Source organism: Kribbella sp. NPDC003557, from assembly GCF_040610805.1.
Lineage (GTDB): Bacteria > Actinomycetota > Actinomycetes > Propionibacteriales > Kribbellaceae > Kribbella.
In genome coordinates, this window is the sequence record NZ_JBEXMY010000002.1 from 775,822 (window position 1) to 884,032 (window position 108,211).

General features: G+C 69.5%; 124 protein-coding genes and 3 tRNA genes (2 of these 127 running past the window's edge). 75 read left to right on the forward strand and 52 right to left on the reverse strand.

Going from position 1 to position 108,211, the window contains the following annotated elements:
* The 4 genes from ABZW60_RS09585 to fgd form a co-directional block, all read right to left on the reverse strand.
* Positions 1-60, reverse strand: the 5' end (the start) of a protein-coding gene (locus ABZW60_RS09585; RefSeq protein WP_355475305.1) for a VOC family protein. The gene continues 321 nt to the left of window position 1, outside the view; the window shows 60 of its 381 coding nt (coding positions 1-60); its start codon is at positions 58-60; the stop codon falls past the left edge of the window.
* Between the two features lie 72 nt (positions 61-132).
* A complete protein-coding gene (locus ABZW60_RS09590; protein WP_355475306.1) occupies positions 133-714 on the reverse strand; it encodes a GNAT family N-acetyltransferase in 582 nt (193 codons plus the stop codon).
* Between the two features lie 740 nt (positions 715-1,454).
* Positions 1,455-2,030 carry a GNAT family protein gene (locus tag ABZW60_RS09595; RefSeq protein WP_355475307.1) on the reverse strand — a complete coding sequence of 192 codons (576 nt, stop codon included), beginning with the start codon at positions 2,028-2,030 and terminating at the stop codon, positions 1,455-1,457.
* A gap of 10 nt (positions 2,031-2,040) precedes the next feature.
* Positions 2,041-3,045: a glucose-6-phosphate dehydrogenase (coenzyme-F420) gene (fgd, locus tag ABZW60_RS09600; RefSeq protein ID WP_355475308.1), complete on the reverse strand. Its 1,005-nt coding sequence runs from the start codon at positions 3,043-3,045 to the stop codon at positions 2,041-2,043.
* A 92-nt stretch (positions 3,046-3,137) separates the two neighbouring features.
* On the opposite strand from fgd, the gene ABZW60_RS09605 reads away from it, so the two are divergent.
* The 3 genes from ABZW60_RS09605 to ABZW60_RS09615 all read left to right on the forward strand — a co-directional run bounded on the left by ABZW60_RS09605 (position 3,138) and on the right by ABZW60_RS09615 (position 5,196).
* Positions 3,138-3,461, forward strand: a complete 324-nt coding sequence (locus tag ABZW60_RS09605) for a hypothetical protein (protein ID WP_355475309.1) — start codon at positions 3,138-3,140, stop codon at positions 3,459-3,461.
* A 376-nt stretch (positions 3,462-3,837) separates the two neighbouring features.
* A complete protein-coding gene (locus ABZW60_RS09610) occupies positions 3,838-4,668 on the forward strand; it encodes a carbon-nitrogen hydrolase family protein (RefSeq protein ID WP_355475310.1) in 831 nt (276 codons plus the stop codon).
* A gap of 36 nt (positions 4,669-4,704) precedes the next feature.
* Entirely contained in the window at positions 4,705-5,196 is a 492-nt protein-coding gene (locus ABZW60_RS09615) for a methylated-DNA--[protein]-cysteine S-methyltransferase (protein ID WP_355475311.1), read from the forward strand.
* 107 nt (positions 5,197-5,303) lie between these two features.
* On the opposite strand, the gene ABZW60_RS09620 is transcribed toward ABZW60_RS09615, so the two are convergent.
* Positions 5,304-5,756 (reverse strand): hypothetical protein, encoded by a 453-nt coding sequence (locus tag ABZW60_RS09620; RefSeq protein WP_355475312.1) that lies wholly within the window; start codon positions 5,754-5,756, stop codon positions 5,304-5,306.
* A gap of 19 nt (positions 5,757-5,775) precedes the next feature.
* Positions 5,776-6,618: a DUF72 domain-containing protein gene (locus ABZW60_RS09625; protein WP_355475313.1), complete on the reverse strand. Its 843-nt coding sequence runs from the start codon at positions 6,616-6,618 to the stop codon at positions 5,776-5,778.
* Between the two features lie 20 nt (positions 6,619-6,638).
* Here ABZW60_RS09625 and ABZW60_RS09630 point away from each other — a divergent pair, with 20 nt between their 5' ends.
* Positions 6,639-7,583 (forward strand): phosphotransferase, encoded by a 945-nt coding sequence (locus ABZW60_RS09630; protein ID WP_355475314.1) that lies wholly within the window; start codon positions 6,639-6,641, stop codon positions 7,581-7,583.
* Positions 7,584-7,591: 8 nt separating this feature from the next.
* Here ABZW60_RS09630 and ABZW60_RS09635 read toward each other — a convergent pair whose 3' ends face one another.
* Together ABZW60_RS09635 and ABZW60_RS09640 are read right to left on the reverse strand one after the other, a co-directional pair.
* Positions 7,592-7,966 (reverse strand): hypothetical protein, encoded by a 375-nt coding sequence (locus ABZW60_RS09635; protein WP_355475315.1) that lies wholly within the window; start codon positions 7,964-7,966, stop codon positions 7,592-7,594.
* Between the two features lie 124 nt (positions 7,967-8,090).
* The gene (locus ABZW60_RS09640; RefSeq protein ID WP_355475316.1) at positions 8,091-8,504 is read right to left on the reverse strand and encodes a hypothetical protein; all 414 of its coding nucleotides are present in this window, start codon (positions 8,502-8,504) and stop codon (positions 8,091-8,093) included.
* Between the two features lie 112 nt (positions 8,505-8,616).
* Here ABZW60_RS09640 and ABZW60_RS09645 point away from each other — a divergent pair, with 112 nt between their 5' ends.
* Entirely contained in the window at positions 8,617-8,961 is a 345-nt protein-coding gene (locus ABZW60_RS09645; protein WP_355475317.1) for a ClpX C4-type zinc finger protein, read from the forward strand.
* 1 nt (position 8,962) lies between these two features.
* Here ABZW60_RS09645 and ABZW60_RS09650 read toward each other — a convergent pair whose 3' ends face one another.
* Positions 8,963-9,823: an alpha/beta hydrolase gene (locus ABZW60_RS09650; RefSeq protein WP_355475318.1), complete on the reverse strand. Its 861-nt coding sequence runs from the start codon at positions 9,821-9,823 to the stop codon at positions 8,963-8,965.
* A gap of 62 nt (positions 9,824-9,885) precedes the next feature.
* Between ABZW60_RS09650 and ABZW60_RS09655 the strand changes: the two genes are divergently transcribed.
* Positions 9,886-10,284, forward strand: coding sequence for a cytidine deaminase (locus ABZW60_RS09655; RefSeq protein ID WP_355475319.1), 399 nt, complete (start codon positions 9,886-9,888; stop codon positions 10,282-10,284).
* 32 nt (positions 10,285-10,316) lie between these two features.
* Here the strand turns inward: ABZW60_RS09655 and ABZW60_RS09660 are convergent, their stop codons facing one another.
* From ABZW60_RS09660 to ABZW60_RS09680, 5 genes are read right to left on the reverse strand one after another with little or no spacing between them, the layout of a single operon-like run.
* On the reverse strand, positions 10,317-10,481 hold the full coding sequence (locus ABZW60_RS09660) for a hypothetical protein (RefSeq protein WP_355475320.1): 165 nt from the start codon (positions 10,479-10,481) through the stop codon (positions 10,317-10,319).
* Positions 10,482-10,536: 55 nt separating this feature from the next.
* Positions 10,537-11,298, reverse strand: a complete 762-nt coding sequence (locus ABZW60_RS09665) for a phosphotransferase (RefSeq protein ID WP_355475321.1) — start codon at positions 11,296-11,298, stop codon at positions 10,537-10,539.
* A gap of 10 nt (positions 11,299-11,308) precedes the next feature.
* The gene (locus ABZW60_RS09670; RefSeq protein ID WP_355475322.1) at positions 11,309-11,743 is read right to left on the reverse strand and encodes a VOC family protein; all 435 of its coding nucleotides are present in this window, start codon (positions 11,741-11,743) and stop codon (positions 11,309-11,311) included.
* Between the two features lie 9 nt (positions 11,744-11,752).
* Positions 11,753-12,250 carry a hypothetical protein gene (locus ABZW60_RS09675; protein ID WP_355475323.1) on the reverse strand — a complete coding sequence of 166 codons (498 nt, stop codon included), beginning with the start codon at positions 12,248-12,250 and terminating at the stop codon, positions 11,753-11,755.
* A 5-nt stretch (positions 12,251-12,255) separates the two neighbouring features.
* On the reverse strand, positions 12,256-12,750 hold the full coding sequence (locus ABZW60_RS09680; protein ID WP_355475324.1) for a hypothetical protein: 495 nt from the start codon (positions 12,748-12,750) through the stop codon (positions 12,256-12,258).
* A gap of 32 nt (positions 12,751-12,782) precedes the next feature.
* On the opposite strand from ABZW60_RS09680, the gene ABZW60_RS09685 reads away from it, so the two are divergent.
* The 17 genes from ABZW60_RS09685 to ABZW60_RS09765 all read left to right on the forward strand — a co-directional run bounded on the left by ABZW60_RS09685 (position 12,783) and on the right by ABZW60_RS09765 (position 24,286).
* Positions 12,783-12,998, forward strand: coding sequence for a hypothetical protein (locus tag ABZW60_RS09685; protein ID WP_355475325.1), 216 nt, complete (start codon positions 12,783-12,785; stop codon positions 12,996-12,998).
* 43 nt (positions 12,999-13,041) lie between these two features.
* Complete coding sequence (locus ABZW60_RS09690) at positions 13,042-13,623, forward strand: helix-turn-helix transcriptional regulator (RefSeq protein WP_355475326.1); 582 nt, start codon at positions 13,042-13,044, stop codon at positions 13,621-13,623.
* 86 nt (positions 13,624-13,709) lie between these two features.
* Entirely contained in the window at positions 13,710-14,162 is a 453-nt protein-coding gene (locus ABZW60_RS09695; RefSeq protein ID WP_355475327.1) for a hypothetical protein, read from the forward strand.
* A gap of 142 nt (positions 14,163-14,304) precedes the next feature.
* Entirely contained in the window at positions 14,305-14,577 is a 273-nt protein-coding gene (locus ABZW60_RS09700) for a hypothetical protein (RefSeq protein WP_355475328.1), read from the forward strand.
* A gap of 40 nt (positions 14,578-14,617) precedes the next feature.
* The gene (locus tag ABZW60_RS09705; RefSeq protein ID WP_355475329.1) at positions 14,618-15,382 is read left to right on the forward strand and encodes a class I SAM-dependent methyltransferase; all 765 of its coding nucleotides are present in this window, start codon (positions 14,618-14,620) and stop codon (positions 15,380-15,382) included.
* Complete coding sequence (locus ABZW60_RS09710) at positions 15,383-16,444, forward strand: hypothetical protein (RefSeq protein ID WP_355475330.1); 1,062 nt, start codon at positions 15,383-15,385, stop codon at positions 16,442-16,444.
* A gap of 2 nt (positions 16,445-16,446) precedes the next feature.
* Positions 16,447-16,926: an SsrA-binding protein SmpB gene (smpB, locus tag ABZW60_RS09715; RefSeq protein ID WP_355475331.1), complete on the forward strand. Its 480-nt coding sequence runs from the start codon at positions 16,447-16,449 to the stop codon at positions 16,924-16,926.
* Positions 16,927-17,025: 99 nt separating this feature from the next.
* Positions 17,026-17,154 (forward strand): hypothetical protein, encoded by a 129-nt coding sequence (locus tag ABZW60_RS09720; RefSeq protein WP_355475332.1) that lies wholly within the window; start codon positions 17,026-17,028, stop codon positions 17,152-17,154.
* Between the two features lie 125 nt (positions 17,155-17,279).
* Positions 17,280-17,582: a hypothetical protein gene (locus ABZW60_RS09725; RefSeq protein WP_355475333.1), complete on the forward strand. Its 303-nt coding sequence runs from the start codon at positions 17,280-17,282 to the stop codon at positions 17,580-17,582.
* 47 nt (positions 17,583-17,629) lie between these two features.
* Positions 17,630-18,529 carry an aminoglycoside phosphotransferase family protein gene (locus ABZW60_RS09730; RefSeq protein ID WP_355475334.1) on the forward strand — a complete coding sequence of 300 codons (900 nt, stop codon included), beginning with the start codon at positions 17,630-17,632 and terminating at the stop codon, positions 18,527-18,529.
* Between the two features lie 23 nt (positions 18,530-18,552).
* Positions 18,553-19,197: a DinB family protein gene (locus ABZW60_RS09735; RefSeq protein ID WP_355475335.1), complete on the forward strand. Its 645-nt coding sequence runs from the start codon at positions 18,553-18,555 to the stop codon at positions 19,195-19,197.
* 32 nt (positions 19,198-19,229) lie between these two features.
* Positions 19,230-19,718: a hypothetical protein gene (locus ABZW60_RS09740; RefSeq protein WP_355475336.1), complete on the forward strand. Its 489-nt coding sequence runs from the start codon at positions 19,230-19,232 to the stop codon at positions 19,716-19,718.
* 211 nt (positions 19,719-19,929) lie between these two features.
* Positions 19,930-20,559, forward strand: coding sequence for a glyoxalase superfamily protein (locus tag ABZW60_RS09745; protein WP_355475337.1), 630 nt, complete (start codon positions 19,930-19,932; stop codon positions 20,557-20,559).
* A 521-nt stretch (positions 20,560-21,080) separates the two neighbouring features.
* Positions 21,081-22,133, forward strand: coding sequence for a hypothetical protein (locus ABZW60_RS09750; protein WP_355475338.1), 1,053 nt, complete (start codon positions 21,081-21,083; stop codon positions 22,131-22,133).
* 265 nt (positions 22,134-22,398) lie between these two features.
* The gene (locus ABZW60_RS09755) at positions 22,399-22,635 is read left to right on the forward strand and encodes a hypothetical protein (protein WP_355475339.1); all 237 of its coding nucleotides are present in this window, start codon (positions 22,399-22,401) and stop codon (positions 22,633-22,635) included.
* Between the two features lie 345 nt (positions 22,636-22,980).
* The gene (locus ABZW60_RS09760; protein ID WP_355475340.1) at positions 22,981-23,565 is read left to right on the forward strand and encodes a hypothetical protein; all 585 of its coding nucleotides are present in this window, start codon (positions 22,981-22,983) and stop codon (positions 23,563-23,565) included.
* A 442-nt stretch (positions 23,566-24,007) separates the two neighbouring features.
* A complete protein-coding gene (locus ABZW60_RS09765; RefSeq protein WP_355475341.1) occupies positions 24,008-24,286 on the forward strand; it encodes a hypothetical protein in 279 nt (92 codons plus the stop codon).
* 468 nt (positions 24,287-24,754) lie between these two features.
* Here the strand turns inward: ABZW60_RS09765 and ABZW60_RS09770 are convergent.
* A tRNA-Arg gene (locus ABZW60_RS09770) sits at positions 24,755-24,827 on the reverse strand.
* 149 nt (positions 24,828-24,976) lie between these two features.
* On the opposite strand from ABZW60_RS09770, the gene ABZW60_RS09775 reads away from it, so the two are divergent.
* From ABZW60_RS09775 to ABZW60_RS09790, 4 genes are all read left to right on the forward strand, one after another.
* Positions 24,977-25,531, forward strand: coding sequence for a hypothetical protein (locus ABZW60_RS09775; protein ID WP_355475342.1), 555 nt, complete (start codon positions 24,977-24,979; stop codon positions 25,529-25,531).
* Between the two features lie 97 nt (positions 25,532-25,628).
* Positions 25,629-26,219, forward strand: coding sequence for a hypothetical protein (locus tag ABZW60_RS09780; protein WP_355475343.1), 591 nt, complete (start codon positions 25,629-25,631; stop codon positions 26,217-26,219).
* Entirely contained in the window at positions 26,216-27,457 is a 1,242-nt protein-coding gene (locus tag ABZW60_RS09785) for a hypothetical protein (RefSeq protein ID WP_355475344.1), read from the forward strand. Before ABZW60_RS09780 ends, ABZW60_RS09785 begins: the two co-directional genes overlap by 4 nt.
* Before the next feature lie 323 nt (positions 27,458-27,780).
* Positions 27,781-29,658, forward strand: coding sequence for a phosphoenolpyruvate carboxykinase (GTP) (locus ABZW60_RS09790; protein ID WP_355475345.1), 1,878 nt, complete (start codon positions 27,781-27,783; stop codon positions 29,656-29,658).
* Positions 29,659-29,718: 60 nt separating this feature from the next.
* On the opposite strand, the gene ABZW60_RS09795 is transcribed toward ABZW60_RS09790, so the two are convergent.
* Positions 29,719-30,375, reverse strand: coding sequence for a phosphoribosyltransferase family protein (locus ABZW60_RS09795; RefSeq protein ID WP_355475346.1), 657 nt, complete (start codon positions 30,373-30,375; stop codon positions 29,719-29,721).
* Between the two features lie 29 nt (positions 30,376-30,404).
* Here ABZW60_RS09795 and ABZW60_RS09800 point away from each other — a divergent pair, with 29 nt between their 5' ends.
* The 9 genes from ABZW60_RS09800 to ABZW60_RS09840 all read left to right on the forward strand — a co-directional run bounded on the left by ABZW60_RS09800 (position 30,405) and on the right by ABZW60_RS09840 (position 37,115).
* Positions 30,405-31,304, forward strand: coding sequence for an LLM class flavin-dependent oxidoreductase (locus tag ABZW60_RS09800; protein ID WP_355475347.1), 900 nt, complete (start codon positions 30,405-30,407; stop codon positions 31,302-31,304).
* A gap of 74 nt (positions 31,305-31,378) precedes the next feature.
* Positions 31,379-31,468: transfer RNA gene (locus ABZW60_RS09805), tRNA-Ser, on the forward strand.
* A 302-nt stretch (positions 31,469-31,770) separates the two neighbouring features.
* Positions 31,771-33,354, forward strand: coding sequence for an LCP family protein (locus ABZW60_RS09810; RefSeq protein WP_355475348.1), 1,584 nt, complete (start codon positions 31,771-31,773; stop codon positions 33,352-33,354).
* A gap of 71 nt (positions 33,355-33,425) precedes the next feature.
* On the forward strand, positions 33,426-34,391 hold the full coding sequence (locus tag ABZW60_RS09815) for a hypothetical protein (RefSeq protein WP_355475349.1): 966 nt from the start codon (positions 33,426-33,428) through the stop codon (positions 34,389-34,391).
* 34 nt (positions 34,392-34,425) lie between these two features.
* On the forward strand, positions 34,426-34,884 hold the full coding sequence (locus tag ABZW60_RS09820) for a hypothetical protein (RefSeq protein ID WP_355475350.1): 459 nt from the start codon (positions 34,426-34,428) through the stop codon (positions 34,882-34,884).
* A gap of 4 nt (positions 34,885-34,888) precedes the next feature.
* The gene (locus ABZW60_RS09825) at positions 34,889-35,848 is read left to right on the forward strand and encodes an alpha/beta fold hydrolase (RefSeq protein ID WP_355475351.1); all 960 of its coding nucleotides are present in this window, start codon (positions 34,889-34,891) and stop codon (positions 35,846-35,848) included.
* Positions 35,849-35,891: 43 nt separating this feature from the next.
* On the forward strand, positions 35,892-36,209 hold the full coding sequence (locus ABZW60_RS09830; RefSeq protein ID WP_355475352.1) for a metalloregulator ArsR/SmtB family transcription factor: 318 nt from the start codon (positions 35,892-35,894) through the stop codon (positions 36,207-36,209).
* Positions 36,206-36,727 (forward strand): SRPBCC domain-containing protein, encoded by a 522-nt coding sequence (locus ABZW60_RS09835; protein ID WP_355475353.1) that lies wholly within the window; start codon positions 36,206-36,208, stop codon positions 36,725-36,727. The genes ABZW60_RS09830 and ABZW60_RS09835 overlap by 4 nt, the downstream gene beginning before the upstream one ends.
* Entirely contained in the window at positions 36,720-37,115 is a 396-nt protein-coding gene (locus tag ABZW60_RS09840) for a VOC family protein (RefSeq protein ID WP_355475354.1), read from the forward strand. Before ABZW60_RS09835 ends, ABZW60_RS09840 begins: the two co-directional genes overlap by 8 nt.
* On the opposite strand, the gene ABZW60_RS09845 is transcribed toward ABZW60_RS09840, so the two are convergent.
* The 3 genes from ABZW60_RS09845 to ABZW60_RS09855 form a co-directional block, all read right to left on the reverse strand.
* On the reverse strand, positions 37,095-37,676 hold the full coding sequence (locus ABZW60_RS09845) for a class I SAM-dependent methyltransferase (protein ID WP_355475355.1): 582 nt from the start codon (positions 37,674-37,676) through the stop codon (positions 37,095-37,097). The two genes, ABZW60_RS09840 and ABZW60_RS09845, sit on opposite strands and share 21 nt — an antisense overlap.
* A 5-nt stretch (positions 37,677-37,681) precedes the next feature.
* The gene (locus ABZW60_RS09850) at positions 37,682-37,912 is read right to left on the reverse strand and encodes a hypothetical protein (protein ID WP_355475356.1); all 231 of its coding nucleotides are present in this window, start codon (positions 37,910-37,912) and stop codon (positions 37,682-37,684) included.
* Positions 37,913-38,059: 147 nt separating this feature from the next.
* Complete coding sequence (locus ABZW60_RS09855) at positions 38,060-38,941, reverse strand: HIRAN domain-containing protein (RefSeq protein WP_355475357.1); 882 nt, start codon at positions 38,939-38,941, stop codon at positions 38,060-38,062.
* A gap of 231 nt (positions 38,942-39,172) precedes the next feature.
* Here ABZW60_RS09855 and ilvA point away from each other — a divergent pair, with 231 nt between their 5' ends.
* Positions 39,173-40,453, forward strand: a complete 1,281-nt coding sequence (ilvA, locus tag ABZW60_RS09860) for a threonine ammonia-lyase IlvA (protein WP_355475358.1) — start codon at positions 39,173-39,175, stop codon at positions 40,451-40,453.
* 3 nt (positions 40,454-40,456) lie between these two features.
* Here ilvA and ABZW60_RS09865 read toward each other — a convergent pair whose 3' ends face one another.
* From ABZW60_RS09865 to ABZW60_RS09895, 7 genes are all read right to left on the reverse strand, one after another.
* A complete protein-coding gene (locus tag ABZW60_RS09865; RefSeq protein WP_355475359.1) occupies positions 40,457-40,948 on the reverse strand; it encodes a hypothetical protein in 492 nt (163 codons plus the stop codon).
* 68 nt (positions 40,949-41,016) lie between these two features.
* A complete protein-coding gene (locus ABZW60_RS09870; RefSeq protein WP_355475360.1) occupies positions 41,017-41,259 on the reverse strand; it encodes a LuxR C-terminal-related transcriptional regulator in 243 nt (80 codons plus the stop codon).
* A 5-nt stretch (positions 41,260-41,264) separates the two neighbouring features.
* On the reverse strand, positions 41,265-42,689 hold the full coding sequence (locus tag ABZW60_RS09875; RefSeq protein ID WP_355475361.1) for a rhamnulokinase family protein: 1,425 nt from the start codon (positions 42,687-42,689) through the stop codon (positions 41,265-41,267).
* Positions 42,686-44,128 carry an L-fucose/L-arabinose isomerase family protein gene (locus ABZW60_RS09880; RefSeq protein ID WP_355475362.1) on the reverse strand — a complete coding sequence of 481 codons (1,443 nt, stop codon included), beginning with the start codon at positions 44,126-44,128 and terminating at the stop codon, positions 42,686-42,688. The genes ABZW60_RS09875 and ABZW60_RS09880 overlap by 4 nt, the downstream gene beginning before the upstream one ends.
* A gap of 10 nt (positions 44,129-44,138) precedes the next feature.
* Positions 44,139-46,178 carry a bifunctional aldolase/short-chain dehydrogenase gene (locus tag ABZW60_RS09885; protein WP_355475363.1) on the reverse strand — a complete coding sequence of 680 codons (2,040 nt, stop codon included), beginning with the start codon at positions 46,176-46,178 and terminating at the stop codon, positions 44,139-44,141.
* Positions 46,175-47,338 (reverse strand): L-rhamnose isomerase, encoded by a 1,164-nt coding sequence (gene rhaI / locus ABZW60_RS09890; protein WP_355475364.1) that lies wholly within the window; start codon positions 47,336-47,338, stop codon positions 46,175-46,177. Before rhaI ends, ABZW60_RS09885 begins: the two co-directional genes overlap by 4 nt.
* 3 nt (positions 47,339-47,341) lie before the next feature.
* Positions 47,342-47,683 carry an L-rhamnose mutarotase gene (locus ABZW60_RS09895; protein WP_355475365.1) on the reverse strand — a complete coding sequence of 114 codons (342 nt, stop codon included), beginning with the start codon at positions 47,681-47,683 and terminating at the stop codon, positions 47,342-47,344.
* A gap of 206 nt (positions 47,684-47,889) precedes the next feature.
* Here ABZW60_RS09895 and ABZW60_RS09900 point away from each other — a divergent pair, with 206 nt between their 5' ends.
* Positions 47,890-48,966 carry a LacI family DNA-binding transcriptional regulator gene (locus ABZW60_RS09900; RefSeq protein ID WP_355475366.1) on the forward strand — a complete coding sequence of 359 codons (1,077 nt, stop codon included), beginning with the start codon at positions 47,890-47,892 and terminating at the stop codon, positions 48,964-48,966.
* A 56-nt stretch (positions 48,967-49,022) separates the two neighbouring features.
* On the forward strand, positions 49,023-50,117 hold the full coding sequence (locus tag ABZW60_RS09905) for a lysylphosphatidylglycerol synthase transmembrane domain-containing protein (protein ID WP_355475367.1): 1,095 nt from the start codon (positions 49,023-49,025) through the stop codon (positions 50,115-50,117).
* Here the strand turns inward: ABZW60_RS09905 and ABZW60_RS09910 are convergent.
* The gene (locus ABZW60_RS09910) at positions 50,105-50,740 is read right to left on the reverse strand and encodes a TetR/AcrR family transcriptional regulator (protein ID WP_355475368.1); all 636 of its coding nucleotides are present in this window, start codon (positions 50,738-50,740) and stop codon (positions 50,105-50,107) included. The two genes, ABZW60_RS09905 and ABZW60_RS09910, sit on opposite strands and share 13 nt — an antisense overlap.
* Before the next feature lie 77 nt (positions 50,741-50,817).
* On the opposite strand from ABZW60_RS09910, the gene ABZW60_RS09915 reads away from it, so the two are divergent.
* From ABZW60_RS09915 to ABZW60_RS09925, 3 genes are read left to right on the forward strand one after another with little or no spacing between them, the layout of a single operon-like run.
* Positions 50,818-51,621, forward strand: coding sequence for an alpha/beta hydrolase (locus ABZW60_RS09915; protein ID WP_355475369.1), 804 nt, complete (start codon positions 50,818-50,820; stop codon positions 51,619-51,621).
* A gap of 29 nt (positions 51,622-51,650) precedes the next feature.
* On the forward strand, positions 51,651-52,595 hold the full coding sequence (locus ABZW60_RS09920) for an aldo/keto reductase (RefSeq protein ID WP_355475370.1): 945 nt from the start codon (positions 51,651-51,653) through the stop codon (positions 52,593-52,595).
* A 45-nt stretch (positions 52,596-52,640) separates the two neighbouring features.
* Positions 52,641-53,192, forward strand: a complete 552-nt coding sequence (locus ABZW60_RS09925) for a DUF4240 domain-containing protein (RefSeq protein WP_355475371.1) — start codon at positions 52,641-52,643, stop codon at positions 53,190-53,192.
* Here ABZW60_RS09925 and ABZW60_RS09930 read toward each other — a convergent pair.
* Genes ABZW60_RS09930 through ABZW60_RS09940 form a run of 3 tightly spaced genes read right to left on the reverse strand, consistent with a single transcriptional unit; the run spans position 53,189 to position 55,441 of the window.
* Complete coding sequence (locus tag ABZW60_RS09930; RefSeq protein ID WP_355475372.1) at positions 53,189-53,845, reverse strand: hypothetical protein; 657 nt, start codon at positions 53,843-53,845, stop codon at positions 53,189-53,191. The two genes, ABZW60_RS09925 and ABZW60_RS09930, sit on opposite strands and share 4 nt — an antisense overlap.
* Before the next feature lie 19 nt (positions 53,846-53,864).
* Positions 53,865-55,091, reverse strand: coding sequence for a DUF6596 domain-containing protein (locus ABZW60_RS09935; RefSeq protein ID WP_355475373.1), 1,227 nt, complete (start codon positions 55,089-55,091; stop codon positions 53,865-53,867).
* Entirely contained in the window at positions 55,088-55,441 is a 354-nt protein-coding gene (locus tag ABZW60_RS09940) for a YciI family protein (protein ID WP_355475867.1), read from the reverse strand. Before ABZW60_RS09940 ends, ABZW60_RS09935 begins: the two co-directional genes overlap by 4 nt.
* A gap of 181 nt (positions 55,442-55,622) precedes the next feature.
* On the opposite strand from ABZW60_RS09940, the gene ABZW60_RS09945 reads away from it, so the two are divergent.
* The 3 genes from ABZW60_RS09945 (at position 55,623) to ABZW60_RS09955 (ending at position 57,667) form a co-directional block, all read left to right on the forward strand.
* Positions 55,623-57,083 carry an MFS transporter gene (locus ABZW60_RS09945; protein ID WP_355475374.1) on the forward strand — a complete coding sequence of 487 codons (1,461 nt, stop codon included), beginning with the start codon at positions 55,623-55,625 and terminating at the stop codon, positions 57,081-57,083.
* Positions 57,065-57,220, forward strand: a complete 156-nt coding sequence (locus ABZW60_RS09950; RefSeq protein WP_355475375.1) for a DUF6131 family protein — start codon at positions 57,065-57,067, stop codon at positions 57,218-57,220. The genes ABZW60_RS09945 and ABZW60_RS09950 overlap by 19 nt, the downstream gene beginning before the upstream one ends.
* Positions 57,221-57,304: 84 nt before the next feature.
* Positions 57,305-57,667, forward strand: coding sequence for a YciI family protein (locus tag ABZW60_RS09955; RefSeq protein ID WP_355475376.1), 363 nt, complete (start codon positions 57,305-57,307; stop codon positions 57,665-57,667).
* Here the strand turns inward: ABZW60_RS09955 and ABZW60_RS09960 are convergent.
* Positions 57,638-58,405: an enoyl-CoA hydratase/isomerase family protein gene (locus ABZW60_RS09960; RefSeq protein WP_355475377.1), complete on the reverse strand. Its 768-nt coding sequence runs from the start codon at positions 58,403-58,405 to the stop codon at positions 57,638-57,640. The genes ABZW60_RS09955 and ABZW60_RS09960 overlap by 30 nt on opposite strands.
* 290 nt (positions 58,406-58,695) lie before the next feature.
* Here ABZW60_RS09960 and ABZW60_RS09965 point away from each other — a divergent pair, with 290 nt between their 5' ends.
* The gene (locus tag ABZW60_RS09965; protein ID WP_355475378.1) at positions 58,696-59,616 is read left to right on the forward strand and encodes an SH3 domain-containing protein; all 921 of its coding nucleotides are present in this window, start codon (positions 58,696-58,698) and stop codon (positions 59,614-59,616) included.
* 57 nt (positions 59,617-59,673) lie between these two features.
* Here the strand turns inward: ABZW60_RS09965 and ABZW60_RS09970 are convergent, their stop codons facing one another.
* Positions 59,674-60,900 (reverse strand): FAD-binding protein, encoded by a 1,227-nt coding sequence (locus ABZW60_RS09970; protein ID WP_355475379.1) that lies wholly within the window; start codon positions 60,898-60,900, stop codon positions 59,674-59,676.
* A gap of 126 nt (positions 60,901-61,026) precedes the next feature.
* Between ABZW60_RS09970 and ABZW60_RS09975 the strand changes: the two genes are divergently transcribed.
* Positions 61,027-61,776, forward strand: coding sequence for an aminoglycoside phosphotransferase family protein (locus ABZW60_RS09975; RefSeq protein ID WP_355475380.1), 750 nt, complete (start codon positions 61,027-61,029; stop codon positions 61,774-61,776).
* Here ABZW60_RS09975 and sigJ read toward each other — a convergent pair.
* The gene (gene sigJ, locus ABZW60_RS09980) at positions 61,757-62,635 is read right to left on the reverse strand and encodes an RNA polymerase sigma factor SigJ (protein WP_355475381.1); all 879 of its coding nucleotides are present in this window, start codon (positions 62,633-62,635) and stop codon (positions 61,757-61,759) included. The genes ABZW60_RS09975 and sigJ overlap by 20 nt on opposite strands.
* A gap of 75 nt (positions 62,636-62,710) precedes the next feature.
* Between sigJ and ABZW60_RS09985 the strand changes: the two genes are divergently transcribed.
* The 4 genes from ABZW60_RS09985 to ABZW60_RS10000 all read left to right on the forward strand — a co-directional run bounded on the left by ABZW60_RS09985 (position 62,711) and on the right by ABZW60_RS10000 (position 66,381).
* The gene (locus ABZW60_RS09985) at positions 62,711-63,466 is read left to right on the forward strand and encodes a glycoside hydrolase family 16 protein (protein ID WP_355475382.1); all 756 of its coding nucleotides are present in this window, start codon (positions 62,711-62,713) and stop codon (positions 63,464-63,466) included.
* A 145-nt stretch (positions 63,467-63,611) separates the two neighbouring features.
* A complete protein-coding gene (gene trpD / locus ABZW60_RS09990) occupies positions 63,612-64,652 on the forward strand; it encodes an anthranilate phosphoribosyltransferase (protein WP_355475383.1) in 1,041 nt (346 codons plus the stop codon).
* Positions 64,652-65,575 (forward strand): RNA polymerase subunit sigma-70, encoded by a 924-nt coding sequence (locus ABZW60_RS09995; RefSeq protein WP_355475384.1) that lies wholly within the window; start codon positions 64,652-64,654, stop codon positions 65,573-65,575. The genes trpD and ABZW60_RS09995 overlap by 1 nt, the downstream gene beginning before the upstream one ends.
* 56 nt (positions 65,576-65,631) lie before the next feature.
* A complete protein-coding gene (locus ABZW60_RS10000) occupies positions 65,632-66,381 on the forward strand; it encodes a nuclear transport factor 2 family protein (RefSeq protein WP_355475385.1) in 750 nt (249 codons plus the stop codon).
* Here the strand turns inward: ABZW60_RS10000 and ABZW60_RS10005 are convergent.
* Together ABZW60_RS10005 and ABZW60_RS10010 are read right to left on the reverse strand one after the other, a co-directional pair.
* Positions 66,378-67,139 (reverse strand): alpha/beta hydrolase, encoded by a 762-nt coding sequence (locus tag ABZW60_RS10005; protein ID WP_355475386.1) that lies wholly within the window; start codon positions 67,137-67,139, stop codon positions 66,378-66,380. The two genes, ABZW60_RS10000 and ABZW60_RS10005, sit on opposite strands and share 4 nt — an antisense overlap.
* Positions 67,130-68,128: an acyltransferase domain-containing protein gene (locus ABZW60_RS10010; protein WP_355475387.1), complete on the reverse strand. Its 999-nt coding sequence runs from the start codon at positions 68,126-68,128 to the stop codon at positions 67,130-67,132. The genes ABZW60_RS10005 and ABZW60_RS10010 overlap by 10 nt, the downstream gene beginning before the upstream one ends.
* A gap of 122 nt (positions 68,129-68,250) precedes the next feature.
* Here ABZW60_RS10010 and ABZW60_RS10015 point away from each other — a divergent pair, with 122 nt between their 5' ends.
* From ABZW60_RS10015 to ABZW60_RS10035, 5 genes are all read left to right on the forward strand, one after another.
* Complete coding sequence (locus tag ABZW60_RS10015) at positions 68,251-68,967, forward strand: DinB family protein (RefSeq protein ID WP_355475388.1); 717 nt, start codon at positions 68,251-68,253, stop codon at positions 68,965-68,967.
* 99 nt (positions 68,968-69,066) lie between these two features.
* On the forward strand, positions 69,067-69,735 hold the full coding sequence (locus tag ABZW60_RS10020; protein WP_355475389.1) for a Type 1 glutamine amidotransferase-like domain-containing protein: 669 nt from the start codon (positions 69,067-69,069) through the stop codon (positions 69,733-69,735).
* Positions 69,736-69,885: 150 nt separating this feature from the next.
* Positions 69,886-72,714: an AAA family ATPase gene (locus ABZW60_RS10025; protein WP_355475868.1), complete on the forward strand. Its 2,829-nt coding sequence runs from the start codon at positions 69,886-69,888 to the stop codon at positions 72,712-72,714.
* A gap of 98 nt (positions 72,715-72,812) precedes the next feature.
* A complete protein-coding gene (locus ABZW60_RS10030; protein ID WP_355475390.1) occupies positions 72,813-73,214 on the forward strand; it encodes an ester cyclase in 402 nt (133 codons plus the stop codon).
* A gap of 35 nt (positions 73,215-73,249) precedes the next feature.
* Positions 73,250-73,519 (forward strand): hypothetical protein, encoded by a 270-nt coding sequence (locus ABZW60_RS10035; RefSeq protein WP_355475391.1) that lies wholly within the window; start codon positions 73,250-73,252, stop codon positions 73,517-73,519.
* A gap of 99 nt (positions 73,520-73,618) precedes the next feature.
* Here the strand turns inward: ABZW60_RS10035 and ABZW60_RS10040 are convergent, their stop codons facing one another.
* Positions 73,619-74,182 (reverse strand): dihydrofolate reductase family protein, encoded by a 564-nt coding sequence (locus ABZW60_RS10040; RefSeq protein ID WP_355475392.1) that lies wholly within the window; start codon positions 74,180-74,182, stop codon positions 73,619-73,621.
* A 150-nt stretch (positions 74,183-74,332) separates the two neighbouring features.
* A tRNA-Ser gene (locus tag ABZW60_RS10045) sits at positions 74,333-74,424 on the reverse strand.
* 242 nt (positions 74,425-74,666) lie between these two features.
* On the opposite strand from ABZW60_RS10045, the gene ABZW60_RS10050 reads away from it, so the two are divergent.
* From ABZW60_RS10050 to ABZW60_RS10060, 3 genes are all read left to right on the forward strand, one after another.
* Positions 74,667-75,905 carry an MFS transporter gene (locus tag ABZW60_RS10050; protein WP_355475393.1) on the forward strand — a complete coding sequence of 413 codons (1,239 nt, stop codon included), beginning with the start codon at positions 74,667-74,669 and terminating at the stop codon, positions 75,903-75,905.
* Positions 75,906-75,982: 77 nt separating this feature from the next.
* Positions 75,983-77,200 carry an MFS transporter gene (locus ABZW60_RS10055; RefSeq protein ID WP_355475394.1) on the forward strand — a complete coding sequence of 406 codons (1,218 nt, stop codon included), beginning with the start codon at positions 75,983-75,985 and terminating at the stop codon, positions 77,198-77,200.
* 242 nt (positions 77,201-77,442) lie between these two features.
* Complete coding sequence (locus ABZW60_RS10060) at positions 77,443-78,042, forward strand: gamma carbonic anhydrase family protein (protein ID WP_355475395.1); 600 nt, start codon at positions 77,443-77,445, stop codon at positions 78,040-78,042.
* A 30-nt stretch (positions 78,043-78,072) separates the two neighbouring features.
* Here the strand turns inward: ABZW60_RS10060 and ABZW60_RS10065 are convergent, their stop codons facing one another.
* From ABZW60_RS10065 to ABZW60_RS10085, 5 genes are all read right to left on the reverse strand, one after another.
* The gene (locus ABZW60_RS10065) at positions 78,073-79,002 is read right to left on the reverse strand and encodes a sucrase ferredoxin (RefSeq protein ID WP_355475396.1); all 930 of its coding nucleotides are present in this window, start codon (positions 79,000-79,002) and stop codon (positions 78,073-78,075) included.
* Positions 79,003-79,044: 42 nt separating this feature from the next.
* A complete protein-coding gene (locus ABZW60_RS10070; protein ID WP_355475397.1) occupies positions 79,045-80,340 on the reverse strand; it encodes a cupin domain-containing protein in 1,296 nt (431 codons plus the stop codon).
* Positions 80,337-80,822 carry a BatC protein gene (locus ABZW60_RS10075; protein WP_355475398.1) on the reverse strand — a complete coding sequence of 162 codons (486 nt, stop codon included), beginning with the start codon at positions 80,820-80,822 and terminating at the stop codon, positions 80,337-80,339. Before ABZW60_RS10075 ends, ABZW60_RS10070 begins: the two co-directional genes overlap by 4 nt.
* Positions 80,823-80,926: 104 nt before the next feature.
* On the reverse strand, positions 80,927-81,955 hold the full coding sequence (gene cobC / locus ABZW60_RS10080) for an Rv2231c family pyridoxal phosphate-dependent protein CobC (protein ID WP_355475399.1): 1,029 nt from the start codon (positions 81,953-81,955) through the stop codon (positions 80,927-80,929).
* 55 nt (positions 81,956-82,010) lie between these two features.
* Entirely contained in the window at positions 82,011-82,802 is a 792-nt protein-coding gene (locus ABZW60_RS10085) for a carbon-nitrogen hydrolase family protein (protein ID WP_355475400.1), read from the reverse strand.
* Positions 82,803-82,869: 67 nt separating this feature from the next.
* Here ABZW60_RS10085 and ABZW60_RS10090 point away from each other — a divergent pair, with 67 nt between their 5' ends.
* From ABZW60_RS10090 to ABZW60_RS10105, 4 genes are read left to right on the forward strand one after another with little or no spacing between them, the layout of a single operon-like run.
* Complete coding sequence (locus ABZW60_RS10090) at positions 82,870-83,451, forward strand: MerR family transcriptional regulator (protein ID WP_355475401.1); 582 nt, start codon at positions 82,870-82,872, stop codon at positions 83,449-83,451.
* 15 nt (positions 83,452-83,466) lie between these two features.
* Positions 83,467-84,006, forward strand: coding sequence for a molybdenum cofactor guanylyltransferase (locus tag ABZW60_RS10095; RefSeq protein ID WP_355475402.1), 540 nt, complete (start codon positions 83,467-83,469; stop codon positions 84,004-84,006).
* Between the two features lie 32 nt (positions 84,007-84,038).
* Positions 84,039-84,899 (forward strand): aminoglycoside phosphotransferase family protein, encoded by an 861-nt coding sequence (locus tag ABZW60_RS10100; protein WP_355475403.1) that lies wholly within the window; start codon positions 84,039-84,041, stop codon positions 84,897-84,899.
* 16 nt (positions 84,900-84,915) lie between these two features.
* A complete protein-coding gene (locus tag ABZW60_RS10105; RefSeq protein ID WP_355475404.1) occupies positions 84,916-85,893 on the forward strand; it encodes an NAD(P)H-quinone oxidoreductase in 978 nt (325 codons plus the stop codon).
* 9 nt (positions 85,894-85,902) lie between these two features.
* Here ABZW60_RS10105 and ABZW60_RS10110 read toward each other — a convergent pair whose 3' ends face one another.
* Entirely contained in the window at positions 85,903-86,322 is a 420-nt protein-coding gene (locus ABZW60_RS10110; protein WP_355475405.1) for a VOC family protein, read from the reverse strand.
* A gap of 73 nt (positions 86,323-86,395) precedes the next feature.
* Between ABZW60_RS10110 and ABZW60_RS10115 the strand changes: the two genes are divergently transcribed.
* From ABZW60_RS10115 to ABZW60_RS10140, 6 genes are all read left to right on the forward strand, one after another.
* On the forward strand, positions 86,396-86,968 hold the full coding sequence (locus ABZW60_RS10115) for a TetR family transcriptional regulator (RefSeq protein ID WP_355475406.1): 573 nt from the start codon (positions 86,396-86,398) through the stop codon (positions 86,966-86,968).
* 33 nt (positions 86,969-87,001) lie between these two features.
* Entirely contained in the window at positions 87,002-87,589 is a 588-nt protein-coding gene (locus ABZW60_RS10120; RefSeq protein WP_355475407.1) for a PadR family transcriptional regulator, read from the forward strand.
* On the forward strand, positions 87,586-88,299 hold the full coding sequence (locus ABZW60_RS10125; RefSeq protein ID WP_355475408.1) for an ABC transporter ATP-binding protein: 714 nt from the start codon (positions 87,586-87,588) through the stop codon (positions 88,297-88,299). Before ABZW60_RS10120 ends, ABZW60_RS10125 begins: the two co-directional genes overlap by 4 nt.
* Positions 88,299-90,911 carry an FtsX-like permease family protein gene (locus ABZW60_RS10130; RefSeq protein WP_355475409.1) on the forward strand — a complete coding sequence of 871 codons (2,613 nt, stop codon included), beginning with the start codon at positions 88,299-88,301 and terminating at the stop codon, positions 90,909-90,911. Before ABZW60_RS10125 ends, ABZW60_RS10130 begins: the two co-directional genes overlap by 1 nt.
* Before the next feature lie 169 nt (positions 90,912-91,080).
* A complete protein-coding gene (locus ABZW60_RS10135; RefSeq protein WP_355475410.1) occupies positions 91,081-91,611 on the forward strand; it encodes a CGNR zinc finger domain-containing protein in 531 nt (176 codons plus the stop codon).
* Between the two features lie 46 nt (positions 91,612-91,657).
* The gene (locus ABZW60_RS10140; protein ID WP_355475411.1) at positions 91,658-92,260 is read left to right on the forward strand and encodes a bacterial proteasome activator family protein; all 603 of its coding nucleotides are present in this window, start codon (positions 91,658-91,660) and stop codon (positions 92,258-92,260) included.
* A gap of 4 nt (positions 92,261-92,264) precedes the next feature.
* Here the strand turns inward: ABZW60_RS10140 and ABZW60_RS10145 are convergent, their stop codons facing one another.
* Positions 92,265-93,074, reverse strand: a complete 810-nt coding sequence (locus tag ABZW60_RS10145) for an HAD-IIB family hydrolase (RefSeq protein ID WP_355475412.1) — start codon at positions 93,072-93,074, stop codon at positions 92,265-92,267.
* Positions 93,075-93,691: 617 nt separating this feature from the next.
* Between ABZW60_RS10145 and ABZW60_RS10150 the strand changes: the two genes are divergently transcribed.
* Positions 93,692-94,201 (forward strand): WhiB family transcriptional regulator, encoded by a 510-nt coding sequence (locus ABZW60_RS10150; RefSeq protein WP_355475413.1) that lies wholly within the window; start codon positions 93,692-93,694, stop codon positions 94,199-94,201.
* Positions 94,202-94,342: 141 nt separating this feature from the next.
* Here the strand turns inward: ABZW60_RS10150 and ABZW60_RS10155 are convergent, their stop codons facing one another.
* Positions 94,343-95,146 carry an HAD family hydrolase gene (locus tag ABZW60_RS10155; RefSeq protein ID WP_355475414.1) on the reverse strand — a complete coding sequence of 268 codons (804 nt, stop codon included), beginning with the start codon at positions 95,144-95,146 and terminating at the stop codon, positions 94,343-94,345.
* On the reverse strand, positions 95,143-96,417 hold the full coding sequence (gene serS / locus ABZW60_RS10160; RefSeq protein ID WP_355475415.1) for a serine--tRNA ligase: 1,275 nt from the start codon (positions 96,415-96,417) through the stop codon (positions 95,143-95,145). The genes ABZW60_RS10155 and serS overlap by 4 nt, the downstream gene beginning before the upstream one ends.
* A 139-nt stretch (positions 96,418-96,556) precedes the next feature.
* Between serS and ABZW60_RS10165 the strand changes: the two genes are divergently transcribed.
* Positions 96,557-98,107: a diacylglycerol kinase family protein gene (locus ABZW60_RS10165; RefSeq protein WP_355475416.1), complete on the forward strand. Its 1,551-nt coding sequence runs from the start codon at positions 96,557-96,559 to the stop codon at positions 98,105-98,107.
* 133 nt (positions 98,108-98,240) lie between these two features.
* Here the strand turns inward: ABZW60_RS10165 and ABZW60_RS10170 are convergent, their stop codons facing one another.
* Positions 98,241-98,726: a DUF4446 family protein gene (locus ABZW60_RS10170; RefSeq protein ID WP_355475417.1), complete on the reverse strand. Its 486-nt coding sequence runs from the start codon at positions 98,724-98,726 to the stop codon at positions 98,241-98,243.
* 103 nt (positions 98,727-98,829) lie between these two features.
* Here ABZW60_RS10170 and larB point away from each other — a divergent pair, with 103 nt between their 5' ends.
* Both larB and larC read left to right on the forward strand, forming a co-directional pair.
* Positions 98,830-99,546, forward strand: a complete 717-nt coding sequence (gene larB / locus ABZW60_RS10175) for a nickel pincer cofactor biosynthesis protein LarB (protein WP_355475418.1) — start codon at positions 98,830-98,832, stop codon at positions 99,544-99,546.
* Positions 99,546-100,949: a nickel pincer cofactor biosynthesis protein LarC gene (gene larC, locus ABZW60_RS10180; protein ID WP_355475419.1), complete on the forward strand. Its 1,404-nt coding sequence runs from the start codon at positions 99,546-99,548 to the stop codon at positions 100,947-100,949. The genes larB and larC overlap by 1 nt, the downstream gene beginning before the upstream one ends.
* On the opposite strand, the gene ABZW60_RS10185 is transcribed toward larC, so the two are convergent.
* Both ABZW60_RS10185 and ABZW60_RS10190 read right to left on the reverse strand, forming a co-directional pair.
* The gene (locus tag ABZW60_RS10185) at positions 100,946-102,484 is read right to left on the reverse strand and encodes a DUF2029 domain-containing protein (RefSeq protein WP_355475420.1); all 1,539 of its coding nucleotides are present in this window, start codon (positions 102,482-102,484) and stop codon (positions 100,946-100,948) included. The genes larC and ABZW60_RS10185 overlap by 4 nt on opposite strands.
* Positions 102,474-103,271, reverse strand: coding sequence for a glycosyltransferase (locus ABZW60_RS10190; protein ID WP_355475421.1), 798 nt, complete (start codon positions 103,269-103,271; stop codon positions 102,474-102,476). The genes ABZW60_RS10185 and ABZW60_RS10190 overlap by 11 nt, the downstream gene beginning before the upstream one ends.
* 249 nt (positions 103,272-103,520) lie before the next feature.
* On the opposite strand from ABZW60_RS10190, the gene ABZW60_RS10195 reads away from it, so the two are divergent.
* Together ABZW60_RS10195 and ABZW60_RS10200 are read left to right on the forward strand one after the other, a co-directional pair.
* The gene (locus ABZW60_RS10195) at positions 103,521-104,111 is read left to right on the forward strand and encodes a dihydrofolate reductase family protein (RefSeq protein WP_355475422.1); all 591 of its coding nucleotides are present in this window, start codon (positions 103,521-103,523) and stop codon (positions 104,109-104,111) included.
* 94 nt (positions 104,112-104,205) lie between these two features.
* On the forward strand, positions 104,206-105,438 hold the full coding sequence (locus ABZW60_RS10200) for an arginine deiminase (RefSeq protein WP_355475423.1): 1,233 nt from the start codon (positions 104,206-104,208) through the stop codon (positions 105,436-105,438).
* A 609-nt stretch (positions 105,439-106,047) separates the two neighbouring features.
* On the opposite strand, the gene ABZW60_RS10205 is transcribed toward ABZW60_RS10200, so the two are convergent.
* The 3 genes from ABZW60_RS10205 to ABZW60_RS10215 all read right to left on the reverse strand — a co-directional run.
* Positions 106,048-107,034 carry a DUF5926 family protein gene (locus ABZW60_RS10205; protein ID WP_355475424.1) on the reverse strand — a complete coding sequence of 329 codons (987 nt, stop codon included), beginning with the start codon at positions 107,032-107,034 and terminating at the stop codon, positions 106,048-106,050.
* 76 nt (positions 107,035-107,110) lie between these two features.
* Positions 107,111-107,527, reverse strand: coding sequence for an ATP-binding protein (locus tag ABZW60_RS10210; RefSeq protein WP_355475425.1), 417 nt, complete (start codon positions 107,525-107,527; stop codon positions 107,111-107,113).
* 241 nt (positions 107,528-107,768) lie between these two features.
* On the reverse strand, positions 107,769-108,211 hold the 3' portion of the coding sequence (locus tag ABZW60_RS10215; RefSeq protein ID WP_355475426.1) for a glycerophosphodiester phosphodiesterase family protein. It continues 382 nt past the right edge of the window; 443 of the gene's 825 nt are visible here — the last part of the coding sequence; its start codon lies off the right edge, out of view; it ends in the stop codon at positions 107,769-107,771.

A 108,211-nucleotide genomic window follows, 5' to 3' on the forward strand; every position in this document is an offset into this window, starting at 1 on the left:
ATCCGCCACGTCGACCACGACGACCAACTCACCACGCAGGTACCGCTGAGGTGTCCGCATTCCCCGACGGTACGACTCCGCCGGACGCCGGCGCACCGGAGCAGGCTCACCCGGGTAGGCCGGGGTCCGGGCTCAGCTGTCGGTACGTAGCCGCCCGTGCAGGTGCCAGTCGTGCCAGCCGTCCGCGTGCATGATCGCCTGCCGCAGAGTCCCTTCGAGCTGGTACCCGGCGTTCCCCGCGACCCTGCAGGACGCGGTGTTCTCGGTGGAGTGGTGGATGTTGAGCCGGTTGAATCCCGCCTGCCCGAATGCCCAGGCCGACAGCGAGTCGACCGCTCCGGCCGCGACACCCCGGCCCCGAGCCGTGGGTGTTACCCAGTACGACAGGGCTGCCGACCCTTGCGTCAGCGAGACCTCCCGCAACCCGACCTGCCCGAGCGGCTCGTCATCCCCGCCGACAACCGCCCAACTGGCCCCCGTCTCGGCATCCCAGTGATCAGCCCACTGCCCGACCCACTCCTCGGCCTCCCCGAGCGTGTCGAGCCGCCGAACATGCCACCGCTGAATCTCCGGACACCCGAACGCCGTCCGCACAGCACCGGCATCCCGCCCCTGCCAAGGCCGCAACAACAACCCACCCCGCACCGCCAACCGAGGCTGAGCCACATCCCGCAAAGTCCCCCGACCCAAAACCGATCCCACAAGCAGAGGCATCCCGAGATGCTAGTGCCACAGGCCCAACCACGCCCGCGCAGCACACCCAGCCGGGGCGGGCGCCATCGGAGTGTCAACGGTTCAGGCGCCGGGCGTGCTCTCACCCGCGGTCGCCCCGAGCAAGCCGCAGCCGGCAACCCAGCCCTTCACGCCCAGCCACTCAAGCTCAGCCCCGTCACACTCAGCCCTCACGCCCAACCGCTCATGCTCCGCCGTCACACCCAGCCCCTTCACGCCCAGCCACTCACGCTCGGCCCTGTCACATCCAGCCCGTCGCACCCAGCCGCTCATGCTCCGCCGTCACACCCAGCCCCTTCACGCCCCAGCCGCTCACGCTCGGCCCCGTCACGCCCAGCCCGTCACACCCAGCCGCTCATGCTCCGCCCCGTCACGCCCAAGCCCTCACGCCCAACCCTCACCACAACCCCACAGCCTCGCCTCAGTTGATGAGCGAGTACCTGCCCCGCCTAGCAGTCACCCGCGAGCGCAGCGAGCAGCCCGCGGGCGCCAGCCCGCACCCCACTGGCGCAAGCCGGAAGCCCGGGCGCCAGCCCGGCACACCCCGGCGCAAGCCGGAAGATCCCGGCGCCAGCCGGAAACAATGCACGGCGCTAAGCCGGGGGTGGGTGGGAGCGCGCGGAGCAGGTGCGCTGAGGAGCGCAGCGACGAAGTAGGCGCCGGCGTAGCACGCGTGGGTCGGCTTTACTGCTCCGTGGGTCGGCTGTACTCCCCGGCTTATCTCACGGTGCGTACGTGCGCCAGTGTTCGGTGAGTTTGTAGCCCAGGGACTGGTTGGCCTGGAGGCTGGCCTGGTTGGCGGCGGCTCCGCCGGTGCTGAAGCGGGTGATGCCGATGTCGAGGAAGGCGAGGATCGACGCCGCCTTGACCGCCTGGGCTACCCCACGCCGCCGGTGCGTGGCGAGCACCGACGTGAACCGCGTGTCGCCGAACCCGTCCTTCTCCCGGATGACCGTCGCGCCGACCAGCCGGTTCCCGTCGAAGGCGCCGAACGCGCGGTGCTCCGGCCAGAGTGCCCGGGTGTCGGCGAGCTCCCCGACCACTCGGTGCGTGGCCGGCGTGTACGGGTAGTCCACCTCGTTGGACTTCTCCAGCGCGTGGAGATCCGCCGCGGACTCGGCCCCGAGTTCGCGGATCGTGAGTCCACCGGCCGTCGCCCGGCGTACGGCGGACTCGAGCAGCTCACGGTCGGGGTCGAACAGCCGCACCGCCCACGACTCGGCGACCACGCGGTACCCGGCTGCTTCGAGCTCGGCGCACCGCGGGTCGTTGTCCTGGACGATCTCGTAGTCACCCACCCAGCGATTGTCAGCCCAGTTTGCGCAGCAGCGGAAGGACATCCTCGGTGAACTGGGTGAGGAAACGCTCCTGGTCGTTCCCCGGACCGTGGACGACGAAGTGGTTGAACCCGGCGTCGGCGTACGGCTGGAGCTGCTTCACGGCCTCCTCCGGGTCGGACGCCACGATCCACCGCTTCGCGACCTGCTCGATCGGCAGCTCGTCGGCGAGCCGCTCCATCTCGGTCGCGCTGGTCACGCTGTGCTTCTGCTCGGCGGTGAGCGACAGCGGGGCCCAGAACCGGGTGTTCTCCAGCGCCTGCGCCGGGTCGCGGTCGTAGGAGATCTTGACCTCGAGCATCCGGTCGACGTCCTCGAGCTTCTTCCCGGCCTTCTCGGCGCCCTCGCGGACGGCGGGCATCAGCTGCTCGGTGTACAGGTCCATGCCCTTGCCGGACGTCGCGATGAACCCGTCTCCGGCGCGCCCGGCGTACCGCGCGACCAGCGGGCCGCCCGCGGCGACGTACACCTTCAGCGGGGTCTCGGGGCGGTCGTAGATGAACGCGTCGACGGTCTTGTAGTACGGCCCCTCGGAGCTGACGCCGTCCTTGGTCCACAGGTCGCGGATCAGCTGCACGGACTCCCGGAGCCGGGCGAACCGCTCCTTGAACTCGGGCCACTCCATGCCCGACACCGCGATCTCGTTCAGCGCCTCGCCGCTGCCGACGCCGAGCATGACCCGCCCCGGGTACAGCACGCCGAGGGTCGCGAACGCCTGCGCGATCACCGCCGGGTTGTAGCGGAACGTCGGCGTCAGCACCGACGTACCGAGCAGCACCCGGTTGGTCCGCTCGCCGACAGCCGCCAGCCAGGCCAGCGCGAACGGCGCGTGACCGCCCTCGTGCCGCCACGGCAGGAAGTGGTCCGACACGGTCACACTGTCGAGCCCGAGTTCCTCGGCCCGCACGGAGTACTCCACCAGATCCCGCGGCCCGAACTGCTCCGCCGAAGCCTTGTACCCGACCCGAATGCTCACCCTCTGCTCCCAACGTCGTCTGCGCGTACTCCGGAAGACAACCGCGCCCGGGTCCGACTTTATGCCGCCCGGGGTGGCTACGATCCAGAACCGTGTACTCCGACGACGCACTTGTGCTGGGTCTCATCGGTACGACGTTCCGCGCGGCCCGGCTGCCCGCGATCCGCGTGACCGTGCCCGCTGCCCTCGCCGAGCGCGCGGTCGCCGCCTGGCGCCGGGACGAGACGGGCGCCGTACCCGATCCGGAGCACCCCGCGGACCGGGTGCGTCGCTACCGCGCCGGCGCGCTCGCGTTGATCGGGCTCTCGATCACCGAGCGCGGACAGCTGGACGACGACGGGAACGCCGTCGTGGAGCTGGACCCGGAGCTGATCGGCGTCGCGATGGACGCGGCCGACGACGTCGCCCGCCGCTGACCGGCGCCCTCATCGACGGAGACCGGCAGCCCTCATCGACGGACCGGCAGGCGTCATCGACCGACCGGCGGGTCTCATTGACGCCGGCCGCCGGGGTCGGGAAGGATGTGGGTCCGGCGCGGCCCGCGCCTCACCTTCGTCGACCGGCCCCAGCTCGGTCACAGCGAGAAGGCAAAGGGACTTCCTGTCTCGGGCCGCTCGTCCTGGTCAGCCGCCTCGACGGGATCGCTGGGGGATCGCGTGCGAGTGCGTGGAAGGCCAGATGACAGCGCACAGGAATCTCAAGCAGCGGGTCCGTGCCCGCGCCGCGAAGACCGGCGAGTCCTACACGACTGCCCTCCGGCACTTCCGTCCGACTCCACAAGGAGAACCAGACATGCCGGAAGCCCTACGGATCGCCGTCACGCAGTCGACGGTTCGTGAAGACCCGACGAACGCCGCGCTCCTGCGCGAGAGCGGCGACGAGGTCCGCCGACTGATGCGGGAGGCCGCCAGGTCAGGCGCGCGGCTGGTGCACTTCCCCGAGGGAGCGATCTGCTTCCCGAGCAAGCTGATCATGTCCGAGCTCGGCCCGGACGAGGTCGGCCCGTCCGACTGGACCAAGGCCGACTGGGCCGCGCTGCAGGGGGAGCTCGACCAGATCGTCGCACTCTCCCGCGAGCTCGGGATCTGGACGGTGATCCCGTCCGTCCACCAGGTCCCCGACGCCCGGCCGCACAACAGCATGTACGTCGTGTCCGACCAGGGAAAGGTGGTCACCCGGTACGACGAGCGGATGCTCTCCACCACGAAGGTCACCTGGATGTACTCCGCGGGCAAGGAGCCGGTGACGTTCGAGGTGGACGGCGTCCGCTTCGGGCTCGCGCTCGGGCTGGACGTGCTGTTCCCGGAGCTGTTCACCGAGTACGACAGCCTCGGCGCCGACGTCGTCCTGGTGTCGTACGCGAACAACTCCGGCCCGAACGATCACATCGGCGTGCAGGTTCGCGGAGCCGCCGCGAACAACACGTCCTGGATCAGCCTCGCGGCGACGGCCAGCCCGGGCACCGGCCTGACGTCCGGGATCGCCGACCCGCGCGGTCGGTGGCTGACGCAGGGCGCCGCGGACAGCACACCGTCGGTCGCGGTCGCCGAGCTGGCCACCGACGAGCTCGCCACGATCGGCCGCGACTTCCGCCGCCGCACGCGGGAACGCATCCGCTCCTAGCCCTCACAGGTCCGGGGGCTGACGCGTTCCATCCGCATGAACAGGCATGCGGTTGTCAGTACCCGGATCGGTGAGCTCACGTTGGTCGCCGCGGACGATGTGCTGGTCGGCGTCTACATCCCGCATCACTGGGTGAAGCCGTCGGCGGAGACGCTGGGTGAGCGGGTCGAGGCGTCCGACCCGCTCATCGCCGTCGTCGTCGACCAGTTGGAGGAGTACTTCACCGGGGCGCGCCGGTCCTTCGACCTGCCGACCCGGTTGGAGGGCGAGGTGTTCCAGCGGCGCGTGTGGTCGGTGCTCGAGCAGATCCCGTACGGCGAGACCACGACGTACGGCGAGATCGCGGCGCGGCTCGGGGAATCGGCGCAGGCGGTCGGCAAGGCGGTCGGGCAGAACCCGCTGTCGATCGTGGTGCCGTGCCACCGGGTGATCGGGAAGGACGGGTCGCTCACCGGCTACGCGGGCGGATTGAAGCGCAAGCAGTTCCTGCTCGACGTGGAGGAGCCGGTGGGCGCGCGGTTGTTCTGAAGGCGGACCTCAGTCACTCACCAACCCCGGCGAATCGACGGCGGCAGACCGGCGACGAGCGTGCCACGCCGCGGCGCGGCGTCGTTGGTGAGTGACGGGCGTCCGCGCTATCGACTCAGGTCGCCGACCTGGGCCGCGTACCAGTCGAGCTCGGTCAGGTGTTCCGCGATCTCGCGCAGCGTCCAGTTGGGGCTGCGGTCCTTGTCCCACTCGGCCGGGTCGAGCGCGGCGTACCGCAGCGCGAAGGTCCGCCCGAGCCGCTGCAGCCGCTGCTCGGCCTCGCGCACGTCCTCCACCGTGAACGGCGCGAGGTCCGCGGCGGACGTGAGCGCGCTCGCGTGCCACTCGTCAGGCTGCGTCGGTACGCCGGCCAGCAGCGCCTCAACCTCTGCCAAGTGGTCAATCATGTGGTCGGCGATTCGCCGGACGGCCTTGTGCGGGGTGAACGTGCGGCCGTCGTCGGACAGACGCGGTTCGCCGTCCCACGCCGGCCAGGTCACGATGTACTGCAGGCACCGCTCGACGGCCCGCTCGACGAGTTCTCCGGGGTTCTGTGTCATGCGGCCGACGCTAAGGCCGTCACGCTTCGGTGCCGGCCGAACTGATTCCGAGGCGTTCGGCCAGCCGCTCCGCGTCGTACGGCGCGTGCACCTTGACGTCGTTGTCGAAGTACACGTAGGTGTCGCACTTCCAGGAGCGGATCTTCCGGGCCCAGCGACCGAGCGCCTTGTCGTCGTACCCGCTGACGTAGAGCTCCTCGGCGCCGTGCAGCCGGACATAGGCGAAGTCCGCGGTGACGTCACCGAACATCGGCCACTTGCCTGCGGTGTCCGCACAGACGACCGCGACGTCGTGCTCCCGGCAGAGCTCGACGAACTCCTTGGTCTTGAAGCTGTCATGCCGGACTTCGATCGCGTACCGAATCGGTTTGTCGACAGAAGCTTCGAGCAGCGCCCGGCCCTCCATCCGCTCGTCGTGGCCCTTCGCGACCTCGGCCGCCTCGGCCGTGGTGCGCGGCAGCTGGTCGAAGAAGCTCGCGCAGCGGTCCGCGTCGTACTGGAAGTTGGGCGGCAGCTGCCAGAGCACCGGACCGAGTTTGTTGCCGAGCGCAAGAACACCGGACGCGAAGAAGTTCGCCAGCGGCGCGTCCACGTCGGCCAGGCGTTTCAGGTGCGTGACGAAGCGCGGGCCCTTGACCGAGAAGACGAAACCGTCCGGCGTCTCGTCGTACCAGCGCTGGTACGACGCCGGGCGCTGGAGGGCGTAGAAGGAGCCGTTCAGCTCGATCGAGTTCAGCCGGGAGGACGCGTACTCGAGCTCGGCGCGTTGCGGCAGCCCGTCGGGGTAGTAGACCTTCCGCCAGGGTGCGTAGCGCCAGCCCGAGATCCCCACTCGGTACGGGCAGTCCGGCCAGCGCGTCATCCCTCGATTATGGTCCCGGCATGCAGATCGACCGCGGCGCGTATCCGGACGCAGTCACGCCCTGGGACGACCCGGCGTGGCGGGCAGCGGCCCTCGGCTGGCTCGATGCGCGACTCGAAGAGGCCGGCGTCCGCGAGACCGGGCAGCGGCGGGTCCGGGTCCGGCCGTGGTCCGTCATCGTCCGGGTCGAGGCGGAGGACCCGGTGTGGTTCAAGGCCGCGTCGCCCGGGAGCGCGTTCGAGGCCGGGCTGGGCGAGGCGTTGTCCCGGTGGGTGCCGTCCCACGTTCTCCGGCCGTACGCCGTCGACGCGGCCCGCGGCTGGTCACTGCTGCCGTCCGGCGGGCCGTTGCTCCGCACACTGGAGATCGGGCCGCGCGAGTGGGAGGAGGCGTTGACGCAGTACGCCGACTTGCAACTGGCCCTCGTACCGCGGGCGGAGGCGTTGCTGGGCCTCGGCGTACCGGATGCTCGGGTCGGCTCGCTGCCGGCCATCTTCGACGAAGCCGTTGCGGGGAACGGGACGCTGGAGGCGGCGGAGCGTGAGCGGCTGGGGCGGTTCCGGCCGCGATTGGTTGCGTGGTGCGAGGAGCTTGCGGATATCGGCGTACCGGATTCCTTGGATCATGCCGATCTGCACGACGGTCAGATCCTGGTGGCCGACCCTGGGCGGTACACGTTCTTCGACTGGGGTGACGCGAATGTCGGTCACCCGTTCTGCAGTTTGCTCGTCGCGCTCGATCGTGCGGCCGACGACCACGGGCAGGAGGTGGTCGCCCGGTTGGAGAACGCGTACCTCGAGCCGTGGACCGACGGTCACTCGATGGCCGACCTCCGCCGCGCCGCCGAACTCGCCCGGCGGCTCAGCCAGCTGACCCGCGCCGGCTCCTGGGCCCGCCTCTTCCCCGCGGCAGCGTCGATCGGCGACCCGGAACGCGCCGCTGCTCTGCTACGGCTCGCCGGCTGAATCCTGGGTCAGGTCGGGAGCCAGGTCGGCCACCACGGCGGGACGTTGCCCGGGCAGATACCGGGCGAGGCGGCCGGGGTGCCTTGCCAGGAGAACAGCGCGAGGTCGGCGATCGCGATCGCAACGGCGGCCGCGATCAGCGAGAACAGGAACGCCTTCCCGGCGTACCGGAAGACGACGGTGAACAGCACCAGGTTGACGATCAGCGCGATCGGCACCCCGAGGAACAGCAGTGTCAGCCCGTTCGGCACACTCCCGGCGACGTCCACCCGGCACGCCTTCCACGCGCGCGAAGTAGCCACCACCAACCCGAACGCCGCGCCGCCACCCACCACCACAGCAAGGAACGACTCCCCCTTGCTCCCCTTCGCCGCAAACGCCATGAGGATCACGGTAAGTGATCCACCAGCCCACTTCATCCCGCCCCGGCGAGGTGCGCCGGCTCCTCGGACTCACCCCGGGTCTTCCCGACCCCGGAGGAACCGGTGAGGTACACGAGTCCCACGGCTACACCGTCTTCGGGCGGAGCCAGAGCATGGCGGTCGGGTGGTCGGACTCATGCGGTACGACGACCACTTGGTGCGGGTCCTCGTACAGCACGCGGCCCGGGGCTGGGGACTCGTAGCGTTCGCACGGGAGGTTGTGGGTCGCGAGGATCGCGAGGTAACCCGGGATCGGCTCCAGCAGGTGCTCGGCCGACGGCTTGAACCACGCGGCCGCGTGCGGGTTGGCCTCGTAGACGGTGGGGTCGACGGTCGACGGATTGGTGTACGCCGCGTCGTACCAGGCGTTCGTCGTGCGGCGGAACTCTTCCTCCTCGGCGCTCAGGTATCCGCGCTGCCCGAGCATGTTCACCAGCCCGAAGATCCCGATCCGCCGGCCGCGGCGATCCGGCACCGGGCTCTGATACCTGACGAACACTTCGGACTCCTTCGCTTGGCGGCCTTCAGGATGCCTGACCGTTGACCCGGGCGGGTTGTCAGGCCTAGCCTGACAGATGTGTCAGGGATTCCCTGACAGACTGGAGGGCGGTATGACGGACAACGTGATGCGATGCTCGTTCTGCGGGAAGACGGCGGACGAGGTGCAGCGGCTGATCGCCGGGCCCGGAGTGTTCATCTGCAACGAGTGCGTCGAGCTGTGCGAGCGGGTGCTCAGCGAGCAGCCGATCGCGTCGTTCCCGCCGCTGGACGGGAAGAGCGACGACGAACTCCTGGCCGACATGGCCCGGCTCGACAAGTCCCGCGGCCAGGTCGAGGCCGCCGTACAGGACCGCGTACAACGCCTGCGCTCCCGCTCAGTCACCTGGGCACGCATCGGCGAGGCCTTAGGCACCAGCCGCCAATCAGCCTGGGAACGCTTCTCGGGCGAGGAATAACTCAGTCTCCGCAAGCTGACCGAAAGGCGGCGATCTCCGCCAGGTAGCGGTCAGTCTCCTCGACGTTCGGAAAATGGGCGCTCTCGCCGAACACGCGAAGCCGAGCACGCGGAAGCCGGGTAACCAGGTCGCGACACGCGTCCACCCCGGCATTGCGATCCCAGAAGCCGACGATCACCAGCACCGGAACCTCCAGTGCCGCGAACTCGTCGACGAGCGGCACCCGCCGCGGCGGTTCACCGGCAAGCGCGGCCGCCATCTCGCCGGTGTTGATCAGGCCGCTCTCCTCCCACAGCTCGCGGACCCGCCGCGCCGCCGCAGGCTGACGGAACAGAAAGCGGTCGACGGTCTCCCGGTCGACGACGTCCCAGACGGCACGCGGCCCCGACTCCGCCACCGCGGCGCGGATCACGGCACGCATCTCGTCGTCGGCGGCAACGGCCTCGAACCCGGACCCCCACGTCGACGGCGTCAGCGGCCCGGCCAACGCGGTCCCCTGGAGGATCAGGCCGGCGACACGGTCCGGATGCGCGACGGTGTACTCGGCCGCGAGATCCCCACCGAACGAGATACCGAGCAGCATGATCCGAGGCAGCTCGAGGTGCCTCCGCAGCTGTTCGAGATCGTCGACGAGCAGCGGTACGGCGTACCGCCCGTCGCCGTCGCTGCGCCCGGAGCCGCGCTGCTCGTAGTACACGACCGGGCCGAGCTCCTCGAGCAACGACCCGGTCAGCCGCTCGAAGTCGTAGATGAATCCACCGGGACCACCGTGCACCACGACGACCGGAACCCGCCCGCGCGCGTCGCCCGCCACGCGCACCCAGTGCCGGACCCCGTTCAGCTCGACGTACGACTCGGTCACCGTCGCAGTCTCACACGAAAATTCCGTGGTTCTGGCGAGTGCGACGTTGCTAGGTTGCGCGAGTGACCAACGACGAGCTCATCGACGCGGCGGCGGCTGTGCTGCATCCGTATCGTGTCGACGACCGGCTCTTCGGGGACGTGGCGTCGGCGCTGCTCACCGCCGGCGGCAACGTGTATGTCGGCGTCTGCATCGACACCGCCTCGGGCACGGGCTTCTGCGCCGAGCACGCCGCCATCGCGGCGATGGTGACCGCGCGCGAGTACAAGATCGCGAAGATCGTCGCCGTCTGGCGCGGGGACGGCCCGGTCCAGGTCGTGCCGCCGTGCGGCCGCTGCCGGGAGTTCATCCGCCAGATCGACCCCGCGAACATCGACACCGAGGTCATCCTGGGCAGCGGTCGGACGGCGTCCCTCCGCGCCCTTCTCCCCGAAACCGACTGGCCGTCGCCCGTCAGCTGACCTGATTGCCCTCAGCAACCTCCTGGTGACTGTCAAGCGCTGCTCTGGCGCTTGCGCGGCCACACTGCGATCGCGATCGCGAACAGGGCCACAGCGACGACGAGGTCGAACAGTTCGCCCTGGCGGACCGCGGAGACGACGCTCCCGAGCCCGGCGAGAACGAAGAACACAGCCAGAAACGTCCTCAGCACTGTCATTCCCCCACCCCCTACCCGGTCAATCGGGCGCCGCGCCGGGAGTGTTACGCCCTGCCTAGCTCGAGAGCAACGCCTCGACCCACGCGTCGTGGTGCTTCGCGACGTACTCGGCGGCCGGGCCCCAGAAATCGGCGTGACCGTCGGCGTAGTGCTTGGCCCACGGTTGTTCCCCGGTCTCGTGGCCGCGAACCAGCAGCTCGTACGATCCGCGCGTGCGGGCCGCGATCTGCGCGGGGAACGCCCGGCGATGCTCCACGTCGAGCCCGTACGCGTCCACGAACGCGCGCAACCGCGGCGCGTCCACCTCCACGTCGCCTCCCGGCAGCAGCGGTACGAGCGACTGCGCGGCGTACCCGAGATCCCACAACCGCGTCGACGGCCCGGCGTTGTCCCAGTCGATGAAGACCCAGCGGTCGTCGTTGCACACCAGGTTCCACGGGGCGAGGTCGCCGTGGCAGATCAGCTCGCCGCCGGCCGGATCCGGTTCCGCCGGATGCCAGGCGGCGTCCGACGGCGGCCGGAAGTCCTCCATGGCGTCGTGCAGCTCACGGATCAGTCGGCCGACGCGGCGAAGCTCGTCCAGCGAGAACGGCGGCAGCGTGTCGGCGAGCGTGCCCGGGATGTACTCCAGGACGTGCCGCTCCTGCTCGTCCCGGCCCAACGTCCGCGGCGCGCCGTCGAACCGCTTCGCGGCCAGATGATCGAGCACAGCCTCGACCCCGGCCGTATGGTCGAGCGCCGGCTTGCGCACCGTCGCGCCGATCCGCACAACGCTGTCGGCGACGTTCCCGCCGGTCAGTACCTCTTCGGCTTCCACGCGGCCGGGATCAGTCGAGGCAGAACTCGTTGCCTTCGACATCCTGCATGTTCTGGCAGGACTCGTTCTCCTCGTCGGCCAGGAGCAGCTGCCCGCGGACCGCGCCGAGCGCCTCGAGCCGCCGGCACTCCGCTTCGAGTACGGCGAGACGCTCCTCGCCGACCAGCCCGGTGCCGACGCGGACGTCGAGGTGCACACGGTTCTTCACGACCTTGCCTTCCGGAACCCGCTGGAAGAACAACCGCGGCCCTTCCCCGGTCGGGTCGACACACGCGTACGCCGACCCCTGCCGCTCGGCCGGCAGCGACTGGTCGAACTCCTCCCAGGACGCGAACCCCTTCGGCGCCGGCGGCACGACGTACCCCAACACCTCACACCAGAACCGAGCAACCCGCTCAGGCTCCGCACAGTCGAACGTAACCTGAAACTTCTTGACCGACGCCATCCACCCACCCTAATCGCGCAGACTCCAACGGGTCACCCGGTTTGCCAGCCACTCCTCCGCAGTCACGGTCCGTCCACCAACCGTCGGGCGCAGTCCCTCCCATGCGGCCCGGAACCCGGCCAACGCCACCGCACTCGCAACCCGGAACCCACCGGCCTCGACGTCGAACGTGCCGGCCGGCCATGTATGACGTGTAGCGCCCCAGAAGTCGGTGTACGGGCCCGGCTGCACCAGGAACAGCTCGACTCGAATCCCCTCGGCCTCGAAGGCCCGCTTGTGCGGGAATCGCTTGGCCGCAATCTCCTGTACGTCGCCGCGCGCGAGATATACGTCCACGACGTCGAAGTTGCCGGCCGGGTACAGCAGGTCGAGGTCTTGATGCGGGCGCGGCGGACTCAGGCCGAGTAGCTCCGACGCCCAGCCGCCGAAGATCCAGGTCCTGACACCGGCGGCCTCCAACTGCCTGACGACGTCCCTGACGAAGGCGAGATCGTTGCTGCGTGCCATGCCGTTCAGGTTTGCATGATGCGGACGAAGACGGTGGGGTGGGCGGCGGACGGGTTGTCGACCAGGAGGTCTACGGACAAGGGCAGGCCGTCGGAGTTCGTGTCTTGGACCTGGTTGCTCGCTCGCGCCGGCCAACTGCTCGGCTGCCACTCGCGGAACCGGGCGGGCAGCTTGTCCTCCCAGCCGGATTGGCTCGGCAGCGCTTCTGACCGGTCAGCTTCCATCAGCGTGCTCGGTGCCAGCCGGTAAGTCCCGAGGAAGCTGATCAACCCGACCCGGTCCGTGGCGAAGCGCAGATGGAGCTCGTTGATGTCCCAGTCCCGGAGCTCCAACCATTCAAGCCCGGTCGCGCCGGCCGGCAGCTGGACGTCGTAGTACTTCACATGCTTGGCGAATTCGGCACTCTCAACAGTCCCGCTCGAGATCTCCACCTGAGGCTGAACCGAGCAGCCGACCACGGCGATCGTCGCCACCAGTCCCGCCGTACGTCGCCCGCGCACCGCGCCACCGTACAGGGCTAGGGTCTGCGCGCATGGATCTAGCAGCCCTGCAGGCGCGCGCCGTCGCCATCAACGAGCTCTACGACCGACACAACGAGGCCGCGGGCCGCCCCGCCTGGACTACCGGCGACCTAGCCCTCGGCTTCGTCGGCGACGTAGGCGACCTCGCCAAACTCGTCATGGCCGCAGACGGCCGCCGCCACATCGACAACCAAATGACCAGGACCCTGGAAACCAAACTGACCTGACCAGGCTATTATCTAATCAGATAACGGTCCTAGGAGCGTGGGGATGGACAGGGACAGTCAGGCGGTCGTCGATCAACTCAACCACGCGCTGGCCGAGAGCGGGCTGTCCCAGGCAGCCTTCGCCACTGCCCTCGGCACTTCCGCTTCGCGATTCTCGACGTACCGCTCCGGCAGGACGAAGCCGACGGCGCAGTTCTTCCTGCGCGCCGGACGGATCGCGCACGCGCTGCACGAGGCGCGGGATCGCCGCATCATGACGGCTCCTGCCACGGCGGCCGCGATTCGCGAGGCGGACGATACGGAATGGGCGTGGCGCATGTTGCTCCAGGGCCGCGACCACCTGCGGTTGTTGCTCCACCGCCGCGACGGCTCCGAAGCCGCGTGGGAGGCCGCACCGGACACCACTGGCCACGCGGGTTTCGACACCCTTCTCGCTCTCCTGACCGCCCAGGAGTTCAAGGCGGCAGGCGAGGACCCGCCGGCCTGGACCGACGTCGAAGCCCTCCCGGATCCGTGGATTCCCGAGCACCCGTTCCTCGATCGCGACGAGATCATCGACCAAACGCCGGCCTATTTGGCAGCGGCCAACATCTTTGTCCCCGCACGTGACCTGGTGAATGCGTAGAGGGCACGTCGAACGACGACCCGCGGCGTACGGAAGACATCGACGTCATCACGCGGGACGAGGCGGTTCTCGAGGAAGCGCGTGCGATGGCGAGTCAGCGCAAGCTGCCTGAGGACTGGTTGAACACGCGCGCCAACCCGTGGATGCCGCCACTCCCCGAAGACGCACTGCAGCGCTCCGGTGCACCAGGTCTGCACATCACCTACGCCAGCGATGAGTTCCTGCTGGCGACCAAGCTGGTCGCCCAGCGCCGCAAGGATGCCTCTGACATCATCAACCTCGCCGGGCGTCTCCACCTCGGGAACGCCTCGGCCGACGACCTCGAGCAATTGATTCGCCGCTACTACACCGACGAGGATTCGCTCGAGTTCATTCTCGGCGGCGACGACGTCAGTCGCGAAGTACATCTGCTGGCAGTCAGAGCCGAGAAACTGCTGGCACGGCAGCGATCCGAGCCGGCCGGCTCCACGCCGACAGTTGATGTGAAGCCTTCAGCCGTACGCCGCTCAACTCGCTCGACAACACGTGAACGCGACTAGCCGCACCCAGTAAAACCGCGCGCGGTCGCCGGGGTTGGCGGGTGATGATGGCTGGATGGTTGAGCGACATTCTCGGGCTGTGCCTGGTGGGCGGGCTTTTTACTTTACTGAGCGGTTGTGGGAGTTGTCGGAGGGGCTTCCGGTGGAGGTTGTTCCGATCGAATCGATCGAGGCGTTCGACGAGGATTGCTGGTTCGGTGGCAGGGCGGTGACGTGCCGGATGGTGGCGCGGCATGCGGACCTGATTCAGAAGGCCGATCTCAGTTATCCGGTGATCCTGTCGGCGGACGGGCGGTTGATGGACGGCGGGCACCGGATCGCGAAGGCCTGGATCAGTGGGCTGACGACGATCGACGCCGTCCGATTCCGGGTCGACCCGGAGCCCGACTACTTCGAGCCGGACCCCACGCCGTAAATCTCGGCGCGCCCCGGGAGTTCGCCGTAGGGTGCCGGTCATGTCGGACGCGAGCGTCGTACGGGACAACCAGCGGTACTGGGAAGCGTTGGCGCCGGCGCGGACGGGTGCGCCGGTCGAGTCGCTTCGCTCCGGGGCGGACGTGTTCACCGATCACGAGCGCGCCGCGATCGGTGATGTCAGGGGACGCCGGGTTCTGCAGTTGGCCTGCTCGGTGGGCGACGAGGCGCTGACGTTCGCACAACTGGGCGCCGAGGTCACCGCGGTCGACATCGCTCCCAGCCACTTGGCCACGGGCAGAGCGAAGGCCGAAGCGCTGGGCCTGGTCGTGGACTTCCAAGAGCAGAACATGATGGCCCTGTCCGAGGACCTCACCGGGTTCGACCTGATCTTCATCTCCTGGGGCGGCCTGTGCTGGACTCCGGACGTCAACGCCTGGGCTCACCTGGCCGCGCAACGACTCAATCCCGGCGGTTCGCTGATCATCAGTGAGCACCACCCGTTGTGGGAGGTGCTGACAGTCGCAGGCGAGGATCGTCTGAGCATCTCCGCCGACTACTTCGTCCCGGACCGCGCGGGGTACGCCGACCCACTGAAGGCGCCCGAGATCACGAGGACGCTGGGAGTCCCGGACCTCCCCCACAAGAGCTTCGTCTGGAGCATCGGCAACGTCATCAGCGCCGTCCTCACCGCCGGGCTGACCATCCAGTCGTTCCAAGAATTCCCTGAGGCCGACATGTACCCGAACCTCGGCACCAACGCTGACCGCATCCCGGCCACCTACCTCCTGACCGCCACCCGCTGAATGCCCCACTACCCGCCACCCGCGAGACCGCTCGGCCCGGATGCGCAGGGTCAGTGGGTCCGTCGCTGGACGTCGCCGGAGTGGACGCAGACCGCAGACGCGTGGGTCAGCGACCGCCTCGCCGAGCGCGGCCGACGGATCAGCGGCGAACCGGTCACGTACCGCGCCCGCTTCTGGTCCGTGGTCCGCTGCTACACGACCGTCGAGGGCCTGGTGTGGTTCAAGGAGAACAACCCGGGCCACCGCTTCGAGCCGGGCCTGGTCGCGGCGCTGGCCCAGTACGCGCCGTACGACGTGATCATGCCGCTCGCCGTGGACGGTGAACGCGGCTGGCTGCTGGCCGACGATCACGGTACGACGCTCTGGCACCCGGACGTCGCGGATCAGGCCACGCGATGCACCGTCGTACGAGCCCTGGCCCGCCTGCAGTGCTCTCTCCTCGGCCGCCTCGATCCGACCGAGCACCCGGGCATGATCGAGCTCGCCCCGACCACGGCCGGCGAACGAGTACGCGCCGTCGCGCAGGCGTGGGCGAGCCTGCCGCCCGCGCATCCGCTGTACGCCGACCCGGGCCTGGTGGCGCGCGCCGGCCGCGCTGCCGACGTACTGGATCGACGGACCGCGTTGCTCAGCGACACCGTTCCGCTCGACCTGGAGTTCAACGACGTGTATCCGGCGAACATCTTCGCCGACCGGTCCACCGGCGTACTGCGGCCGCGGTTCTTCGACTTCGGCAACACGATCTGGGCGCATCCGTTCGTCACCCTGCACGGCTTCCTCGACGCGGTGACGGAATGGACGCGGGCGCCGCTGTCTCGCGAACACCACGAAGCGCTGCTCGGCGCGTACCTCGAGATCTGGTCCGACCACCTCGACGCGGACCCGCTGGTGTTGCGCCGCGACCTCGACACCACCGAGGCGCTGGTCCGTGTGCACCGGCTCGTCTCGTGGCTGCGTCTGGTCCCGTACGCCGACCCGCTCGAGCTCCGGGCCCGCGCCGAGATCCCGCGGAAGTACCTGGCCGGGATCGCCGCACTCGCCGGTCGGCAGGCAGAATCGTGAGTGTGAAGAAACCAGAGGCTGAGCCCGTCGTCGCGCGCAACCGCAAGGCTGCCCACGACTACCAGCTGGGCGAGTCCTGGGAGGCGGGGATCGTGCTGCAGGGCCTCGAGGTGAAGGCGCTCCGCGCCGGGCGGGCGTCACTCGTCGGCGGGTTCGCCCTGGTCGAGGACCGGGAGATCTGGCTGCACGGCGTACATATCCCGCAGTACTCCCAGGCCCGCTGGTTCAACGAGGGCTCGCGCCGCAAGCGCAAACTGCTGCTGCACCGGGCGCAGATCGACAAGATCGAGCGCAAGGTGAACGAGAGCGGGCTGACGATCGTCCCGATCACCCTCTACTTCAAGGACGGCCGCGCGAAGGTCGAGATCGCGCTGGCCCGCGGCAAGAAGACCTGGGACAAACGCCAGACCCTCGCCGAACGCGAGGCAACCCGCGAAGTCGAGCGCGCCGTCAACCGCCGCTTGAAAGGCCGCCGCGACTGACCCACCGGACGCAACAGAGCCCGGGTCCGAGACGATCAGGGTGATCGAGGAGCCGTCCTACTGGCAGGACCGCTTCCAACCGGGCGTCGCATCGGCGCCGTGATCGGTGCCCCCGCCGCCGTGTTCGCCTGGTTCGTCTTCGCCTGGCAGGGCACGCCGGCCGACTCCCCGGACCCACGGTGCCCCGGCGGCGTCACGCTCTGGTGGCCGTCATGGATCCCGAGCTGAACGACCGCCCAGAAAGACTCGTGCGACAAGGGACGTCTGGCACTGGCTGCAGTACCGGGCGCAGCGCACTCTGAACGCCGAAACGGTGTCCACTTTCAGGCCACCTTGGGCGGACGGAGACCACCATGCGGCACCATCCTTTGGCGCCCACCACGCATACGGCCGAGTTGCTCCAGATCCATGAGATCAACGTCGCCCTCGCGTCCGGTCACCACGTCACCGCAGGCTCCGTCGGCGCCCCGGCGAGGGTGCCCGGGGACGCCGTCCTGCGATACCTCGAGCCGACGGGGCCGCCGTCGTACCCGTACGTCTTCGGTCACTTCAGCAGTCGGAGCACCGGAGACACGATGCGGATCGAGCTGCACACGGCGCAACTGCGCGCCATCAGTCACCAGCTGGCACTTCGCGAGCACATCTGGGGCGTGTGATCGCAAAATCCCAGGGCACTCGCTGTCTGAACTTCTAGGCTGGCGGGGTGAGCCTCGACATTCCTGACCAGGTCCGCAAGACGGTCGTAGCCGACGGGAACGACGCCTGGCTGGACGAGTTGCCAGGGGTGGTCGACTCGCTGGCCCAGGAGTGGTCGCTGGTGATCGGGCGCAGCTTCGCGGGCGGTCACGCCGCCCTGGTCGTCGAAGTGACGCTGGTCGACGGAACTCCGGCGGTCCTCAAGATCGGTGTGCCAGGCCGGGACCTCGGGCCGGAGGCCACGGCGTTGCGCCTGGCCGACGGAGAAGGATGCGCCAAGCTGTTGGGCGAGGACCGGGGTCGGCGAGCCCTTCTGATGGAGCGCCTCGGGGCGCCGATGTACGACCTCGTGGCCGACCGAGTACGCCGCCTCGAGCTGCTGTGCGACGTGGCGGCACGCCTGTGGCGTCCGATCGATCCCGACCTCGACCTCGACCTCCCGACCGGCGCCGGACTGGCCGAGCAGTACGCGGAGCGGCTACCGCAGCTCTGGGAACAGGCGGGACGACCGTGTACGCCGGCCACCGTCGCGGACGCGCTGGATTGCATGAACCGTCGCCGCCTTGCCCACGACGATCGGACCGCGGTCCTGGTCCACGGCGACATCCACGAGATGAACGCCCTGCAGGCGAGTGACGGCAGCTACAAACTCATCGATCCAGCCGGGCTACGGGCCGAACCGGCGTGCGATCTCGGCACCATCGTCCGCTGCACCCCGGACCTCGGCGACGACCTCCGGGCACGGACCGAGAAGCTGGCCTCTCGCACCGGCGTGGACGCCACCGCCATCTGGGAATGGGGAACCATCCACCGGGTCGTCAGCGGCGTCTACGCCTGCACCATCGACTTCCAGCCCTTCGGAAACCTCCTACTAACAGAAGCAGACCGCCTCACAGCCAGTGGCTAGCAAGCGCTTCGCCTTCGATCGCCATGGATCTGAAGGCCCGGCTGCACGATTCCCTCCACGGGGCGAGACAGACCCCGCTCACCAAGTTCGAGGGACTGACCGAGTACGACCTGCGCCGCCCGTTGCCCCCCACGGGAAGCGACCTCGTGGGAATTCTCAGGCATCTCGGCGGCATCGAACACGCCTATCTCTGCGAGACCTTCGGCCGCCCCCTTCCACCACCGCCCTTGCCGGACGACTGGGACGAAGAGCTCTGGCACAACGGCGACATGTGGGTACGGCCCACGGAGTCGAGCGAGGCGATACTCGCCTGGTACCACGCAGCGTGTGAGCAGGCCGATCAGACCATCCAGATGCTCGATCTGAACTCCCCCGGCAAGGTCCCCCAGTGGGACGAGGCCCACAGCTCGACGACTCTCGGAGACATGATCGTCATCGTGCTCGGCGAGGAATGCCGTCACGGCGGACACATCGACGTCGTCCGCGAACTGGTCGACGGCCGAGCAGGCGCGGACTACAGCGACTCGGCGCCCCGGACAAGTGGCAGACGTACGTCGCCAGGGTCCAGGCAGCGGCCGACCTCTACGCCGACCAGATCACACAGCTGGACGAACGACCTCGCCCGTCTGGTGGCCTGGAACGTCGACAGCCCCGGCAGCCGGCCCTAGCGTGTCTCACAACGTCCGGAGGAGGTTATGCGATGACGGGTGCGGAGTGGGTACTCGCCGTGACCATCTTCTTCTCGGGGCTTGCGTCCGGCCTTCTGGGGATGTTGTGCACCATCATGCGCCCGATGCTCACCGAGATGGACGGCGCGGATTTCCGCAACTTCATGGGGGCGTTCCTTCGATTCGCGGACGAATCCTTGGGGAAGCTGTACAACCTTGGTTGGTCGCTTGCGATGTTTCTCCTGCCGGTCGTCGTGCTCGTGCTCCTCTGGGACGATCGCGGCTCTACGTCGTTCGTGCTCACCGCGATCGGCTGGGTGATCGTGGTCGTCGGCGTGATCATCGTCTCGAACGCCGTGAAAACACCTCACTACAAGGTGATGCTGGCCTGGGACCCCGAGGCGATGCCGCCCGACTGGGAGGCGGGACGGCAGAAGTACTTCACGATCAACTGGATTCAGATGGTGACGACCTGGTCCGCGTTCGCCCTGTTCATTGCTGCCCTGATCACCATTCGATGAGCCCGGCCCGTTGCCGGGAAATGCTGCTCGTCAGGGACTTCGGGGTCGGACCGAGGTCACGGCCGAGCGTGTCAATTGCGCCGCCGGGCGTCCGATTCGCTGTGGTAATCTCCATTTCGCAGGCGCGGGTTCAGACCCGGTCGTAGGGCGCAGCGGCATATCGAGCCGAAAGGGCAAGGCCCACCTACTTCAACACCGAAGAGGGAGCGCCATGCCCAAGCTCGAAACCTACAAGAAGCAGGCGAAACTACTCGTTCGCTGGCACCGCGATGGGAACTTCTCGATCGGCGGTCGCATCCGACAGCTTGAGCGCTATCGCACGTTGTCCGACCGCGAAGCACTCGCGCTGAAGTTTCCCCTCACCGAAGCCCAAGAGATCATCGCCCTCGAAGCCGGCTGCGCCAGCTGGGCCGAACTCAAGGCGACCACCGAAGCGGCCCCGCCCACCGGCGAGCAGCCGGAACCTCAGGACACGGCAGTCGCGAGCGCCAAACCGGTGCTGTACGTCGCCGACGTCGACGCCGCGGCCACGTTCTATCGGGACCAGCTCGGCTTCCGGATCGATTTCGTGCACGGCGACCCACCGTTCTACGGCTCGGTGTCGCGCGACGGCGCAACCTTGCACCTGAAGTTCGTGGACGAGCCGGTGTTCGCGCCCGGTGCCGCAGAACGCGAAGGGCTCATCATGGCATTCATCGATACGCCGAACGTACGCGAACTGTACGCGGAATACCTGACCGCCGACGCCGAGATCGCCCAGAAGCTGACCAAACAAGCCTGGGGCGGCACCGACTTCATCGTCCGCGACCCGGACGGCAACGCAATCGCCTTCGTCGGCTGAGTCCCGACAAACGGCGCGCGACACTAGCTCTGCGACACCCCTGACAGTTCGACCTCGATAGTTGCCCCATCCCCCAGATAGCGGCCAACCGGGGTCAGCGCGGCGCGAGGTCAAGAGTCCACTTGCCGATCCCACAGGGACGTCGTATGCGCTCTTGACCCGTGCCGTGCCGGCCGTACGATCGAGCGGCAGGGGGACGGGGCTACCCACGGTCCTATGCCAGGACTCGGGCAATGCCGAACCTCTGGGACCAATGGATCTTGACCGTCTCCCCGCGGGGCGGGCGGGTTCGGCTGGCGTGTCCTCCGTCGGGTGACGCGGCGACAGTCGTCCGCCGGGTGACTGCGACAGGTGAAGGCGCGGAACGCGGCACTTCCGGACATTGATAGCGGCCCGCCGCGATCGAGTTGGACCTGGAGTCTGTTGTGGTAACGCGGCAGAGTCGCATGCGGCCGCAGGCGGGGGGATGATCGGGCGATCTGGTGGTTGTGCCCTGCCGTGTGCTTCGGCACGCTTGCCGGGTGGCCGACGTGGACTTCTTTGTCGATGTGATGGTCAGTGGTGCCATCTTGGGCGTGGGACTAACCGACTCACCCGCCGAGGTCGCTCGCGTGCTGGGTGGCGATTTTGTGGAGGATCGAGAACGGCTGAGGCTGCGGCGAGACTACGGCTTGGTCGAGGTGTTCTGGGCGCGACGGTCCGGGTCAGAGGGCTGGCAGCCCGACGGCTTCACGGTTCAGGCGCATCGCCTCGCGAGCATCACTGTCGCCGAAACCTTCGTGCATCGGTATGGCGCGTTCGGCCGGCGGTTGCGGTTCGCACGGTTGAACGCTGAGTTGGACCGCCTGGGTTACCACCTACAAGAGATCACCAAGCCCGTCGATGCCGGCTACCGACGGTTTTGGCTTGCCGAGTCGCGGACCTCGCTCGTGGTCACCACGAGTGCTTCGGCACAGGTCGACGTCGGCGACGTTTGGTCAATCAGTGCACCCCACCCGCCGGAGGCTGTGGCCGCCGACCGGCTCAGCGGGCAGCGCCACACGGTAAGGGACGGGTTGAGCCACCTACTACGGCTCAACGAACACCAGCGCGAGCGGTGGCTGGATCGCCGTCAGCCCGCGCAGCAGGACCGAGCCAACTGGTGGCTGTACCTACTGCTGGTCATCGATGACCAGCTCCACAACCAGCCGGGCCAGCAGACCCAGTGGGCCGGGCTCAAGTTCTGGCTGCTGCGGCAGGGTTGCGACCGGGCCGTGTTCACCCAAGCTGAGACCGCCGACCGGCTGGCCTACTCCAGACTGCGTCTGCGACGCGCAGGTGTCGACTCAGCCGTGCTACCACCTGCCGATGAAGTCGTCCGGGCCTGCCTCGACGCCATCCCTGCTGGTCTGTACGAGGTGGCCGTGCTCGACGACCGGCGCGATCTGAGGCACCTCGACATGACGCAGATGCGACAGTCTCGGCAGGCCAGGACCCTGGTCAGCGCAGCCCAGTGGCACCTGGACGACGTCCAAGATCCGCACCTGGCCGCCCGGCTACGCGAGTGGATCGATATCAAGCCACACCTCGTGTAGCGGACCGGGGCCGGCACGGGCGCTGATTGTGCACCGTACGAGTCTCTGCCTGGGCTCTCACGTGGCACGCTTGGAGGGATTCGACCCCAAATCTTCTGATCCGTAGTCGCGTTCGAGGCGTCCATCCTTGACCACAGTCCGCCTGAGTGCACCCGCCGATCTGGCGGAATGTCCAGGGTTGTGTCCGGCCCGATCTGTGGCCGCTGTTAGCAAGCCCGTTAGCAAGAGGCTATGCGTCGGCTTGTGTACGTGCCAGGCTGCCCGCATGCCTTCACTGTTCGACACCGTCACCGACTTGATCGACGCGGAGCTCCGGTCTCCCGACCTCGATGAGGAGCGTCGTTCCGAGCTAACCGCCGATCGTGAGATCTTGGTCGATCACTCCCGCTTGCTGACCCGCCTAGAAGCGGCCGCGACTGTGCCAGAAGATGGACGGTGTCGGATCTGCGTCGAGGGCATTCCTTGCTCAGTGACGCGGCAGATCTCTGAGAAGTACATCTAGCGCTCAGCGCTACAGAGCCGCTCTGCGTCTTCCCGCCCCCACCGCAAACAGCCGGCCAAATCGGGCCGTCATCCCGGAGTCGTGAGGCCCCCGCCGGAGGCAATAATTCTGGCTCTGCTGGAAGACACCGAGCGGGCGCGGCGGTGAACGGCCGGAGGCCGCATGCGCACGCCGCGCCGCGCGCCGAGGCGCGTCTTGATCCATAAGAGCTGAATCCGGCAGAGCTGCGCTGACCTGGATGTCCTCCGTCGGGTGATGCGCGACGGTCGTGCGCCAGGTGATTCCGGCAGTGCAAGGGCGCGGATCGCGTCATGTCAGTTGCGTTCCGGCAGCTATGGTCATCGGGTGACGGAGACTCTTCTGCGAGCCTTCCCCTCCCGCCTGCACGCCGCGGCGTTGGAGGTCTTCGGATCCCTACCGGCGAGCGACTATGAACCTGCTGGGGATATCGCGACGAGCTACCGACGTGCGTGCCCGGATCTCCGTCTGGAGAGCGAACCGGTGTCCATCCCCTACAGGATCTATAACCCGAGGCCAGAGCATGTGCTCGTCCAACGACTCGACGACCAACGGTCGCCCGTCCTGTCCTGCATTTACACCCGTCATCACGATGGACTCGTTCGCCAGGAGTTCGCCTCCCGGATGCTCGCGTCGGAAGACCCGTGCATCATCCCGTTCGTTGTCCAACTCCTTGGCGAGTACGTCATCGAGATCTGCGCCGACGTCGAGCGCTTCGTCCACGAGCAACTGCCCTCTCGCCCGGCCATGCGCCAAGGCTTCGCGGCCTTCCTCGCCGAGAATCCGTGCTACACCGCGCTCACGGAACGGCGCGCAACCAGCTACTGGTCCTGCTACTACCGCCGCCAGCACCCATCACGAGAGACCTACCCAGGCCTCGCTGCACTGGACGCGCTTCGCAAGACTGCCTGAGAGAGCCAGCGAGCTGCGCGGTCGCCGCGTCACCGGTGACTGCGCCCGGTGGAAGCGGCTCTGGGCCACGCCTTGTACGCGCGGGCCCCAGTCACCCAGGGGCTTCTCAGCTCTCTGATGGCGGCGCTCTGGAAAGACCGTCCAACCCGCCAGGTACCCAGAGCCGGACGACGGGCCGAGGCGGTCCGCAACTGGGAGCCCGGGCATGCGAAACCCAGGTCATGCAGCTCGTGACCTGGGTTTCGTTGGCGCGCTCGGAGGGATTCGAACCCCAACCTTCTGATCGGTAGGAGCCTGCACATGGTCTTCGGGAGCTTCGTCGGGAGTCGGTGGCCCGGTAGACCAGTTGCCTAGAAAAGCTGCTCGTTGGGAACCGTTGGGTTCAGACTGGGGTCACGGCCGAGCGTGTCGGTGGATTCATGACCTGGGGTAGGAAATGACATTGGGTGAAGTCATCGAGCGGCTCGGAGAATTCAATCGCGAACATACGATCTATGCCGCCAAGCCATGGACGGTCGATTCGGAGGCCTGCGTCCAACAGGATCCTCATTCGACAGCTCCGTTGGACGGATTGGACTACCTCCTGGACGTCTACACCGCACTGGATGTCATCGAGGTATGGAGCGAACATCGAGATGGCGCACACCCGACCATCGCTGAGCGATGCGCGGCTTTGGTGCACTACGAGAATCATGACGACTACTTGATCCCGGCGGAGTAAGACTTGTCCGCCCGACCATGAGGCATGGCGCCCGCGCGCGTGCTAGTCCCATGAAAGTTGATGGTGGCCACGGTGCCGGGGCGGTCCAGCGGCTCACGTAGCTTCGCGGCATTGGAGTTGGCTGAATGGGCAAGGACACGGCGCGCAGAGGCCGGGCGTGGGCGCGCGGGGCGGCGTACTAGAACCAGAAGACCCAGGCCTTGGGCCTCGGTTTGGGTGGCGCGCTCGGAGTGTCCTCCGTCAGGACATCCTCGGGCACGCTGACCCTCGCACGACGAAGGTCATCTACGTCGATGTAGCCGAGGAGCTGCGACGCGAGGCCGTCGCCAGCTCGGATTCCTGTTCGAGGAGCCGGAGGGGTGACGTGGGGGTCCAGAGGGCGGCGAGCACGACAGCCGCCCTCTCAGCCGTTGCCTCCGGGAACACAAAAGCCCAGGTCAGAGAGTCTCTGCCTGGGCCTTCGGTTTGCGCGCTCGGAGGGATTCGAACCCCCAACCTTCTGATCCGTAGTCAGATGCTCTATCCGTTGAGCTACGAGCGCTGGACAACGTCGAGTAACGATACATGGCGGGGGCGGGTGGATGCCAATCGGGCCCGTGGGAGGGGGGATCGGGGGTCGCAACGAGGTCGTGATGGTGGGGTTGGTGCGGCGTGGCGGGGGGTGTGGAGGGGGCGCTCTACGATCCGCGCATGGGTATTGAGGACTTGCTCGGTGGGCGGGATCTGGGGGACGTGAAGAAGGCCGTCGGGTTCGTGATGGAGAATTCGGACGACTTCCAGAAGGTGCTGAGTCTGGTGCGGGGGCTGCCGGACGACGCGGTCGGGTTTCTGGGGAAGCTGCCGGAGCTGCTCAAGACGATCGGGGCGGGGCTCGCGGAGGCCGGTGAGCAGGCGGCGAAGGCGGCGGGGGCGCTCGTCGGGGAGGACGGCGAGGGCGGGGCGCGGAAGGCGCTGACCGGGAGCGCGGGCACGATGAACGCGGCCAAGGACCGGCTGCACGACGCGGCCGGGATGCTGGCCGGGCTCGCGGGTGAGCTCGACAAGATCCCCGGGATCGGCGACGCCGCGGCGAAGAGGCTGAACGACGGCAGCGGTCAGATCGGCGGCGTCGCGACCGAGATCGAGAGCCTGGCCGGCAACCTGCAGGATCTGTCCGGCATCCTCGCGACGGTCGGCGAGGCTCTGAACGGCCTCGGTACGAAGCTCACCGAGTCCGGCGGCTCGGTGAAGACGCTGCTCAACTGACCACACCCTCTGGTGACCTTGGACACGCCACGGCCTGTTCGAGGTCACCATTGCGTGTCCGAGGTCGGAGGACCTTCGGATCGTTAAGGTCGCGGGCATGGCTAGTCGACTGGTGCGGGGGACCGCGATCGGGTGTGGGGTGGCCGCGCTGGTGGGCGGCGGCGTCGGGTTCGCGGTCGGGGAGCCGGTGACGGCGGAGGACATCGTCGCGGCGCGGACGCTGCCGGCCGACCTGTGCGCGCGGATCGGCGACGTGGCGAACCTGTTGCCGAAGGCATCGGCCGGCCCGGTGACGATGACCCAGGGCGGTACGACGACCGTCACCTGCTCGGCGGGCAGCTCGCGCGCGAAGGTGCGGGCGTACACATCGGCGAGCGTGGAGGTCACGATCACGGCGTACGGCGGGAAGGACGGCGGTGCGGGGAACGCGCCGTTGACGCCGGACCAGGTCGCGAGCCGGACGTTCACCCGCTCGCCGCTGAAGGCGTACGACGAGGACCGCCCGTACCCGACGAAGGCCAGCCGGACCGCGACCGGACTCGCCGGTGAGTCCTGGACCGTGCACACGATGGTGCAGCGCGCCGACGTGATCGTCCTGGTGGACTACAAGGCCAACCCGGTCGACGCGGATGTCGCGCAGAAGGCGGCGCTGGCGCTGGCGGACCGAGCGATCTGGGAGAGCAAGTGAGCAACGGCGCGCCGGAGATCCCGGGCTACCAGTTCGACCAGCGGATCCTGCTGCACCCGCTGGCGGAGCTGTGGCACGGCCGCACGTTCACCGGGATGGACGTCATCGCGCTCGTCCTCAGCGACGAGGGCGCCCGGAACCAGACCGTCGTCGACCGGCTGAGCCGGGCGAGCCGCGACGCCGCGCTGGTCCCCGGCCGGCAGGAGACCCCGCTGTGGGCCGCGAACTTCACCGCCGGCCGCCCGTACGCGATCACGCAGCTCGTCCACGGCCAGACCGGCGCCGAGCGCCTGGTCGACCCGCTCGACGGGGTGCTCGGCAACGACGACGAGTCGCTGCAGGCGGTCCGCAACCAGCTCGTCGGGTACGGCGCGACGCCGCCGACGCTCCCGCCCGGCGACACCAGCCCGCAGCAGGGTGACATCCCGTCGTACGCCGACCGCCCCGCGCAGCCGGGGACACAGCCGGGGGCACAGCCGGCAGCGCTGCCGGACGAGCAGCCGCAGTCGAAGATCGAGATCGCCCGGCAGTACCGGCGCAAGATCGGCGCCTGGATCTACGCCGTCGTCGCGGTCGCGGTGCTGATCGTGTTCAGCATCGCGTACTCGATCGGCACCGCGATCGGCGGCGCCGTGAAGGACGACCCGGTCGAGGCGGCCCCGCCGGCGGCGGTCAGCCCGGAGCCGATCGCGTCGACCGTCCTGATCCCGCCGATCAACCGGGTCACGACCGCGCCGTACAAGCGCCCCGACGGGTCGGCCGGGATCTTCGGCGCCACCTACGCGGCCGGCGCGGACGTCCAGGTCGTCGCGAACGCCGAGCTGCCGTTCGCGCTCGGCTGGCCGCGGCCGCCGGAGGTGGCCTTCCTGGGTGAGTCGTCGCAGCTGATCCTGCGGCGGATCGTGACCAAGAACGACTACGAGCCCGGCGGTCTGAAGAACTCGATGAAGGCTCAGTTCGCGCTGCACCCGTGCGCAAGCCTGGCCGGGTGTGTGGCGGACCGGGCGGCGTTCGACCAGCAGTGGACGAAGATCTACAAGACCACGGCGCCGGCGACCGCGAAGGACGCCCGGACCTGGCTGACGGTGTCGGCGCAGGCGCCGTACACGATCACGATGACGCGCGCGTTCCAGAGCGGCGGGCAGTGGTGGCTGGTCGGCGCGATGGTCGCCGGGCAGGCCGGCGAGGCGCCGGACATCCAGCGAGTCGTGAACGACATCTGGCGGCAGACCAGTTGATCCGCCGCAAAATCTCCTGAACGGCCCGCGCGAAACAGCGCGGGCCGTTCTCTTTTTCACAAGCGACACCGGAAAGCGATTGTCGCGAAAACTTTGTGACCGGGTTCACGTTCTCGGGGTTCTCAGCACCCAGGCGGTTCGCGTACCGTAGTACCACTTGCACACTGGTATACGTCCACTGGACGCACTGGTCTGCGAGAGATCACACCGCCAGCCAGCTGGATCGAACCGCCGGAGACCCCGGCGGCCGGTGCCGTACCCCCCTCAGCGTCGAGGGGCCGGGCGGTCGCCGGGTCCGACAGCCGAGAGGGAATGAGCCGCCGATGACGACCACCGCCAGCCCGACCCATACCGAAGCCGACGCCCCCGCCGACACGGAGCCCCTCAACGCCGCGGCCTACGACCTGAGTGACGCCCCGACGACGCACGCCGGCCTGCTGGCCTGGGTCGCGGAGGTCGCCGAACTCACGCAGCCGGACCGGATCCACTGGGTCGACGGGGCGGACGCGGAGTATGCGCGGCTCACCGACGAGCTGATCGCGGCCGGCACCATGGTCCGCCTGAACGACGAGAAGAAGCCGAACTCGTTCTGGGTCCGCACCGACCCGTCGGACGTCGCCCGGGTCGAGCAGCGGACGTTCATCTGCTCGGTCGAGGAGAAGGACGCGGGTCCGACCAACAACTGGATGGACCCGGCGCAGATGAAGGCGCTGATGACCGAGCTGTACCGCGGCAGCATGCGCGGCCGGACGATGTACGTGGTGCCGTTCTGCATGGGCCCGCTGACCGCCGAGAAGCCGATGTTCGGCGTCGAGATCACCGACTCGGCGTACGTCGTGGCCTCGATGCGGATCATGTGCCGCACCGGCGCCGAGGTGCTCGCGAAGCTGGGCGCCGACGCCTCGTACGTCCCCTGCCTGCACTCGGTCGGCGCCCCGCTCCAGCCAGGCCAGGCCGACGTCGCGTGGCCGTGCAACGACGAGAAGTACATCGTCCAGTTCCCCGAGGAGCGGGCGATCTGGTCGTACGGATCCGGGTACGGCGGCAACTCGCTGCTGGGCAAGAAGTGCTACTCCCTGCGGATCGCGAGCGCGATGGCCCGCGACGAGGGCTGGCTCGCCGAGCACATGCTGATCCTGAAGCTGATCTCGCCGGAGAAGAAGGTGCACTACGTCGCGGCCGCGTTCCCGAGCGCCTGCGGCAAGACGAACCTGGCGATGCTCGACCCGACCCTGGACGGCTGGGAGGTCGAGACGCTCGGCGACGACATCGCCTGGATGCGCTTCGGCAAGGACGGCCGGCTGTACGCGGTGAACCCGGAGTTCGGCCTGTTCGGCGTTGCCCCCGGCACCGGCTGGAAGACCAACCCGAACGCGATGCGCACCATCGAGAAGGGCAACTCGGTCTTCACCAACGTCGCGCTCACCGACGACGGCGACGTCTGGTGGGAGGGCTACTCGCCGACCCCGCCGGACCACCTGACCGACTGGAAGGGCCGCGAGTGGACGCCGGCCTCGGGCGAGCTGTCCAGCCACCCGAACAGCCGGTTCTGCACGCCGATCAAGCAGTGCCCGATCATCGCCGACGAGTACGACGACCCGAACGGCGTGCCGATCTCCGCGATCATCTTCGGCGGCCGCCGCGCCACGACGGTCCCGCTGGTGACCGAGTCGCGCGACTGGGCGCACGGTGTCTTCATGGGCGCGACGCTGTCGTCGGAGACCACCGCGGCGGCGGTCGGCCAGGTCGGCGTCGTGCGGCGCGACCCGATGGCGATGCTGCCGTTCCTCGGCTACGACGCGGGGCAGTACTTCGACCACTGGCTGACCGTCGGCAAGCAGCACGACGCGGCGCAGCTGCCGAAGATCTTCTACGTGAACTGGTTCCGCAAGGACGAGGCGGGCAAGTTCGTCTGGCCGGGCTTCGGCGAGAACAGCCGCGTGCTGAAGTGGGTCATCGAGCGGATCGAGGGCCAGGCGGACGCGGTCGAGACGCCGATCGGCCGGGTGCCGTCGCCGGGCGCGCTCGACGTCAGCGGGCTGGACCTGACCGAGCACGACCTGCAGATCGCGCTGGACGTCGACGCCGAGGAGTGGAAGGCCGAGATCCCGCTGATCGAGGAGTGGTTCGCGAAGCTCGGCGACACCGTCCCGACGTCGCTGAAGGTCGAGCTCGACCACCTGAAGGCCCGGCTGGGCTGACGAGCACCGGCCGCCGAGTCGGAAGCCGGCGGCCGGGCCACCACGGTGCGGCGCCCTGGATCATCCTCCGGGGCGCCGCGCCGTGCTTTCCGCGAGCACCCGGCGGACCTCGTCGTCGCTGACCGGCGAGAAGTCCCGGTACGCCTGGCCGACCGCGGTGAAGTACTGCGGGATCCACGCGCACACCACCTGGTCGGCCACCTGCGAGAGCCGTCGGCAACTGTCGATCCCGCCCACGGGGACCGCGACGACGACGTGCGCCGGCCCCTGGCGGCGGACGGCTTCCACCGCCGCGCGCATGGTCGCACCGGTCGCGAGGCCGTCGTCGATCAGGATCACGACGCGGTCCCGGACGTCGATCGGCGGGCGGTCGCCGCGGTACGCGTGCTCGCGGCGGCGCAGCTCCACGACCTCCTCCTGGCGCACCGCTTCCAGCGTCTCCGGCGCGACCTCCGCCGCGATCGGCTCGTTGCGGACCACGTGCAGGTCCTCGCCGACACCGGCGATCGCGCCCATCGCGAGCTCCGGTTGCCCCGGCAGGCCGAGCTTGCGCACGGTCAGGACGTCGAGCTCGGCGTCCAGCGCGTCCGCGACCGGGGCCGCGACGGGTACGCCGCCGCGCGCCAGCCCGAGAACCAGAACGGAGCCACCGACCGATCCGAGCTCGTCGGCCAGCACACGCCCCGCGGCCTCCCGATCCGGGTACGGCCTCCTCATAGCGCCCATGATCCACGTACGTTGACCGCATGCGAACCGTGGACACGAAGATCGGTGTGATGCTTCCACTCGGCGCCGGGGACGGGCCGGACGGCGGGACGGCCGGATGGAAGGACGTGCGGGCCGTCGCGGAGGCGGCCGACCGGAGCGGGCTGGACTCGGTCTGGCTGGCCGACCACTTCCTCTACCGCGACCCCGAGGGACAAGTCTTCGGGATGCACGACAGTTGGACCCTGCTGAGCGCGGTCGCCGCGGTCACCGAGCGGGTCGAGCTCGGGAACATGGTGCTCTGCGCATCGTTCCGCGATCCCGGCCTGACCGCGAAGATGGCTGTGACGCTGGACGAGGTCTCCGGCGGTCGCCTGACCCTCGGCGCCGGTGCCGGCTGGCACGACCCGGAATACGAGGCGTTCGGGCTGCCGACCGACCACCGGGTCGGGCGGTTCGCCGAGTGGCTGGAGATCGTCGCGCGGCTGATCCGCGGCGAGACGGTCACCTACGACGGCACGTACTACTCCGTGCGTGACGCGAACCTCGACCCGGCGCCGCCGCACCGGATCCCGATCCTGGTCGCCGGCCACCGCCCGCGGATGATGCGGCTGGTCGCGCAGTGGGCCGACGCGTGGAACACCGCCTGGTACGGCGCCCCGGACCTGCAGGTCGAGGAACGCCTGGAGACGCTCCGCCAGGCGGTCCAGACGGCCGGCAAGCCGGCGGGGTCGGTGACCGCGACGGCCGGCATCATCGTCCGCGATCCGGATCAGTCCGTGCCGGATCCGAGCCCGCGGGCGATCGCCGTCCAGGAGCTGCCCGAGGCGGTCGCGGCGTACCGGAAGCTGGGCGTCGAGCACCTGATCGTCTCGCCTGAACCGATGACGCCGCGGACGGTGGAACTGGTCGCCGAGGCCAAGCGGTCGCTCGCCGACTGACCCGCTTTTGCCGCCGGGAGGGTCGACCGGATAGTCTTGGCCGTCGTCGTGTCCCCCGCGTGGGGATCGTCGGAGGAGGCGTCGCCTAGTCCGGTCGATGGCGCCCGCCTGCTAAGCGGGTTGAGGGTAATCCCCTCTCGCGGGTTCAAATCCCGCCGCCTCCGCTCTGGGAGCTCCTTGTCTGCAGAAAGCGCAGACAAGGAGCTCCAGCCATGTCTTCCGGGGGTGCAACCCCCGGCCCCCGCCCGGCGGGCTTCGCCCCCGGACCCCCGCCCGCCGCGGCGACTGTCCGTGTCTGGGGTGGGACCTTCGGTGTGTCGCCCCGGCGATGTGTACGCTGGCGAGCATCGACGGGGGTCGCCAGCATCACGTCAACCAACTGGTCGACGTGGGCGTCTGATGTACCGTGGGCCGCTGCGCGCGGCCGACGTAAAGGTCGTCACGTCGTCGATCAGGAAACGGAGCCATGTCGCGGAGCACTCGCGCAGCCGGTCGGAGGGCAGCGCCTCGAGCCAGCCGGTCCCGGGCCCGTTCGCACCGCGCCCGCACGGCGTCGAAGGCGATCGGCCTGACCCTGCTCAGCGCCCTGGTCCCCGGCACGGGACTGCTGATGGGCGGCCGGAAGAAGCTCGGCGCCTTCGTCCTGACGCTCAGCATCGGCCTGCTGCTGATCGCCGCGTACGTCGGCCTCACGCACCGCGACTCGGTGCTGGCCCTGCTCGTCTCCCCGCGCCAGCTGCTGATCGCGACCGGCGCGGTCGTGCTGCTCGGCGTCGGCTGGATCTGGACCGTGGTGGCGTCGCACAAGCTGCTCCGCCCGGTCAGCATGACCTACACCGGCCGGCTGGCCGGCTCGATGTTCGTCGGGCTGCTCTGTTTCGCGATCGCGGTCCCGACGACGGTCGCGGCGCAGACCGTGATGGCGCAGCGCGACCTGGTCGGCAGCGTGTTCCAGTCCGAGGGCAACTCGAAGAGCGCGACCCGGCCGAAGGTGAACAAGAGCGACCCGTGGGCGAAGATCCCGCGGCTGAACCTGCTGCTGCTCGGCGCCGACGACGGCGTCGGCCGGACCGGCGTCCGGACCGACACGGTGATCGTGGCCAGCATCGACACCAAGACCGGTGACACCGCGCTGATCTCGCTCAGCCGGAACTGGATGCGGATGCCGTTCCCGGAGGACTCGCCGCTGCACAAGGTGTACCCGGACGGCTTCTGGGACCCGAACCTCGGCAACGTCGAGCAGCCGGAGTACTACCTGGACGCCATGTACGAGAACGTCCCGAAGGCGCACCCGGGGATCCTCGGCCAGACCGACAACGAGGGCGCGGACGTGGTCAAGCTGGCCGCGAGCGCCGCGCTCGGCCTGGACATCGACTACTACATGCAGGTCAACCTGGCCGGCTTCCGGCAGATCATCGACGCGCTCGGCGGCATCACGGTGAACGTGAACTACCGGGTGCCGATCGGCGGCGACTACGGCGCCGGCCCCGGGTCGAACAGCGAGAAGAAGCCCAGCGGGTACATCGAGCCGGGCCCGAACCAGAAGCTCGACGGCTACCACGCGCTGTGGTTCGCGCGCGGCCGCTACGGCCTCAGCGACCCGTCGCGCCAGGAGCGCCAGCGCTGCACGATCCACGCGCTGGTGAGCAGCGCGAACCCGCAGACCCTGGTGACGTCGTACCAGCAGATCGCGAAGGCCGGGAAGCAGCTGCTGCGCACCGACATCCCGCAGGACATCCTGGCGGCGTTCATCCAGCTCGCGCTGAAGGTGAAGAACGCCAAGGTCACCAACATCGACCTGGACAAGAACAAGAACTTCCCGACCGGCAAGAACCCGGACTACACGGCGATGCAGGAGATCATCCAGAAGGCGATCGCCCCGAAGACGAACCCGGTCGCCTCGACCCCGAGCGTGAAGCCGACCAAGAAGCCGACCAGCAGCACGACCACGAAGCGGCCGACCACGCCGCCGAAGGCGACGGCCACCCCGGGCGAGGCGCAGAACCTGAACGACGCCTGCGCCTACAACCCGAGCCAGACCGGTAACTGACCCGCGCCGGGTGAACCCCTCCCAGGGAACAATCGGGCCAAAGTGAAAAATGGTCACACCTGGGGGTGACTGTGAGGCGTTCTTTGGCGGTTGCGGTCGGAGTCACGGTCCTGGCCTGCGCGGGCTGCAGCAGCAAGGCGGACAGTGCCGACGCACCCTCGACGACGGGTACGACGACCAGCAGCAAAGCGCCACCCCCCTCGTCGGCAGCGCCCAAGCCGACCCCGAAACCGAGTCCGGTCGCGCTGTCGGTTCCGATGTACCAGCGCGCGCTGACCAACGTCGAGAAGGTCCTCAAGCCGTCGGTCGCGCGGCTGATGAACGCGCGGACGATCGCCGCCTTCGACGCCGCGCGCGGTCAGCTCGCCGCCGCGGTCGTGCTGGAGCGCACCGAGCTCGCGAAGATCACGCCGCCGCGCGGGCTGGTGTCCGCGCATCCCGCCGTACTCGATGCGTTCGACGCCTACGCCGGGAACGTGAGCACCGAGCTGAGCAAGGCCGGGGAGACCAAGACCGGCTGCGGGCTGCCGAAGGCGCTGGACGTCCGGCTGTACGAAGCGAAGAGCGGCGTCCGGTTCGCGTACGCCGAGCTCGCGCAGAGCGTGCAGAAGTCGATCGGCAAGGGCGTGAAGTTCGGCGCGCTGTCGGTGCCGGCGAAGCTGCCGCAGCCGGCGGTGTTCGGCGGCCGGGGCGAGAACGGCGACGTGTTCCAGCGGTCCGGCTCGCGCGGATCGGGCTCGCTGCGGGTCACCAACGCCGGCTCGGACATCGTGGTCGTGGTGACGGCGAGCAACCCGCGCAAGCCGATCGCGTCGATGTACGTCCGGGCGAACAAGTCCGCGACGCTGACCGGGATCCGCGGCGACTACTGGGTCTACTACAAGTCCGGCTCGAACTGGGACGCGAAGAACAACCGGTTCACCGAGAACTGCTCGTACGCGAAGCTCGACCGGTTCCTGGACGGGTCGTTCACCTGGTCGCTGACGCTGAAATCGGTGGCCGGCAACACCACGGAGTCCGAGACGGAAGCCTTCTGATCCGGTCACACCGGGCGGATGAGATCCTGTGGCGATGCGGACGACGTACCGGATGCGGGCGGGGCGGTTCCTCGGGATCCTGGCCGCCGGGCTGATCATTCTCGGGGTGGCCGCGGTGCTCTGGGCGCTGGGCCTGCCGGGCGTCGCGGTCTCGGTGTTCGTCACCCTCGGCGGCCTGATCGCGATCGCCGGCCTGTGGATCCTGGCCCGGCCGCCGCTGGTCGCCCGGCTCCGCGACCGCGAGATCGAGGTCCGCGGCCTGCGCACCGCCTGGACCGACATCACCGAGGTCGGCCGGGTCGAGACCACGCACGGCGAGGCGATCGTGTTGCGCACGAAGAACCCGGACCACCCGGTCCTGCTGCCGGTCTCGTGGCTGGCGCCCGGGCGGGCCGAGGAGCTGGAGATCGCGCTGCGCGACAAGCTGAACGCCGCGCACGGGTACACGATCTGGGACGGGACTGCCCCCGGGGACGCCGGCGACGCAGAATGATCCGGTGCTTTCCTTCGACCTGTCGTACGACGAACTCCTGACCTACCAGGGCACGAACCCGCGGCCCGCGGACTTCGACGCTTTCTGGGACAAGGCACTGCTCTCACTGGACGAGGTCCCGGCCGACGCCGAGTTCGTCGACGCCGCCGACTTCCCGCTGACGACCGCGACGGCGCAGCATCTGTACTTCACCGGGACCGGCGGCTACCGCGTGCACGCGAAGGTGCTGCGCCCCGCCGAGCCGACCGGCCCGGCCGTGCTGCTGTTCCACGGGTACGGCGGTGAGCAGCCGAAATGGGTCGAGCTGCTGCCGTACGCCGCGCGCGGGTTCACCGTGGCCGCGCTGGACGTCCGCGAGCAGGTGGGGTTCCGTACGTCGTCCCAGGAAGCGAATGCCTTCTCGTTGCAGCATCACCTGGTGCACGGGCTGGACGCCGGGCCGGACGGCTTGCTGTACAAGCACGTCTTCCTGGACACGCGGCGGCTGGCCGACATCATCGGCGGGCTGCCGGAGGTCGACGCGGCCCGGATCGCGACGACCGGGTGGAGCCAGGGCGGCGGGCTGTCGCTGGTGGCGGCGGCGCTGACGCCGACGATCAAGTACACGGCGAGCGTGTATCCGTTCCTGTCCGACTACCAGCGCACGTGGGACCTGAACCTGGAGACCGCGCCGTACGACGAGATCGTCACCTGGTTCCGCAAACGCGACCCGCGGCATCTCCGCCAGGAGGAGGTCTTCACCACGCTCGGCTACATCGACGTCCAGCACCTGGCGCCGCGGATCCGGGCCGAGGTCACACTCTTCACCGGCCTGGAGGACCAGATCTGCCCGCCGTCGACGCAATTCGCGGCGTACAACAAGATCACCGCGCCGAAGGAGGTCCGCACCTACCCGGACTTCGGGCACGACGACCTGCCCGGCGCGCACGACGACATCTTCCAGCTGATCGGCGCCAAACTCTGAATGTACCCTTGTGGTTACGTAACTACTTGGGTACATTCTCGGTATGGACATGGTGCTGCAGGCGTTGGCGGACCAGAGCCGGCGCACGGTGCTGGAGATCCTGCGGGATCATCCGGCGACGGCCGGTGAGCTGGCCGACGCGCTGCCGATCGCCCGGCCCGGCGTGTCCCGGCACCTGCGGGTGCTGCGGGAGGCCGGGCTGGTCGACGTGCGCCAGGAGGCGCAGCGGCGGATCTACAGCCTGCGCCCGGAGGCGCTCGTCGAGGTCGACGAGTGGCTGGAGGGATACCGGGCGCTGTGGCGGAACCGGCTCGACGCACTGCACACCGAGATCGCTCGAGGAAAGAAGGCGTCGCAGTGAACAAGACCGGGACGATGCGGGCCTTGGACGAAACCCGCGGCGCCGTGCGCGTCGAGGACGTCTACGACACCGATATCGACGACCTGTGGGCGGCGTGTACGACGCCGGAGCGACTCGTGCGCTGGATCGCCCGGGTGTCGGGCTCACTGCACGAGGGCGGGACTGTTCAGGCCGTCTTCACCAGCACGTGGACCGGCCCGATCCGGATCGACGTCTGCGAGGCACCGCGCCATCTGCTGCTCACGACCGAGCCGGGCACGGCTGACGAGGGTCAGCTCGAGGCCTGGCTCACCCCGGCCGGTGCCCGGACGAAGCTGGTGGTGGAGGAGCGCGGCCTGCCCATCGGTTCGATGCACTTCCACGGCGCCGGCTGGCAGGTCCATCTGGAGGACCTCGGCCGTTCGCTCGCGCTCGACGGTCCGGCACACGCCGACGGCTGGTCGGAGCAGAAGCCGGCGCCCGAGTGGCACGCCCGCTGGACCGAGCTCACCCCGGCGTACCGGGGGACCGATGTCTGACACCATCAAGCTCGAGGGGACCACGCTGAACGCCCCCGACGCGCTGGTCCTCGCCCGGTTCTACGCCGAGATCACCGGCGGAGTCGTCACCGGTACGGCGCATTGGGCCGCCGTCACGGGCCCGAACGGATCCCTCGCCTTCCAGCAGGTCGACGACTTCGAGCCACCCCAGTGGCCCGGCAGCGACATGCGCATCCACCTCGACTTCCTCGTCGACGACCTCGACACCACCGGCGCCCGGGTCATCGCCGCCGGCGCCAAACTCCACGACTACCAACCGAACTCCGACCACTGCTACGTCTACACCGACCCCGCCGGCCACCCGTTCTGCCTGTCCCTGTGGGACACCGACGCCGCACTGGCCACGTCACTTTCTCCAGGTGATTGAGTAGCGGAAGAGAAGGTGGCGGCGGAAGGCTGCTCCTGGTAGGAGTTCGGCGGCCAGGGACTGCATCTCCGGGAAGGTGACCGGTGGGGGCCAGACCGTCGGGGACGGGTGTTCCCAATGGCCCTTGACCGCGCGGTGCGCCCAGTGAGTGGCGACTCCGGCCAGTTCGCGGGGCAGGTCGCGCGGCAGGCTGGAACGGGCCACGCCGACGACGACCAGCGCGCCGCCGGGGCGGAGCAGGTCGCGCATGCGGAGGAGGCCGGTGCGGGCGTCGACGTGGTGGATGGTGGCGACGGAGCCGATCACGTCGTACGACGCCGGCTCGAGCGGGTGCTCCAGGAAGTCTCCGTGGACGTACTCGATGTCGTCCCCGTGGTTACGCGCCAACTCGAGGCTGGGCGTGTGCAGGTCGATGCCGGTGACGTGCGGTACGACGCCGCGCAGTTTCCGGGCCAGCATGCCCTCGCCGCATCCGATGTCCAGCGCGCGTTCGGCGCCGGACGGAACGGCCTGGAGGATCTGCGGGTGGTAGTGAATGTTGTGGTTCCACGGCTGCCGCATCCGGCTCACTTCCGGCCGAGCGCGGCGTCGATCGCGGCCGTCAGCACCTGGTCGTCGTCGGCCTGCCAGGTGTGGTCCCGCGGGCACGTCCAGTTGTCCGGCTCCGGCGGGATCACACACCCGAACAGCCGCACCTTGCCGGCTGCCGCGGCCTCCCGCGCCACCGGGGTCGGCAGCCCGTAGAGAATCGGCACTCCTCGTTGCCCGCAGACCGGGCAGACAGGTGCGTTCGCCATACGCCCAAGGTACGTCACCCGCCGTCCACCGACGCCTGATGCCATCGGCAACGGCGCCGGGCAGCCCCTCGCGGGAGCTGCCCGGCGTCGTGAGAAGTAGCTCCGCAGTACCGGCCTGGTGAGGCATGGTCAGTACTGCGCAGCCGCCTAGTTGGCCTCTTTCGTTGCCCAGTAGTGCCATTGCGGGGACGCGACTGGGGAGCGGGCCAGGCCGTCCGGCCAGGTGGCCGGGAGGTCATGACTCCGCGCCGCGTAGAGGATCACCTCCGATGCGGTCCGGTCTCCGCGGACGGTGACCCGGGCGGCAGTCTCGGCACGCATGTCGGTGAGGTAGTGGATGGCAGGCAGGAACTCGGCGCTGAGCCGCGCGCTGAGCCGGCCGACCGGTTCGTCGTCCAGCCGGATCTCGACCACGATCCGGTGCCGGTCCTGGATGTTGTCCTCCTCCTCGATCGCGTGCATGGTGGCGTACGCCCAGCACTCGCCTTCCGCGCGGAAGAACGGCGCCAGCACGTCCGGATGCACCTCGCTGCCCGGCACCACGATGCCGCTGCCGGGCGGTAGCAGGTGAAAGCTGCCTGGCGGGGGCAGGTTCACCGGCACGAGCATGTGCGGCTGCCCGAGAGCGACCGCGACGCTGGCGTGGAACTCGGTGCCCTGCGCACCGGCGCCACCGGCGTCCGCTGCCTCCCAGTTCGCCGCCGTCCACTCGCTGACCCACAGGTGGCACGGCACCTGCGGTTGCAGGCCTTGCGCCACCAGTTCTGACAGCACCGGGTGGTACCGGTGCGCGTCGTCCCTCGGCAGATAGCCGACAACCTTGCCCTGCACCCGGACGGCGATCGACCGCGGGTCGAAACGGTTGTGCGGTTCCGGGACGAGGTCCGCCTCGGTGTCCAGATCTGCGCCGCGCGCCGGGATGGGGTCCGGGAACAGGCTACGGATCGCCTGCTCGTGCGGGGCTTCCCGCACGACTTCCTGACCGCACCACAAAGCGTCGCCCCACAGACTGAACGGAATCAGTTCCATGTGCCCTCCAGTCCTCACTGACCGGCTTCTACCCGGCTCATCTGTTCCAGGGGCCTGGTCGTTACACCGAGTGAGCGTATGAAAACTAAGATGCCCAGTGAAGAGCCGTTTCACGCCTGGTGCAAGAGTCTGATACGCGATAGGTATCCGTCGGTCCGGACTGTGGACGCGAATCGTCTTGTGCAGCGAGCGAATCGGCGAAGATCGTGCAAATGCACGGGAAGGAACACCATGCAGGGCAGTGGTTCAGTGGCTCGATCGACAGTATCGACTGTTGACGCCGAAGCGATCGAGACCGCCATCAAGCGCTTGGACGGCGTCGCCGTCCGTACACCGTTGCAGCGCAACCTGCGCCTGTCCGAGCGCACCGGCGCGCAGGTCTGGCTGAAGCGGGAGGACCTGCAGATCGGGCGTTCCTACAAGCTTCGCGGTGCGTACAACCTGATCGCGCAGCTCGACGACACCGCCAAGGCAGCCGGCGTGGTGTGCGCGAGCGCAGGCAATCATGGTCAGGGGCTGGCGTATTCGTGCCACATCCTCGGCGTGCACGGCAAGGTGTACGTGCCGCGCACGACACCGCGGCAGAAGCGGGACCGGATCGCGGCGCTCGGCGGCAAGCAGATCCAGGTGATCGTCACCGGCGACACGTACGACGACGCGGCAGCCGCGGCGATCGCGGAGGCGTCGGCGACCGGCGCGACGATGGTGCCGGCCTTCGACGACCCGAGAACCGTTGCGGGACAAGGAACTGTCGCCGTCGAGCTGGTGGAACAGCTCGGCCACGCTCCCGACGTCCTCGTGGTTCCGGTCGGCGGCGGCGGTCTCGTTGCAGGGGTTGCAACGTGGATCGCCGAGCGGCATCCCGGCGTCCGCATCGTCGGTGTGGAGCCGGGCGGCGCGGCGAGTATGGCGGCGGCGCTCGCGGCCGGCAAACCCGTGACGCTGCCGCACCTGGACAGTTTCGTCGACGGTGCCGCCGTACGCCGGGTCGGTGACGTGACGCTGCCGCTGGTGCGGGAGGCCGGCGTCGAGCTGATGTCGGTGCCCGAAGGGCTCGTCTGCTCGGAGATGCTCGCGCTCTACCAGACCGACGGGCTGATCGCCGAGCCCGCGGGCGCTTTGTCGACAAGTGCTCTGGGCAACGGTCTCGAGGTCCGTCCCGGTGAGACCGTGGTGTGCCTGCTGTCCGGCGGCAACAACGATGTCAGCCGGTACGGGGAGATTCTCGAGCGGTCACTGGTGTACGAGGGGCTCAAGCACTACTTCCTGGTGACGTTCCCGCAGGAGCCCGGCGCGCTCCGGGCGTTCCTCGACGACACGCTCGGGCCGGACGACGACATCACGCTGTTCGAGTACGTGAAGCGCAACAACCGGGAGACCGGTGTCGCGCTGGTGGGGATCGAGATCAGCACCCGGGACGACCTCCCGCTGCTGCTGTCGCGGATGGAGGCCGCCCCACTCGACATCGAGCGCATCAACCCGAACTCCCCCGAGTTCCGGTACCTGATCTGAGCGTCAGTGCTTGGAGTGCTTCGAGTGCCGCGGATCGTGCGGATGTGTACCGTCGTCCCAGTTCGGCTGCTGCATCGGCTGCTGCTCGGTGGCACCCGCGTCCGGACGGGTCATGCCGTTCTCGTCGGTCGTGCCGTTCTCGTCCGGCCAGAGGTTCTGGGCCTGGTCGCGGTGCTCGTCGGCTTCCTTGCGGGCACCCGCGGCCGCGTCGCGCCGCTCGCTCGCACCGGCGGACAGCCGGCGCGCCTCGGCCGCCTTCTCGTCGGCGATCGCCTGCGCCTTGCGGGCCCGGGCGTCGGCCTCGTCGGCCGCGGCCTGCTGCCGCTCGGCGTGCAGCGCGCTCGTCCTGGCCTGCTGCTCGTGCTCGTAGGCCTCCTGCCGGTCCCGCTCGGCCCGGCGCTTCGACGACTTCGACATCGCTCCGGCGACCAGCGCGACCACGATCACCAGCACGGCGATCGCGACGACGATCCAGACAATGGTCATTCCGTCCATCGGTCCTCCTAGGCTCGATGATCAGAACCACCGGTACCCGGAGCCGTCGCCGCCTAACGCCTGACGACTCAGACCAGCCCGCGGCGCGCCGCCCAGACGATGGCTTCGATCGCGGTGCTGAAGCCGAGCCGGTCGCAGATCAGCCGGGTCCGCCGGCGCACGGTGCGCTCGGACAGCTCGAGCCGCCGGGCGACGCCGTCCACCGGCAACCCGGTGGCCAGCAGCCGGAGCAGTTGCAGGTCGTCATGGCTGATCTCGCGCGGCGGCACCCTGCGCGCGAGCGGTCGGAGTTCCTGGGAGAGGACGGTCATGCGGATCACCTGGTTCCGAATACGTGGGACTCGGCGGCGTCCCAGTCGGCCGGTTTGCCCTGCGGGTCGTAGCGCCGCAGAGAATGGGTGGACCGGACCAGGGCGCGCATCCCGCGCAGGTCCGGGAAGGGCTCGCCGAGCGCGCGGGCCTGGACGAGGACGTTGCCGAGCGCGGAGGCCTCGACCGGTCCGGCGAGGACGGGTACGCCGCACGCGTCGGCGGTGAGTTGGCAGAGCAGTTCGTTCTGCGAGCCGCCGCCGATCACGTGCAGGACGTCGACGTCCCGGTCGGCGATCGTCTGCGCGGCCCGCAGGGTCCGGCGGTACGCGAGCGCGAGGCTCTCCAGGATGCAGCGGACCACCGCGCCGCGCGACCGTGGCGGCTCCTGGCCGGTCGCCCGGCAGTGCTCCTCGATCCGCGCCGGCATGTTGCCCGGAGCAAGGAATTCCGGCGCGTCCGGATCGATCAGTACGGCGAACGGCGGCGCGGCGGCGGCGTCCCGCAGCAGGCCGGCGAGGTCGTCGTCGCTCCAGACCCGCTGGCATTCCTGCAGGATCCACAAGCCCATCACGTTGCGCAGGAAGCGGGTCCGCCCGTCCACGCCGCCTTCGTTGGTGAAGTTCGCCTGCCGTGCGGCGTCCGTCAGCACCGGCGCGTCGAGCTCGAGCCCGACCAGCGACCAGGTCCCGGACGAGATGTACGCGAACCGGTCGTCCGCGGCCGGCACCGCGACCACAGCAGATGCCGTGTCATGCGATCCCACGGCGACCACCGGAATCCCCGGCGCCAGCCCGGTCTCGTCCGGCAGCACGGTCCCGATCACGTCCCCCGGCTCCCGCAACTCGGGGAAGATCCGTCGCGGCAGGCCGACCCGGGAGATGAGCTCGGCACTCCAGTCCCGGGCGCGGACGTCGTACAACTGGGTCGTGGATGCGTTGGTGCGCTCGCCGCTGGCCTCTCCCGTCAGCCAGTAGGCGAGGAGATCGGGCACCATCAGCAGCGTGCTCGCCGACGCCGGCAAGTCTCCGGCCGCGAGCTGGTAGATCGTGTTGAACGGCAACTGCTGCAGCCCCGTCACCGCGAACAGATCGTTGGCCGGCACCCTCTCGACGACCCGCTCCAGCACCCCGTCGGTGCGCGAGTCGCGGTAGTGCACCGGGTTCCCGATCAGGCGGCCGTCCGGGTCCAGGACACCGTAGTCGACCGCCCACGAGTCGATGCCGATCCCGTCGAGCGAGCCGGCGAGGTGCAGTCCCTCGAGGATCGACCGGTACAGATGCAGGATGTCCCAGTGCAGTGTCCCGCGGACGCGCACCGGGCCGTTCCAGAAGCGGTTCAGCTCGCGCAACTCCAGCACCTCAGGGCCGACGGAGCCGAGCATCACCCGCCCGCTCGAGGCGCCGAGGTCCACCGCCGCGACGCGCTTCACGGTGCGACCACGGTGAGGTCGAGGTGCAGGAGATCGGCGACCGCGGACAGGTCGGCGGCGCGGTGGCCCGTGCCGAGCGCCCAGTGGTGCGCGACGCCGGACGCCGACCACGCGTCGGTCCACTCGCCGGGATCGCACCCGAAGTCCACCCGCGACGTCGTGTTCCCGATCTGCAGCAGCGGCCCCGGGACGACGGTCCCCTCGGAAGCGATCAGGTTGAACGAGCCGTCCCGGCGCTGCCCGAGCCCGCACAGCGTCACCGGACCCTGCTGGACGTCGAACTCCACCGACACGCCCCACCCGCGCTTGCCGTGGTACACGCCGAGCCCGCGCAGCAACGGTTTCCGGGCCGAGATCGCCAGGTGCGCAGGCCCGTCGTGGCCCATCTCGACCACGTTGTCGCGGAAGTTCAGCGCCTGGAGTTCGGTGAACGACCCGCCCGCGCCGAGCCGGTCCATCACCAGCATCGCCAGCGACGTGCGCAGTTCGTACTCGCCGGCCGCCGGCACTCCCCTTGCCGTCAGCAACGAAGCGCCGAGGATCATCCCGGCCGCGACCCGCTCGTGCGTCTCGCCGTCGAGTCCACGGTGGTAATAGGCCAGCGAATCAAGGGCGAAGTCCTCGACCAGCCGCTCCAGGGCGACCGAGACCGTGGCGCCCCACCGGAAGTCCTCGAGCTTGACCGAGTCGTCGAGCTCGAAGAGCTCGCGCGCCAGGTCCATCCGGGCCGACGTCTCCGCGTCCGTCACCTGCTCCGCCCGCACCCGCAGGTCGTCGATCTCCAGGATCTCGACATGTCCGCCGAGCTGCGCGGACACCAGGGTCGGGTCGGTGACGACGTCCATCATCCCCGGGTACAGGTGACCGAGCAGGCCGTGCCGTCCGTGCCGCAGCGCCGCCCGGACTCCGGCGGCGCGGATCCACCGGTCGATCCGCGCCCACGCCCGCTCGTCCTCGAGGTACCCCGAGACCGAGCGGAAGTCGATGCCGCAGCGCTCGAACGCGTTCGCCATCTCGGGCAGGGGGCACGCCCCGCAGTACGCCAGCCACGCGCCGGTGTCGAACGACGCGTGATCCATCGCCTCGGTCGGCTGTAGGTTCAGCAACAGCACCGGCGCACCGCTGCGTTGCGCGACCGGGACCAGCATCGATGCCGTCATGTACGTCGTGAGGAAGCCGACGATCAGGTCGCAGTCGGCCGCCCGCAGCTTCTCGGCCGCCGCCGCGCCCTCCTGCGCGTCGGAGATGAACCCGACGTCGACCACCTCGCAGTCGAGTGCCGCGAACCGCTCGGACACCCGCCGCGCGGACGCCTGCAATTGCGGCAGCAGCTCCGGGAACTGCGGCCAGTACGCACCGAGCCCGCCGGCGACCAGACCGATCCGGGTCCGGCGGGACGTGATCCGCTGCAGGCCCTGACGGGCGGCGACCTCGGTCATCCGACGGCTCCTAACGCAGGAAGGCGGCAGCCACGCCGGCGTCGACGGGCACGTGCAGGCCGGTCGTGTGAGTCAGGTCGCCCCCGGTCAGCGCGAACACCGCGGCCGCGACGTTCTCCGGCAGCACTTCCCGCTTCAGCAGGGTCCGCTGCGCGTAGTACGCACCGAGCTCCTCCTCCGGTACGCCGTACACCGCGGCCCGCTTCGCGCCCCAGCCGCCGGCGAAGATCCCGGAGCCGCGGACGACGCCGTCGGGGTTCACGCCGTTGACCCGGACGCCGTACTCGCCGAGCTCGGCCGCGAGCAGCCGGACCTGGTGCGCCTGGTCGGCCTTGGCCGATCCGTACGCGACGTTGTTCGGCCCGGCGAACACCGAGTTCTTGCTGGAGATGTAGACGATGTCGCCGCCCATGCCCTGATCGATCAGCACCTTCGCGGCGGCGCGCGACACCAGGAACGAGCCCTTCGCCATCACGTCGTGCTGCAGGTCCCAGTCCCGTTCGGTGGTGTCCAGCAACGACTTCGAGATCGACAGGCCGGCGTTGTTGACGATCAGGTCCACACCGCCGAAGGCCAGCACGCCTTCCCGCAACGCCGCCTCGACCGCGTCCGCCGACGACACGTCCGCGCCGACCGCGACCGCTATGTCGGACGACCCGATCTCCTTCGCCACCGCCTCGGCGGCCGCGAGGTCCAGGTCCGCGACCACGACGCAGGCGCCTTCCGCGGCGAGCCGCTGGGCGATCGCCTTGCCGATCCCGGACCCGCCGCCGGTGACGAAGGCGACCCGGGTCGCGAGCGGCTTCGGCTTCGGCATCCGCTGCAGCTTCGCCTCTTCCAGCGCCCAGTACTCGATCCGGAACTTCTCCCGCTCGTCGATCGGCGCGTACGTCGACACCGCCTCGGCGCCGCGCATCACGTTGATCGCGTTCACGTAGAACTCGCCGGCCACCCGCGCGGTCTGCTTGTCCTTCCCGAAGCTGAACATGCCGACACCGGGCACCAGCACGATCGCCGGATCCGCACCGCGCATCGCCGGGCTGTCAGCCTCGGCGTGCCGGTGGTAGTAGGCGGCATAGTCCTCGCGGTACTGGGTGTGCAGCTCCTGCAGACGCTCGACCGCCTCGTCGAGCGGCGCGGCCGGCGGCAGATCCAGGACCAGCGGACGCACCTTGGTCCGCAGGAAGTGATCCGGGCACGAGGTCCCCAGAGCGGCGAGTGTGGCCAGCTTCTCCCGTGCGGTGAACTCCAGGACGACGTCCGAGTCGGTGTAGTGCCCGACCTGCGGCTTGTCGGTCGACGCCAGCCCGCGGATCACCGGGGCCAGCGCGGCCGCCCGGGCCCGGCGCTCCTCCACGGGCAGCGCCTCGAAGCCGGCGACGACCGCGCCGAACGGCTCGGCGACGCCGCGCTCCGCCAGGAAACGTTCCGCCGTCCGGATGATGTCGAGGGAGTTCGCCTCGCACTCCTCGGACGTGGCGCCCCAGGCGGTGATGCCGTGGCCGCCGAGGATGCAGCCGATCGCCTGCGGGTTGTCGCGCTTGACGGCGGCGATGTCCAGCCCGAGCTGGAACCCGGGCCGCCGCCACGGCACCCACACCACGCGGTCGCCGAAGCACTCCGCGGTCAGCTTCTCGCCGTCCGCCGCGGTCGCCAGCGCGATCCCGGAGTCCGGGTGCAGATGGTCGACATGAGGGGCGTCGACCAGCCCGTGCATCGCGGTGTCGATCGACGGCGCCGCACCGCCCTTGCCGTGCAGGCAGTAGTCGAACGCCGCGACCATCTCGTCCTCCCGGTCGACACCCGGGTAGGTGTCGACGAGGGCGTTCAGCCGGTCGAGCCGCAACACGGCGAGCCCCTTGCCGGTGAGGGTTCCCAGGTCGCCGCCCGACCCCTTCACCCAGAGCAGCTCGACCGGCTGCTGCGTCACCGGATCGGTCTCGGAACCCTTCGCCGACGTGTTGCCGCCGGCGTAGTTGGTGTTGCGTGGATCGGCACCCAGTCGGTTGCTACGCGCAACAAGTTCGGCTGCAGTGTCGCTCACTCTCATGCTCCCCATCCGGCTTGCTGACCGTCGGCGCGGTCCTTGGTGATCTGCTCGAAGTAGCCGCTGCGCCTGTAGGCGGCAACGGGATCCGCGTCCAGGCCCTGCGACTCGCGCAGCTCCGCGAGCAGCGGCCGGACGTCGGTGTTGTAGGCGTCCATCAGCGCGGCGTTCGCGCCCAGCACGTCACCCGAGGCCTGAGCGGCGCGGAGCGCGTCCCGGTCGACCAGCAGCGCCTTCGCGGTCGCCTCCTGGACGTTCATCACCGAGCGGATGATCGCGGGGATCTTCTCCTCGATGTTGTGGCACTGGTCGAGCATGAACGCGATCCCGCGGTCCGGGTCGAGCGCGTCGCCGCGGACGATCTCGTTCATGATCCGGAACAGCTGGAACGGGTCCGCGGCCCCGACCATCAGGTCGTCGTCGGCGTAGAACCGGCTGTTGAAGTCGAACGCGCCGAGCTTCCTGGTCCGCAGCAGGAACGCCACGATGAACTCGATGTTGGTCCCCGGCGCGTGGTGCCCGGTGTCGATACAGACCGTTGCCTTCGGCCCCAGTTCGAGGCAGTGCGCGTACGACGTACCCCAGTCCGGCACGTCGGTGGTGTAGAAGGCCGGCTCGAACAGCTTGTACTCCAGCAGCATCCGCTGGTCGTCGCCGAGCCGGTCGTACACCTCCTGGAGCGCGGTCGCGAGCCGGTCCTGCCGGTCCTGGATGTCATCCTGGCCGGGATAGTTCGTGCCGTCGGAGAACCACAGCTTCAGGTCCCGGGAGCCGGTCGCGTCCATGATGTCGACGCATTCGAGCAGGTGGTCGGTGGCCTTCCGGCGGACCGCCGGGTCCGGGTTGGTGACGCTGCCGAGCTTGTAGTCGTCGTCCTGGAAGACGTTGCTGTTGATCGCCCCGAGCCGGACGCCCTGCTCCTTGGCGTACGCCGCCAGCGCCGCATAGTCGTCGACCTTGTCCCAGGGGATGTGCAGCGCGACGCTCGGCGCCACCCCGGTGTACTTGTGGACGACGGCCGCGTCGGCGATCTTCTCCTCCGGCGACCGCGGTACGCCGGGCTGGGTGAAGACCTTGAACCGGGTGCCCGAGTTGCCGAACGCCCACGAGGGCAGTTCGATCTCCTGTCGGCTCAGGGCGGCCTTCGCGGCTTCGGTCGTCATGGTTCAGTCCTCTTTCAGATGGAAGATCTCGGGCAGCAGCAGGAAGGACTCGTCCGGCGGTCGGCCGTCTTCTGTGCCGTCTCCTTGGCCAGTGAAGAACTCGGTCATCTCCGCCTGCCAGCGGGCGTTGACGTCGGTCGCGGCCATCGCCTTCTGCGCCGCGTCCAGGTCGTCGGACTCGACGTACCCGATCAGCAGACCGTCGTCGCGCAGGAACAGCGAGTAGTTGTGCCAGCCGGAGTCCCGGAGCGCGGCCTGCATGTCCGGCCAGACGTCCCGGTGCCGCTCGACGTACTCGTCGAGCCGGTCGGGGCGGACCTGCAGGCAGAAGCAGTAACGATTCACGGCGGCACCTGTACCTAGGGCGGTCGGGACTGCGCTGACGGGGATGAAAGGTTTCAAGAGCGTCCCACGACGCTAAGCGCGGCCACGGGTGGGCGTCAAGAGTCTGCCCAGCTTTCGCGACCGATCCCGGACTGCCGCCACGGAGATCCGGCCGGAACCGGGTATCCTTCGGCAGCTAAGACGTTTCAAGTGCGCAGGGAGGTTTCGTGTCCGTGGACGATGCGGAAGCCCTGCCCGAGCGTGTCCGGCGCCGCCGCGCCCCGAAGCCGCACGCAGCCGGCGTCAAGGCGGTGGCCGCGGCCGCCGGCGTCTCGCTGGGGACCGTGTCGAACGTGCTGAACCGCCCCGAGGTGGTCAGCCCGCTGACCCGGGCCAAGGTCGAGGCGGCGATGGCCTCGCTCGGCTTCGTCCGCAACGAGTCGGCCCGCCAGTTGCGCGCCGGATCCAGCCGCATCCTCGCGTACCTGATGCTCGACGCCGGCAACCCGTTCTTCACCGACGTCGCGAAGGGTGTCGAGGAGGCGGCGCAGGCGGCCGGGCTGTCGGTGTTCCTCTGTACGAGCAGCGAGGACGCGGACCGCGAGGCGGCGTACCTGGACCTGCTCGAGCAGCAGCGCGTCCAGGGCATCCTGATCACGCCGATCGACCAGAACTCGTCCCGGCTACGCAAGCTGCCGTCGCGCGGTACGCCGGTGGTGGTGGTCGACCGGACGCTCGACGACGCGGAGCACTGCTCGGTCGCGGTGAACGACATCCTCGGTGGTGAGCTCGCGATCTCGCATCTGCTCGAGCTCGGTCACGAGCGGATCGCGTACGTCGGCGGCCCGAACACGATCGGCCAGGTCGTCGACCGCCGCGAGGGCGCCCGGCGGGCTCTCCGGACGGCCGGAAAGCCCCTGTCCAACCTCATCGAGCTGACCACCGGAGCGCTCACCGTCGCCGAGGGAAGGGGCGCAGGGCAACGACTCGCGGGCCTCCCCGCCGATCGCCGGCCGACCGCGGCGTTCTGCGCGAACGACCTGCTGGCGCTGGGATTGCTGCAACAGTGCGTGAGCCTGGGGCTGCGGGTGCCGGAGGACCTCGCGATCGTCGGGTACGACGACATCGAGTTCGCGGAGGCGGCCGCCGTACCGCTGACGTCGGTGCGTCAGCCGCGGCAGTTGCTCGGCCGGACGGCGGCGGAGTTGCTGCTGGACGAGTCGTCGAACCCGGATCACGAGCACCAGCGGGTCACCTTCACGCCGGAGCTCGTCGTTCGCACCTCGACCCGAGGCACCCTCTGAGCTCAGCAGGTCGCGGTATGGTGGCGAGGCGAAGGGTTCGTCGTGCGGGGTGAGACATGGGCTTCGCTGGGGGATTGGTACGGCGGTGGGGCGGCCGCGCTGTCGGCCTGGCGATCACCGGTGCCGGGCTCTACATCGTGGCGCCGAGTCTGCTGTCCGTTTTCGGAACCTGGCCGCGCCTGGCAGACATAGAACCCTGGTGGTTCCCGGTCCTCGCAGTACTGGAGGCCTGCAGTTTCGCCGCCTTGTGGTGGCTCGCCAGACTGGCTCTGGCCAGACCCACCGGTGGCCAGGAGCCGGCACCCGTCCCTGCTGGTTGGGGCACGATCGCGACGGCGCAACTGGCCGGGAACGCGGCCAGCAAGGTCGTCCCCGGCGGCCCGGCTGCCGGTGGAGTCCTCCAGGCCAGGCTCCTGATCCAAACCGGCGAGCCGGCGGGAGTCGTCGCCTCAGCCCTGACCGCGATGGGCCTGATCACCACCGGCGTGCTGCTGCTGTTGCCCGTCTTGACGATCCCCGCCCTGCTGATCGGTCCACCGCCGGCCAGGCAGCTCGAGCGCGGCCTGCTGGTCTCGCTGATCATGGCGATCGTCATCGTCGGCCTCGGGCTCACCGCGCTCAAATGGCACCGGTTCCTCGTGCGGGTCGGTCGTGTGTCCGGGCGCATCATCCACCTTGTCAAGCGCAGCGTGACCCCCGACAGCTGCGCCGCTCTGCTGGTCACGCAGCGGGATCGGGTTGCCGCCGCCTTCGACGGCCACTGGTGGGCAGCGGCCTTCGCCGCCGCCGCGAACCGCATGTTCGACTACGCCGCGCTCGTCGCCGCGCTGGTGGCCCTCGACGCGCACGCCCGCCCGTCCGAGGTGCTGATGGCCTATGTCGTAGCCCAGGCCCTCGCCATGATCCCGATCACGCCGGGCGGCCTCGGCTTCGTCGACGCCGGCCTCACCGCGCTGCTGGTGCTGATCGGGGTCAGCGCGGACACCGCGCTCATCGGGACGCTGCTGTATCGGCTCGTCTCGTTCTGGCTGCCGATCCCGGTGGGGCTGCTGGCCTGGACGGGCTGGCGGATCCATCGGCACGTCACCGATCCGTCGAGAGCCCAGACGCCGCCTTCGATCGCGGAAGACGAGGAGGGTCAGGCGCCGTAGGCCGCCAGGAAGACCTCGACCGCACGATCGGCGAGATCTTCCAGCTCGCCGGGCTTGGGCCGCTGCCGGGTGCCCGCGAACATCGCCCGGTTCATCGGCTTGTACATCACCAGTCCGGCGAACTGGTACGCCACGAGCGTGGGATCGTCGAGCTCACGCAGCAGACCGCGATCGCTCAGCCGGCTCAGCGCCTGCCCCAGCGCGTCGAGGGACTTCTCGAAACCGCTGGTGAACCAGGCGCCGCAGACCTCGGGGAAGCGGTCCGCCTCCGCGATCACGAGTCGGCGGAGCTGCAGCACACTGTCGGCGGTCAGGCTCTGGAGCAGGCGAAGGGCCAGCGCACGCAGCGCTTCGCGGGCGTCGGCGGCCCCTTCGAGCGTGTCGACGTACGCCTGCAGGAGGCCGTCCATGAGCTGGTCGCTGGTGCCGAGGACGATCTCGGCGAACAGGCGCTCCTTGTTCTCGAACTGCTTGTAGACGGTCTGTTTGGAGACGCCGGCCTTCGCCGCGACCTCGTCCATGCTCGCGCCGAGATACCCGTGCTGCAGGAACACCTCGGTCGCCGCGGCCAGGATCGCGCGACGCTTGCGGGGCGTCCGGCCCTCGATCTCCACCTGTTCCATGCCGAAATCATACTAGACAGTCCAGTTCTCCGGCGAGTACTGTACGGTCTAGTTTCCGCAGAGCGAGGAGAACCACCATGAGCACCGTGACATCGGCCGACGGCACCGCGATCGCGTTCGAGGCGTACGGCGAGGGCAGACCGCTGATCCTGGTCGACGGCGCGACCGCCCACCGGGCCGTGAACCCGATCAACGCCGAGGTCGGGAAGCTGCTGAGCGACAGCTTCCGGACGTACGTGTACGACCGGCGCGGGCGCGGCGGCAGCGGCGACACCGCGCCGTACGCGATCCAGCGCGAGATCGAGGACATCGCGGCCCTGATCGAGGACGCCGGACAGCCCGCCATCGTGTTCGGCTGGTCGTCGGGCAGCCTGCTGGCGCTGGACGCCGCGGCCGCCGGGCTGCCGATCGCCGGGCTGGCCCTGTTCGAGCCGCCGGTCGTCGTCGACGACGTCCGGCCGCCGCTGCCGTCCGACTACGTCGAGCAGCTCGACGCGTTCGTCGCCGAGGGCCGCCGGGACAAGGCGGCCGAGCTGTTCATGACGGCGGCCGCGATGATGCCCGCGGAGGCGATCCCCGGCATGAAGCAGTCGCCGTACTGGGCGCCGGTCGAGGAGATCGCGCACACCATCTCGTACGACGGCCGCATCATGGGGACCACGATGTCGGGCAACCCGCTGCCGCAGGACCGCTGGGCGGACGTGAAGGTCCCGGTCCTGGTGCTGTACGGCGACCAGACCTGGCCCGCGCTCTCGGCCGGTGCCCGGGCCGTGGCCGAGCACCTGCCGACGGCCACGCTGCAGGCGATTCCCGGCGAGAACCACGGGACCGAGGCGTCGACACTGGCTCCGGTGCTGCGGGAGTTCGCGGGCTTGACCTAGAGCGCGCTCCAGCCGTTTTGATCTGGCGCATGACGAATCTTGCGCTGGGAGCGATGGAGTACGGAACGCGGATCGACGAGCAGACGTCGTTCCGCTTGCTGGACGAGTATGTGGACGCCGGCGGGGAGTGGATCGACACCGCGAACTGCTACGCGTTCTGGCAGCACCCGAGCGGCCACGGCGGCCAGAGCGAGGAGCTGCTCGGAAGGTGGTTCGCGCAGCGGCCCGGCGTCCGGGACCGGGTCAAGCTGGCGACCAAGGTCGGCTGCGAGCCGCTCTGGCCGGGCAGCTGGCCGGAGCACTCGGAAGGTGTGAGCGCCAAGGCGATCGACGCGGCGCTCGAGGCCTCGCTGCGCCGCCTCGGGGTCGACCACATCGACCTGTACTGGGCACACCGTGACGACCGGTCCACCCCGCTGGAGGAGACCGTCGCGGCCTTCGGCAAGCACGCCGCGGCCGGCACGATCGGACGCCTCGGCCTGTCGAACTACGCGCTCTGGCGGGTCGAGCGGATGCGCGGTCTGGCGACCGAGCTGGGCGTGATGGCTCCGAGCGCGCTGCAGTTGCGCTACTCCTACCTGCAGCCACGGCCGTTCGTCCGCGACCACATCCACGACCACCGCTTCGGCTGGATCACCGACGAGGTCCTCGACTACGCGGAGAACAACCCGGAGCAGCAACTGTTCGCCTACAGCCCGCTGATGTCCGGCGCCTTCGAGAACCGCACGGACCGCCCGATCGACCCGGCCTTCGACCACCCCGGCACAACGCGCCGCCTGGAAGTCCTGACCGAACTGGCCGCGTCCTTGAACACCACCCGATCCGCCGTGGTCCTGGCCTGGCTCGCGGGCGGCACCCCCGCCATCACCCCGATCGTCGGCATCAGTACACCCGGCTACCTCACCACCGCCCTCACCGGCACCGCCCTCACCCTCACCACCGACCAGCGCCGCCAACTCGACGAGGTCTGGTAGTTCTCACCCTCCCGCTGGACCCGGGGTCGGTGAGATGGTTTGAGGGTGGACAGGGATGGGTTCTGGGGTCTGGTCGAGGATGCGCGTGCCTCGGTGGATGACACCGTGGCTGATCCGGACGGGGTTGCGGACGCGCTGACCAAGGTGCTGGGTGCGGCGGAGGCCGAGGAGATCGTCGGGTTCGGGACCGAGCTCGCGCGGTTGCAGGTCGAGTCGTACCGGTGGGACCTGTGGGCTGCGGCGTATCTGATCAACTCCGGCGCCTCGGAGGACGGGTTCGACTCGTTCCGTGGCTGGCTGGTCGCACAGGGCCGGGAGGTGTGGGACGCCGCGCTGGCCGACCCGGACTCGCTAGCGGACGTGGTGGACGAGGACCGGCCGGAGGGCTTCGAAGGCTTCGACGGGGAAGGGATGCTGCACGTCGGCAGTCACGCGTACAAGAACGTGACCGGCGACGAGGCGGCGTACTGGAAGGCGGTCGATGCCGACGCCCCGGACACCCCGGACGTCCCGGCGGGTAGCGAGATCGACTTCGACGACGAGGACGACCTGGAGGCTCACCTGCCCCGGCTGGCCGCGCTCTACCTCAACGTCTAGGCGGGTTCGCCACCGAGACGTTCGATCGCGTTGCGGAGGCGGCGGCGCCAGCCGGGCCGGCCGGCTTCCTCGTCGGCCGCTGCGAGGCTGACCAGGTGCTGGGCGGTTTCGAAGCCCTCGGCGGTCTGCGGCTCCACCTCGGTGAGCGCGGCCTGCGGCTCGTCGTACAGCTCGTGACTCCTCCAGCCGAAGCCGTCCGGGATCAGCAGTTCAGGGACGAGCGTCTCGTGGCTGAGCGACGTCAGCTCGTTGTCCCCGTTCCCGATGCTGAAGATCGTCGTACCGCGCCGGCGTACGTCACTGATCCGTTCCAGCAACGTATCGGCGGGTGCGTCCTCGGCGACGACCAGCAGGGACTCACCGCGTCCGGCATCGCGCAGCCGGTCCAGACCGATCGCCAGGTGCGGCGGTGCGTCCGGCGGGGGTGCCCAGCGGACCAGTGACGGCCGCAGGTCCTCGATGCCCGCGCGGTGCAGCTCGTCGTCCAGGTGGGCCGTCAGATGCCACGGCTCCTCGTCGACCGGGCCGAACAGCATCAGCCCGCTGCGCCGGGTCGTGAAGCGTCGCAGCGCATAGCCGAACTCCGTGGTCCGGCTGCCCAGCTCGGTACCGGTCAGCATCTCCCGGAGGAGTGACGCCCTGGTGAGGTCCACGCGTCCAACCTACGCGACCTCAGGTCAGCCGGTCCGCCTTCGACTGCAGGTAGTTCCGCTCCGGCGTGCTCGTCGTCCTGCGGGCCGCCAGCAGGTAGCTCTCCCGCGCAGCGGCGAGCTCACCGGCCATCTCGAGCAGGTGTGCGCGGACCGCTTCCAGCCGGTGGTTCATGCGGTCGTCGGACTCGAGCGGCTCCAGTACGGCGAGGCCCTCCTTCGGACCGACCGCCATGCCCACGGCCACCGCGTGGTTGAGCTTCACCATCGGGTTGTCGACCAGCTGCTCCAGTACGTCGTACAGCGCGACGATCTGGCGCCAGTCCGTGTCCTCGGCCCGCTCTGCCGTGTCATGGACCGCGGCGATCGCCGCCTGGACCTGGTACGGACCGAGCTGGGCGCGGGACAACGCGTCGCTCACCATCGCCTCCCCCTCGACGATGGCGGCCCTGTTCCACTGGGAGCGGTCCTGCTCGGCCAGCGGGATCAGCGTCCCGTCGTCGCCGGTCCGAGCGGGCCGCCGCGCGTCGGTCAGCAACATCAGCGCGAGCAGCCCGGCGACCTCCCCGTCGTCAGGCAGCAACGCGCGCACGCCACGCGCCAGCCGGATCGCCTCCGTGGTCAGCTCCGCACTGTGCAGCGACGTACCGGACGAGGCTGTGTAGCCCTCGTTGAAGATCAGGTAGAGCACGTGCAGGACGGCGGCCATCCGCTCGTCCCGCTCGGCCTCCGGCGGCAGCTCGAACGTACTGCCGGCCTGCTTGATGCTCCGCTTCGCTCTGCTGATCCGCTGCGCCATCGTTGCCTCCGGCACTAGGAACGCGGCCGCGATCTGGGCGGTGGTGAGACCGCCGACCGCCCGCAGCGTCAGCGCGATCTGCGACGCCGGCGACAACGCCGGATGACAGCAGAGGAACAGCAACGTCAGCGTGTCGTCCCGGCCGCCCGGATCATCGATCTCCGGGCCGGACGCAACGAACTCCTCAGGCGCCGACAGCTGCGCCGCGTTCTCCTCCCGGCGCCGCCGGGCCGACTCGCTCCGGAGCAGGTCGGTGAGGCGCCGCGACCCGACCCGGATCAGCCAGCCACGCGGGTTGTCCGGGACGCCCTCGGTCGGCCACTGCTGCGTGGCCGCGAGCAGAGCCTCCTGGACCGCCTCCTCGGCCAGGTCGAAGTGGCCGTAGTGGCGGACCAGCGCACTGAGCACCTGCGGCGCCTGCTCCCGTAGCAGCAGCTCGAAGTTACTCACATCTCCAGTCCAGACATGTCCATGACCGGCCGCACCTCCACCGCGACGTATTCCGCGTCCGGCATCCGTGCCGCGTAGCTGATCGCCTGGTCGATGTCGTCGCACTCCACCAGGTAGAAGCCGGCCAGATGCTCCTTCGCCTCGGCGTACGGCCCGTCCGTGGTGGTCGTGGCGTCGTCACGCACCTGCACGGTCCGCGTGGTGATCGGATCGGCCAGGCCGGCCGAACTGACCAGCATCCCCTGCTCCAGCAGTTCCCGCGTGAGCGTCTCGTGCGCGCGGCTCAGGCCGTCGCGCTGCTCGGCCGACAGGCTCTCCCAGCTCTCTGCGTTGCTGTAGATCAGCAGCATGTACTTCACAGTCACCATCCTGTCCCCGGCGAGGGCCGCTGTGACCCCCAGTCAACAGGTACGTCGAAGCAGACAGGCCGTACTTCGACAGATCCGGAATGTCGAAGTCCACCGGGCCGGCACCGACGTCCCCGGCGAGTGACGCTCAGCCCGGGCGTCCCCGCCGTACTGGAGATGGCTGATGGTTTCGCATTCGAAGCGCTGGTTCGCGCTGGCCTTGCTCTGTCTGACCGGGTTCATGATCATCCTGGACGCGTCGATCGTGCTGGTCGCCGTGCCGTCGATCGAGCGGGAGCTGACCTTCTCGACCGGTGGCGTGCAGTGGGTGCCCAGCGGGTACGCCCTGATGTTCGGCGGTCTGCTGCTGCTCGGGGGCCGGATCTCCGACCTGCTGGGCCGTCGGCGCGTCTTCATGACCGGACTGCTGCTCTTCGCCGGCTCCTCGCTGCTGTGCGGGTTCGCGTGGAGCGGTGACGCACTGGTCCTGGCCCGGGGTCTGCAGGGCGCCGCGGCCGCCGTACTGGCACCGAGCGCGCTGTCGATCGTCATGACCACCTTCCCGTCCGGCCCTGATCGCAACAAGGCCCTGGGTATCTGGGGCGCGACCAGCGGCGTCGGCGGCACGGCGGGCTCACTCGTCGGCGGACCTGTCACGGACGGACTCGGCTGGCAGTGGATCTTCTTCATCAACGTGCCGGTCTGCGTCCTGGTCTTCGTACTGGCGCCGGTCCTGCTGCTGGACAGCCGCGGCCCGGGACGTCGCGGCTTCGACGTGGCCGGCGCGGTCACTGTGACTGCGGCGCTCATCGTCCTTGTGTACGCCGTCATCGAGGCGCCGGAGTCGCCCGTGTCCCGGACCGTCGTGCTGCTTGTCCTGACCGCGTCGCTGTTCGTACTGTTCGTGGTCGTCGAGAAGCGCTCGGCCGCACCGCTCGTACCGCTGCGGATCTTCCACTCCCGTGCACTGGTCGGCGGCAACCTCATCACGATCAGCTGGGGACTGGCGGCGTTCGGGCTCAACTTCGTGTACACGCAGTACGCACAGCTCGCCCTGGGTGCGTCAGCGATCCGCTACGGCCTCATGTCCGCCGTACTCGCCGCGTCGGCGGTCGTGGCGTCGATGATCGGCCAGCACCTCGTCACCCGTGTCGGACCGCGCCGCGTCGCCTTCGTGTCACTGGTCGTTGCCGGAGTGGGGACCACCCTGATGACGCGGCTCACCGTGACGTCCGGGTACTTCGAGCTGGCTTTCTGGGGCCTGACGATCTTCGGCGCCGGGCTGGGTGCGGGGACGGTCGCCGGCTCGATCGCCTCGCTCAGCGATGCGGCCGGCGAGGACGCCGGGGTCGCCTCCGGGCTGCAGAACGCCAGCTTCCAGATCGGCGGCGCGGTCGGTGTCGCGGCCGTCTCCGCGGTGGCTACGGCGAGTACGTCAGGGACTACGCCGACCGCCCTGACCCACGGCTACCGGATCGCCTTCGCGACCGTGTGGGTGTTCCTCGTGATCGGCTTCGCCGGATGCGCACTGATCAAACGGGCGTTGGAGGTTCACGGCGTGAAGAGTGGGAACCGGACGTCCGTGGTCGCCACTTCCGCCCGGCGGCCCCCTGTGAAGGAGGCTCCATGCTCATCCTCGGACTGATCCTGTTGATTCTCGGGTTCGTCCTCAACATCTCGATCCTGTGGACGCTCGGCATCATCCTGCTGCTGATCGGCGCAGTGTTCTGGATCCTCGGAGCGACCGGCCGCGCGGTCGGCGGACGAAGGCACTGGTACTGATCCGGCACCCCAAGGCCGGATCGAACGGAACCCCGCGGCGTCGTCCGCGGGGTTCTGTCGGTCCGGGTGGTTAGCGTGAGGCCCATGAAGTACGTCGTGATGATCTTCCGGCACGTCGACCGGGTGTGGACCGCGCAGGACGACGCGGCGCTCGGCCGCCTGATGCAGCTCGAGCGGGAGCTCGCCGAGTCGGGTGAGCTGGTCAGCTCGGAGGGCCTGCAACCGCCGGCGGAGGCCAGGATCGTGCAACTGCGGGGCGGCCGCCAGGTCGTCACCGACGGTCCGTACGGCGAGGCCAAGGAGCAGCTGGCCGGGTTCTTCATGATCGAGGCCGCCGACGACGACCACGCGCAGCGGATCGCGGCCCGGGTCTCGGTCGCGGCCGGCGACCGGGTCGAGCTACGCGGCACCTTGATCTCAGCGGGGATGCCAGACGAAGCGCGGTGACCGCTTCTGCGTGAAGGCCTCGATCCCTTCCGCGAGCTCACCGCAGGCGATCGTCTCGCGATACCGCCGTACCGCCTCCGCCTCCGCGTCCCGGCCGGCCAGCAGTGCGTTGACCGACTCCTTCGCCGAGCGGATCGTCAGCTGCGACCGTGACACCAGCGTGTCCGCGAACGCCTCGGCCGCCGCCATCGGATCGTCGGCGACCCGGTCGACCAGACCCTTCAGCTCGGCCTGATCCGCGGTCAGCAGTTCACCGCTGAACAGCAGGTACTTCGTGGTCGCCGGACCCACCAGGTCGAGCAGCACCTTGATCGCGGCCGGCGGGTACACGACGCCGATCCGGGCCGGCGTGACGCCGAAACTCGCGTCCCGCGCGGCGAACCGGAAGTCGCAGTTCACCGCGATCTCCAGCCCGCCGCCGATGCAGTGCCCGCGCACCACCGCGATCGTCGGCTTCGGGAACTCCCGCAACGCCGCCTGCGCCTCCAGGTTCGAGGCCCGCAGCTCAGCCATCGGATCGGCCGGATCGGCGCCCGAGATCAGCTCACGGATATCGGCGCCGGCCGAGAAACTCGCACCGTCGCCCGTCACCAGCAGGACCTTGACCTCGTCGTCGGCCGCGGGCCCGGCCAGCAGTCCCGGCAGCGCCGCCCACATCTCCCGCGTCAACGCGTTCCGCTTCGCGGCCCGATCGATCACCAGCCGCGCGACCGCTCCACCCTCGATCCGAAATCCCACGCCCGCAGTCAACCGCACGCCGTGGCCGGGCCGCCGCGCTCTGGATCACAGGCCGCGTGATCCGACCAAGCGTTTGATCTCGGAGCGGTCACATCCGGATAGCGACCGGATCACGCTGCGGCCGAGTCTGTGGATGTTCGTAATGCGTTAAGAGTCGGGGCCGATTCGAACCGGCGCGGCGATGTGTGCTTGACTCCTCCGGTCGATAACGTTTTGGTCTCGGCAGATTGGGTTTCAAGGTGGCTGCAGGACGACATAGACAGGCGCGGCACCGGCAGTCGCGTCCCAAGGTGATCCAGCCCGGTATTGCGAAGGTTGCGATCCCCGGCGCGGCAGTGGCGATGGTTGCCACCGGCTCGGCCGCCGCGCTCCCCAGCCAGCAAGTTCACCTCGACCCGTCGATCGCCAGCTCGTCCCTGCAGCTGTCGCGCGACACCACGATCAGCCGGGACGCCCTGCGTCCGCCGATCAGCGTCCCGTCGACGACGCCGAGCGCGGCCCCCAAGCCGAAGCCGAGCCCGACGGCCAAGCACCTGAAGAAGCAGGCGCCGATCCCGAAGCCGACCGCGGCGAAGACCCGCGCCGCCCAGGAGCTGAACGCGGCGCCGCCGAAGATCAGCGGCACGAAGTACACCACCACCGACGTGAACCTCTGGTCGCTCCCGCTGACCGGCGTCCTGCTGGACGTGCTCCCGAAGGGGACCAAGGTCTCGGTCACGGGCAAGGTCGACGGCATCTGGGCCGAGGTCGTCAGCGACGGCAAGTCCCGCTGGGTGAAGGCGCAGTACCTGTCGGCCACCAAGCCCGTCGCGAGCACCGCCGGCACGATCTCCCAGGCGGCCTGCCAGTCCGGCTCCGGCGTCGAGGACGGCCTGACCCAGGACGCGATCCGGGTGCACCGCGCGATCTGCGCCAAGTTCCCCGACATCACGTCGTACGGCGGTCTGCGGTCCGGCGACAGCGGCTCCGAGCACTCGACCGGGCACGCGCTCGACATCATGGTCAGCGGCGCCGAGGGCCAGGAGGTCGCCGACTGGTTGAAGGCGAACTACAAGAAGCTCGGCGTCAGCCAGCTGATCTGGCAGCAGCACATCTGGACGGTCCAGCGCAGCAGCGAGGGCTGGCGCGCGATGGAGGACCGCGGCGGCGCGACCGCGAACCACTACGACCACGTGCACGTGACCGTCTACGGGAACTCCGGCACGGTCTGATCGAGCGCAGGAAAGCGGCCCAGGGCGGGGACCTGGGCCGCTTTTTTCTTGGTGGCTCTACGGGCGGATGTTGGCGTTCAGGTGGAAGAAGTTCGTCGGGTCGTAGGCCCGCTTCACCGCACGCAGCCGCCGCAGGTCCTTCGCGCCGTACGCCGTGTCCGCACGCCCCGGGTCGCCGAGGAAGTTCACGAACGTCCGGCCCGACATGGGCAGTGCGACCTCGCGGTCGATGATCAGTGAGTACTGCGCCTCGCGGTGCCCGACCGGTCCGGCGCCCGGCCCCGGGTGGGCCATCGCGCCGCCCCAGTGGCGGACCTCGACGGTCGCGTCCTCGAGCGCGACGACCTCGTCGATCACCTCGTCGGTCAGCGTGTCCAGGAAGTCGAGGTGCCGCGCGGGCGTCCCGCCCATCGCGGCGTCGGCGTACTCGATCGTGCTCAGCTCGCCGGCCAGCCGCGGGCCGGCGACCTCGAACAGCGGCTTCAGCAGGTGCTCCGCCAGGTCGGCCGGACCGGCGTACAGGACCTTGATCGCGACCGCGCGCTGCTCGGTGCCGGGGACGCGGGTCAGGACGATCGCGGTGCTGAGCTCGTTCGGGATCGTGGCCGTCCAGTCGCGGTAGCGGCACAGGATCGCGGCGGCGCGGTCGATGCCGTAGTACACGATCCCGGCGTGCACCTCGCGGACCGGGTACAGGCGGAACTCGAGCGAGGTGACGACGCCGAAGTTGCCGGTGCCGCCACGGATCGCCCAGAACAGGTCCGGGTGGTGCTCGGCGCTCGCGGTGACCACGCGACCGTCGGCGGTGACGACCTCGGCGCGGATCACGCTGTCGGCCGCGAACCCGTACTTGCGGGCCAGCCACCCGACGCCGCCACCCAGCGTGTACCCGGTGACGCCGACGTCGCGGTGCGACCCGGACAGCGGCGCGAGGCCGAACTGCCGCGCGGCGTCCAGCACCGCACCCCAGCGTGCGCCCGGCGCGACCTTCGCGATCCGGCGTTCCGGGTCGATCAGTACCGCGGTCATCGGGGTCGTCTTCAGCAGGATGCCGCCGTCCGCGGGCACCCGCGTGCCGTGTCCCGTCGCCTGCACGGCGATCGGTACGCCGTACTCACGAGCGGTCCGGACGGCCGCCTGGACGTCGGTCCGCCCGCACGCCTCGGCGACCACGAGCGGGCGGGAGTCCACCGAAGGGATCACCGACCGGCGCTGCTCGTCGTACTCCGGCTCGCCCGGCAGGCGAACGGCACCGTTGAACCCCGCCCCCAACAGTCCCGCCACCACGTCACTGGCAACCGCTGCAACTGCCTGCGTAGACATCTGGTCCCGCCCCTTCGCCGTATCCGCTTCCTGCTCATACGTCGAAGGAGACCGCCGGGGATCGACACGTCCGCCAAACTTTTCCGGATGACACATTCGGTCGAGATCTCCGGACGAACCCTCACCAAGCGCTACACCTCGTGGTCACGCGACGAACCGACCCGGGAGTGGACCGCCCTCACCCTCCTCTCCCGCACAGCCCCCGGCCTGACGCCCACCCCACTCGCGTCCTCCCCCACGACGGCCGGCACCCCGTGGATCACGATGACGCTCCTCCCCGGCCGCGCGCTCACAGCTCCGTTGGCGCCCGCGCAGACCGCAGCAGTGGGCGACGCCATCGAGACCCTCTGGTCCACCCCGGTCGACGGCCTGCAGCCGATCGACCTCCAAGCACTCGTCGACCGCACCCGCACCGGCCTGACAACGCTCGCCGACACCACAGGCGTGATCGCCCGCGCCGCCCGCACCTGGCTCGACAGCGAGCCGCCCGACCTGACCGCTGTACAGGATCCAGTAGTCGCACACGGTGACCCGAACCTCACCAACTACCTCTGGGACGGCACCCGCGTCTGCATTGTCGACTTCGAGGACGCCGGCCTCGGCGACCGCACCGTCGAGCTGGCCAACCTTGTCGAGCACCTGTCCTGGCGCCAAGCCGACCCAGCCCCACTGGTAGAACGCTTCGCAGTAGACCCGCACAGGTTCCGCCAGGCGCGCATCCTCTGGGCCGGCTTCTGGCTGACCCTGATCGGACCCGGCGGCCCCAGCGCTCACCGCAACCCGCCAGGCACCGCCGAGGCGCAGGCGCGGCGCGTGCTCAGGCTGGCAGTGGAATGACCTCGAGCCGGTCGACGTCGGCGAGGATGTCGATCTCGGTGATCCGGCCGTCGGTGACGGTCAGGGCCATCACGCCCATCAGACGGCCGTTGACGACGGTGATCGCGCCAGGCAGTCCGTTGACCAGCGCCAGCTCCGTGTACGGCGCCATCCGGCTGAACATGAGCGCCTGCTCCACCACAGCCCTCGCGCCCCGGACGAGCTTCGACACCGCAGGACCGGCGAACTCCGCGCTCGCCGTCCCCGCGTCCGCGCGCAGCAGCACGTCCGGATCCAGCAGCTCCAGCAACGCCTCGAAGTCGCCGCCCCGCGACGCCGCCAGGAACGCCTCCACGATCACCCGCTGCCGGCTGACGTCACCGTCACCGGCCGGCGCGCCCTGGACCCGCCGCCGCGCCCGGCTCGCCAGCTGACGCGTCGCGGCCGGCGACTTGTCCACAATCGTGGCGATCTCGTCGAACCCGACCCCGAACATGTCGTGCAGCACGAACGCCAGCCGCTCAGCCGGCGACAACGTCTCCAGGACGACGAGCAGCGCCAGCCCGATCGCATCCGTCTGAACAGCCTCGTCCTCCGGCCCCGGCGTACCGATCACCGGGTCAGGGACATAGGTGTCGAGCGAGTCCTCCCGCCGCGACTTGCGGCTGCGCAGCATGTCCAGACACACCCGCGACACCACGGTGGTCAGCCAGCCGGCCAGGTTGCCGACGTCACTCACGTCGGTCCGGCTCAGCCGCAGCCAGGCCTCCTGGACTGCGTCCTCGGCCTCGGGCAACGACCCGAGCATCCGGTACGCGACCGCACGTAAGTGCCCGCGGTTCTCCTCGAACCGCCGCGCCAGCTGCTCATGCTCGTCCACCGCTGCCTCCTCAGTGCCCTGACGGATCAGCCCACCATGATGTGACAGACCACCTGGTCGGCCGATCATGGGGGCATGACTCAGCCGGTGTTCACCGATGACTTCGCCGCGCCCGCCCTGGACCTGTCCGTGTGGTCGCCGTACTACCTGCCGCAGTGGAGCTCGCGTGGTGCGTCTACTGCGACGTACGGCTTGGCCGACTCGTGCCTGACGCTCAGCATCCCGGTCGAGCAGGGCCTCTGGTGCGCCGACTCGCACAAGCCGGACCTGCGGGTCTCCGGCATCCAGTCCGGTAACTACTCAGGCCCTGTGGGTAGCACGGTCGGCCAGCAGCCGTACCGTGACGGTCTGCTCGTGCAGGAGGAGCAGGAGCCGTTCTGGGGCTGGACCGCGAGCGGCGGGTACGTCGAGCTGCGGGCCAGGGCCGACATCGCCACGGGCTCCATGGTGTCGCTCTGGATGGTCGGTCTGGAGGACCAGCCGGGCCGCTGCGGCGAGATCTGTGTCATGGAGGTGTTCGGCGACGCGGTCGTCCCGGGTGAGTCCGCCGCGGTCGGCATGGGTCTCAAGACCATCCGGGACCCCGCCGTACCGCAGGACTTCGAAGCCGTGCGGCTGCCGATCGACGTACGGGAGTTCCACACGTACGCGGTCGATTGGGTCGACGGTACGGCGTCGTTCTCGGTCGACGGCACCGCGATCCGCAGCTGCCAGGGCGCCCCGACGTACCCGATGCAGCTGATGCTGGCGGTGTTCGACTTCCCCGAGCAGTCCGGCCGGGACCACGTCCCCGCCTTCACCGTCGATCATGTCCGGCACCGCGTGCGCTAAGGTCGGTGGCATGTTCCAGCGCGCGAGTATGTGGTGGGCCGTCGACCAGACGGCCTGAATCCGCGCGTACCCACCCGGCCGTCTCCTGCGAGGCGGCCGTTGTCATGTTCTCCTCGTGGGCGGCCCAGCACCCTGAGGAATGCCGATGGCAACAACACTCCGGACCTGGTCCGGCCTGATCTCCGCGCTCCTGGCCGGCTCCGACCTGTCGGCGGCGGACACCGGCTGGGCGATGGACCAACTGGTGCTGGGCGACGCGTCACCGGCGCAGATCTCCGGGTTCCTGATCGCCATGCGGGCCAAGGGCGAGACCGCGGACGAGCTCAACGGGCTGGCCGAGGTCCTGCGTTCGCACGCGACCCCGGTGCTCATCGACGGACCGTTCGTCGACATCGTCGGAACGGGCGGCGACCGGACCGGCGCGGCGAACATCTCCACGATGGCGTCCGTGGTCGCCGCGGCGGCCGGTGCCACCGTGGTGAAGCACGGCGGGCGGGCCGCGTCCTCCTCAGCTGCCGGCAGCAGCGACCTCGTCGAGCACCTGGGCGTTCCACTCGACCTGTCCGCTTCCGAGGCTGCTCGGATGGCCGCAGAGGTCGGACTGACCTACCTGTTCGCTCCACGCTTCAACCCGGCTCTGCGGCAGGTTGCCGTCGTACGGCGTGAGCTGGCGGTCCCCACCGCGTTCAATGTGCTCGCGCCGTTGCTGAATCCGGCCTGCCCACAACACCAACTCGTTGGCGTGGCCAACCCAAATATGCTGCCCGTGCTTGCCAAAGCGCTCGCCAAGCAGGGCAGGTCCGCACTCGTCGCTCGCGGCGACGACGGGCTCGACAAGCTCACCACTACCGGTTACTCACGGCTGTGGGTGGTGCATGGCGGGTCCGCGTCGGAGGTGGTGTTCGACCCACGCTCGCTCGGGTTACGGCCGTCGTCCTTGGCAGAGCTGCGTGGCGGGGACCCAGCGTTCAACGCGCGGCTGCTGCGCGGGTTGGTCGCCGGAGAACGCGGACCGGTGCGTGACGTCGTACTGCTGAACGCCGCGGCTGCCCTGGCCACACTGTCGCTGGAGTCCGGCCTGGAACAGTTGGCTGACTGCTTCGAGCGCTGCGAGGAAGCTGTGGACAGCGGCCGGGCAGCCGCAGTGCTGGACCGCTGGGCCTACCACTCGTTAGCGTGCGGATGATGCAAGACCTGCTGGACGCCGCACGCGCGGGTGACGAGCACGCCTTCGGACGGTTGGTCGATCCGTGGCGTGGTGAGCTCCACGCGCACTGCTACCGGATGCTCGGCTCCGACGCGGACGCCGAGGACGCTGTCCAGGAGACGCTGCTGCGCGCGTGGAGTGGCCTGCTCGGGTACGAGGACCGCGGGTCGATCCGTCCGTGGCTCTACAAGATCGCGACGAACCGCTGCCTCACCCTGATCGAGCGGCGTGGCCGGCGTGACGAGGAGACGCTGGACCCGTACCCGGAGAGCCGTCTCGCTTGGACGTCCACTCTGACGCCAGAGGCACAGCTGCTGGCGCTGGAATCCGTTGAGCTCGCCTTCGTCGCGTCGCTGCAGCATCTGTCTGCTCTGCAACGTGCCGTGCTGCTACTACGCGACGTACTTGCGTTCAGTGCTCGCGAAGTAGCTGAGGTGCTGGAGACGACGGTTGCTGCGGTCAACAGCGCGCTGCAACGAGCGCGGGCTGTGGTGAGCGACGTACCGAGTCAACAGCAGACGCTGCGCGCATTGGGCGAGTCGGGCGAGCGTGAGCTCGTACGGCGGTACATGGCCGCCTGGGCGGCGCGTGACGTCGACGCGATCGTGGCGATGCTGGCGGCGGACGCGAAGTACTCGATGCCGCCGCTGCCGGACTGGTTCCTCGGGCGGGACGCGATCCGGGCGTTCCTCCTCGACGGGCCGCTGCGGGAGGAATGGCGCTTCCTCCCGGCCCGCGCGAATGGTCAGCTCGCCTTCGGCACGTACAGGCTTCAGGGCGATCTGTACGTGCCCTGTGGGCTGGACGTCGTCGTCCTGCGGGGATCGGAGATCGCCGAAGTCGTGTCGTACCTGGAAGCGGACTTCCCGACGTTCGGGCTGCCCGCCGAGCTGCCGCGATGAGTTTGCCGGACATCGCGGGTTGTAGGGGGTGAAGACGACCTTCCCGAGGGAGAGACATGACTGACGAGCAGGTGATCCGCACCCTGATCGAGAACTGGGTCGCGGCTGTGCACACCGGCGACCTGGACGCGGTCCTGGCCGATCACGCACCCGACCTGGTGATGTTCGACGTGCCCCCGCCGTACGACGGGGTGCACGGCCTGGACGCGTACCGCGACACCTGGCCCGGCTTCTTCGAGTGGCAGAAGTCGGGCGCCTCCTTCGAACTGGAGTCGCTGGAGGTGACCGCGGGCGCCGACGTCGCATTCGCCTTCGCCTTGCTGCACTGCCGTGCGGCCGACGGCGATCCGCGCCAGCTGCTCCGGCTCACGATCGGCCTGCGCAAGATCGACGACCGCTGGACAGTCACCCACGAGCACCATTCGTTCCCGCACGACAACTCAGCGGCTCCCGAGATCAGGGCGGTGCTCGACCGCTGGAGCGCCGACACCACCGCGGGCAACCTGGACGCCTTGATGGAGCCCATCGCCGAGAACGTCGTGTCCTACGAGATCGACGGCAACTACTCCGGCAAACAAGCCGTTCGCGAGGTGTGCGCCGCGGGCCTGGCCTCGAGCCCGGACGCGATCACCTTCACCGTCCCCGATCCGACCGTCGAATCCGCCGACGACCTGGCCGTCGCCTGGTCCGTCGACCACGTCACCGCCGACGGAACCGAAACCACCTCCCGCGCCACCCGCGTCTTCCGCAGAACCGGCGCCGGCTGGCAACTGATCCACCAGCACCTGTCCTATCCGGCGTCCTAGTCGCCCGCGAGCCGCAGGATGGTCTCCGTGACCTGCTGTGGTTCGCGGAGGCTGGGGAAGTGGTCGGCGCCGGGGAGCCAGACGAACTCGCTGCCGGGGATGCGGGCGGCGGTGGCGCCGGCCACGGCGGCGAGGATCGGGCGGTCCTTGTCGCCGACCATGACGACCGACGGGGCCTTGATCTCGTGCAGCCGGTCGTAGACGGGCGGATCCGGTTTCAGGTACTCGGCCTGGTCGAACCACGCCGGGACGGATGCACGGAGCTGCGCGACCACGGCGTCGTCAGCACCCGCAGCGGCCCAGTGCCGCAGGCCGAACTGCACCAGCCCTTCCACATCCCGATCCGCGGCCAGTACGTCGTACTGCGCGTCCAGCTCGGGCTCCTCCGGCATCGGGAAGCCGGGGACGCCCGGACAGAGCAGGACAAGGCCGTGGACTCGGTCCGGGTGCGCCAGCGCGAAGCTGAGCGCCGTACTGCCACCCATCGAGCAGCCGACCAGCAGGACCCGGTCCAGGTTCAGCTGTTCCAGGACCTTCTCCAGGTCCCCAAGCAGCGAGAACTCGCTGGTCGGCTGCGGCGACCGCCCGTACCCGCGGACGTCGTAGCGCAGGACCCGCCTGCCGTCGAGCGCGGGCACCACGAGGTCCCACGACCGCGAGTCCCCGATGCCCGGGTGCAACAGCACGATCGGTACACCGTCGCCGGCCAGATGCTCGGTCCAGACCGTGTCCTGCCCTACCGGGATCGTCAGCTCCATCTCTTCAGCATGCCTGTCCGTGCGTACCAATGCCCGCCAGCTCGCAGGTGCCTGACGAACGCTCGCTGCAGACTGGTGTCCTGCGGGATGCTGTCGAGGTCCTCGTCGGTCAGTCGATGGGCCGGGACTTCCAGGTGCAGACCGAGCCGCATCAGCTCACGGTCGCCCTCAGAGGGATCCTCGGGCGGCAGCAGCGGGAGCAGATCGAAGCGGCTCTGGAAACGGATGATGTTCGACTCCGGGCGGAGGTACTCGGCCAGCTGCGGGTCCAGCAGCCAGGAGTGGCAGACGAGCCCCGCGATCGGCTCCTCCGGGTACCAGCGCTCGAACGACTCGACCGCGGCGGCAACTGACTCCTCCGACTCCTGCGCGTCGAGCGGGCCGCTCGGTGGGATGTGGATGGAGAGTACGTGCCCGGACACGCCGTCGCCGAGACCCATGTGGGTCCGGGTGAAGTCGTGCCGGCCGATCTCGTAGTCGGCTCCGCGGAACCTCAGCGGTGGACCCCACAGCGGCATCAGCCCGACGCCCGGTGCGCCGAAGATGTGCCGGTGCGTGCCCATGACTCCACCCAGAGCCGAGACGGTTGCGACAGTCACCGACTCCGGTACGCCTCTCTGCGTGTGGAGCTCGCGCAACCTCGGCAGGTTGGCCAGCAGCGCCCACGCCGCAGCGAACAGTCCCACCGGCGACGCGTTCCGCGGCACCGCGGGCCAGCCTCTGAAGCCTGTGGACGGCAGCGCCACGTCCAGGTTCCGCTCGACCTCGCCGGCGAGCGCCCAGGTGATCGCCCACCACTCCGGCTCGCGGTCGGGGTCCGGGCGAGCCGCCAGCATCGCGCTGCGATCAGCCGGGCCTACACCGCAGTACGCGAGCAACTCCTCGGCGTCCTCGGGTAGCTGTGGGTCGGCCCCGACCTCCAGGCCCTCGAACCGCGTCTGGTCCCGCTTCGTGAAGCCCACTCGTTCTGCCGCACCCAGAACGTCCACAGCCGTGTCCTCCCGTCTTCGGTCAGTCCCTCGACCTCACCACGGGCCGCCGGTCAAGCGCACGACTTTTGTGTCCCAGGTCACGGCTAGGCTCGCCGAAACGTCTACTGAGGGAGCTGAGGATGGCGAAGTTCGGGGAGTCCGACGACCTGGCGGGTGCGGAGTTCGTGGGGGCGAATCTGCGCGGCGCCCGGTTCGTGGAGTCCGATCTGTCCGGTGTGGTGATGCGCGGCATCGACCTCCAGGGAGCGGACATCGACGCGCCGTGGATCGTCGAGCCGGGCGGCAGCCTGAAGGTGAACGGCATCGAGGTCTCCGGGTTTGTCAACGACGAACTGAACCGCCGGTTCCCCGGCCGGGCGGACCGGCGGGCCAAGGACCCGGACGGCCTCCGCGCTGCCTGGGCCACGGTCGAGCGGACCTGGGCGGCGGCGATCGACCGCGTCGCGAGCATGCCGGAAGGCACCGTCGACGTCTCCGTGGCCGGCGAGTGGTCGTTCGCGCAGACACTGCGGCACCTGATCCACGCCACCGACCTGTGGTTCGGCCGCGCCGTCCTCGGCCACCAGGAGCTCCACCCGATCGGCCTGAAGTACAACACGAAGGACAACGGCGACCAGCCGTCGTACGCCGAGGTCCTCGAAGTCCGCGCCGGCCGGGTCGCCATGGTCCGCGACTTCCTCGCCACGGTCACCCCCACCGAGCTGGACACACCCCGCGAGAACCCGCACGGCCCCCGCCCCGAAACCACCAGGTCCTGCCTCCACGTGATCCTCGAGGAGGAGTGGGAGCACTACCGCTTCGCCACCCGCGACCTCGACACCATCGAAGCGGGCTGACCCGGTGGCGATGTCGGATCAGGGACAGCCTGTTCGTGGATCAGGTGAACGCCGGCCGCTCGAACCGACGGCCGCGTCGCACACAACTTGGGAGATGTCGTGAAACTGCTGCTCACATCCGGAGGCCTGACCAACGAGAGCATCCGCGATGCTCTCGTCGATCTGCTGGGCAAGCCGATCTCCGACTCCGCCGCGCTTTGCATCCCGACAGCGCAGTGGGGCCATCCGATGCTCGGGCCCGCCTCGGTGCGGCGCTTCGTCGCCGGTGAGTCTCCGTGGCACTCGATGACCAGCCTGGGCTGGGCGTCGTTGGGCGTCTTGGAGCTCACTGCGCTGCCCAGCATCGGCGAGGAGCGATGGGTGCCGTGGGTCCGCGAGGCCGACGTACTGCTGGTGGACGGCGGCGACGCGGCGTACCTGTGCCACTGGCTGCGGCAGTCAGGGCTGTCGGAGCTCATGGCGTCGCTGCCCGAGACGGTCTGGGTGGGGCTGAGTGCGGGCAGCATGGTGATGACTCCGCGCATCGGTGCCGACTTCGTCAACTGGCCGGCCGCGCCCGACGACCGCACCCTCGGGGTCGTCGACTTCTCGATCTTCCCGCACCTGGACCACGAGGACATGCCGGAGAACACCCTGGCCGACGCCGAACGCTGGGCCGCCGGCATCGGAGGCCCGTCGTACGCCATCGACGACCAGACCGCGATCAAGGTGGCCGACGGCACCGTCGAGCTAGTCTCCGAAGGCCACTGGAAGGCCTTCCCCGCCTAGCCGTCCAACTGTCCGCGTGATGCCTGCAGGTGGGCCGTCGTCACACACCAACCGAACGAGTTAGGACCCAGAGTGGGCGCGCGGCCACGCTGAACGCTCGCACGCTTCGACGGCTGGACTCCGGTGCTGACCTGGGGAGAGCCTTTGAACATGCCTTCCCCGGGAGGTCTGGTCGGACGGGAAGCCGAGCTTGCCTTGGCTGCGGCTGCCGTGCGCGATCTCAGCGAGGGCAGGGGGTCGGTACTGGTGATCGAGGGGGAAGCCGGCATCGGCAAGACCCGGCTGGTGGAGTGCGTCGTCGATGACGCGCGTTCTCGCGGAGTTGCTGTGTACGGCGGGCAGGCGCATCCCTTCGAGCGCACCCGCCCGTTCGGTGTGGTCGCTGCGGCCCTGGGTCTGAGCCGGCGGTCGACCGACCCGCGCCGAGCTGCGATCGGCGAGCTGCTGGGCGGCCGGGGCCAGGGGATGTCCGCGCCGGCCGCCGGCGACATCCAGTACCGAGTCGTTGAGGAGATCGTGGATCTGGTCGACAGCACTTGCTCGGAGAGCCCGGTGCTGCTGGTGGCCGAGGACATCCATTGGGCCGACAGCGCAAGCCTCTTGACGATCCTGTCGGTGGCACGGCAGCTTCCTCTGGCGGCGTTGCTTGTCGTCGTGACAGCCCGGTCCTCGCCGCGGCCCGCTCAGCTGGAACTGCTGCTCGCTGATCTAGCGGCCGGGGGCGCGCACTCCGTGCGGCTCCAGCCGCTGTCGCCCGACGACGTGGCCAGGCTCGCCCGCAACGCGCTGGGGGCGTCTCCTGGCCCCACTTTGACCGCAATGCTGGCCAAGACCGCTGGGAACCCGCTGTGGGCCGTGGCCATGGTGCGGTCACTGGTCGATGAAGGCCGGCTGCGCCGCACCGATGACATCATCGACGTCACGACCTCCGAGCTGCCGGCCTCGCTGAGCGACCTCGTGGTTCGGCGCCTTCGCGACCTGCCCCCGGCAGCGCTGGAACTGCTACAGGTCACGGCTGTTCTAGGCGATTCCGTTTCGCTTCGCGACGTCGCAGCCGTCACCCGCCGACCGCCGGCCGAGGTGGTCCGGCATCTCAGTCACGCGTTCGACGCTCAGCTCCTGGACGAGGCTGACGAACGCGTTGTGTTCCGGCACCAGCTCGTGCATGACGCGATCTACCAGCACCTGCCGCCCGCGGCCCGCCGTCTTCTGCATCGTGAGGCAGCGGTCGTGCTCATGACCGGGGGCGCAGATCGACTGGACGTGGCGGATCATCTGATCCTCGGCGCGGAGCGTGGTGACGAGCAGGCGGTGGCCTGGTTGCGGGACGCCGCGCATGAAGCGTCGGCTCAGGCGCCGTCGGTCACCCTCGAGCTCACGCGCCGCGCCGAGGCGCTGCTTCCCCGTGGTCATCGCGAGGCGGATCTGGTGTCAGCGGAGCTCGTCCAGGCGCTGCTGCGCGCCGGGCAGCCTGCCGAGGCGTCTGATCGTGCACAGGCGGTGCTCACGCGGCCGCACGCCACTGAGGTGGACACACCGCTGCGCGTGGCGCTGGTCGGTGCGTTGGCTCTCCAGAACCGCGCCGCCGAGCTGTCCGCCGTCGTCCGCGCCAGCTTCGCCGGCTCCGCCCGGCTTGAGCCCTCCGACCGGGTGCTGATGCTGGCCCAGCAGAGCTGGGCCCTGACCTATACAGGCGATCCGAAGGCAGGTGAAGCGTCCGCCGGCCAGGGACTGGCCATCGCCGAGCAGGCGAGCGATCCTGCGATGACGGTGTGGGCTCTGACGGCGTTGATGGTGGCGGTGGGCCGGCAGGGCCGCTTCGGTGAAGCGCTGGTCCACGCCCGGCGCGCATCCCTGCTGGCTGAGGATTCGCCCGACATAAGGTCGCTGCCGCTGCGGCCGAAGTTCTTTCTCGGCCTGGCGCTGTTCGACTGTGATCTCGTCGGCGACGCGCGAGCGGCGTACCGGGCTGCTCTCGACGACGAGTTCGGCGCAGGATGGTGGCTCTCCGAGACGCTCATGGCCGATGCCCAGGCGTCCTTCGCGCTCGGGGAGTGGGACGACGCCGTACCGGGCCTGATCGCCGGCGGCCAGACGGCGCAGGAGAAGGGCAACCCGCTCCTGGTGTCTCAGTCGCTCGCGTACCGGGCCATCATCGCGACGGGCGTGGGGGATCACCGGACCGCTGGCGAGCTGACGGCCGGAATCGCTGCCTCGCTGGAGGGCGACCAGCCGAGCTACAACGCTGGGGTCCTCGCCTTCGCGGTGGCGGGACTCATGGCGGCCCGGGGCGATCATCAGGCTGCCTACGACCTGCTGCTGCGGTGCTGGCGGTTCGACGTGGCACGAGAGAGCCGTTTCTACCATCGCTGTCTTGCGCCCGATCTCGTGCGTCTGGGCCTGGAACTGGGCCATCGTGACGTCGCGGCCGAGGTGGCTAGCGCTGTAGCGGAGGGAGCGGGCCTGGCACCGGAAGTGCCGACGGTGCAGTCCCTGGCGCTGCGCTGCCAGGGCATGGTCGACGGCGAGGTCGAGCAGATGCTCCATGCCGTTTCACTCGCCCGCCAGGCCCCGCTCCTGGTCGAGCACGCCGGTGCTTGCGAGGACGCGGCAAGCCTGCTGGCCCACGGCGGGCGTCGGGACGAAGCAGCGACGCTGCTGGCCGAGGCTTTGGAGCGCTATGAGCAGGCCGGGGCCGATGCGTGGGCGGCCCGCGTCCGGGCGCGGCTGCGCGAACTCGGCATCCGGCCTGGCCCCCGTGGGTCCAGGCACCGTCCGGCGGGCGGCTGGGAGAGCCTCACCACGACCGAGCAGGCGGTGTCGCGGCTGGTGGCAGAAGGACTCACGAACGGCGCCGTGGCCAGGCAGCTCTACATCTCGCCGCACACTGTCAACACCCATCTCCGGCACGTGTTCGCCAAGCTGGGCGTCTCCAACCGGGTCGCGCTCGCCGCCGCCGTACATCACACGATCGAGTGATGTCTTCGCCCCTCGCGGCTCACAGAATCGATCGCAGGCAGCAATGCACGCTGCAACCACAGCCAAGAGGGGGTGCCACGGTGGACAACGCTGCGACGATGCGGACTACCTACGAGCTGATCAACGCGGGAAACCTCGCCGGGTTCGGCGAACTGGTCGCCGACGACTTCGTCGAGCACCAGGGCGGGCCGGGCTTTCCCACCACGAAGGAGGGCACGCTCGACTTCTTCCGGGCGCTGCTGACCGCCTTTCCCGACTTTCGGATGAACGTCGAGGACCTGATCGCCGACGGGGACAAGGCCGTGGCCCGAGTCAGGGTGACCGGGACTCACCAGGGCGAGTTCATGGGTGTGCCGCCCTCCGGCACGGGCGTCGAGGTGGAGCTCATCGACATCATGCGGTTCGACGGAGCGGGCCTGGTCTGCGAGCACTGGGGTGTCGCGGACATGCTGTCGCTCATGCAGCAGCTCGGCGTCGTCCCCACGGCCGCTCCGGCTTAGCACAGGCCGGCTCACACACCATGCAAGGAGGAGTTATGCCCACGATCATCGTGACCCACGATGTCACCGACACCGACCACTGGCTCACATCACCGAAGCGTGCGGAGCTCCTGCCCTCGTTGGGCGCCAGCAACCTCCGGACGTTCGTCAACCCTCAGGACCGGACGAAGGTCGGTCTGGTCATGGACGTCGCGGATCTCGACGCTCTCTTCGCCGTGCTGGCCAACCCATCGGACGAGCTGGTCGAAGCAATGAAGTACGACACCGTCCTCCCCGAGACGATGTCGATCCTCGTAGCGTCCTGAGCCATCGCGATTACCTACGCGGCCAGGCACCCGCTCTGTCCAGAGTTCCGATCTGGCGCCCAGAGCGGAGTGGCTGGTCGCGGTACGCTCGCCGTACGTTCAGCGGCTTGTCTCGTACCTGGTCATGATCACGCCGCCGGGGAACGTCTGCGTCTCCACCAGGTCCAGATTCACCCAGCTGTCCAGCGTGGTGAAGAACGGCGCGCCGGCGCCCACCAGCACGGGATGGGTGACAATCTCGTACTCGTCGACGAGCCCGGCCCGCATGGCCGCCGCGGCGAGCGTGGCGCCGCCGACCCGCATCGGCTCGCCGTCGCCGGCCTTGAGCCGGGTGATCTCGGCGACCGCGTCACCGGTGAACAGGCGGGTGTTCCAGTCGACCTTGTCGATCGTCGAGGAGAACACCACCTTCGGCGTGTCCCGCCAGTTCCGCGCGAACGCGATCTGCGCCGGGGTGGCGTCGGGCTGCTGATCGCCGGTCGGCCAGTGGGAGCTCATCGTCTCCCACAGCTTGCGCCCGTACAGGAACAGCCCGATCGCCAACTCCCGGTCGAGCCACCACTGAAACAACTCGTCGCTCGGCACACCCCACCCGAGGTCGTCACCGGGCGCGGCGATGTAGCCGTCCAGCGACAGGTTCATGCCGTAGATCAATTTCCGCATCGAGCCATGCCTCCCGTCAGTCGGACGCCGCGCTCCGGCCGCCCGTCACCCCTACAACGAACGCCCCACTCCGGATCCGACAGACCATCGGCACAATCCTCACGAAGCAGACGGGCACGACGGCATGTCACGCGGCGCTTTGGGTGTGGATGGCGGAGGGTGTGGGATTCGAACCCACGATGACGGTCACCCGCCATACCGGTTTTCAAGACCAGCGCACTCGGCCGCTATGCGAACCCTCCTGGCGGTTGCCGCCGAGGGTTGAGGATACCGGGTGGAAACGGAGTGCGGGGGTGGGGAGGGGCCGGTAGGGTCGGCGCAGCGGCGGGGTCGTCGCTGAGGGTTGGACGGAGGTGAGAGCAATGTCTCGGTCGTTCGAGGGCATCGCACACGCCGTCCGGTCGGCGCACTGACGTTCTGACCGGGCGGGACCGGCCGGCTGTTCGGCCGGGTCCATCGATTCGTCATGCCCTCAGGAGTTCATATGCGTTCACTCGGTGCCTACCTGGCTCCGGCCGCGCTCGGCGCGGATTTCCGGAAGATCTTTCCGGCCGCCGTCATCTCGAACCTCGGCGACGGTGCGCTGATCGCCGCCGGTCCGTTGCTCGTCGCCTCGATCACCACCGAGCCCGCGGCGGTCGGCGCCGCGGCGTTCGTCCAGCAGCTGCCCTGGCTGCTGTTCGCGTTGTTCAGCGGCGTCCTCGTCGACCGGCTCGACCGCCGGTTGATGATCGTTGCCGCAGACACCTTTCGCGCGGTCGTCCTGGCCGCGCTCGGTCTCGCAGTACTGCTCGACACCGCTCCGCTGTGGGCGGTCTACGTCGCACTCTTCCTTCTCGGTACGGCGGAAACGCTGGCAGACAACGCATCCGGCGCGTTGCTGGTCAGCGCCGTACCGAAGGAGCACCTCGGCAAGGCCAACGCCCGGCTGTTCGCCAGCGGCACGGTGCTCCAGCAGCTCGGCGGGCCGCCGCTGGGTGCGCTGCTGTTCGCTGCGGGTGCCGGTATCCCGCTGGTCTTCGACGCGATCACCTTCGCTGCGGCGGCGACCCTGATCGCCCGCGTCGCCGTCCGTCCGCCGCTCCCTGACGACTCCACGCGGACAGCGATCTGGCATGAGGTGCGCGAAGGGGTCCGGTGGCTCTGGGGCCACTCCGGCGTACGGACGCTCTCCTTGTCGATCCTGGTCATGAACATCACCTTCTGCGCCGCGTTCGCGACCTGGGTGCTGTTCGCGCGCGAGCGGCTCGGGCTGACCGAGACACAGTTCGGTCTGCTGGTGTCGGTCGGCGCCGTGGGCGGTGTGCTCGGCATGCCGACGTACCACTTCCTGGAGCCTCGGGTGGGATCCGTGACACTCCTGCGGGCTGGGCTGGTCATCGAGACGGCGGTCCACCTCATCTTGGCGCTGACCAGGAGCCCGTGGGTCGCCGGCGCGACCATGGCAGTGTTCGGCGTCCACGCGGTGGTGTGGGGCATTGTCTCGACTACAACGCGTCAGCTCGCCACACCGGACGTGCTGATGGGCAGAGTCAACAGCGTGTACCTGCTGGCGTCAGTAGGCGGTGCAGCGATCGGCTCCGCGCTGGGCGGCGTACTGGCGCAGCGGTTCGGTCTGGCCGCACCGTTCGCGATCGCGTTCGTGGCGATGGTGGTGATGACAGCAGTGGCCTGGCGCCCGCTGCGGAACGTCGCGATACGACGGGTGTCCGCGGCTGACTGAAATGGGTTGGAATGGGCTGGCGAGCGCTTGCTACGGTTCGCCAGCCGCCGAAAACGACCCGATGGGAGCGCTCCGCCATGCCCGCAGCCGCGTCACTCGGACTGCCGAACGTTCGCGGCCGGGTCCCACTGCTGGCCGGTCTGGCGATCGACTCGTTCGGCGGCGGCTGTGCAGGGCCACTGCTGTTGCTGTACTTCAACAAGGTCGCCGGCATCCCCCTCGGTACCGCCGGCGTGATGCTGACCGTCGCGACGTTGTTCTCCATCGCGGCGCCGGCCGCGGTCGGAGTGGTGATCGATCGGTTCGGGCCGCGGAATCTCGTGGTGGCCGCCCAGTTCGCTCAGGGCCTGGCGTTCACCGGCTTCTTCTTCGGGCGGTCCAGCTGGCTGCTCTTCCTGTGCGCGCTGGTCACGACGACCGGGCAGCGGGTGTTCTGGTCGGCGATCTTCAGCCTGCTGGCCGATGTCGCCGACGAGGGCGAGCGGGACAAGTGGTTCGGTCTGGGCGGCATGATGCAGGCCGGTGGCGTGGCTCTGGGCGCGCTGGTGGCCGGGTGGCTGCTGGCGATCGGGGGCGATGCGCCGTTCTTGTTCGCGATGGCTCTCAACGCGGTGACGTTCTACCTGGCCGGGCTGCTGCTCCTGCGGCTGCACCCGTCACACCATGAGCGGAGCGACCAGGACAGCGGGCCGGCGCCACAACTGCGCAAGGACAAGACGTTCCTGGCGTTGATCGGGGCGAACACGCTGCTGGCGCTCTGCACGATGATGCTCGGGGTAGGCGTGCCCGTGTACGTCACGGAGGCTCTGACCGTGCCCAAGTGGCTGGTCGGGGTACTGATCGCGGCGACGTCAGTCGTGCTGGCGACCGGCCAGACTCTCGTCGTACGGCACACCGAGCGGCGGCGTCGCACCAACGTCATGGTGGTCGCCGGGATCACGTACGCCGTCTGGGCGCTGCTGATGGCGCTGCAGGTGCACATCGCGGTGGGGTGGGTCGTGCCGGTCCTGGTGCTCGCCACAGCCTGCTACGCGTTCGCCGACGTACTGCACGCGGCGACGAACAACGCTCTGTCGGCGGCGATCGCACCGACGGTCGGCCGAGGGAAGTACCTGTCGTACTGGCAGTACTCGTTCACGTTCTCTAGCGTGCTCGCACCGGCCTTCTTCGCGCAGCTCTTCGAGGTGCATCACGAGCTGCCGTGGGTGGTGCTGGCAGGGCTCGCGCTGGTGGCGAGCCTGACCATCTACGTGCTGGCGCGAGTGGCGCCGCGGTTGAGTTCCGAGCGGATCTGAGCGGCTGGTTCCTGACCTGTCAGGATGCGTTGCATCGGATCGAACATCTGTTCTAATGTTGGCTCCAGTTCGCGGTTCTCCACCCCGGATTGTCCGCCGGACCGAGCCTGCCACCTCCGATGTGGACGGCCCGGAGGACACCGCCGCCCGGGTTGTGAGGACCCGGGCAGTGGAGAGTCCGCACGTCGACCGGGTACACAAGCTGGGAGCGAGGTGATCAAGCGACGAGAGGACAGCGACAGATGCTGCTCGAACACCGCGGCCGTCGACCGGTCGTGCCCGAATCCGCGTACGTCGCCCCATCGGCCGTGCTCTGCGGTGCCGTCGTCCTCGGCGAAGGCAGCAGGGTCCTGCACGGGGCAGTCCTGACGGCGGAGAACGGCGAAATCCGGCTCGGTGAGAACAGTGTGGTGATGGAGAACGCCCTGGTACGCGGCCGGGCCGACCATCCCGCGCTGATCGGCGACGCGGTTCTGATAGGTCCCCATGCGCACGTCAACGGCGCCACGGTCGAGGACGAAGTCTTCATCGCCACGGGCGCCGCGTTGTTCCCCGGTTCTGTCGCCGGCGCGGGCGCGGAGCTGCGGATCAACAGCGTGCTGCACGTGAACTCGAAGCTGGAAGCAGGCACGGTCCTCCCGATCGGATGGATCGCGGCCGGCGACCCGGCCCAACTCTTCTCCCCTGACCGGCACGAGAAGCTGTGGCAGATCCAGCGCGACCTGGACTTTCCCGAGACGGTGTACGGCGTGCCGCGCGGCACGTCCATGCGCGACATCATGGCGCGCCAGTCGGCGTACTACGGCGAGCACGCTTCGGACCGCCCTATCGATCCCTCCTGAGCGATCTTCTTCTGGCCGAACAGGTGATGGTCAGGCGAAGGTCAGGGAATGGAGCTCGAAGCGGCGGACCTGGGCGGGAGAGGAACCCGCACAGGTCAGGCGGGCTTCGACGGTGTCCAGGTGTGCCGAGACTTCGACGGCGATCGGGCCGTGGGTGGATGCGAGGAGGATCCGCCAGCGGTTCTCGCCGAGGACTTCGAGCGATTGCGGGAGGAGGTGGTCGACCGCGGGTGAGTGACCGGCGGCGCGGGCGAAGTGTTGAGCGGCTTGGACGGGCGGGTTGAACGCACCTGATCCACGGAGGAGATCGGGTACGACGACGCCCTCGTCGTACCGCTTGGCGAGCTCGACGGCGCGGGCTGATGGGACATGCCCGTAGAACAGGCTGTGGGGCAGCACGACGACGTTCGCCGCGAAGCGGTCGCCGCCGATGTGGCTGCACTCCCAGGTGCGCTCCGGGTAGGCGGTCGCGAGCGCTGCGGCGACGGGTCGTCCACGGACCGCACAGCAGGCGTCGTGCCGGCCGTGGGTGCAGACGAGGTACACGGGTTCGTTGCTGACCTGACCTGGATCGTTGCCGGCGAGGACCTCGAGCAGGTGCTCGTCGGTCGGCAAGTCACCCCAGCGGGCGCCCTCACGCCCGGGCCAGCAGTCCACCAGTCCCCATCGCCGGGAACCGGTCCGATCCACCCGGCCGTACCGCCTGACCAGCACCGGCCGGATCCCTAGCTCACGACACCTCCGCGCCACAGCGCCACTCAGGTCGCCTTCGGCCGAACTGTGCTGAAGGGGCGAACTGGGCTGAAGGGAAGTCAGGGCTTGGCGGGGCCAGGGTGAGTGGGACTCGATGAGGAGCCAGCGTCCGGCGGGTGGGGCGGTTGCGGTCAGGGCGTCGTGCCGGAGGTCGGCTTGTGCTGCGCAGCCGGTCTCCGGTCGGTACCTGACGTCGTCTCGGTCCACAGCACCTCACGATACTGTTGCCACTTCAACTACCAGAGCGGTCTACTGCGCCACGACGACTGCCTCGGTGAGCAGGCGGCGGACCAGCACGAGTTGGTCGGCGTCGTCGAGCCCGGGAAGGTCGCCGACCTTGCATTCGGCACCGGAGACGAGTTCGGTCACCGCCGCGGCCGTGCTCACCGGGAAGGTGATGGTGCGGTCGGGTAGCTGCAGGACGAGCGGATCGCCGGGGACCAGGCGGCAGCGGAGCCCGGCGCGGAGGCGCACCGTCGTGCCGACTGCGAGGGACGTGATGGACGCAGCGTGGGCCAGCGGTCGCAGCGGGGCCGGGCGGTTGCTCGACCAGGTGCGACGGCGCAGGCGGTTGGCCAGCGCGTCCGGGGTCGCCGCGCGGAGTTCCTGGGTGAACAGCTCGACTACCTCGGGCAGGACCTCGGCCAGTTGCTCAGGGTCGCCAGGGTCGAAACCAAGAGGTAGCGCGGTGCGCAGGGATGCTTGGTTAGCGGCAAGAGCTGCCAGCTCCTGCACCAGCAGATAGCGCGTCAGCGTGTGCAGACCCACGGTCAGGTGCGCGCTGACACCACCCAGCGCCTTCGCCGAGTGCAGGAAGCCGCGGGGCACGTAGAGCGCATCACCAGGCCGCAGTACTTCATCGATCACCGGCGCCGTGTCACGCGCCGCAGCGTCAACGGCCCGCGCGTGGTCGGTCCACGGCTGGTTACGCAACGGGTCGACATGGACCGGCTCATGCACCGTCCAGTGCTTCTCGCCGGCGACTTGCAGGACGAACACGTCGTGTACGTCGTAGTGCGCGGAGAAGCCCTGCGACTCGGCCGGCGTGATGTAGGCGTTGATCTGGACCGGGTGCCCCACGTCGGCCGACAACTGCGTGGAGAAGTCGACCAAGGCCGGCCACGTTCGATGCAGCGCCTGCAGTACGACGGTGTGACCGCCTGCGAACAGCGCAGCCACCTTGTCGTCCCGCACCTGGTCCGCGATCTCCGCACCGACGCCGGCCGATCCGGTGAACTGACCGTCGCCGACCACCGACCCGTTCTTCGCGATCCGCAGGAACGGTGTCCGCAGGCCGCGTCGGGACAGGAGTTCGTCGACGGCGTCGAGGCTGAACAGGTCGTCGTACGGTGCGGGAAGGTCGGGCCCATGGGACAGCAAGGCCCGCGAACCCCAGTAGGAGTTGGCGAACTCGTCCAGATCGCCCGCCACACAGCGCCGGAGGGCCGGGCGCTCATCTCGCAACAGCTCACCGCCGGCCGGCACCGACTGCTCGGCCGGATGGTTGTTCTGCGGGAACGGCCCGACCTCCGGCACCGTGGTCACCAGCTTCCGGAGTTCCCGCCGGCGCCGCCGTCAGCGCCACCATCGGCACCACCGTCGGTCGCGTTCGGGTTCGCGCCGCCGTCCGCGGGGCCTTCGCCACCGGCTCCACCGTCGGCGCCGCCGTCCTGCGTGCCCTGCGAGGCGCCACCGTCGGCCGGGCCTTCGCCGTAGCCGCCGCCACCGGCACCACCGTCAGCGCCACCATCGGCGCCGCCGTCCGCGCCGCCCGGGTTCGCGCCACCGTCCGCGATGCCCTCGCCACCAGCGCCACCGTCCGCGCCGCCGTCCTGCGTGCCCTGCGAGGCACCGCCGTCAGCCGGGCCTTCGCTGTAGCCCGCGCCGCCATCGGCTCCGCCGTCAGCACCGCCGTCCGACGACTCGCCGCCGTACCCGCCACCGGGAGCAGCTGTCGACCCGCCCGAACCTCCGTACTCGCCGCCGCCTTCGGACGAGGTGTTCATGTCGTCATCGTCGAGACCCATTGTGCTGCTCCCTTCGCGAACGGCCAGAAAGTTGCCCGAGACCTACCAACCCGGGCACTGGTCATCTTGTGCGCAAAGTGGACCTCAGCTAAACCCCCGTGGCGTTACAGCGCCAACTCGATTAACACCTTCACCAACTGGTCGGTGACGTCCTCGGGCCGGACGGCGATCCGCAGCCAGTCGGGCCCGAGCCCGGGGAACGTGTCGCCGCGCCGGACCGCGAACCCCTTTCCACGCAGGGATTCCCGCACATCGGCGGCCCCGCGAAGATGCACCAGGACGAACGGCGCCCGCGCGACGCCGTACGTCGAGAGTCCGTTCACTGTTGCGAGACCGTCAAGCAGATGGACACGCTGGCGTTCGATGTCGAGCGCCGCCTGCTCCGCCTCCGCGACGGCCCGCTCGTTGCTGCAGGCAATCGCCGCCGCGAGTGCAGGAGTGGACACCGGCCAGTGCGGCTGTACGGCGGCCAACTGCTCGACGAGACCCGCGCCGGCGACGACGTACCCGACCCGCAGCCCCGCGAGTCCCCACGTCTTCGTCAGGCTCCGCACCACCACGAGCCCGGGGATCGAAGCCCCGACGAGCGACTCGGGCTCCCCCGGCACGGCGTCCATGAACGCCTCGTCGACGACCAGGATCCGGTCGGGGCGGGCGAGTTCGCGCAGCTCGTCGGCGCGGTGCAGGACCGACGTCGGGTTGGTGGGGTTGCCGATGACGACGAGATCGGCATCGGCCGGTACGGCGGACGGGTCGAGCGCGAACCCGTTCTCGGGCCGCAGGATCACCCGGTCGACCAGATGCCCGGCCGAGCGCAACGCCGCCTCCGGCTCGGTGAACTGTGGGTGCACCACGACCGGGTGCCGCGGCCGGAACGCCCGCGCGATCAGCACGAACGCCTCCGCGGCTCCAGCGGTGAGCAGCACCCGGTCAGGGGCGACGCCGTGCCGGTGTGCGACCGCGGCGACGGCCGCGTCCTGCCGTGGGTACGCCGCGAGGTCGGTCAGGCTCGCCGTGATCGCGTCGAGCAGCCAGGGCGGCGGCGTGCCCGCGCGGACGTTGACGGCGAGGTCGACCAACCCGTCGCCGACCTCGAGATCGCCGTGATGCTCCAGATCAAACCCATCCGCCACGCCCAGGAGGCTAACGGGTCAGGGAGTTCGCCGGACCGGCCGGTCCGCGCAGTGGTCAGCGGGGCGTGACGGTGTACCTACGATTCTGCAGCGAAGGGTTGCGCTTGCGTACGTCGGCCAGCCGCTCGGCCGAGACCTCAGCGAACGCTTGCCCGTCTGCCTCACCCACCGACGCCAGAGCGACGCCCTGCGGGTCGATGACCTGGCTGAGGCCGCAGTACTTCTTGCCGTTCTGTGCGGCGGCCGCGACATAACAGGTGTTCTCTACAGCGCGAGCCGTGAGCAGTGTCGTCCAGTGGTGCTCCTTGAGCGGTCCCCGGACCCATGCGGCCGGGATAACAAGCACCTCCGCGCCCGCGTCGACCAGAGCGCGCGACAGCTCCGGGAACCGCAAGTCGTAGCAGGTCATCAGACCGAGCGAGTGGTCGCCGATCTCGATCACCACCGGAGCTACGTCACCCGGTGTCAGCTGGTCGGACTCCTTGTACCCGAAGGCGTCGTACAGGTGGATCTTGCGATAAGCGCCGAGCAGTACGCCGTCAGCCCCGACGGCCAGCAGCGTGTTGTACGGCCGATGCTGGTCGCAGCTGCGCTCGAACATCCCGGCCACGATCGCGACCTCGTGCTCGACGGCAGCCTTCCGCAGGGTGGTGACGAACTCGCCGTCCAGCGGTTCGGCAGCCTCGGCGACCGACTCCCCCTCGACCGCGAAGTCGGACATCATCGCTTCCGGCAACACGACCAGATCCGGCCGCCCCTGCGCGGCCTCAGCGACCAGGCGAGCCACCGCGTCCCGGTTGGCGGCCTTGTCGTAGCTGCTGGCGGTCTGCACCACGGCGATCCTCATCTCTCCATGGTGCCGCACGAACACACGACTTGAACCTCACACGACGTGAGGACCTACCGTCGATCGCATGGACACCGCAGACAGGACCTGGCGGGTCGGCGAACTCGCCGAAGCCACCGGCCTCAGCGTCCGCACGCTGCACCACTACGACGAGATCGGCCTGCTGCGGCCGGGGCGGCGGAGCGGACAGCGGCAGTACGACGCCGGGGACGTACGTCGGTTGCACCGGATCGTCGCGTTGCGCGGGTTCGGGCTGTCGCTGGCGGAGATCGGGCAGGTCCTGGACGGCGAACTGAGCGATCCCCGCGGGCTGGTCCGCACGCAACTCGACCTCGTCGAGGAGCAGATCGCGGCGGCAGAACTGGCGCGAACCACGTTGCTCGGTGTCCTGGACGGCCTCGACCGAGCCCACGAACCGTCCGCCCAGACACTCATCGAACTGATCGAGGTGACCACAGCTATGAACCGGACGCTGACACGTGAGGAGTACGCGTCGATGGTGGAGGAGCGCCGCCGTCTGACGGAGAACCTCACACCCGAGGAGCTCGAGGCACTGGAGGCTCAACGACGGAAGGCGATGGCCGCGCTGAGCCCCGAGGAGCTCGAGCGGATGCGACAGGCCAGAGAGGCGCTGCTGCCGAAGGAGTGATGCGAGACTGCAAGTGTGGAGTTCGATGCGATCGTGCTGGCTGGGGGCGGGTCCACGCGATTCGGCGGTGTGGACAAGGCGATGCTGGTGCTCGACGGGGTGTCGTTGCTGGATCGAGTGCTGGCGGCGACGGCGGGAGCCGTGTCGACCGTAGTGGTCGGGCCGGTGCGTACGACGTCCCGCGACGTGAGCTGGACCGTCGAGGACCCGCCGTCTGGCGGGCCTGTCGCGGGACTGGCGGCAGGGCTTCAGCACGGGACGGCACCGGTCGTCGTGGTGGTGAGCTGCGACCTGCCGTGGATCACCGCTGCCGACGTGACCACACTCGTCGAGGGCCTGGCCGAGCACGACGGACACGGACTGCGGGACACCGACGGCCGGGAGCAGCAGCTCGCCACCGCGTACCGGCGTACCGCGCTCGAAGCCGCGATCCAGCAGGTCGGCGACCCGAGGGACAAGTCGGTACGCCGTACGCTCGCCCGCCTCGACCTCAGCTGGACCGACCCGACCCACGCGGGCGACGACGTCGACACGTGGGCGGACCTGGACGGCTGAAAACCGCTGGACGCCGCCCATACGTTCGACGCATGGATGTCGCGCAGCTGGTCCGGGACGCGATGGGAGTCGAGGCCGGCGAGGTGGTCGAGCGCACCGGCGGACAACTGAGCACTGTGTACGAGGTGCGGACGGCCGGCGATCCGTTGATCGTGAAGGCCTACGCACCGGAGTGGCGCTGGAAGCAGGCCAAGGAAGTCCACGTGTACGGGATGCTCGAGCCCGAGGTCGGCGGCTCGATCCCGCGGGTGCTGCACGTCGGTGACGGCGTCACGATCCTGTCGAAGATCGACGGCGAACCGCTGTCCCAGGTCGAGCCGCCCCGCTGGCGCGCGATGTACGCCCAGCTCGGGGAGCTGCTGCGCCGGGTCCATCGGATCGGGCAGCCGGCGTACGGGTACCTGACCGATCAGATCCTCGACCCGCTGCCGGACAACGACCAGTACATGCGACGCCAGTTCGCCAAGAAGCTGGGCGAGTTCGAGCAGCTGGGCGGGGACCACGAGCTGCACGCGCAGATCACTGCGCACGTCGAGAAGAAGCAGTACTTGTTCGCGGACAACAGGGCTGCCGTCCTGTGCCACAACGACTTCCACGAAGGCAACATCCTCGTGGACCCGGACACCTGGCGCGTCAACGGCTTCATCGATGTCGAGAACGCGATCGCCGCCGACCCGCTCGTGGACCTCGCGAAGACCATCCAGTACTCGGCGCACGACAACGCCCAGAAACTCGCGGGTCTCACCGACGGGTACGGCGCCGTGGCCGGCGACCGGATCGACCTCTACCGGCTGTACCACTCACTCGAGCTATGGGACTGGTTCAAGTCGATAGGCGAGACCACTTACCTCGACTCGATCGCTCAGGACCTGGCGAAGCTCGTCGAGCGCTGAGGGTAAGTTGGGCGGCATGCGAGCTGTCGTGTGTAAAGGTGCCGGCGGAATCGACGTGCTCGGGATCGGCGAGATCCCGGACCCGGAACCGGCCGTCGACGAGGTCGTCATCGACGTCGTCGCCGCGGGCGTGAACCGCGCCGACCTGCTGCAGCGTCAGGGCTTCTATCCGCCGCCGCCCGGCGCCCCCGGCACGATCGGCCTCGAGGTCTCCGGCCGGATCGCCGCGGTCGGCGCCGAGGTCGAGGGCTGGTCGGTCGGTGACGAGTGCTGCGCGCTGCTGGCCGGCGGCGGGTACGCGGAGAAGGTCGTCGTACCGGCTCCGCAGGTGATGCCGGTGCCGGACGGCGTCGACCTGGTGAGCGCGGCCGCGCTGCCCGAGGTCGTCGCGACCGTCTGGTCGAACGTCTTCATGGCCGCGCATCTCAAGCCGGGTGAGACCCTGCTCGTGCACGGCGGCTCGTCCGGGATCGGCACGATGGCGATCCAGCTCGGCGTCGCGCACGGCGCGCGGGTGCTGACCACGGTCGGCAACGCGGAGAAGATGGAGTTCTGCACCCGGCTCGGCGCGGATGTCGCGATCAACTACAAGGAAGCCGAGTGGGCGTCGGTGGTGAAGGAAGCGACCCACGATGCCGGGGCCGACGTGATCCTCGACATCATGGGCGCCAAGTACCTGACCGACAACGTGAAGACGCTCGCGTACGACGGGCGGCTCGTGGTGATCGGGATGCAGGGCGGTGCGAAGGGTGAGCTCGACCTCGGGCGGCTGCTCAGCAGGCGTGGCTCGGTGATCGCGACCGGGTTGCGGTTCCGCTCGGTGGCGGACAAGGGCCGGATCATCTCCGAGGTCGTCGGGCACGTCTGGCCGTTGATCGCGGAGAAGAAGGTCCGGCCGATCGTGCACTCGACGTTCCCGCTCGCCGAGGTCGCGAAGGCCCACGAGACGCTCGAGCAGTCGACCCAGCTCGGCAAGGTCCTGCTCACCCTCTGACGCCCGGGATCATGGCGCCGTGGGCAGGTTGGCCGCGACCCATTCCGGGTCGGGCGCGACCAGCTGGATCACGTCGATCCAGGTGCCGGCCGGGTCCCGGACGAAGAAGTGCCGTTGCCCGAAGATCTCGGTCACCGGCTCGGTCTCCAGCTCGACACCACCGGCGCGGAGCGCGGCGGCGACCTTGTCGGCGTCCTCGACGATGAAGCCGAAGACGGTGCTGCTCTCCTGCTGCGCCGACACCGCCGCCGGAATCGTCGGGTGCCCGCGCTCCATGATCGCGAGCTCCCAGTCGGCCGGTCCCCGGCGGACGGTGATGAACCAGCCGAGGTCGATCGCGATCTGCAGGTCGAGGTATTGCATATAGAAGGCGGCGACCTCCGAGGGGTGGTCGGTGACGACGGTCGCGCCGAATGCCGCGGGTTGCATACATTCTCCTGACTACTACAGCTGTTGTCGTTGTGTACGACAGTTGTAGTGGACCTCTGCTAGCCTTGTCAACATGCCCCGGAATCCGGAACGCCGTACCCAGCTGGCCGACGCCGGCCTCGCCGTGCTCGCGGAGGCCGGCGCCCGCGGCCTGACCCACCGAGCCGTGGACGCCGCCGCCGGACTCCCGGCCGGTACGGCGTCCAACTACTTCAAGACCCGTGACGCGCTCCTCGGCGCGCTCGGCGAGCGGATCTTCGAGCGGCTGGCGCCGGACGAGGCCGTCATCGCGCCGCTCGCCGAGCGCGAGCCCGGCCTCGACCTGATGACGGACTACGCCCACTACATCGTCGAGCGCCTGCTCGGCCGGCCGGAGATCACCCTCGCCCTGCTCGAGCTCCGGCTGGAGGCAGCGCGTCGCCCCGGCCTGCACGAGATCCTGTCACGCACGCTCCGGCAGGGTTTCGACGCCGACGTCGCCTTCAACGCGAACGCGGGCCTGCCGGGCGGCGCCGAGGAGATCCGGCTGCTGCATTTCGCCATCGACGGCCTGGTCCTCGACCAGCTGACACCCGGCACCGGCCGGCCGTACGACGTGCAGGCGATCACCGCCCGCCTGGTGCGCCGCCTGACGCGCGAGGATTGACCGGCGCATACTCGGTATGCATACTCAGTATCTATGTCGATCAAGCATGGATTGCTGGCGCTGCTGCAGGACGGGCCGAAGTACGGCTATCAGTTGCGCGGCGAGTTCGAGACCGCGACCGGAGCGACCTGGCCGCTGAACATCGGGCAGGTCTACACGACGCTGACGCGGCTCGAACGCGACGGACTCGTCCAGCCCGCGGCGGTCCGGGCGGCAGCCCAGGAGGACGACGGCCGGTCGATGTACGAGATCACCGAGGCCGGGCGGGACGAGCTGGCGACCTGGTTCCGGACGCCGGTGACCCGGGAGTCGCGGCCGCGGGACGAGCTCGCGATCAAGCTCGCGCTGGCGCTCGCGGTGCCCGGTGTGGACGTCGGTGCGGTGGTCCAGCGACAGCGGACGGCGACGATGCAGTCGCTGCAGGAGCTGACCCGGCTGAAGCGCAACAGCAGCGACGGCGAGATCTCCTGGCAGCTGGTCGTCGAGTCGATGATCTTCGCCGCGGAGGCCGAGATCCGCTGGCTGGACCACTGCGAGGCGCTGCTGTTACGCCACCGCGGCAAACCACGCCCCGCGCCGCAGACCTACGCCGTACCGGACGAGGAGGAGGCGCGCTCATGATCCTGGACATTCGCAATCTGACCCGGACGCACGGACAGGGCGAGCAGGCCGTCCATGCCTTGCGTGGCGTGGACCTGACGGTCGCTCCGGGCGAGCTGGTCGCCGTCATGGGCCCGTCCGGGTCGGGCAAGTCGACGTTGCTCACCTGCGCCGGCGGTCTCGACCGGCCGACCGCGGGCGAAGTACTTGTCGACGGCAACGACATCACCACCCTCGGCCGGAACGCCGTGGCCGCGCTGCGACGGCGCCGGATCGGCTATGTGTTCCAGGACTTCAACCTGATCCCGGCATTGACCGCGGCCGAGAACGTCGCGCTTCCGCTGGAGCTGGACGGCACCCGGAGCCGGACGGCCCGCAAGTACGCCGTGGCCGCGCTGCAGGAGGTGGGCATCGACGACCTCGCCGATCGCTTCCCCGACGACATGTCCGGCGGCCAACGGCAACGCGTGGCGATCGCCCGTGCGGTCGTCGGCGAACGGCGCCTGCTGCTCGCGGACGAGCCGACCGGCGCGCTCGACTCCGACACCGGCGAGGCCGTCCTGCGGCTGCTCCGGGACCGCTGCGACCAGCACGGGATCGGCGGAGTGCTCGTCACCCACGGCGCGCGGGACGCCGCCTGGGCCGACCGCGTGGTCTACCTGCGCGACGGCGTCCTGGTGGGACAGGCCGGGCCGCTGCCCGAGGCCGACGCGCTGCTGGAGCGCCGCTGATGGGCCAGTGGGGTCCGCCGCTGCGGATCGCCCGGCGGACGGCGCGACGAACGCTCGGCCGGACGTTCCTGGTCGCCGCGCTGATCGGACTGCCGGTCCTGGCCGCGACCTGGCTGGGCATCGTCCTGAAGTCCGCCAGCCCGACCGGTGAAACGCTGGCCACCACCACGATCGGCCGCGCCGACGCCCGGCTCGACGTCACGCAGTACGACAAGCTCGACGTGCCGCCGGGCCAGGACATGACGTACGGCGAGCCGCCGCCGGCCGAGGGGCACGACAAGGCGGTCCGGACTCCGGCGACGTTCGACCCGAAGCCGTTGCTCCCGGCCGGGACGAAGCTGGCCCGGATGTTCGTCGACTCCGGCATGGCCGAGATCCGGGGCCCGGAGTCGAAGACGTCGGTCACCCTGCTCACCGGCGAAGGCACTGATCCGCTGACGAGCGGGACGGTGCGGCTCGACAAGGGCCGTTTGCCCGCGAAGGCCGACGAGGTCGCGATCTCGCCGTCACTCGCCAAGAGCCTCGGCCGGTCCGACATCGTCGTGAGCACGAGCGGCCGGAGCTACGCCGTCGTCGGCATCGCCCGGATGCTCACGCCGCAGAGTACGCGGGCGATCTTCGCCACGCCGGACTCGACGCTGTACGAGCCCGACCCGACGCGCACGGTGCAGTACCTGGTGGATCTGCCCGACTCGGCCGACGCCGGTCAGCTCAACACCGAGCTGACCGGCAAGGGTCTCTTCCTCTTGCCGCGGGCAACCATCGTGGACCCGCCGCCGAGCCCTTACGGAACGTCGGCCGACGACATCGGCCCGTACGCCGCGATGGCGCTGGTGATCGGCTTCGGGATCCTGGAGATCGTGCTGCTCGCCGGTACGGCGTTCGCGGTCGGCGCCCGGCGTCAGACCCGCGAGCTCGGCCTGGTGATGGCGGCCGGAGGTACGCCGGGTGACGTCCGGCGGATCGTCCTGATGCAAGGGCTGTTCTCCGGGCTGGTCGGCGTGACCGGCGGACTGGTGATCGCGGGGATCGCCGCGTTCAGCGCGAAGCCGGTCTGGGAGGCGATGACGGACTCGATCTTCACCGCCTGGCAGATCCCGTGGGGCACGATCGCCGCGATCGCGGTGCTCGGTCTCGGCGCGGGACTCGCCGCGGCCGTCGTACCGGCGATCGGCGCCGGTCGGCAAGCGCCGATGGCCGCGCTGACCGGACGGTTCACCGTTGCCGCCAAGGCGGCGCGGATCCGGATCGCGGCTTTCGTTCTGCTCGCCGGCGGCCTGGTCTGCGTGTTCGCCGGCAGCGCGATGATCGGCGCGGCCTTGAAGTCGGCGCAGAAGTCGCAGCTCGGGCAGCAGGCGACAGCCACGCCGACCGGCCCGATCGCGCTGGTCCTGCTCGGTATCACCGCGTCGATCGCCGCGCTCGTGTGGATGCTGCCGAGCCTGGTCGTCAAGGTGGCCGGCCTCGCGCGGGTGTTGCCGCTGAGCGGCCGGATGGCGATGCGCGACGCCGCGCGCCACCGGCACCGCACGGGTCCCGCGACCGCGGCGATCATGATGGCCGTGGCCGGCACCGCCGCGGTCGCCTTCGCGGCGTCGAACTCGATCGCCGCCGACGCCGCGGACTACACGGCCGCAGCGCATGAGGGCGATGCGATGGTCCGGTTCAGCCAGGACGTCTCCGGCGGGATCGCGTACACACCGCAGCTCGCCTCGCAGCTGGCCGGGCTGCTTCCGGTCCGGCAGCAGTACGAGCTCGGGTACGTCCAGTTGCCGAACACGAAGGCCAACCAGTACGGCTACACGCCCGTCCTGGCCGTCGCCACGCCGGAGAACGGGACGGGCATGACCGGGATGCCGCTGCAGGCAGCCGATCCCGCCTTCGTCGAACGCTTCGGCGAGTACGGCGCGCGGGTGGCGGCGGCGATGCGCGCGGGCAAGGTGGTCGTCCCGGACGTGCGGCTCGCCCCCGGCCAGAAGGTTGCCATGCACAACGATGACGGGGACGAGTATCTGCGGAATCTCGACGCGGTGTCGTTCGGACCACCGCCCCGGGTGCAGTTCTTCCGCGACACCGCGCTGATCGGCGAGCAGGCTGCCCGTGAGCTGGGCACGATCCAGGTCTCCGAGGTGCACTTCGAGCTCACCAGAGATCCGACCGCCGACGAGTTGGCGGCGGTCGCCCGGCTGCTGGGCGAGGACGACCGGCTGGTGGTCGAGAAGGGGTACCAGAGCCCGGCGCGGCTGTTCCTGATCGGGATCCTGCTCGCCGCCACCGTGGTGACCCTGCTCGGCGTCGCGATCTCCGTGTCGTTGTCGGCTGCCGAGGGCCGGGCCGATCTGGCCACGCTCGCGGCGGTCGGCGCGCCACCGAGGCGCCGGCGGTCGCTCGCGGCGGCCCAGGCGTGGGTGCTCGGGCAGCTGGGCTGCGTGCTGGGCGTGGGGGTCGGCGCGCTGTACGGCTACACCGCGCACGCCGCGTTCGGGTCGCCGCGGTTCGTGGTCCCGTGGGCGGAGATCGGCGGCATCGTGCTCGTCGTACCGCTGTTCGCCGGGCTGCTCGCCTGGCTGCTCACGCGATCCCGGCTACCCATGGTCAGCCGCATCGACTAGCGCGACCTCGGGGTAGGCGACCGGATAGGGCGGTGTGCTTGTGACGCGCCACTGGCCACAAGCACACCGCTGGTACACGACCAGGCCTTCGCTGACGTGGTGGCTCGAGATCGCGGACCAGCGATGACGGTGGGTTTCAGTCATGCACCCATCGTGATGTAATGGCATTATGCATCTCAACCCTTACGGCGCTGACGCGGTCCTGCTCGCGGTGAACCTGGCCACCCGCCCGGCGACCACGCCGGACGAGCTGGCCGAGCGGTGCGAGGAGAGCGGCGTCGAAAGCCGTCTGGTGCGTGAGCGCCAGGTCACCGAGGCGGATCTGGCCGCGGTCCGGACCGCGCTCGGCGAGTGGTTGCAGGTCGTGGACGCCCCCGACGAACAGACCCGCGTCGACCTGGTGAACGCGATGCTCGCGAAGTACACCGAGCATCCGCGGCTCACCAACCACGCCGGCGACGGCTGGCACATGCATTACCGGCCGGACGACGTCCCGGTCGGGCGACTGGTCGCGACCCTGATCAGCACCGGTACGGCGCTGCATCTGGCCGGCCGCGGCATCACCAGGCTCGGCCGTTGCGCCACCGATGGCTGCGCCAACGTGTACGCCGATCTGTCGCGCACCGGCCGCCAGCGCTACTGCAGTCCGGCCTGCGCGAACCGGGACGCCGTACGTCGTCATCGTGCGCGTGCATCCTAGAACGCCCGTCGGGTACCGCACGGGGACCGCGATCTAGGATGGGCAGATGAGCGAGAGCAGCAGCGAGGGCCAGGAAGTTCCGATGGCCGGGGCGCGGACCGAGGACGGCAAGGTGCTGATCGTCGGGCCGGACGGCATGGCCGTCGAGGGGCCGCCGCGCTCCGACAACGACCACGACGAGCAGGACGAGCCGCGCTCGGTCACCGAACTGGTGGAGCAGCCGGCCAAGGTGATGCGGGTCGCCAACATGATCCGGCAGTTGCTGGAAGAGGTGAAGTCGGCGCCGCTCGACGAAGCCTCCCGCGCGCGGCTGCGGTCGATCCACGAGGCGTCGATCAAGGAGCTGGAGAGCGGCCTGGCGCCGGAGCTGGTCGAGGAGCTCGAGCGGCTCAGTCTCGACTTCACCGACGACAGCACGCCGACCGAGGCCGAGCTGCGGATCGCGCAGGCGCAGCTGGTGGGCTGGTTGGAGGGCCTGTTCCACGGCATCCAGACGGCGCTGTTCGCGCAGCAGATGGCCGCGCGCCAGCAGCTGGAGCAGATGCGCCGCGCCCTGCCCGGCGGGCAACAGCTCCCCGACGGGCAGTTCCCGGAAGCACCGCAGGCCGGCAACACGGACGGCCCGGGCAGCGGCGGGATGTACTTGTAACGCCTTATTTCAAAGGCTGGAAGAACTCCTCGAGGACGGCGGCGACGCCGTCCTCGTCGTTTGCGGGAGCGGTTCGTTCCACCACCGCGAGGACTTCGGGGTGGGCGTTGGCCATGCCGTACGCCGTTCCGGCCCAGGCGAGCATCGGCAGGTCGTTGACCGAGTCACCGAACGCGATCGTCTCAGCAGCCGAGATCCCTTGCTCTGCGGCGAAGTCGGCGAGCATCGCCGCCTTGGACACCCCGCTCGCGGAGATCTCCACCAGACCGTGACCGCCGCTGTGACTGGCTGTCACTCGTTGGCCCACCAACGGATCGACCAGACCGAGCAGCTCGTCCGCGTGCAGGCTGGGATGCCGGACGAGCAGTTTTGCGGTCGGCTCCGTAAGCAGCTCCTCCACCGCGGCGATCAGCGAGTTGTCCGGATTCGGGTAGGCGTTCTGGTAGACCGGTTCCTGTCCGTAGCGGTCCGGTCGCTCGATGGCGAACTGCACGCCCGGGATCGCCGCCCGGATCGCCAGCGCCACCTCGAGGGCGACCGCCGGCTCGATCAGCCGGGTCCGGATCGCCTTACGGCGCAGGACGTCGTACAGAATGGCGCCGTTGGCAACGATCGCGACACCGTGGTCACCGACCAGGTAGGCGAGGTCGTGCAGCCAGCGAGGTGGCCGGGCGGTGACCATCACGAAAACACTTCCGGCTCGCTGCGCCGCGAGAACCACGGCACGCGTCCGGTCGGACACCGTGCCGTCACTGCGGACGAGCGTTCCGTCGAGATCGGTAGCTATCAGGCGGGGGTATTGCGAAGCCGTCACGAGGCCCACCGTATCGCTCGGCGAACCGCTGCTGCATTACCCTGGTCGGCGCCCGGGCGCAAGCCGTACGACGTCGGCTTCAGGTCTTTTTGACTTATCTCGTTGAGCTTTTGACAACGTCATCAGACCGTTACGGCAGGATGCTGCAAAGGCAGCAAGTTCCCCTGCGCCGCCCGGTTTGCGCGTGATTTCATGCGGAGGTCTGGTGGGGAACCGGGGGCTGTTCGTTCGCGTCGTAAGCGTGTTCTGGATCAGCGCGACTGATGCCGCCCCACCTCCGGAAGTACACAAACGTCGAAGAACTGTTGTGGAATTGGCTGCAACCAAAACCGCGGCAGTGGCGTCAACAGTTATGGATCGGTGCGTCCCGCGCCCGGGACGACACGGTGGGCCGGCAACGAAGCGCGGGTCCACCAGCTAACGGATCCGTGCGGACGAACGTCGTTCACCGTTCGTTCATTCGGGTCTTGACTTGGGGAGCCTTGATGATCGTCAACAGCGCCAATCTAGCGGGCCCGGGGGGCAGTAGCTCTCGAGCGGCTGTCGACACATGTTCCACCCGGGAGGGGGCAATGACCGGCTGCATCGCGCGTTCCGACATCTTTCAGCACCGTTTGATGGAGGAGCCGCCGCCCGCGTCCGCGACCCGTCGCACCCGCGAGCGGTACGAGCAGCTCGTCCGCGAGGCCAAGGCGCTGTGCGCCTCGTGCCCGCTCTTCACCGACTGCCTGTACAGCGCCGTCGCCGAGCACGACGTGAGCGGCTTCGTGGCCGGAACCACTGCTGTGCAACGGCGTTCGATCCGCAACCTGCTCGACGTCGAGGTGCAGGCGGACGACTTCGACCAGCTGGCCGGCGCGCGGGGGACCCGCCGGCCGGTGAGCCACGAAGAGGTCCTGCGGCTGCGCACCCAGTACCCGAACGACAGCCTGGAGTCCCTGGCCATGCGGCTGGGCTGCTCCTTGTCGACCGTCAAGCGGCACCTTCGGCGGGCGCGCCGCGGCCAGAGCCCGGCCGCCAAGACGCCGCGGCCGCGTCCCGCGGTCGAGGCCGTGCTGGACGCGTTCGACACCGTCGTCGACCAGCAGCACCACCCGCGCCGCAGCGGCAGCACCCGCGTCGCCTGACCCGATACTCGGCCCGCCAGCGGACTATCGCCAGACCGACCGAAGGCCCGGAATCCCCGCACCAGCGGGGATTCCGGGCCTTTCGCTTGCCTAAGGCATCGGACGTGTCAAGGGTTTCGGTTGTCGCCGAAAGGGCTTGACTCAGAACCAGCGGTTGAGTACTGCGGCGACGCCGTCGTCCTGGACCGACTTGGTGACCTCGTCGGCCGACTCCTTGACCTCGTCCGGGGCGGAGCCCATCGCGATCCCCAGCCCCGCGTAGCTGAGCATCTCGATGTCGTTGCGTCCGTCACCGATCGCGAGCAGGCCGGCCGGGTCCAGGTCGTACTGCGCGAGCGCGACCTTCAGCCCTGTCGACTTGTCCACACCCTCCGGCGCGATGTCGAGCCACGCGGTCCAGCCGACGAAATAGCTGACCCCGTGCAGGCCGAGGCGTTCCGCCAGGTGGACGAAATCGCTCTCGGACTGGTTCGGGTCGCGGATGATCAACCGGGTCACGGGCTGCGGGGCGAGCTCCTCGTCGGCGACCACCCGGATCCGCGCGTCCCGGCCCAGGTCGCCGTCCGGGAACGGCTCGGTGACCAGGTAGCTGCCGTCGTACTCCTCGACCGCCATCCGCGCGTTCGGCGCGTACCGCCGGACCGACTCGATCACCGTCGACGGGTCGAAGGTCCGCTCGTCGACGACCTCGCCGTCCGGGTAGCGGAGCGTGCGCGCACCGTTGCTACAGACAACGAGTCCGCCGGCCGGCAGCCGCAGCCGCTGCGCCACCGGCCGGGTGGTGGACCAGGCCCGGCCGGTGGCCAGGAACACCGGGACCTGCTCGGCGGTCCGGCGCACCGCGTCCAGAACCGCGGGCGACAGCCCCTCGTCGTGGTCGATCAGCGTCCCATCGATGTCCAGGGCAACAGCTGTCGGCCGCTGGAACTGTGCACCGTCGGTCATCGAGCGACCGGTTCGAGGACCTCGCGTCCGCCGACGTACGGCTGGAGTGCGGTCGGCACGCGGACCGAGCCGTCGGCCAGCTGGTGGGTCTCGAGGATCGCGACGATCCAGCGGGTGGTCGCCAGCGTGCCGTTCAGCGTCGCGACCGGCTGCGTCTTGCCGTCGGCGTCGCGGTGCCGGATGTTCAGCCGGCGGGCCTGGAAGTCGGTGCAGTTCGACGTCGAGGTCAGCTCGCGGTACCGGCCCTGGGTCGGCACCCACGCCTCGCAGTCGAACTTCCGGTACGCCGAGACGCCGAGGTCACCGGTCGCGGTGTCGATCACCCGGTAGCTCAGCTCCATCTTGTCGAGCATCTCCTTCTCCCAGCCCAGCAGCCGCAGGTGCTCCGCGGCCGCGTCCTCGAGCCTGCAGTAGGAGAACATCTCGACCTTGTCGAACTGGTGGACGCGGATGATCCCGCGGGTGTCCTTCCCGTGCGACCCGGCTTCCTTGCGGTAGCAGGACGACCACCCGGCGTACCGGATCGGGCCGTTCGACAGGTCGAGGATCTCGTCCATGTGGTACCCGGCGAGCGCGACCTCCGACGTACCGGTCAGGTACAGCTCGGGGTCCTCGAGCCGGTAGACGTCGTCGTGCGCCGACAGGTACCCGGTGCCGCCCATCACCTCGGGCTTGACCAGCGTCGGCGTCACCATCGGGGTGAAGCCCGCCTCGACCGCCTGCTGGACGGCCAGCTGGAGCATGCCGAGCTGGAGCAGCATGCCGGCGCCCTTGAGGAAGTAGAACCTGCTGCCCGAGATCTTCGCGCCGCGCTCCATGTCGATCGCGCCCAGCAGCTCGCCCAGCTCGAGGTGGTCGCGGGGCTCGAACCCCTCGGCGGCGAAGTCGCGCGGCTTGCCGACCTCCTCCACCACCACGTAGTCGTCCTCGCCGCCGACCGGGGCCTCGTCGGACACCAGGTTCGGCAGCGCGCGGGCGAGCTCGTCGAAGCGGTTCCCCGCCTCGTTCGCCGCGGCCTCGTTGGCCTTCACCTCGGCGGCCAGCGTCTTGGTGCGCTCCAGCAGCGCGGCCCGCTTGTCGCCCTTGGCCTGCGCGACCTGCTTGCCGAGCGACTTCTGCTCGGCCCGGAGCGCCTCGAAGGCGGAGATGGACGATCGACGCTCACTGTCGGCGACCAGGATCTGGTCGACCAGGTCAGTACTCTCGCCACGCTTGGTCAGGGCGGCGCGCACGACATCAGGGGTCTCACGGAGCAGTTTCGCGTCAATCACACCCTGAGGGTATCGGGGCGTGTCAGAACCGGCGAAGTCTATTCGGGATGATGGGCTAGCAACACGTGACCATCGAGGGGGATCTGAGCGGGCGATGAACCACCACCCACCCAGTCCGGTCGGCCGTGTACTCACGGTCGTGCTGGGTGCGCTGCCCTTCGCGGTGGTCACGGTGCTGGTGTTCAAGGAGTGGCCGCCGCTGGCCCGCTGGGACCAGTCGGTCGCCGCGCGCGCCGCGTCGTACGGCGCCACGCACGAAGGTTTCGTCGACTTCTGGCAGGTGGTCGGGGCGGTCGTGCTGCCGTGGACCTCGCGGGCGGCGATCGTGATCGTCGCGGCGTACCTGTGGCATCGCCGGGCCCGGCTGCTGACGATCTGGCTGCTGACGTCGGCGGCCGCGGAGCTGATCCTGGTCCAGGTGGTCAAGGCGATCTTCGAGCGGGAGCGGCCGGCCGGGATGCTCGTCGATACCGACGGCTTCTCGTACGTGTCCGGTCACGCGACCGCGGCGTTCGTGATGGCCGGAGCACTCGGCGTGGTGTTGCCGTCCGTGCGCGGCTGGCGGCGCCGGTTCCGGCTGCTGGTGCTGCTGCCGGTGATCGCGGTGGTGTGGATCGCGTCCGCGGACCGGATCGCGCTGAACGTGCACTACGTGTCCGACGTCCTCGGCGGCTGGGCGCTCGGGCTGGCGATCCTGACCGCGACGTCGATCGGGTTCGGCCTCCGGCCGGGGCTGCGGCGACGTCGCCGGCGGGCCCTGTCGTCCGACGGCGACGGTACGACGACCCCGCCGCGGGCCGCGGTCATCGTGAACCCCATCAAGGTCGGCGACGGCGTCGCGTTCCGGCGGAAGGTCACCCGGGCGCTCGCGGTCCGCGGGTACGACGATCCGCTCTGGCTGGAGACCCGCGTCGACGACGCCGGCAGCGCGATGGCCAAGCAGGCGATCGAGTACGAGTCGGACCTGGTGCTGGTCGCCGGCGGCGACGGCACGGTCCGGGTGGTGTGCTCGGCGCTCGCCCACACCGGGATTCCCGTCGGCGTGATCCCCGCCGGCACCGGGAACCTGCTGGCCCGCAACCTGCACATCCCGCTCGACCTGGACGACGCCCTGGAGCGCATCCTGGAGGGCCGCGACCGCCGGATCGACCTGGTCCGGGTGCATGGCGACGAACTCGACACCGACCGCTTCGCCGTGATGGCCGGCGTCGGCCTGGACGCCGCGATCATCTCCGACGCCCCGCCGCACCTGAAGAAGCAGATCGGCTGGACCGCGTACCTGGTGTCGGCCGCGAAGAACATCAACCACCCGTCGGTCCGCGTCCAGATCACCATCGACGACGGCGAAACCATCGAACGCCGCGTCCGCACGGTCGTGATCGGCAACGTAGGCATGCTCCAGGCCAACATCCCCCTCCTCCCCGACGCCCGCCCCGACGACGGCCTCCTCGACGTCGTCGTGATCGCCCCCCGCCGCGTCACCCAGTGGCCGATAGTCGTCTGGCGCCTGATGACCCGCACCAACCGCACCGACATGTACCTGGAACGCTTCACCGGCCGCCAGGTCGAGATCCACGCCGCGGTAGACGTCCAACGCCAGCTGGACGGGGACCCGATCGGGCCTGGTCGCTCGCTCTATACGGAGATCGAACCGGGCGCGCTGACGGCTCGCGTCCCCAAACGACGCTAGCGCTGTCCTCCGCGGGCGGGCGTGTGCAGGTCGACAGGATGTGTCGGGCCGGCTGCGCAATCGCCACGCTCAGGGCCGCGCACAACACCTCCGCTCGGCCCCATATGTCCTGTCGAGCGGCCGAGTCGCCAGGTCAGTCGACCGTGGGACCGGCTTCCTTGCGGAGGTTTTCCAGGGCCTCTTCCTCTTCCGGGGAGAGCTTGGACTCGCTGGTGAAGGACTTGATCTCCTTCGCGTACGTCCGTGCGTCAGCGCGGCTGTTGATCGACGTGAGGACCACCCCGTCCCCGTTGTCGTCCAGGATCGCCATCGACCACGAGAGCTTGCCGCCGGTCTCGCCGAAGGCGTCGTACCGGACGACGGCCAGGTGCTGCAGGGTCTCCTTGAGTTCGGCGCGGGTGACGTCGAGGTCCTTGCCCAGTTTGCGCAGCTCCGACTTGACCGTGCCGGGCTTGGCCTCCGGCTGGGCCGGTTGCGGCTCGGGCTCTGGGTGCGCGGCGGGAGGGACGTGGTCCGACGAGACCGTCCGGGCCCGCAGGGCCTGGATCGCGAACACCAGGGCTAGCACCGCCACGAAGAGGGCGGCGACCCCGAAGGCACCGGCTAACGACGAAGACACGCACGAGAGCCTAAAGCATCGCCTGAGTGTTCAGGTGATCGCACAGCGTGCACGGGGCGGAGCGGATGCGGCACCTCGGGCCGCGGCAACGTAGATTCGCGGCGTGACACATTTGCCTGATCAGGGGGTTCAACCGGGCGTCCACGACCTGGGGTACGCGCGGCTCGACACCGACCGGCTGGAGCGTACCGGGGACGCCGAAGTCGTCTACGGTGCCGGAAAGACGCCGTCTCAGGTCGTGGAACTGCTGCGGACCCTGCACGCCACGCACCCGGACCACGCCGTACTGGCGACCCGGCTGACGGAGGAGGCGCAGCACGCTGTCGCCGCCGCGCTGCCGGATGCTGTGGTCGACCCCGTCGGCCGTACGGCGGTGCTTGGTGAGCCGCCGACGCAGCAGGGGACGGTCGCTGTCGTGGCTGCCGGTACGTCGGACGCCCCCGTGGCTGCCGAGGCGGCGACGACGGCTCGGGTGTTCGGGGCCGGGGTCGACGTCATCACGGACGTGGGCGTCGCGGGGCTGCACCGGATCCTCGGGGAGCGCGAGCGGCTGGACGCGGCGGACTGCCTGATCGTGGTGGCGGGGATGGAGGGCGCGCTGCCGAGCGTGGTCGGTGGGCTGGTCGGCGTACCGCTGGTGGCCGTGCCGACGTCGGTCGGGTACGGCGCCTCGTTCGGTGGTCTGGCCGCGCTGCTCGGGATGCTGAACTCGTGCGCGCCCGGGGTGAGCGTGGTGAACATCGACAACGGGTTCGGGGCCGGCGTGTTCGCCGCCCGCGTCGCGCGGCAGTCGGTTCCGCGCGAACGGAAGGACGCCTGATGCGCACGGCCTGGATCGACTGCTCCGCCGGCGCCTCCGGCGACATGCTCCTCGGCGCGCTCCTTTCCGCCGGTGCGGACCTGGCGTCCGTGAACGCGGCTGTCGCCGCCGTGGACCCCTCCTTGTCCGTCACCGTCACGCAGACGGCCCGCCACCAGATCGCCGCCACCAAGGCCACGGTCGAGGTCAACGGCGAACCACACCCGGAAAACATCCCTGACGCAGGCCACGGTCATGGGCACGGGCACGAGGCTGACGGCGGGCACGGGCATGGGCACGGGGACCAGCCCGACGCCGGGCATGGGCACGGGCACGAGGCTGACGCCGGGCATGGGCATGGGCACGAGGCTGACGCAGGGCACGGGCATGGGCACGAGGCTGACGCAGGGCACGGGCGTGACGCCGGGGCGGGGCATGGGCATGCGCATGCGCCGACGCGGGCTTGGGCTGAGGTTCGGCGGTTGCTCGAGGAAGCGGCGCTGGATGAGCCGGTGCGAGTTCGGGCCTTGGACACCTTCGGGCGGTTGGCTCGGGCTGAGGCGGCCGCTCACGGGGTAGAGCCGGACACGGTGCACTTTCACGAGGTCGGGGCGCTGGACGCGATCGCGGACATCGTCGGTGTCGCGGCGGCAGCCGTCAGCCTCGGGTTGGAGCACGTGGTGGTGTCGACGATCGCGCTGGGTGGCGGGCGTCAGGTCCGCGGGCAGCACGGCGGCATCCCGATTCCGGGCCCGGCGGTGCTGCACCTGGTGGCCGAGGCCGGCGCACCCGTGGTCGGCGGTACGGCGCCGTACGAGATGACGACGCCGACCGGCGCCGCGCTGCTCGCCACCCTGGCCGACGAGTTCGGGATGATGCCGCCGATGCGCGTCACCACGACCGGTGTCGGCGCCGGCGGGCGGGACCCGGTCGAGGTACCGAACATCCTCCGCGTGATCGTCGGCGAGTCCGCCGACCGCCCGGCGACGGAACTGGTCTACGAGACGAACGTCGACGACCTCGACCCGCGGCTGTGGCCACAGATCCTGGCGAGCCTGCTGAAAGCGGGCGCGGCCGACGCCTGGCTGACCCCGATCCTGATGAAGAAGGGCCGCCCGGCGCACACGCTCTCCGTGCTGGTCACGAGCGCGAAGGCCGACGCCGTACGGCGGGTGATCCTCGCCGAGACCACCGCGATCGGCCTCCGCGAGTACCCGATCAGCAAGCACGCCGCCGACCGCGAGTTCACCACGATCAAGCTCGACGGCCAGTCGATCAGCGTCAAGATCGCGCGGTACGACGGCCAGGTGGTGAACGTGCAGCCGGAGTACGACGACGTGGTCGCGGCCGCCGCCGAGCTGAACCAACCGGTGAAGCTCGTCCTGGCCCGCGCGGTCGCCGCGGCGGAAGCCCTCTGGAGCTAGACCGACGCGGCCTTCTCCGGGAGCGGCTTCTGCTTGCGGCGGGGCCAGTCGTACGGCCACCACTGGGCGCCGTTGCGGCGGGCCCAGACGATCAGGCCGATCAGCACCGCCAGCTCGATCGCGGGGCAGATGGTGTCGCGGAGGCGGGCGCTGAAGAACTCCAGCGAGTCCGACAGGCTCGCCGCGACCTGCCGCGCGTGCGGATCCCGGCCCGGGACGTACGCGATCGCGAGCATCGTCGTACGGACGATCATCAGGCTGTCGACCTTCGACGCGGCGACCGCGGCCAGGGCGACCCAGGCGATCACGTCGTACCAGGGCAGCGAGTACATCGCGGTCAGCACCCAGGCGATCGCGTAGATCGCGGTGTACCGGATCGCGGCCGGTGTCGGGTCCTCCGGATGCGTCTGCGGCACCAGTGACTTCGGGAACACCTGCGTCAGCAGGATCGCGACCACGATCAGGCCGACCCACGCGAGGATCGCCAGCACGGTCCGGACCAACCCGTTCGGCAGGAACAGCGTGAAGAAGCTCAGCAGCACCTTGTGCGGCGTACCGGTCGAGATGAACGACGTCTGCGACCGGGCCTGCTGGAAGGCCTGCAGGCCGACGATCGCGTACAGCCCGGCCATCGCGATCGCGCCGCCGCCGCAGAAGTACAGGCACTTACGCCGGTCGGCCCGCAGCGCCCACAGCATCGCGACGCCGACCAGGCCGATCGACAGCTTCGTACAGCCCGCGACGCCGATCATGATGCCGGCCAGGAACACGTGCCGCCGGAAGAAGACCAGCGCGATCACCGCGAACATCACCGCGATCGCGTCGTTGTGCGCACCGGCCAGGACCGACCACAGGATCAGCGGGTTCGCGAGGCCGAGCATGATCACCCGCCGCTTGGCCGGCAGGTCCTTGCCGACCAGTTTCACCAGCAGCAGCCCGGTGACGACGATGCTGATCGCGACCGACAGCTGCAGCATCCACACCGTGAGCTGCGCGGAGTCGCCACCGATCAGCGAGGACAGCCACTGCACCCAGGTCGCGATCGGCCCGTACACACTGCGGGCGCCCTGCCACGGCCGCTCGGTCGCGGCGATCACCGGGTCGTACCCGAGCCGGATGGTGTCGGCCGGCGACGCTGTGTACGGGTCGCCGCCGAGCGCCATGATCCGCCCGTACGCCGCGTAGATCAGCACGTCCCCGGACGCCATCGGCGGGACCAGCGTGACGGCCGCGACCGTACCGATGCCCAAGGCAATCAAGCGGTCGATCCGCGGGGCCCACCCGTGCTTCAACGCCTTGGTGGCAAGGAAAACGCCGTATCCACCGAGCAGGATCGCGATGTAGATCAGCACCGAGACGAGCCAGTCGTTCGGCTTGGTGTCGAACCAGTACGACGGGAGCCAGGCGTGCCGGTTGGTCAGCGTCAGCACGACCACGGACGGGCCGAGCAGGCCGACCGCGACGATCAGCGCCGTGGACGCGAGGTAGAGAGCGACAGCCCGGCGGCCGTACTTGATGCCGGCGTCAGTGCTCATTGCGAAGTCTCCGCGGGAACAGACTGCGCAGCGACGGCCCACCACCGTCCGCGGGCAGCGCACTGCGGGCGGCGAGCGCACGGCGGACGTGCAAGTACTGCTTCGCGCGGTGCAGCTGACCGCGCAGATCGGTCCCGGTGGCCCGGTGCCGGACGTCGATCGGCACCTCCACGATCCGGAAACCCTTCCGCCCCAGATCGATCGTCAGCGCGGTCTCGACCCCGAAACCGGCGGCCAGCGGCACGGCGGAGTCGAACGCGGCCCGGGTGAGGCAACGCTGACCGGACAACGGCTGCTCCGGCGCCCAGCCGGTCGCCTCCTGGATGCCGGCCCGCGACAACCGAACCACGAACCCGTGTCCGCCCGCCTTCGACCCGTCGGCGCGCACCTGCGCCGGCAGTGTCCCGATGGTCATGTCCGCGCGGCCGGTCTGCACCGGCTCGATCAGCGGGCCCGCCCCGGCCGCGGTGTCGGTCAGGTCGGCGTCGAGGAACAGCAGGTGCCGCGGCCTGGCACCGTCGCGCTCGGCGACGGCGGCCGCACCGGTCTCCATCGCGGCGGCCTTCCCGCGGTTGCGCTCGTGCCGGACCACGACCGCGCCGGCCCGCTCGGCCGCCTCGGTCGTGCCGTCCGTGGAGCCGTCGTCGACGACCACGACCAGGTCGACGCCGATGATCTTGTGCACCGCGTCGACGGTCGCCGCGATCCGGTCGGCCTCGTCCTTCGCCGGGATCACGCAGGCGACGGCACGCTCGAACGGTTCGGGGGACAGGTCTTCATCGGGCACAGCACCGCAGCCTAGTTCCTCCGCAGCCGATCGACTGCCTCAGCGCCCGCTGCCTGTGGATTTCTCGTTCTTTCGAACGAGCCTGTGGAAAACCGCCGGGAGGGGGCCGGATCGCGGCATCTTCTCTGTCGACAGGCCGCGCCGTCGGCCAGGTGGCCTCCCGATATCGGCCAGCTGGCAGATGTTCCCCGGCGGCCGCGGCGGCAGGATTTCAGGTGTCAGCAGGACCGATCAGGAAGAGGTAAGGACATGACCCGCACTGTGACCGCCAACATCTCGCTCTCGCTCGACGGGCGGGTGAGTGGCACCGGTGGCGACTACGACATGAGCTGGATCGTGCCGCACGCGATCACCGAGGGCGCCCGGGACCACATGATCCGGGTGACCGGGCCGGCCACCACCGTCCTGCTCGGCCGGAAGAACTACGAGGGCTTCGGCGGCTTCTGGCCGGCGGTGGCCGACGACGAGAACGCGGCCCCCCAGGACCGCGCCTTCTCCCGCTGGCTGAACGAGACGGAGAAGGTGGTGTTCTCGACGACCCTCACCGAGGCGCCCTGGCAGAGCTCCCGGATCGCCGACGCCGAGCCCGCGGACGTGGTCAAGCAGCTCCGCACCCAGGACGGCGGCGACATCATCGTGCTGGCCAGCTCGAGCGTGATCCGTGCGCTGCTGGCCGCCGACGAGGTCGACCGGCTGAGCATCACGCTGGACCCGGAGCTGGTCGGCGGCGGGGCCCGCCTGTTCGAGGACGGGCTGCCGGCCACGTCCTGGAAGCTGACCGACTCCACCCCGACCGAGTCCGGGGCGCTCTGCCTGATCTACGACCGGGTCCGCTCCTGACGGATTGGCCATTCGACGCATATTGTCGGACAATCAGACAGATTGACCGGGTTGCCGTAGCGTGGTGGGCACGGCGGAGGCGAAGGGCGGACGGATGACCGAGACGCGGCAGGACGGCCAGGGATTCCGGGACAGTGCGGCGTACGGGGTCGACAGTGAGGTCGGTCCGCTGCGGACGGTGATGCTGCACCGCCCGGGCAACGAGCTCCGTCGGCTCACGCCGCGCAACAACGACAAGCTGCTGTTCGACGGCATCCCATGGGTCGGCCGGGCGCAGGACGAGCACGACGCGTTCGCCCAGGCGCTCCGCGACCGCGATGTCGAGGTGCTGTACCTCGGGCAGTTGCTGACCGAGTCGCTCGACCATCCGGAGGCCCGCGCCCAGGCCGTCGCCGGCGCAACCGAGGATCTGCGTCTTGGCGACACCCTGCGCGACTACCTGCGGGCCGCCCTCGGCGAGCTGGACCCGGCCGCGCTGGCGGAGGCGTTGATGGCCGGCGTCCGCAACGACGAGGTCCACGCCGGCGGACTGGTCACCTCGCTGCTGGCGCACGAGGACTTCCTGATCGACCCCCTGCCGAACCTGCTCTTCACCCGCGACTCGAGCGTCTGGATCCGGGACTCGGTCGCGGTCACCTCGCTCGCGATGCCGGCCCGGGTGCGTGAGACGCAGCTGACCGAGCTGATCTACACGTTCCACCCGCGATTCGCGGGGGCCGACAAGGTGTATGACCACCAGTTGGAGCACGTCGAGGGCGGGGATGTGCTCGCGCTCGGTCCCGGCGTCCTCGCGGTCGGAGTCGGCGAGCGTACGACGCCGGCCGGCGTGGAGCGGCTGGCCCGGCGGGTGTTCACGAAGGGCCTCGCTCACACCGTGCTCGCCGTGCCGATCGCGCAGCAGCGGGCGACGATGCACCTCGACACCGTGTGCACGATGGTCGACACCGACGCCGTGCTGATGTACCCGAACATGGCCGAGGAGATGCGGGCCCTCGCGGTCACCACCGACGGCGACCGGCTGCACGTCGCGGAGCCCGAGCCGTTCCTGGTCGCGGCGGCGAAGGCGCTCGGCATCGACACCCTGCGACGCATCGACACCGGTCTGGACCCCGTGACGGCAGAGCGCGAGCAGTGGGACGACGGCAACAACACCCTCGCCCTGGCGCCGCGCGTGTGCATCGCCTACGAGCGCACCGTGGAAACCAACGCCCGCCTGGAAGAGTCCGGCATCGAAGTCATCCGAATCTCCGGCTCCGAACTAGGCTCCGGCCGAGGCGGCCCCCGCTGCATGTCCTGCCCAGTCCTCCGAGCCCCAGTCACCCCCTAGTACCGCGCCCGCCCCACCCTCGCCAGACTCAGCCCGCACCTGGTGAACCTCGCCCGCGCGACCCGTACCCGCCTGAGCCCGTACCCGCGTGAGCCCGTACCCGCGGGAGCCCGTACCCGCGTGAGCCCGTACCCGCGGGAGCCCGTACCCGCGTGAGCCCGTACCCGCGTCAGCCCGTGCCAGGTGAACCCTCGCCCGTGTGAACCCGTACCCGCCTGAGTCCGTGCCGCGTGGGCCCGTGCCCCCGTACCGCCTGGACACGTACTCGCGAGAACCCACGCCACGTCCGCGTGAACCCGCACCCGAGTCCAGCCCGTTCCTGCGCCAGTCGTACCTGAGTCAGCCCCTGCCCGCTTCAGGCCGTGCTCGTGTCGCCGCGATCGGCTGGTGGGGCCGTGAGCCTGGCGACACGCGGAGTGAAATCGGGGGTTGTGCGGAGGGCTTGGCCTGAGTACTCTTCATGCCTAGGCCCAGGCCCTGTTGCTCCCCCGTCAGCAGGACTTGGGCCGTCCACGTTCCTAGGCTGGATTCGATCTCATGGCCTAGACCACTGTGAGTACAGAGAAGACGCCCGGCTGATGATTCAGCCGGGCGTTCGTCTTGGTGCGGTCAGCGGATGGTGAGCTGGCGGCTCGCGAGGCCGGCGCGGGCGGCGCGTTCCTCGGTGGTGAGCGGGGCCTCGGTGGCCAGCGCCTTCTCCAGGGCCGTCGCGAAGTCGGCGGCCGGCTTCTCGACCTCGGCGGCCTCGGTGCCGGCGGGCAGCTCCCAGACCGGCGCGAGAACGCCGAGCGCGCGGAACGAGCCGATCAGCCGGCTGCCGTCGACGATCGCGGACGAGCCCGCGGCGTGCAGCCGGGCCAGCGCGTCCAGCAGCGTGTCCTCGGTGTGCGGCATCACCCAGCGCAGGTAGATGCGGTCGCCGATCTGCGTCCAGTACGCCGCGTCGACCGACTCCAGCCGGACCGTCGGGGCCGCCGCGGCGTTCGCGCGCTCGAGACCGGCCGCGACCTCACCGGTCGGGTCCTCGACGTTCTCGCCGACCCAGTACTCGAAGCCGTCGTGCACCTTGATGTCGAGCGGCTTGCTGGTGTCGATCAGGTCCTGCAGCCGCGGGCCGTCCTTCATCAGGTCGCCGACCTGCACGGGGTGGCCCGGCTCGGTGCGCAGCGCGGTGGTGATCGCGTGGCCGAGGTCTCGGCTCGGGTCGCCCGACGAGGCGTGCGTCTGCATGCCGATCCAGATGGTCTCGTCGTCACGCACCACGCCGGGCATCGCCATCGGGAGCAGCGTGACCAGGTTGATCACCTTGCCGGCGTGCTCTGCCGGAACACTTTGACCGGCCAGCTCGACCTGCACGGTGCCCGACGGCACGATCTCGCGGAACGCGATCAGGTCGCACTCCGACGGCAGCCCCTCGAACGGCCGCACCACGAAGCTGTCCGCGGTCTGCGCCCGGTCCTTGCCGTGGCACTGCTTGAACCGCTTGCCCGAACCGCACGGGCAGGGTTCGCGCGGCCCGACGTCCACCAGATCGGCCGGGTCGAGCGTGACGGTCGTCGTCGTGTTCTTCGCGCGCTGCCGCGACTTCTTTCCCATAACCCCGCAGTCTTACAGCCGAGCCCACCCGAGGGCCAACCGGACGGCGGCCAGCAGGCTGGACCAGCTCAGGCGGCTAGTTCGGGATGACTGCATGCACCGTGCGGTGCGAGGTGGCGGTGCGGACGTCCCAGCCGGAGGTGAGGACGTCGACGATGGCCAGGCCGCGGCCGCCGATCGACTCCGGATGCGGGTCGCTGATCCGCTGCGGCTCGGTGTCGCCGCGCCCGTCGGTGACCTCGACGTGGATCCCTGCCTTGTCGATCCACCAGGCGGCGCGCACCTCACCGGCCGGCAGCGGCGGCGCGTACCGGATGGCGTTGGAGAGCAGCTCCGAGAGCACCAACTGCGCGTCGTCAGAGGCGGCATCGGTGACCCGGTAGCGCTTCAGGTAGGCGGCCAGACGGCGTCGGGCGTCCGCTACCGCGGACACTTCATGCGGCAGTACGACGTCCACGACGCTCACGTCGGCGGGCAGGGTCGCAGAGGACAAGCAGGGTCTCCTCGATGATCGGTTCAGCCACAGTGACTTCTGCCCACGATCCAGGCCCGGAAAACACCCGCAAGTATTCCGTTACATAGCCTCCGGGAGATCACGCCTAAAAGCCCTGAAACCGTAACGAAATCGACGGAATTGAACGTTTACGATAACCGCCTGCATTCACGTCGCTACGTATCCGCACCGCGTGACACAAGCCACACGAATTCGTCTCGGCGTGTCACAAACCCGCAGGTCAGGTACGGCGTCCTACACCTTCCGGCCCTTCGGCGAGGACCCGTAGCGCGACGTCCGGGCGGTCGCTGATCACCGCGTCGACGCCGATGTCGCGGCAGTGCCGGATGTCGTTCTCGGCGTTCACCGTCCAGACGTGGACCTGGTGTCCGTGCTTGTGCGCGCGGTCGACGTACTCCGGGTGCGCGGTGACGATCTCGAGGCTCGGTCCGGCGTACGAAACGCCGGTCGGCAGCGAGCCGTCGCGGAAGCGCAGCGGGACGCGGTCCATCAGCAGGACCGTGCGCAGGCCGGGCGCCGCGGCGCGCATCCGGCGCAGCGAGAGCCAGGAGAAGCTCATCACCCGGGCCCGCGATTCGCTGCCGACCTTCGGGTGCGCCCAGCCGAAGCGGTCGAGGGCCTCGATCAGGCGGCGTTCGACCAGGCCGGCGTACCGGGTCGGGT

Excerpts from the sequence above, each read along its gene's own strand:
- ABZW60_RS09590 (WP_355475306.1), bottom strand. The coding sequence starts at position 714 with ATGCCTCTGCTTGTGGGATCGGTTTTGGGTCGGGGGACTTTGCGGGAT.
- ABZW60_RS09610 (WP_355475310.1), top strand. The coding sequence starts at position 3,838 with ATGCCGGAAGCCCTACGGATCGCCGTCACGCAGTCGACGGTTCGTGAA.
- ABZW60_RS09615 (WP_355475311.1), top strand. The coding sequence starts at position 4,705 with ATGAACAGGCATGCGGTTGTCAGTACCCGGATCGGTGAGCTCACGTTG.
- ABZW60_RS09620 (WP_355475312.1), bottom strand. The coding sequence starts at position 5,756 with ATGACACAGAACCCCGGAGAACTCGTCGAGCGGGCCGTCGAGCGGTGC.
- ABZW60_RS09625 (WP_355475313.1), bottom strand. The coding sequence starts at position 6,618 with ATGACGCGCTGGCCGGACTGCCCGTACCGAGTGGGGATCTCGGGCTGG.
- ABZW60_RS09630 (WP_355475314.1), top strand. The coding sequence starts at position 6,639 with ATGCAGATCGACCGCGGCGCGTATCCGGACGCAGTCACGCCCTGGGAC.
- ABZW60_RS09635 (WP_355475315.1), bottom strand. The coding sequence starts at position 7,966 with ATGGCGTTTGCGGCGAAGGGGAGCAAGGGGGAGTCGTTCCTTGCTGTG.
- ABZW60_RS09645 (WP_355475317.1), top strand. The coding sequence starts at position 8,617 with ATGACGGACAACGTGATGCGATGCTCGTTCTGCGGGAAGACGGCGGAC.
- ABZW60_RS09660 (WP_355475320.1), bottom strand. The coding sequence starts at position 10,481 with ATGACAGTGCTGAGGACGTTTCTGGCTGTGTTCTTCGTTCTCGCCGGG.
- ABZW60_RS09670 (WP_355475322.1), bottom strand. The coding sequence starts at position 11,743 with ATGGCGTCGGTCAAGAAGTTTCAGGTTACGTTCGACTGTGCGGAGCCT.
- ABZW60_RS09675 (WP_355475323.1), bottom strand. The coding sequence starts at position 12,250 with ATGGCACGCAGCAACGATCTCGCCTTCGTCAGGGACGTCGTCAGGCAG.
- ABZW60_RS09685 (WP_355475325.1), top strand. The coding sequence starts at position 12,783 with ATGGATCTAGCAGCCCTGCAGGCGCGCGCCGTCGCCATCAACGAGCTC.
- ABZW60_RS09690 (WP_355475326.1), top strand. The coding sequence starts at position 13,042 with ATGGACAGGGACAGTCAGGCGGTCGTCGATCAACTCAACCACGCGCTG.
- ABZW60_RS09695 (WP_355475327.1), top strand. The coding sequence starts at position 13,710 with ATGGCGAGTCAGCGCAAGCTGCCTGAGGACTGGTTGAACACGCGCGCC.
- ABZW60_RS09705 (WP_355475329.1), top strand. The coding sequence starts at position 14,618 with ATGTCGGACGCGAGCGTCGTACGGGACAACCAGCGGTACTGGGAAGCG.
- ABZW60_RS09710 (WP_355475330.1), top strand. The coding sequence starts at position 15,383 with ATGCCCCACTACCCGCCACCCGCGAGACCGCTCGGCCCGGATGCGCAG.
- ABZW60_RS09725 (WP_355475333.1), top strand. The coding sequence starts at position 17,280 with ATGCGGCACCATCCTTTGGCGCCCACCACGCATACGGCCGAGTTGCTC.
- ABZW60_RS09735 (WP_355475335.1), top strand. The coding sequence starts at position 18,553 with ATGGATCTGAAGGCCCGGCTGCACGATTCCCTCCACGGGGCGAGACAG.
- ABZW60_RS09740 (WP_355475336.1), top strand. The coding sequence starts at position 19,230 with ATGACGGGTGCGGAGTGGGTACTCGCCGTGACCATCTTCTTCTCGGGG.
- ABZW60_RS09745 (WP_355475337.1), top strand. The coding sequence starts at position 19,930 with ATGCCCAAGCTCGAAACCTACAAGAAGCAGGCGAAACTACTCGTTCGC.
- ABZW60_RS09755 (WP_355475339.1), top strand. The coding sequence starts at position 22,399 with ATGCCTTCACTGTTCGACACCGTCACCGACTTGATCGACGCGGAGCTC.
- ABZW60_RS09775 (WP_355475342.1), top strand. The coding sequence starts at position 24,977 with ATGGGTATTGAGGACTTGCTCGGTGGGCGGGATCTGGGGGACGTGAAG.
- ABZW60_RS09780 (WP_355475343.1), top strand. The coding sequence starts at position 25,629 with ATGGCTAGTCGACTGGTGCGGGGGACCGCGATCGGGTGTGGGGTGGCC.
- ABZW60_RS09790 (WP_355475345.1), top strand. The coding sequence starts at position 27,781 with ATGACGACCACCGCCAGCCCGACCCATACCGAAGCCGACGCCCCCGCC.
- ABZW60_RS09795 (WP_355475346.1), bottom strand. The coding sequence starts at position 30,375 with ATGAGGAGGCCGTACCCGGATCGGGAGGCCGCGGGGCGTGTGCTGGCC.
- ABZW60_RS09800 (WP_355475347.1), top strand. The coding sequence starts at position 30,405 with ATGCGAACCGTGGACACGAAGATCGGTGTGATGCTTCCACTCGGCGCC.
- ABZW60_RS09810 (WP_355475348.1), top strand. The coding sequence starts at position 31,771 with ATGTCGCGGAGCACTCGCGCAGCCGGTCGGAGGGCAGCGCCTCGAGCC.
- ABZW60_RS09820 (WP_355475350.1), top strand. The coding sequence starts at position 34,426 with ATGCGGACGACGTACCGGATGCGGGCGGGGCGGTTCCTCGGGATCCTG.
- ABZW60_RS09830 (WP_355475352.1), top strand. The coding sequence starts at position 35,892 with ATGGACATGGTGCTGCAGGCGTTGGCGGACCAGAGCCGGCGCACGGTG.
- ABZW60_RS09840 (WP_355475354.1), top strand. The coding sequence starts at position 36,720 with ATGTCTGACACCATCAAGCTCGAGGGGACCACGCTGAACGCCCCCGAC.
- ABZW60_RS09845 (WP_355475355.1), bottom strand. The coding sequence starts at position 37,676 with ATGCGGCAGCCGTGGAACCACAACATTCACTACCACCCGCAGATCCTC.
- ABZW60_RS09850 (WP_355475356.1), bottom strand. The coding sequence starts at position 37,912 with ATGGCGAACGCACCTGTCTGCCCGGTCTGCGGGCAACGAGGAGTGCCG.
- ABZW60_RS09855 (WP_355475357.1), bottom strand. The coding sequence starts at position 38,941 with ATGGAACTGATTCCGTTCAGTCTGTGGGGCGACGCTTTGTGGTGCGGT.
- ilvA (WP_355475358.1), top strand. The coding sequence starts at position 39,173 with ATGCAGGGCAGTGGTTCAGTGGCTCGATCGACAGTATCGACTGTTGAC.
- ABZW60_RS09865 (WP_355475359.1), bottom strand. The coding sequence starts at position 40,948 with ATGGACGGAATGACCATTGTCTGGATCGTCGTCGCGATCGCCGTGCTG.
- ABZW60_RS09870 (WP_355475360.1), bottom strand. The coding sequence starts at position 41,259 with ATGACCGTCCTCTCCCAGGAACTCCGACCGCTCGCGCGCAGGGTGCCG.
- ABZW60_RS09880 (WP_355475362.1), bottom strand. The coding sequence starts at position 44,128 with ATGACCGAGGTCGCCGCCCGTCAGGGCCTGCAGCGGATCACGTCCCGC.
- ABZW60_RS09885 (WP_355475363.1), bottom strand. The coding sequence starts at position 46,178 with ATGAGAGTGAGCGACACTGCAGCCGAACTTGTTGCGCGTAGCAACCGA.
- rhaI (WP_355475364.1), bottom strand. The coding sequence starts at position 47,338 with ATGACGACCGAAGCCGCGAAGGCCGCCCTGAGCCGACAGGAGATCGAA.
- ABZW60_RS09905 (WP_355475367.1), top strand. The coding sequence starts at position 49,023 with ATGGGCTTCGCTGGGGGATTGGTACGGCGGTGGGGCGGCCGCGCTGTC.
- ABZW60_RS09910 (WP_355475368.1), bottom strand. The coding sequence starts at position 50,740 with ATGGAACAGGTGGAGATCGAGGGCCGGACGCCCCGCAAGCGTCGCGCG.
- ABZW60_RS09915 (WP_355475369.1), top strand. The coding sequence starts at position 50,818 with ATGAGCACCGTGACATCGGCCGACGGCACCGCGATCGCGTTCGAGGCG.
- ABZW60_RS09920 (WP_355475370.1), top strand. The coding sequence starts at position 51,651 with ATGACGAATCTTGCGCTGGGAGCGATGGAGTACGGAACGCGGATCGAC.
- ABZW60_RS09940 (WP_355475867.1), bottom strand. The coding sequence starts at position 55,441 with ATGCTGCTGATCTACAGCAACGCAGAGAGCTGGGAGAGCCTGTCGGCC.
- ABZW60_RS09945 (WP_355475374.1), top strand. The coding sequence starts at position 55,623 with ATGGTTTCGCATTCGAAGCGCTGGTTCGCGCTGGCCTTGCTCTGTCTG.
- ABZW60_RS09950 (WP_355475375.1), top strand. The coding sequence starts at position 57,065 with ATGCTCATCCTCGGACTGATCCTGTTGATTCTCGGGTTCGTCCTCAAC.
- ABZW60_RS09955 (WP_355475376.1), top strand. The coding sequence starts at position 57,305 with ATGAAGTACGTCGTGATGATCTTCCGGCACGTCGACCGGGTGTGGACC.
- ABZW60_RS09975 (WP_355475380.1), top strand. The coding sequence starts at position 61,027 with ATGACACATTCGGTCGAGATCTCCGGACGAACCCTCACCAAGCGCTAC.
- ABZW60_RS09985 (WP_355475382.1), top strand. The coding sequence starts at position 62,711 with ATGACTCAGCCGGTGTTCACCGATGACTTCGCCGCGCCCGCCCTGGAC.
- trpD (WP_355475383.1), top strand. The coding sequence starts at position 63,612 with ATGGCAACAACACTCCGGACCTGGTCCGGCCTGATCTCCGCGCTCCTG.
- ABZW60_RS09995 (WP_355475384.1), top strand. The coding sequence starts at position 64,652 with ATGCAAGACCTGCTGGACGCCGCACGCGCGGGTGACGAGCACGCCTTC.
- ABZW60_RS10000 (WP_355475385.1), top strand. The coding sequence starts at position 65,632 with ATGACTGACGAGCAGGTGATCCGCACCCTGATCGAGAACTGGGTCGCG.
- ABZW60_RS10005 (WP_355475386.1), bottom strand. The coding sequence starts at position 67,139 with ATGGAGCTGACGATCCCGGTAGGGCAGGACACGGTCTGGACCGAGCAT.
- ABZW60_RS10015 (WP_355475388.1), top strand. The coding sequence starts at position 68,251 with ATGGCGAAGTTCGGGGAGTCCGACGACCTGGCGGGTGCGGAGTTCGTG.
- ABZW60_RS10025 (WP_355475868.1), top strand. The coding sequence starts at position 69,886 with ATGCCTTCCCCGGGAGGTCTGGTCGGACGGGAAGCCGAGCTTGCCTTG.
- ABZW60_RS10030 (WP_355475390.1), top strand. The coding sequence starts at position 72,813 with ATGCGGACTACCTACGAGCTGATCAACGCGGGAAACCTCGCCGGGTTC.
- ABZW60_RS10035 (WP_355475391.1), top strand. The coding sequence starts at position 73,250 with ATGCCCACGATCATCGTGACCCACGATGTCACCGACACCGACCACTGG.
- ABZW60_RS10040 (WP_355475392.1), bottom strand. The coding sequence starts at position 74,182 with ATGCGGAAATTGATCTACGGCATGAACCTGTCGCTGGACGGCTACATC.
- ABZW60_RS10050 (WP_355475393.1), top strand. The coding sequence starts at position 74,667 with ATGCGTTCACTCGGTGCCTACCTGGCTCCGGCCGCGCTCGGCGCGGAT.
- ABZW60_RS10055 (WP_355475394.1), top strand. The coding sequence starts at position 75,983 with ATGCCCGCAGCCGCGTCACTCGGACTGCCGAACGTTCGCGGCCGGGTC.
- ABZW60_RS10060 (WP_355475395.1), top strand. The coding sequence starts at position 77,443 with ATGCTGCTCGAACACCGCGGCCGTCGACCGGTCGTGCCCGAATCCGCG.
- ABZW60_RS10075 (WP_355475398.1), bottom strand. The coding sequence starts at position 80,822 with ATGGGTCTCGACGATGACGACATGAACACCTCGTCCGAAGGCGGCGGC.
- ABZW60_RS10085 (WP_355475400.1), bottom strand. The coding sequence starts at position 82,802 with ATGAGGATCGCCGTGGTGCAGACCGCCAGCAGCTACGACAAGGCCGCC.
- ABZW60_RS10090 (WP_355475401.1), top strand. The coding sequence starts at position 82,870 with ATGGACACCGCAGACAGGACCTGGCGGGTCGGCGAACTCGCCGAAGCC.
- ABZW60_RS10100 (WP_355475403.1), top strand. The coding sequence starts at position 84,039 with ATGGATGTCGCGCAGCTGGTCCGGGACGCGATGGGAGTCGAGGCCGGC.
- ABZW60_RS10105 (WP_355475404.1), top strand. The coding sequence starts at position 84,916 with ATGCGAGCTGTCGTGTGTAAAGGTGCCGGCGGAATCGACGTGCTCGGG.
- ABZW60_RS10110 (WP_355475405.1), bottom strand. The coding sequence starts at position 86,322 with ATGCAACCCGCGGCATTCGGCGCGACCGTCGTCACCGACCACCCCTCG.
- ABZW60_RS10115 (WP_355475406.1), top strand. The coding sequence starts at position 86,396 with ATGCCCCGGAATCCGGAACGCCGTACCCAGCTGGCCGACGCCGGCCTC.
- ABZW60_RS10120 (WP_355475407.1), top strand. The coding sequence starts at position 87,002 with ATGTCGATCAAGCATGGATTGCTGGCGCTGCTGCAGGACGGGCCGAAG.
- ABZW60_RS10125 (WP_355475408.1), top strand. The coding sequence starts at position 87,586 with ATGATCCTGGACATTCGCAATCTGACCCGGACGCACGGACAGGGCGAG.
- ABZW60_RS10130 (WP_355475409.1), top strand. The coding sequence starts at position 88,299 with ATGGGCCAGTGGGGTCCGCCGCTGCGGATCGCCCGGCGGACGGCGCGA.
- ABZW60_RS10135 (WP_355475410.1), top strand. The coding sequence starts at position 91,081 with ATGCATCTCAACCCTTACGGCGCTGACGCGGTCCTGCTCGCGGTGAAC.
- ABZW60_RS10140 (WP_355475411.1), top strand. The coding sequence starts at position 91,658 with ATGAGCGAGAGCAGCAGCGAGGGCCAGGAAGTTCCGATGGCCGGGGCG.
- ABZW60_RS10150 (WP_355475413.1), top strand. The coding sequence starts at position 93,692 with ATGGAGGAGCCGCCGCCCGCGTCCGCGACCCGTCGCACCCGCGAGCGG.
- ABZW60_RS10155 (WP_355475414.1), bottom strand. The coding sequence starts at position 95,146 with ATGACCGACGGTGCACAGTTCCAGCGGCCGACAGCTGTTGCCCTGGAC.
- larC (WP_355475419.1), top strand. The coding sequence starts at position 99,546 with ATGCGCACGGCCTGGATCGACTGCTCCGCCGGCGCCTCCGGCGACATG.
- ABZW60_RS10185 (WP_355475420.1), bottom strand. The coding sequence starts at position 102,484 with ATGAGCACTGACGCCGGCATCAAGTACGGCCGCCGGGCTGTCGCTCTC.
- ABZW60_RS10195 (WP_355475422.1), top strand. The coding sequence starts at position 103,521 with ATGACCCGCACTGTGACCGCCAACATCTCGCTCTCGCTCGACGGGCGG.
- ABZW60_RS10200 (WP_355475423.1), top strand. The coding sequence starts at position 104,206 with ATGACCGAGACGCGGCAGGACGGCCAGGGATTCCGGGACAGTGCGGCG.
- ABZW60_RS10205 (WP_355475424.1), bottom strand. The coding sequence starts at position 107,034 with ATGGGAAAGAAGTCGCGGCAGCGCGCGAAGAACACGACGACGACCGTC.